Genomic DNA, 115,343 nt, shown 5'->3' with positions numbered 1-115,343 from the left:
TCGGTCTCGCGTCAGTTAAAGGATGAATATAAGGCGATTGCCAAGTTCCAACGCAAGCTTGTTACAGGATAACGAGGTTCAAGGGTTAACGGATGCCACAGAAGCTATGTGGCCAGATTTACACAGTTTCAATTTTTAACGGATATCAGAGCGCTTATTTCACGATTTGACGTATTTATTTAGTCATTTTCATGGCAATAAGCGCTACCAGAACCGTTACAATCCAAATGGGTTCTCATCTGTAGAAATAGCGCCTATGGCAACCACTAGAATAAAGGGGGGCCCACAGTCATACGTCACTGACTGCGGGCCCCCTTTTTATTGTGTGCAGATGCATCCGAGCTTGGAAATGTGTGGTACGATATCGATATAGAAATACGAGAGACATAAGAAATAATAGAGAAGAAGGAGCTTCGTTGTCTATGCTGTCTCGTTATACAATTTGCAACTCTGATGTTGATCGCTATATGCGGATGCTGCGTGCCAGTTTTCCGAATCAACACGGAGCGTGGGCGATGCTTATCGTTCCTTTCCTTATCGGTATGTTTGCAGCCAAGCCTAATTGGACGCATCTGTGGTTGGCACTAGCTTGGTTTGCTGCTTATTGTACATCCTTTGCGGTCTTGCAATGGGTAAAGACAGGCAAAGAGTGGGTGTATAAACAGCCGTGTCTCATATACGGACGTGCCTTTGTCCTATTTGCAGCTATCCTACTATTTTTACGTCCGGACGTATGGTGGATGGGAGCGGTTATGCTGCCGCTATTTCGCGTGAACATGTGGTACGCGAAGCGTAAGGAAGAGCGTCATCTCGGCAATGACATCATTGCGGTAGCCCAATTTTGCTGGATGCTTATTATTGCCTTTGAAGTGGGAGGTGGAACGGATTGGGGCTTGGCGTGGCGCGCCTTTGCGGTGTGCATGCTTTATTTTGTCGGAGCCGTTCTATACGTCAAGACGATGATTCGGGAAAAAGGCAGCCCCACCTATTACGCTGCTTCATTAAGCGTGCATTTGATCGCGGCTATCGCTGCTGGACTAATGATTTCACCTTGGGTAGCTGTACCTTACGGAGTGCTGTTTTTGCGTGCGGTATGGATGCCGAATATGAAAGTGACGGTTAGGCAAGTAGGCTTAGGCGAGATTGCCTTCGTGGTCGCGACGACGGGCGTGCTTATCGCTGCTTTGTAAGGAAGGGAGGGTAGACAGGAGTGTCGTCCGCTCTCCCGGTTACTCTTTCATCTGTATTTTGATATCCTTTCGTTGATAATCCCTCTCCTAATCTACAGCACGTCAACATCCATAATCGCGCTAAAAATAGCTCATCCACACAGCAAGTGACTCTCTTTGATTTGAACACGTAAATGATCGAAGTAAATGTTTGATGCCTTGTCATGAGGAAAGTACACAAACGGAGGTTGCATAAATAGTCTCTAAAGAGCGTTGTTCCTACTCTACTATAGAAACGGGCAGGTATAAGTTGAGCGTCCCAGATGCAAAGCGTATTGCGGCAGCGCTTATTTTTGACTGGCAACGTTTTTAGGGGGTGAGGCTATTGCTTGTGAGGAGGTGTAAATATGAAACGCAAGTTGTCCTTTTTGCTGTTGACTTTGGCGTTATCTTTTTCTGTGTTGAATCCGGTATCCGCATTTAGCGAAGTTATAACGGTGGATCAATCACCAGTTCGTGATGTAGATTCTAAGCCTGTTGTTCAACAGATTTCTGAGAGCGATGCTCGAGGTGAAATAGTTCCCTTAGGTCCTGGGACTGGAGGGACTGGGACTGGGAAGGAGCATTAAGTTCGAGCGTGGATAAGCATGTTGCACGTCGTCACCGTAGTTGTGCATACTATTTTTGATAAATTTGATATATGTTACACCTGTCGCTGCAAGGCGGACAAGTTGCCCCACAACTAAGATACGGCCCCAATAATGGCGGCCACACATATGCTTGATGTGTTTGTCAGACCCGAGAACGTAGGCTCTAGACGGCAACCGGTCATTAGATCGAATGCCGTCTAGGGTTTTTTTTGCATGTGGGTGCTTGATGGTGTAGGGATTAGACATAGTGTTCAAGCACTCGCACATAAAGTCGTATAACGAGTGATTCAGCTCATAGTGGTGAGAAGGGGGGACAAGATGCCTTATATTTTACGTTTTAATACAACTCTTCGGGGAGCGCTTACGTTTACGGGGAATACATTAGGCTTGTCAGGAACAGGTACGATAGGCGTAGCAGGCGATTTTACTACGATTAATGGCTTTACAACGATTAATACGAACTCGGTGTTTGGTACGTATCCGAATGGCACAACCGGCGATTACACGTTAAATAGCTCTAGTGCAATCCTACAACTTCCTTTAGGCAGCTCAGTTGTATATGCAGAGCTCATTTGGGCGGGACAGTTTGCTACCCCAACTATCGACTTGTCGGCACGCATAAACGATCCGGTGCAGTTTACAACTCCTTCAGGCATGACCGTCAGCGTACCGCCTGATCCGAATACTATTGTTGACTTTGACAGAACCATTTACGTTCGTTCGGCAAATGTAACAAGTTTAGTTGCGCATGACGGTGCAGGGACGTATACGTGCGGGTCTGTTGTCGGTACGATTGTTACGGGCAGTTCCACCAATCATGCGGGGTGGACGCTGCAAGTTGCTTATACGAATCCGGCGCTGCCGTTTCGCAATTTGACTTTGTTTGTCGGCTCGGAAATCGTTGCTTCAAACGTCATATCCATAGCCCCAATTACAGGGTTTGTGACCCCGCTTGTAGGCCCGATCACGGGGCGTCTGCTGGCGAGCGCACAGGAAGGGGATGCGGACTTAACAGGGGATCAGCTGCTATTCGGGCCTAACATGAATACCCTGTCTGTCGTTTCTGGACCGAACAATTTTCCGAACAACTTTTTTGCTTCACAAATTAATGGGGACAACGGACAGCTGAATACAACGGGTACATTCGGGGACCGGAATGCGGTAAATGGTGAGCCCGGCTTCAATACGTTTGCGTGCCGTCAAGGTTGGGACATTACGAACGTGGATGTTTCTAGTTTCCTCGTTAACAATCAGTCGGCTGCTATTATTCAGGCTACGTCACAAGGAGACATTTACGTTGTTAACGGGCTTGGTTTGCAAATTGATGCGATCGCGCCAACTTTAGCAGTGACGAAGTCAGGTGATCGACCGACCATCGCGGTCGGAGAGACGTTGACATTTAGCTTTGTTGTAACGAATACGGGAACGTTAACGGCAGAAAATATTATATTTCAAGATAATGCGAGTGAGCCACCACAAATTAATTTTGTGCCAGGCTCGGTCAGAATTAATGGGGTATCGAATCCAGCTTTGAATCCGCTGACAGGATTCAATCTAAGTAATCTCAGTCCAGGTGCAAGTGTGCAAGTATCGTATATGGTTGAAGCCTTGGCGCTGCCAAGTGGGGGCAGCTTTGTTGATAACGCGGTCGTTCGTTTTGAGGCAAGGCTACTGCCTGGGGAGCCGCTATTGCCGTTCTCCGTGCTATCTAACACGGTCACGACGCAAGTTGTTGAGGGTAACGTTACGATTCAAAAGTCGGCAGATCGAACAACGACGGTAATCGGTGACACGGTCACGTATACACTTCAGCTCACAAGTAGTGGAAATGCGACCGTGACAAATGTTTCGGTAACAGACAACATTCCAAATGGAACCGTCTTTGTAACGAACAGTGTGTTCGTAAACGGGGTGAATCGGCCGGGGGCTGACCCGGTCAGTGGCATTATTATTGGTACGCTACCGCCAGGCGGCACAGCTACGGTCACGTTTCAGGTTCGAGTCGCGTTTCTGCCAAGTCCGGAAGCGATTATAAATCGTGGATTTGTTCAATTTACGGTAGGTATGACGCCTAGGCAAAATAGTTCTAATGAAGTCGTTATTCCCATTTTGCAAACAGGTGTTGACCTTGTCAAAGAAGCAGATATGAGCTTTGCCTTCGTAGGTGAACCTATTAATTATACGATTCGGATTATTAATACGGGTACGGCAGATGCGGTTAACGTCATATTGACTGATCCGCTACCTGATGGCGCAACCTTTATTCCCAATAGTGTGACGTTGGACGGCGTACCACAGCCAGGTGCGAATCTGGCAAATGGCTTCAACGTCGGTACGGTTCCCGCAGGTGTGACACGTATTGTAACGTACACGTTGGAGGTTATGGGGATCCCGCCTTCGCAGGCGATTATGAATATGGCGCGGGCGCAGTTCCAATTTATTGTCGGCGGAGTTCCTGTTCCGGGGTCTGCCGAGTCTGACACGGTGAACGTGCCAGTTGGAACGAGTGGTATTCAGGTGACGAAGTCGACGGATTCGGTAGATGCCATTGTAGGTGAAACCATTACGTATACCGTCGTATATACGAATCAAGGCTCGATTCCAGTCGATCGAGTCGTATTGACAGACGCTCTGCCTGATGGCACGCGCCAGCTGCAAGATAGTGTGTTTATTAACGGTGTGCAGCAATTTGGGGCGGAAGTTCAAGCGGGTGTCTCGCTAGGCAGAATAGCTGCTGGACAGTCGGTCACCGTCGTATACTCCGTTGTGGTAGACGGTTTACCTGCTAGCGGAACGTTGACTAACGTCGCACAGACGACAGGGTTTTTACTCACGCCTGATGGCCGTGAAGTACCGACCAACAATGATTCCAATTTTGTGGTCATTCCTGTATTTATGCCGGGAATTGATGTTGCAAAGTCTGCGAATGTGACGGAAGCATTTGTAGGTGAAGAGGTTGTTTACACCGTAGTCGTGACGAATACAGGGAATACGATTATTGCGGATGCCGTATTGGCGGACGCCTTGCCAGCAGCGTCTCGATTTGTAGACGATAGTGTCGTTATTAACGGTGTGGGGCAGCCAGGTGAAAATCCGCAGGACGGTATTTTTCTGGGTTCGTTATCACCAGGACAGGTGATTACGATTATGTATACGGTGGAAGTTGATGCGCTGCCGACACCCGCTGAATTGTTTAACCGTGCGACGGCTAACTTTGATTTCCAATTGCCGTCTGGACGTATCGTACAAGGTTCGATGGATTCCAACGCGGTCGTCATACCTGTCTTTGCGATTGATTTGACGATTACGAAGTCGGGCACACCTGCGCTCGTAAATGTGGGAGATGTAATCACGTACACGCTTGTCATTAATAATGGGAGTCAGTTAACCGCGACGAACAGCGTGTTGATAGACGCATTACCAGCCGGGGCGGCGTTTGTGCCCAACAGTGTGACGATTAATGGCATACCGCAGCCTGGCGCCAATCCAGCCACAGGTATACCGTTAGCAACGATTGTACCGTTAGATTCGATTACGGTGACGTATCAGCTCACGGTCGTATCGGTTCCTAATCCAAAAGAAATTGTGAATCGGGCCCAAGCGACGTTTGATTTCGTGTCTCCTGGCGGCAATGTCGTTACCGATACGATTCATTCTAACGTCGTTATTATTCCGGTAAACAGCCCTATTGAATTCGACGTAACGGTCACAAAAAGTGCGGATCGCACGACAGCATTCGTAGGCGAAACACTGACATATACCGTTATTGTGGAAAATGCAAGTGTTAATACGCTTACTAGCACAGTTGTCGTTGATCCGCTTCCTGATGGATCGCGTCTTGTACCGGACAGTGTCACGGTTAATGGAACTTCCGTACCCGGGGCTGATCCGGTTGAGGGCGTAAGTATAGGAACGATTGTGTCTGGAACATCGGTCACTATTATGTATAAGGTACTGGTTGAAAGTACCCCGATACCGCCTGAATTGATGAATATGGCTACTGCCAATTACATTCGCGAAGGTGTCGGTCCGGAAACGACGAACTCCAATACGGTCGTCATTCCCGTAGTGAACACAGGTGTCATCCTTGTCAAATCTGCTGATGCCAGTTTAGCGTTCATCGGTGAAACGGTCACATACACCATTGTGGTGGACAATACGGCGAATGTACTCGCAACGGCGGTTGCCTTAGTTGATCCGCTTCCAGATAGCACAAGATTCGTTGCGAATAGTGTAACGGTGAACGGGAGCATTAGGCCGGGGATCCGGCCTGATACAGGCATTCCGCTTGGCAACTTAGCACCGACCCAATCCGTGACGATAACGTTCCAAGTAGAAGTTACCGCTTTGCCGGAGCCTCCTGAGCTGGTTAATATCGCAAATTTAATATTTACCTTTATTCCGCCATCAGGCGAGGTCGTACCAGATGTGCGCGTGGCATCGAACGTCGTTCGTATTCCGGTAATCGATTCAGGAATACGTGTCACCAAATCGGCAAATAAGCAGGATGTGCTTGTAGACGAAACGTTACAGTACACGGTCGTCGTAGCCAATAATGGCAGCAATACAGCAGCGAATACCGTATTGACGGACTCCATTCCGAACGGAACTCGCTTTGTAGCGGGGACAGTTGTAATAAATGGTATCGCTGCGCCAAATGCAGACCCCACTACAGGCATTTCGCTCGGTACGTTGGCTTCGGGGGCGTCCGTAACCGTAACGTACGTATTGGAAGTGACAGGGCTGCCGGATACGGATCAAATTGCGAACACGGCCACAGCAAGCTTCACGATTATTACACCAAGCGGCACGCAAATACCGAGTACGATCGACTCAAATACGATCATCACCCCAGTGGCTTCGAGTGGGATTACGATTCGGAAGCAGGCGAACGTGACTGAAGCGCAAGTGGGCAGCATCATTACGTATACGCTTAATGTAAGAAATTCAGGCAGCTTGACAGCCACAAATATAACGATACGTGATGCCTTAAATCCAGAAGAAGCGTTTGTTGCTGGATCGGTTACGGTGAATGGTGTGACGCAGCCGAACGTGAGTCCGTCAACAGGTATTTCACTAGGTTCGCTTTCTCCAGGCCAAGAGGCCACGATTACGTATCAGATACAAGTTGTATCATTGCCGTCACCGCCTGAACTTACGAATACGGCTGTATTATCAGCTCTCGTTACGACGCAGACTGGACGGGTAGCTAATATAGAAACCCCATCCAACACCGTCATCACGCCTGTTATTTCAGTACCAACGGCTAATATTGTCGTTCAAAAAAGCGCAAACACGCAAAGTGCAGCTTTGCAAGACGTGATTACGTACAGCATCGTAGTCACGAATCAAGGCAATGTAGAAACGATTAACACCGTCATCGTCGACCAACCACCGAGCGGTACAGAGTTTGTAGCGGGTAGTGTTACTGTGCAAGGTGGTTTGATTAGCGGTGCGTCCCCCCTAACGGGTATCCCGCTCGGGACGCTGCTGCCTAGCGCGAGTGTTACGGTGACGTTCCAAGTACGGGTTGTGCAGCAACCGGTAAGTTCCAGCTTTGTTAATCAGGCGCAAGTTCAATTCCAGTCTGTATCATTGACAGGTGAACTGATTACGCAGACCGTTGCGTCAAATGCGGTGACAGTTGCGTTCACAAGACGCAATGAGGCGATTTTATCCAAAATGGTCAATACAGGGCTCGTCCACACGGGCATGCTGGTGGGATACATCATTACGCTGCGAAATACCGGATCCACGACGATCGTGCAAGCAGTGCTCAATGATCGCTTACCGGCAGGGCTTCAATTTATTCCTGGCACATTGACGTTAAATGGTGTTGTCGTTCCGAATCAGTCGTTAACGAGCATTCCGCTGCCTCAAATTCCACCGGGAGGCGAGGCGCGTGTTGCGTATAAGGCGCGCATTAAGCAAGCGCGAGGTTCGGTCACGAACGTGGTAACAGCAGAGTTCGGTTTCCTCCAAGCCGATGGAACGGTGATTGCATCACGCTTGAGTGCCTCAGCTACCGTTAATATAGAGGAAATGGAGGAGTAGTATAAAGTATAAGGCGCGACCTTCCTTGCAAGGCCATTTGAAATCGAATATTCATAGCCTGCTCTAGAGTAATGATGGCCACAGTGTGCCTTGAGGAAGGTCGCTTTTTTGAAAAAGAATACATAGCTCACGTACGCCCTCTATATCAATGGCTAGGAGAGGCTGACTTTTACTGTACAAACAGGTACGTTATACTTAGAAGCATCATGTAGCAAAGGAAACGGATTTAGGAGGTTAGGTGATGAGTGAGTTTCTTCAGGACATCGATCTAAGCAAGCTGGACGAGCATGCCACGGAATTGGCACATGTGTTAGAGCAAAGCGCTGCCATCGTTTTTTTTGGCGGTGCAGGGACGTCAACAGAAAGCGGTATTCCCGACTTTCGTTCGGCGGGTGGGATATTAGAAGAGGGAGAGCAGTTTCCTCACCCCCCGGAAGTGATGCTGAGTAGTCATTTTTTTCAACAGGACCCAGAGTTGTTTTATCGCTTCTATCGTGCCAAAATGATATATCCCGATGCGGTCCCCAATGCGGCTCATCAAGTATTAGCACAATTAGAGCAGGATGGAAAATTACACGCCATCGTAACTCAAAATATTGACGGATTACATCAAGCGGCGGGCAGCCGAGAAGTGTGGGAGCTACACGGTTCGATTCACCGCAATGATTGTTTAGATTGCGGTACTCGTTATCCTTTAGCAGCGGTGCTCGATAGTGCTGCCAATGTGCCTCGCTGCACGGCATGCGGCGGCATGTTGAAGCCTGACGTCGTACTGTACGGCGAATCGCTCGACGACGCTGTTATTGCTAGCGCGGTGGAGCGAATTCGCTCCGCTGACTTGCTCATTGTAGGCGGCACTTCATTAATGGTGCAGCCAGCGGCCAGCTTTGTTCGTTTGGCAACGAAGGCAAAGCTCGTGTTGTTGAACCGCTCAGCAACGAGTGTGGATGCATATGCGGATGCGGTATATCGCGCACCGATGGGAGCGCTCTTGGAGCGCGCCTACGCTAAGTTGCACGGTTGATGGAAAGTTAGGAAGGTTAGGCCAGCGGTCGCTGAACCCTGTTAACAAGGTGAATGGAGCAAGCTTACACAGATTACACGACAACGTAGAGTTAGAGGGTGTCCAGTCACCCCATGCAGCAAGAGATGGAGGAAAATAAAATGCGGATGATAGGAATTGATTTAGGTACAACAAACCGTAAGGTCGGGCTATTTACCGAAACAGGAGAACTGATTGGGATGGCTTCCCGACCGACTTTAACGGTTGATACGGGTCTAGGCTTTGTTGTATACGATCCGGAAGAAATGTGGCAGGACGTTGCGCAAATGATTCAAGAAGTAACGGCGCAACATGGCAGCGACGATATTGCACATATCGGAATTACGAGCATGGCTGAGAGTGGCTTGCTTGTGAATCGACACACAGGTGCCGTGCAATCGCCGTTTCTGCCCTGGTTTGAAACGTGCTCATCACCGCAAGTGGAGCGAATTCGTCAGGCGGGTACACCTTTGGAGCTGTTTCAACGTACAGGTCTTCATTTGTCATTTAAACATGGTTTGCCGAAGCTGCTCTGGTTGCAGGACCGCGACCCGAACATGTTCGAAGACGCAGTATGGTTGTCTGTCTCCGGATACATTGCTTATCGCTTAAGTGGAGCGATGGCCTGTGACCCGACTTTGGCAACGCGTACTTTCGCTTATGATATCGCTAGTGAATCTTGGGATCGTCCATGGATCGAGCAGTTTGGCTTGAGCGTCGACATTTTCCCTGAAGTGCAACCGAGTGGCGCACCGCTTGGTACGGTGTTGCCAGCCATCGCGCAAGAGCTACGATTACCGGAAGAGGCTCAAGTCGCGATCGGTGGACATGACCATGTATGCGCAGCGTTAGCTGTCGGAGCTGTTGCACCAGGTGACGTGTACGTTTCCATGGGAACGGCTGAGACACTGGTCGGCACGATTACGAAGCGTCCGCTAGGTGAAGCCGAGTTTGCGACCGGATTATCGTATGGTATCCACGTCGTGCCTGGTTATAGCTTCTGGATGGGAGGCAATCCGTCCTCTGGCGGTTCAATCGAGTGGATTCGCCGCCAACTGGCTGATGACGCACTGTCGTATGAAGTGATCTGTGAGCTTATGAGCGATATTAATGACGGCCCAGGTGACGCGTTGTTCTTCCCGTATTTGTCGGGTAGCGGCGCACCGTATCCGAATTCGCGTACGCGTGCGGCATTTATTGGCTTATCGCAAGCGCATGGCAAGAAGGAGTTGCTGCAAGCTGTGCTGGAAGGTACAGCGTATCAGCTTGAAATGATCCGCCGCAGTGCAGAGCAGACGTCAGGCCATGCGATTCGTGCAATGTGGGCTGTAGGTGGAGGTACTCGTTTGACCGCTTGGCTGCAAACGAAAGCGGATGTATCCAACGCTACGCTTACGATACCGCCTGTAGAGGAAGCGACGATGCTTGGGGCTGCTTGCGCAGCAGCACTTGGCGCAGGATACTTTGCTAGCGCGGCCGAGGTGCGCGCTGCTATGCAAAGCCGCGGCGTTAAGACGATTGAGCCAGTGGCAGAGCGTCATGACGCGTATCGTCAAGTATTTGAACAAAAATACGAGCCGTTGGCCGAACAGCTGCGCCGTTTTAGTTAAGCGGGCATAACGTGCAGGCAGCAGAAGCTAGTATCTAGAAGCTAGTAACTAGTTTCTAGTAAATAGAAACTACAAGCTACAAGCTGGAAACTAGGCACTGCAAATCGGGTAATCGTTTCTAGTGCTAGCAACCACGAATTAGCAACAAGCAAGCATCTGCCTGATTTGCGCGAACGCACATTTACACGCATTTACATGTATTTACAAAAAGTATACCGCCTACGGCACGCGAAGCAAAGCTAGCGTGGCCTAGGGCGGTATTTTTGCTTATAACAGCAGGTGTAGTAGCCAATCATCAAGAATATGTAAGTAATGCTCATAATGGAGGAATAAATGATGGCGGTATTAGTGACAGGCGGGGCAGGCTATATCGGATCGCATACTGTAGCGGGCTTGCTCGAACGCGGTGAAGATGTAGTCATTGTTGACTCGTTAGAAACAGGACATGCTGGTGCAGTACGGGGAGGCACCTTTTATAAAGGGGATATTCGCGACCGTTCGTGGCTGGAAGGGGTGTTTCGTGAGCAGCGTATCGACACGGTCATCCACTTTGCAGCTTATTCGCTTGTTGGTGAAAGTATGGCGAATCCAGCGAAATATTATGACAACAATGTGCAAGGGACACTCGTTCTGCTTGAGACGATGCAGCGCAATGGCGTAAAGCGAATCGTATTTTCCTCGACAGCGGCCGTGTATGGTGAGCCAGAACGTACACCTATTCGCGAATCAGACCGATTAGATCCGACAAGTGTGTATGGGGAGACGAAGCTGACGATTGAACGGATGATGCGCTGGTTCCAGACTTCACATGGAATGGAGTACGTTTCGCTTCGTTATTTTAACGCTGCGGGTGCCCATGTAAGTGGACAGATTGGTGAAGATCATCGTCCAGAAACGCATCTGATTCCGATTGTGTTGCAGGCTGCGCTAGGCCAGCGCAGTGAGGTGGCGATTTTTGGCGACGACTACGCTACGCCAGATGGAACGTGTATCCGTGACTATATCCATGTCAGTGATTTGTGTAATGCGCATTTACTCGCGATTGATTACTTGCGGAACGGGGGCAGCAGCGACGTCTTTAATTTATGTAACGGGCAAGGATTCTCGGTCTTAGAAGTGATCCGGACCGTTGAACAAGTGACGGGAAGAGCGATTCCGACCGCTATTCACGAGCGGCGGGCGGGCGATCCGGCAGTGCTTATCGCTTCAGCGGACAAAGCGCGCGCCGTACTTGGCTGGGTACCACAGCATCGCTCGCTCGCTACTATTATCGCAAGTGCGTGGCAGTGGCATCAATCTCAGCCTCATGGATATGGATCGGAGTAAATTTTTCCATAATAAATAGGTCTTTATCATCTTTACACATAGCATAGGCACCCTCATAATAACGTTGAAGTATCAATTAGAAAGAGGAGTGAGGGGTCACATGCGTACGCGGAAATGGTTTGCGTTAGGAATAGCTGCTATCGTTATGATCGTCAGTGGTTGTCAAACGATTGGCACTGTCGATATGACGAAGGTAATCAAGCAGCAAATGAAAGTTCAGCCGCAGGAGCTAGCACAGTCGCTCTCATTTAAGATGAATCTTAGTGAGAAGCACAAGCCTGAAAATAAAGAAGCTGCAGAAGTCCTAAGATGGGTAAGCGACATCCAAGTGACGGCGGATACTAAGGCTATCGATATGTTCAACACCTCGGTAGTAGGAAAATGGAAAGCAGGCGGAGTTGAATTACCATTTAAGTACGCTGTACAAGATGGTGAGCAAGTGATTTGGGTTGAAGGTGCGAAGGTGCCGTTTGCCGTTGAAGCGGAGAAATTGACACGCGAACAATTGGAGATGGTACAAGAGCTCACAAGCAAATTTTACACACTCGCTGAAACAACGTCTGACTTTGTAGTTAAGCACGCTCCAATGCCGAAAGTTGCGACAGCGACTGCCGTTTCGGAGAAAGTGGCTGGCGAAACGATTTCACTGAACAAAGTACATATTGAGCTTGCTGGTGACGAGTTGATTGGCTGGACGAAAGGGTTGCTAACATCATTATTGAAAGATGATGAAGGACTCAAAGCCTGGCTCGTGGAAGTCGGAAAGATCGTAGCACCTACCATCAAATCCATTGAGGATTTTGCTGGAGAAGAGCTTAATGCATCTGATCCCGAATCAAAATGGTTGAAAGATGAACAACTATTCGCGGCCAAGGTTCATAAAGAGATTAAAGACAATCGTGATGAGTTTTTGAAGGAAATGGAAAAAGGCTTGGATGAAATGTTAAAAGATACGCCAGAGGCAAAAGCGATTTTCGGACCGAATACGAAACTGATTTTGGACTACTACGTGGATAGTCAGTTCAAGGTTCGTAAGATGGAGACGAAGCTGCATGTGCAATTGCCTATATCGGAAGAAATTCCGGTAGATTCGTTTACGATTCAACTTGCTCAAGAGTATAAGAACGTAACCGGTCCAGTTAACATAGACAAGATCGATACCAAGAATGCGATTCGCATTAGCCCGGGGGATACACCATCACCAGGTACGATTCTGCGCAACTTTGATTCGAAATCGGCTGTATACCATTTGCTTAATAAAATGGACATCACCTCTAAATCGGTCTGGCTCCCATTAGCTGCTGGACAGTATGATGAGTGGTTTGCTAACGAACCGGCGCCGTTTGTTGAAAAAGGTGTCTCCTATGTTCCACTCCGCAAGTTGAGCGAAGAGCTTGACGCTGACTTTAAGTGGAACGCCGCAAACAAGCAAGCTGTTCTTATTGATGATATTACGCAAACGCGGATTGAGCTAAAAGTAGGCAGCAAGCAAGCACAAGTAGGAACATTAACAAAAACGTTATCGAAAGCTCCTTTTGTAAAAGAAGGAACGCTATACGTGCCGTTGCGTGAAGTAGCCGAGCTGCTTGGCGCGAAAGCAAAAGTACAAGAAGGTTACGTTGTAATCGAACGTCCGTAATCGTTCATGGATACAAGATCGAAGTGTTGAGCACGCAAGGTGGTGTGCTTAACCTTCGGTCTATTTTTTTATGCCAAATGTGGAACACTGTGGAACGTGCATTCGCACATGGAGGTTAGCCGTCTCCTGAGGACGGACTTTTACATATGAAATGCATAGAAAGCAGGAAATTTCGTCCCGATGTAGTAACTTATGAGTAGGTGTAAATGCAGCCGAGTGACAGGCGTTGCTAACAGCTTGATTTTTTGACATAAAAAAGGAGCGTGCATGCAGTGGCAAAATCGTTAGGCTCAAGTACAAACATAATTATTCGGTTAGAAATCGATAAAAATCGGTGTAGCTTTGCTCAAGTAGCTGCCGCCATCGGCGAAAGCGGCGGCGATATTGTAGCTATCGACGTGATCCGCGGAACGGCGACAACGACGGTGCGTGATATTACTGTAAATGTATACGACGGTAGTGTGAGTGATCGAATTGTCCAACGATTGCGCTTACTGGATGGTGTAAGCGTTGTCAACGTTTCCGATCAAACCTTTCTTATGCACTTGGGTGGCAAAATCGAAATGCAACCTAAAGTACCTATCCGTAACCGTGATGACTTATCTCGTGTGTATACGCCGGGTGTGGCGCGTGTGTGCATGGCGATCCATGAAGACCCGAATCGGGCCTACACGTTGACGATTAAACGCGATACGGTCGCTGTCGTATCGGATGGGTCGGCGGTGTTAGGACTTGGCAATATCGGTCCTTTAGCGGCTATGCCAGTTATGGAAGGAAAAGCAATGCTGTTTAAGCAAATGGCGGGTGTAGATGCTTTTCCGATCTGCTTGGATACACAAGATACGGATGAGATTGTTCGCGCGATTCAATTGTTAGCTCCCACGTTTGGTGGCATCAATTTGGAAGATATTTCAGCGCCGCGTTGCTTTGAAATCGAGCGACGCCTCACGGAGTTGCTTGATATACCTGTATTTCATGATGATCAGCACGGAACAGCAGTCGTCATATTGGCAGGCTTGCTGAACGCATTGCGTATTGTGGGCAAACGATTGGAAGATTGCAAAATTGTACTTTGCGGTATCGGAGCGGCAGGAATTGCTTGTACTGAAATGCTGCTGTCTGCTGGTGCTACAAATGTTATCGGTGTTGATCGTCAGGGTGCGCTAGTACGTACAAATGCGTATGAAAATGAAGCTTGGAACAAGTATGCAAGCATGACGAACCCGAACTTAGAAGCGGGGACGCTGTCCGATGTTATTCGTGATGCAGACATCTTTATTGGCGTATCGGGTCCAGGTGTACTGAAGCGTGCTGATGTGCAGTTGATGGCTACTGATCCGATCGTATTTGCGATGGCAAATCCGACACCAGAAATAGATCCTGAAGAAATTGAGGACATTGCACGCATCATTGCAACGGGGCGTTCCGATTACCCGAACCAGATTAATAACGTGCTTTGTTTCCCTGGTCTGTTCCGTGGCGTGCTTGACTGCCGTGCATCGCGCGTGACAGAGCGCATGAAGTTGGCTGCTGCTAAAGCGATCTCGGAAGTTGTGCCGATGGATGAATTAAGCGAGATGTACATTATTCCGAGTGTATTTAATACGCAAGTGGTGCCAAAAGTTCGCGACGCGGTCGTGGACGCTGCGTATTTAGACGGGGTTGCACGCCGTCGTGATTATCGCGATAAATCGAAGGGATAGGGGCGGTGTATTTAGGCACCAATCTGATATCCTGCGTTTGTGGATAAAGTGTCGATCCCTTTTATGTATAGTGAGATAGAAAGAGTCGCCTTGGGCGGCTCTTTTTTTCGTGTTGATTTCATGTATGGGGGAATAAGAGGTGCGTTTTTGATCGATAAACCCATTATATAACATTTTTATAAATTGCTATTATTGACTGTATGGAATATTTAGGTACAATATATCACAACAATGCGTTACTGAGTTTATGCTTTTATGTAGTAAAACATTATAGCGACGGACAGATCAACTTGTTAGCTGGAACGACGATGCCATGTAAATTGACCATTATTCAGTGTACAAAGGGGAGCGAGCACAATGAACAGCAAGGTAAATGGTACGACCCGCTTTAACATGTTAGTGATGATGATGTCTTTGCTTCTTCTGTTTGCAACCGCTTGCGGAACAGGCGGAAATCAAGCAGGAGGCAATAGCCCAGGTAGTAACAGTGGGGAGAGTGATAAGGCAGGCAACGGTAGCGCTGGCGGGCAAGCTCAATCGAGCAAAGTTCATATCGGCATTGCGCAAATCGTCGAGCATCCTTCATTGGATGAAGCGCGCCTTGGATTTATTAAAGCGTTAAAGGATAGTGGATATACAGAAGGCGAGAACTTAGAAATCGATTATCAAAATGCGCAAAACGAGCAGGCGAATGCCGTCATGATCGCACAAAAGTTTGCAACAGATGACAAACAGCTCGTACTAGCGATCGGAACATCATTGGCACAAGCGGCGGCAAAAGAAATAAAGAGCGCGCCGGTCCTATTTACAGCGATAACGGACCCGCTAGGAGCAGGACTTGTGCAAAGCTTGGAGGCGCCTGGAGCTAATGTGACAGGAACATCTGATTTGCATCCCGAAGCAGTGTCAAAGCTAATGGAGTTTGTTGCGAAACATGTTAAAGATGTCAAGACGGTTGGCATTCTTGCCAATGAAGGGGAACAGAACACGGTAACGAATGTGAATCAGGCAGTAACCGCGTTGGAGAAGCTGGGCATCGAAGTGAAGAAGGTGCCTGTTACAAATACGTCTGAAGTGAAGCAAGCGGCGGAGTCGTTAGTGGGCAAGGTGCAGGCGATTTACGTGCCGTCCGACAATACGGTTGTGAGCGCCTTAAATACGGTTGTTGCTGTTGCCAACGATAACAAGATTCCACTATTTGTTGCTGAAATCGATTCGGTTAAAAAAGGTGGCATGGCCTCATTTGGGTTCAGTTACTTTGAACTAGGCTACAAAACAGGAAAGATGGCAGTCGACATTTTGAAAAATGGGAAAAAGCCAGCTGACATTCCCGTACAGTATGCCGATACGCTAGATTTAGGGTTGAACTTGAAAGCTGCAGCTGCGCAAGGATTTGTCGTGACGGATGAACTGAAAGCGCAGATTAAACCGGATCATTTGTTTGAATAAGGGATAGCTAGTGCACACATTTGAAAGGAGGGACTCACATGTCAGGCTTCGGACTAGCGATGCTCAAGTCAGTTGAGCTCGGCCTCATCTACGCCATTATGGCGCTCGGCGTTTACATTACGTTTCGAATATTGGATTTTCCGGATTTAACGGTTGACGGAAGCTTCACGACGGGAGCAGCAATTGCAGCCATTTGTATTACGTCTGATGTCCATCCTCTTATTGGTACAATCTTAGCCTTCGTAGGCGGAGCGATAGCGGGGGCAATTACCGGACTTATTCATACCAAGGGTAAAATAAACGCGCTGCTGTCAGGCATTTTAATGATGATTGCCTTGTACTCAATTAACTTGCGAATTATGGGCAGATCGAACATCGGCCTATCTTCCAATGAGCAAACGTTATTGACTCCGCTATCCGGTGGCTTTGGATTGCTCGGCGCCATGCTGCTCGGTGCGCTAGCAATCAAGCTAGCCTTAGATTGGTTTTTGCGCACCGAAATTGGCCTATCGCTGCGAGCTACGGGCAACAACCCGCGCATGATTCGTAGCTTCGGCGTCAACACCGATCATACGATTATTATCGGTGTCAGCTTGTCCAACGGTCTTGTCGCGTTGGCAGGAGCACTCGTCGCGCAATATCAAGGCTTTGCGGATATCGGGTCTGGCTTTGGGATGATCGTGGTTGGGCTCGCGTCAGTCATTATTGGCGAAGCCGTATTTGGTCACCGGACCATATTCCACGCCACACTGTCTGTACTGCTTGGCGCGGTGTTGTACCGCGTCATTATGGCGGTGGCGATTCAAATGGAGCTTAATTCGGTAGACTTCAAACTGTTGACCGCCGTTATCGTGATTATGGCGCTGATTATTCCTATGGCTAGGCGCTCGGCTAAGCAGCGCGCTATTAGTCGGCAGCGTGCGCAGGACTTGGCAGAGCAAGGAGGACGATAGACATGCTGCACATGGAGCGAGTAAGCAAATTTTTCAATCCGAATACGGTAGATGAAAAACTGGCTTTATCTCATATTGATTTACGGCTGTCTCCCGGTGACTTTGTGACGATAATCGGCAGTAATGGTGCAGGGAAGTCGACTTTAATGAATATGATTTCGGGCGTATTGTCACCGGATTTAGGTACCATTCTTATTGATGGTAAGCATGTAACGAACGTTGCTGAACATAAGCGAAGCCGCTATATTGGGCGCGTATTTCAAGACCCGATGGCAGGTACAGCACCGACGATGACCGTCGAAGAAAATGTAGCAATTGCCCATTCACGTGGTCAACGCAGAGGGCTTGGATTTGGAGTGAATCGAGCGCGCCGCGCATGGTATCGTGAGCAGCTCGCCACGCTAGGTCTAGGTCTAGAAGACAGATTATTCGCTAAAGTAGGGTTGCTATCAGGAGGGGAGCGGCAAGCACTAAGCTTGTTAATGGCTACTTTTACGAGCCCGAAGTTGTTGTTGCTAGATGAACATACAGCTGCACTCGATCCTGCTAGAGCAGAAGTGATTACTCGGTTAACAGAGCACATCGTAGCTTCAACGAAGCTCACAACCCTGATGGTTACACACAATATGGAGCAAGCGATCCGGCTTGGCAACAGACTCATTATGATGGATAAAGGGCGGATCGTACTTGATGTTCCGTCAGAAAAAAAGAAGTCGTTAACGGTTGAATCTTTGTTACATGAATTTGAAAAAGTGCGTGGCGTCAAGTTCGTGGATGACCGTGTTGTACTCGGAGGGTAACAGAGAATAATAAGAAGGCATAAGTAGAAACATGTAAGAGCAGGTAAGAACAAGTAAGAACGAGAAGAATCTTTTATTTTACTGAAAAATAATGTAAATATTACACAAAAAAATATGCGATTAAATAGGCCTATAGTAGGCTTATTTTACCTATGCGGCTAGTTTAAAGTGTGATACAATCCATTAGTGTATGGTCCTTCATATCTCGACATCTATGTATATGAACATACAAATATTGATATAAATAGGACGTAATATCTAGGGGGTACATTAATGGATTGGTATCGTCGCAGCTTAGTGCCAAAATTAATTACCGTGCTCGCCATTTTTATTATGGCTTTGAGCACATTTTTTATTACTCGGGAATACCAAAGTGAACGCAGCGCTTATATGTTCTTACTACAAGAGAAGCAGCACTTGCTTGCTAAAATGGAATTTAAAGATTTGCTTGGTGCCATGCGACAAGCGTCACAAATGTTGCTGAGCCATAAAGCGGATGAGCCTGTGAAGAATGATTTGCTGAATCTGTTGCGTTACCGCTTAAACGGAATAGCGCAGGATGACGTGCTAAACGCTTTTTTGCTTATTCCTGAAGCGAAGCCGACTGAAGGTAAGGAGCAGAAATTTCGGATATTAGCAGGCAATGATGCGTTTGAAAAGGAAGATAAAGCTTCGAATAAGTCGTTTCCACTCAATGAACAGTTATTACAAGCCTATCAAGTAGCATTGACTGATAAGGTTGGTATGACGGAAGAATTTGATGTGCATGATCCGGATATGACCCTTATTACAGGTATGGTACCGCTGCGTGACGAATTTGGAAATATGCTGGCATTGTTCGTTATCGATTATGATTACACCACTGTCAAAGCACAATTAATAGATTATTTGATCGATGCGATCGTGATTAGTCTTACATTAGGATTGATCGTCATCGTGGTAGTTGGATGGTACATTCATCGCAAGCTACGGGGACTCAATGTCATTCATAAACTAAGTGAACAAGCTGCGCAAGGTGACTTATCGATCACACTAAGTGTGAAAGGCAACGATGAAGTCGGTCGATTAGCAGCTGTCTTTAATCAGATGATTGAACGGTTAAGCGAGCTATTGCGTGAGGTTCAGCAAGCTTCTCGCAACGTAGCGACAGCATCCAACGAGTTGCAGCGTGGTGCGGAGGAGACGGCCTCGTCGGCACAGGAGGTAAGTGCGGCAATGTCTGAAGTTGCACACGGCGCAAGCGTGCAAATGCAAAGCACGGAAGAGACACAGCGTGCTATGCAGGAGATCGCTGTTGGTGTGCAGCAAATTGCGGCATCATCTGTTCAAGTATCCGATTGGATGAAGCAATCGTCCCGTCAAGCAGAAGATGGACGAGTTGTGGTTGTACATACGGTTGATCAAATGAAAGCGATCCGCGCTGCTTCAGATGATACGAATGAAGCATTGTCAGGTTTGTCTGAGGGCATGAAGCAAATTAGTGAGGCGGTTCATTTTATTCAAGGTGTTGTAAAGCAGACCGAATTGTTGTCGCTCAATGCATCTATCGAAGCAGCGCGTGCAGGAGAGCATGGTCGAGGATTCCAAGTTGTAGCTACAGAAGTAAGAAAGTTAGCTGAACACTCCAAGCTATCCCTTGTGAAAATTACGGACTTGATCGTTGGTGTTCAGGCACAGCGCTCGATTACAGAAGCGGCGGCACAACGCCAGCAAGAAGCTGTCTCGCGCGGTTTAAAAGCCGTTCAAGATGTAGATGGCGCGTTTTTAGTCATTGCTGATGCGTTGCAGCGAACAACGGAGCAGGTACATGAAAGCACAACGGTGTCGAAGGAAATCGCAGATGCTTGCGGTCAAGTTTCTTCATTGCTGGAGCAGCTAAGTGATATTTCTATGCGTTCAAATGAATATACGCTGCAAGTAGCCTCTACGACAGAGCAGCAGTCTGCGTTAACAGAGGAAATGGCTGCTTCTGCAGACAGTTTGCTCTCGCTTAGCAAAGATCTAGACAATCAGCTGTCCAAGTTTAAGTTGGAAAGTTAGTCCAAAGAGACATGGGATTTTAGCGAATAGGATAACGAAATATAAGTATGAAGTTTGTAAAGCAGCCTCCTTTGATGGGGCTGCTTTTTTAATGTGAATGACGCAGGCACAGCTGGAGAGAAATGACGACCGCGCATCATCATAAAATGTGTGCTGCGGGGCAGTCTAACGTTGGAGGTGAATTACCGATGCCATATAACAAGGCAGAACGCATTCATAACCAACAAAATCATGCCAGCATTAAAGAAGCGAGCACAACCTTAAAGCTAAGAAAAGCAGCACATCGAGCACCAAGCTTGAATCGAATCTCAAAATAAGTACATTCATAAGGAGGATACACGATATGGCGCACAAACAACAAGGTCACGCAAACCAAAATACGAGCACACGTACATCTGATGCCAACAAAGCAAAAGGAAAACGTAAATAATGGCTGAATAATTGGATTTGAACAGCGAATACGATTGTGCGAATGCGCATGAAGATTTGCCGAAGTTAAAGGATGAGTACCATTCGTTGAAGACGAAAGCGCTGGGCGGGCTATCGGATGAAATCGAACAAGAACTGCACAGAGTGGAAAATCAAATCCATTTTGTGAAAAATAAATGCTCGCTACGATAATGAGCTAATTCATCGCTGATAGGAAAAAGCGCCGCAACGATAATCGTTGCGGCGCTTCATGTTAAACGGATGGTTGGGCTACAGGGGGAGCTGATAGCGTTGTTACAGGCGAGGAAGGACTAGCATCCGATGGACTTGCATTTGAACCAACCGTCGGATTCGTCCCGTTCTTTCCATTTGTACCACCTTGCTGCAATTCAGACATCTTATAATAGCGGCCCTTCATCTCAATCAGTTCATCATGTGTGCCTTGCTCTACAATTTCACCGCGATGAAGGACGAGAATTAAATCGGCACTGCGAATCGTCGATAAACGGTGTGCGATCATAAAGGTGGTGCGTCCACGTTTAAGCACTTCAAGTGCTTCTTGAATAATCGCTTCTGTTTCCGTGTCAATGTTAGCTGTTGCTTCATCTAATATTAAGATAGCAGGCTCAAAAGCAAGTGCACGAGCAAACGAGATCAGCTGACGCTGCCCAGCAGACAATGTACTTCCTTTTTCGACAACAGGTTCATCAAAACCGTTAGGAAGTGACTTTAATACACGGTCAGCACCTACAGCCAGTAGCGCTGCTTCGACCTTTTCCCGGGAAATACTCTTGTCGTTCAAACTAACATTGGAAGCAATCGTTCCTGTAAATAAATAAGGATCTTGAAGCACGATACCCATATGTTGGCGCAACCATTGCTTCGGAATGCTCGTTATTGACTTGCCATCAATTCGAATTTCACCTTTTTGCGGATCATAGAAGCGGAACAACAAGTTCATAATGGAGCTTTTGCCCGAACCCGTATGACCAACAAGTGCTACGGTTTGACCTGGTTTTGCTTCAAACTTAATGTTTTTCAACACATAATCCTCTTTGTAAGCAAACGATACTTGATCAAACTCTACATGACCCTTGTAGCGCGGCATACTTCCATCTTTTACGCTTTCTCCTGGTTCATCCATCAGTTCGAATACACGACCCGCAGATACGAGCGACGAATCAAGGTTAGCCAGTTGGTTGACCATTCCTGTAACCGGGTGGAATAGTCGATTGATCAAATCGGAGAAAGCATATAGTACGCCAAGCGTAACTGCACTGTTGCCACTAAGACTAGCGCCAGCAAAGTGCCATAAGATGACAGCGATTGCGACGTTGCGAAGCACGTTAACCAAGTTGTGGGACGTAATCGCATTCAAGTTCAGCATTTTATTTTGATAGGTCAAATACTCGTTGTTCATATGTTCGAACTCATCCATCGTTTGCTGTTGACGTCGGAAAGAGCGGATGACAGGCATCCCTTGGATCGATTCGTTGATCATCCCGTTAATGTCACTTAAACGTGAGCGAATGACCGTGTTGTAGCGTGTCGCGAATTTACGGTAGAGCACGATCCATAACACGATCATCGGAATTAAAAAGGTACAAATAAGAGCCAATTGTACATCCAAAATGAAGAGTGCAATATAAATACCTGTAATATGAATAATGCCGCTCGCAAACTGGGTCAATACCGATGTAAACAGCTCTTTTACAGCCTCGGTATCGTTCGTAATACGGGAGACAACTTTACCTGCGGGTAAATTATCAAAGTATGGAATCGGCAAACGCTGTACGTGAGCGTACACGTCGCCACGCAGCTTCTGAATTACTTGGTTCGCAGCTTTTTGCAAGCCTAGTGTTTCACCAAAGCTTAAAATGACACTAAATAAGAGCAATAGTGCATAAACAGCGGTCCATTTCATAATGCCTTTAATTTCGGGCTGATAAAAGGCTAACGTATCGTCTAAGCTCATTTTAACAGCGGGTGCTGACCATGTTTTGGTGTCTTTTTGTATCGTTAATGTCCCGTTATTATATTGACGTTCACCTGATATAGGTACATCGCGGTCAACGAACACGAATGTTGTACCTATTTGTAGGACACGCACTTGCTTACCGCGTGCTTCACCTGCTGCGAAACGATCTTCGCGTTTAAAAGTGCGCCCGTCGTAAGATACGGATTCCTCCGTGTCAGATGAAGATGTCAGCTCATAATACGGTTTCTCAATGCCTAAAATGTGTTGGTCAATGATAGTCTTCGCGATAAAGGGACCGCAAAGTCCAACACCGACGGCAACGGTTAGCATGATCAAAGACAGTATAAACGTCTTTTTAAAATGTAATGCATATTTCCACAATCGCCTGCCGACGTTGCGCGGCTTGACGATCTGTTGTTCCTCAACCATGAGTTAAAGCTCCTTTCATTCCAGGGTAATCAGTCGTTCCGACGAAATTACAAGCTGGACTCCATTTGTTGACGCTCAAATTGTTCTTTGTACCATCCGCCATGAGCGACCAATTGTTCATGCGTACCTTGCTCCACAATGCGGCCATCATCCAGCACAATAATCCAATCTGCATGTTCAATCGCAGAGAGACGATGGGTCGTAATGAGTGTCGTCTTGCCTGAGCGTTGCTCACGAATGTTACGAATAATGTTTGCTTCGGTGCGCGCGTCTACAGCTGATAGCGCATCGTCTAACAATAATATTTCAGGGTTGGCGATAAATGCACGTGCGAGTGATACGCGCTGTTTCTGACCGCCAGAAAGGGCAACCCCTTTTTCTCCGACAAGTGTTTCTAGGCCTTGAGCCAATGTCGGCAAATCTTGAGTGAATGATGCTGTTTCAATCGCTTGCAGAACGGTCTCGGTATCAGCATCCGTGTTACCGTATAAAATATTTTGCTGCACTGTTTTAGAGAACAAAATTTGTTCCTGCGGTACGTAGCCGATCCAGCTATGAATTCGATCAAGCGGAAGGCGATCAACTGGAACCCCATTTATGCGGAACTGACCTTCACCTACTGGATATTCACGCAGGAGCTGCTTCATAAAGGTAGACTTCCCGCTGCCTGTGCGGCCAACGATACCGAGCGTCTGTCCTTTGCGCAGTGACAATGAGAACTGCTCCAAATTGTTCACTGTAGAGGAAGGATAGCGGAATAGGTAGTCCTTCCACACGAATGTTTCTGGAACGGTTACATCCGTTGTTCCTTGTTCATCCTGCACATCCGGCTTATAATGCAATACTTCATTAACGCGGTCGATAGATGCGTTACCGCGCTGCATGACGTTAATTAAATCGCCAATTGCGAACATCGGCCAAATCATCATACCTAGGTACATATTAAAAGCTAACAATTGTCCGAGTGTAAGCTCATTATGAATGATAAGATAAGCGCCATATACGATACCGATCATGTAGCTTAAACCAATAGAGAAGCTAATTGTAGGCTCAAACAGCGCGTCGATTTTGGCGACGGACATATTCTTTTTGTACACGTCATGTGTAGTGTCGCGGAACCGTTGCTCATCCTGTTTTTCTTGCACATAAGCGCGTAATACACGTACGCCACCGACCGATTCAAGCACTTGGTCATTCATTTTACCGAATGCATCTTGTGCAATCGTGTAACGCTCATGAATTTTTTTACCGAACACTTTCATCCCGATTGCAATAATAGGGAGTGGCAGAAGCGCCATCAACGTGAGCTTCCAGTGAATAAGAAAGATCATGGCAAAAAAGACGGTGAGTAAAAAGATGGTCGAGTCCGTAATAAGCAGCATGCCGTAGCCTGCTGTTTGAGACACGGATCGCAAATCGTTCGTTGCCCGTGCCATCAGGTCGCCAGTGCGATTTTTTTCGAAAAACGTTGGCGTCATTTTGAGCAAATGTCCCATCAACTTGGAACGCAACTTGCGTTCAACGAGAAAAGCACCGCCAAACAAGTTATACATCCAAACGTACGTAATCCCATAAATAAGCACCATTGAGAGTAAAATGTACACGATGTATCGAGTAAGTGATTCCCACGTAATCGTTCCATATACGATGTCATCAAGCGCTTGACCTAACAATCGAGGCGGAACAAGTTCGAGTACACCTACTCCGATGAGCATTGTTAATCCGATCAAATACCTCGTTTTGTGCTCTTTAAAAAACCAGCCGAGCTTGCCTATTACCGCAAACATAAAGTCTCACTTCCTTTTGTTCATTTCTTTATAAACAAAAAAGGCATATCGTCCGTGAACGATATACCTATTGCTTCAAGGATATATGCGTACGAGCGTAATGTCGCCCGTAGCTGCTTAGTGTTAGTCACTCGGTATGTACGCATTGATGCTCGATGTTAGTCGAGTAGTGTGCGTATGATACAGTGAATCAAGCTGGCATATGGATATGCCAATCTGATACTCGCCGCAGGGCTCCATAATTAAATTTAGTTATTGTCGTCTGACGTGCGTCGACGTTAATCAAATTAATCATAACTAACAACATGGTAGTCACCTGCCTTTCTGCGAAAGTAGCTAGATGAATGAACTGGTAATAAGTTCATTTACATCCGCTCGTTGATTCTAGCATCGTTTTTAAAGCGTTGTCAACCGCTAAATTGAAAAAAATGACTTTTGTGCGAATGCGGATAAAGTGAGATGCGAAGAAAATCAAAGAATACATTTGTGAGCGGCTTCATTTGGCAGTATGATAAAAGTATACGGATACTGCCCACGTAAGATGCTTCTATTAACATAACGCGCAATCAAATGTACTTAGATTCGGATCACGACTTTCCGATAAATAAAGATAAAATACCAGCAGCAATAAGCGGCCCCACAGGTACACCGCGAAACAACGCTACGCCGATAATGGTGCCGACGAGTAGTCCGGCTACTACCGTTGGCGAAGCATTCATTAAGCTTGCACCTCGACCGCCTAAATAGGCAACGAGTATGCCGACGGCTATGGCTAAGATTGATTTCCAGTGCAGAAATGATTTCAGCATCGTTTCGACAGACAATTTGCCGCTAGCAATCGGGGCCATCACGCCAATAGTGAGCACGATAATGCCGATCGTTAGGCCATATTTTTCAATCCACGGAAACAAGGTGTGCATATTCGTTACGCGTACCAATAAGAGCACGAGCATGGCAATCGTAACGGCGGAATTGCCGCTTAAGAGGCCAAGTCCAGCTAAGCCAAGCAGTAATAAGGATGAAGTATCTAGTTGTGTCATCTGATGAACTCCTTTCGTACGAGGACAAGGATACCATATTTCTACAATAAAAACATGTGAGCATGTGAGAGGAGCTGCACGTATGAACACGATTTTGCTAACAGGCTTCGACCCTTTCGGTCAGGAGACGATCAATCCTTCGTGGGAAGCAGTACGCCAGTTGGATGGCGAGCAGGTAGAGGATTACATCATTAGAGCGGTCCAACTTCCGACTTCGTTTCGCCGTTCAGCAGCAACGTTGCGGGCTGCGATGCAGCAGCATAAGCCCGATGCGGTCATCTGTGTGGGACAAGCGGGAGGCAGACCGGATATTACCCTTGAAAGAGTAGCTGTTAATGTAATAGATGCCCGTATTCCGGACAATGATAAGGAGCAGCCAATTGATGTACCCGTCGTCCCGAATGGACCAGCTGCTTACTGGACGACCTTACCGGTAAAAACGATACGCAGTGCCTTGCATGAACAAGGGATTCCTAGTTCGATTTCCTATACAGCAGGTACTTTTGTGTGTAACGCTATTTTTTACGAGCTGATGCATGAGACAGCCGCCTGGGATAGAAGCTGTGCAGCTGGGTTTGTACATATTCCATTTTTACCTGAACAAGCGGCTTCATACCCGAATTCGCCAAGCATGTCGCTATCAAGTGTCGTGACGGCGTTACGAACGCTTGTCAAACATGTACACGCTTTAGAGGATCATACACAAAGCGCAGGTACATTACACGGGGCTTAATGTAGCATAATACGCGAAGTACGGAACCTAATATAAGGAAGTAATTGGAGCGATTCATGCTTATTCAACAAGCAACCCATTGCATGGAGCGCAAAAGTGGTTATAATATATACTTTCATTAAGTAACGCAATACTAAGGTGAAAGGAGCAGCCGCATGAGTGGAACCGTTCCTAATATGAATCAAGAAGAACAATATTTGCAGCGTGTGCTACAAGTAATGGATCGTCAAATTCACGCTCTTGAGCAGACAGCGGCCGATCGTAACACGGAAATCGTGGAGATGAAGCGTCATTTTTGGGATGAAGTAACGGTCGACCAAGACGAATTGCTGGAGACGTATGTCAGTATCATGCAGCAAGCCAAAGATTTAGCCAACCACGAACGTGTGCAGGCGCATGCAGCAAAATGGGTGAAAAAGCTGCGCAAGCACATTCATGCCCCTTATTTCGGGCGGGTTGATTTTGTGGAGGATGGAGATACCGAGTTGCTGCCTGTGTACATCGGGCTGATGTCGGTATCAGATGATATCACAGGTGAACACATTGTGTACGACTGGCGTACACCGATTGCCAGTTTATTTTACGATTATGCACCAGGTCCGGTAAAGTATCGGACACCAGTTGAAACGATCTATGGCAACATGACGTTAAAGCGCCAGTATTTAATTCGCAGTAGCCGCTTAGAGTCGGTGTTTGATACGGGTATTCAAATCGGTGACGACATGCTGCAAGAGATGTTAAAGCGCAGCAGCGTCGATACGAAGATGAAAAGCATCGTTAGCACGATTCAACGTGAGCAAAATGCAATTATACGTGATGATGAGCATGATGTACTCATCGTACAAGGTGCTGCTGGCAGTGGTAAAACGTCGGCTGCTATGCAGCGAATTGCCTATTTGCTGTACAAATATAGAGACAGTATTCGTTCAGAACAGGTCGTATTGTTCTCGCCAAATGATCTATTCAACGATTATGTGTCTAACATATTACCAGAGCTAGGCGAGGCCAATATGACGCAAACAACGTACCAATCGTACGTTGAGCACCGTCTTGTATCTTCTCGGAACATAGAAGACGTATACGATCAAGCTGAGCGTCTTATGGATAAGCCGCAACGGGATACGCAGTCACTCGTTAAAGAAACGGAGCGTCAAGCTGCAAGTTGGAAGGCTTCAAATGACTATATGCGCGTGATGGATGCGTATATTGCTTCATTGAAGCAATCAGGTATGCGCTTTTTGTCATTTGGTACGCCTAAGCGAGTCATTATCGGGCCTGAGCGCTTGGCTGAACAATTTTACGGTTCGTTTGCGGACTGGTCGATGCCTGCACGGATGGACAAGTTGAAAGATTGGGTGCTTAACGAACTGAAAGACTGGGCGAAACGTGAAGAGAAGCGCGTGTATCGCAAGTTGCTTGCGCGACCGAACTATTTAGGTACAGAGGAAGAGCTACGGGCTATGAGTCGCAAGCAAGTGAAAAAGTGGCTGAAGTCGATGCGTGCTCAAGCTCGTGCTTTACGGTTCGTGGAGTGGGAAGAGATGTACGCGGATATGATGAGGCAACTGCCTCATTGGGCAGAACAGGCGGAGGAACGCACGTTGCTGCCTGAACAGTTAGAACAGGTTGGGCAAAGCACGTTGAAGCGACTGGAAGAAGGGACGATTCCGTTCGAAGACGCGTCACCTTTGCTGTATATGATTGAAAGCATTGAAGGCTTTGATGCATTTAATCATATTCGTCATGTTGTCATCGACGAAGCACAGGACTATTCCCAATTCCAATATGCGCTCATCGCACGCTTATTTCCGCGCAGTCGCTTCACGATTTTGGGTGACTGGAACCAAGCTATTTACGAAGCGAACCGCATTGGTACGATTGGTACGGTTGCGGATATGTTCGCTGATCGCAAAGTAGGTGTCATTCGCCTTACGAAGAGCTATCGCTCCACACAAAATATTATGGAGCTCGCTCAATCGGTATTGCCTGAAGGAGAAATGGCCGAGCCGTTTAACCGTAGCGGTGAGCAGCCGCAGCTAATCATAGTGAACGACATGGCTGAAAAAGTACAGCAAGCATCAGCAGTGCTTGGCCAAATCTCGAACGAGCATGTGGGATCGATAGCGATTATCGTGAAGGATGAAGCGACAGCGCAACATGTGCACACCGCTTTGCAACAGGAGCACCCGGATTTGCGGCGTGTGACGAAGCATACGAAGCAGTTCGTATCGGGTCAATGGATCGTACCTTCGTATTTAGCGAAGGGGCTAGAGTTTGACAGCGTAATCGTGTTTGATGCAGATGTAAGCACGTACGCACATGAAAGTGACCGTAAGTTGTTCTATACCGTGTGTACGCGTGCATTGCACCGATTAACATTCCTTGCAGAACGGCAAGTGACACCTTTTTTGCGGGACGCTTCATTACAACGAAATAGCTCATATGAAGCATAATAGTATAAAGTAAAAAAAGAAGCGCCTTGCAGCCAGAGCGGTATACATAACCGTTCATTGCGGGCGCTTTTTTTATATGTTTTGGGGGAGGAGGCCCACAAAAGGGCAAATGTTAGGTAACGACGTAGCAAATATGATCGTAGAGGACATGCAGCTTTTTGCCACCTGCTGACAGTTCAAGATGGTCGACAAAAACACCGCATAACGTGCCTTTAAGTTCACCGCATTTTGTAACAACTACGATTGGGCAGCCTTCGTGTTTGTACAGATGCTCAATGAGGCAAGGTCTAACGAATGTAACATTCGTAGTTGGAATTGGCGGTCTAGGTGGTTTTGGATAATGGATGATGGGTTGAATAATAGGTTGCACGATTGGCTTAGTATGGTGGCAAGGTGATGGGCCTGGTGTTGGATACCCTACATTAGCACCACCTACATTGGTTGGATATGCTACATTGGCACCGCCTACATTAGCTGGGTAAGCTGTGTTGGATCCACCTACGTTACCCACGTTATAACCAGAGAAATTGTTGCGCGTATAATTTGTCATGTAGTTTTATCGCTCCTTTTCCCGAAATTGGGGAGTTGACATGATAGCATATGTCCCGATTCGTTTTTGTGATTGGATATTCGCCCATTTTAATCCTAAAAAATGCAAGTGAACATCACAAGTAAATGAAAAAGACGAAAAGAAAGCGCCAACGCATACTGCCCGATTGGGGCGCGTTGACGCTATTTGCTGCTAGACATTAGATGTGTAGCAAGGTTAGCACAGCGAGAAAGTGTACGACAGAGCCGGCTAACACGAATAAATGCCACACCATATGGTGGAAAGGGAAGCCTCGCCATACATAAAATATAGTGCCAACCGTGTACAGCACGCCACCTGTTATAAGCAGATTCAAACCCATAGGTGTAAGAGAGGCGGCTAATGGTTGCCACACCAGCACGATAATCCACCCCATCCCAATATAAAGGAGGGTGGAAATGTACATGAAGCGTTTTGTGAAGAACGCTTTGAATACGACACCGCCGATTGCCATCGTCCAGACAAAAGCGAATATGGACCAGCCAAGCACATCGGGTAAGGCGATAAGGACGAATGGCGTATATGTACCTGCGATGAATAAATAAATCGAAGCGTGGTCAAACGTTTCGAACAGATCTTTTATTTTCCCATCAGGAAAGCTATGCACTAATGTTGAGGATGTATACAACACCAACATGGATATTCCGTATATGATAAAGCTAACAATGTGAATCGTTTCACCGAACATAGCAGCATAAATAATAAGTATAGTAAGTGCAGCAATGCTTAATAGTGCGCCTATGCCATGCGTAATCGCGTTGGCAATTTCCTCGCCACGAGAGTAAGTATGCGTATTCGCCATAATAACCTTCCTTTCCGGCCTTTCCGTTCCTCTCCTTATATTGTATCGAACTCTAACTTGGCCTGCAAATCGTAGCGTGAGCATTGACATCATTACAGATAGATGCTAACTTATCAGCACGATGCCCTATTTCCAAAAGTCATGCTTGTTCATTAAGAATAAGGAGTTGAAATGGATGTTTATTAATCGGCTCGAAAGCGATGTAATCGAACAATTGCCTGTCCCGAATGACGGCAATCGCTATGTATGTTTGACGTTAGACGACGGACCAGACCCCACTTACACACCACTAGTGCTCGACTTACTTGCTAAACATAACGCAAAGGCAACTTTTTTCATGATCGGAAAAGAGCTCGAAAAACATGGGGATACCGCAAGGCGAGTAAGGGACGAGGGGCATGAGCTGGCCAATCATACGTATACACACCCTTCAATTCCGACAATAACGTCGCTCGAAGTCAGAGCGGAGGTGATCCGCACAGCAGCGTTGTTGGAAGCGATTACAGGAAAAGTGGACAACTTGTTTCGCCCACCATACGGAGAATATAACGATCAAAATCTACGCGTACTGCATGATATGGGGTACCGTGTCGTCATGTGGTCGGAAAAGTTGGAAATGAGAGATTGGGAAAGTCCTGGTGTTGATGTATTAGTAGAGATAGCTTTAAAAGAGGCTTTTAATGGCGGCATTATGCTATTCCATGATGGAGGTGGTAATCATCGTATGCAGACAGTAGAAGCGTTGCGGATTATCGTCCCCCGGTTAACGGAGCAGGGATATCGTTTTGTAACGGTCAGTCATTTGCTGGAATTGTGCAAGCCTAATGAGAAAAAGTAGTTTACTTCCAAACGTACGTTCTTTAATATAAATACTATGCGCATAAAAAAACAGCGCCATCATCTATACCTATTTTCCGGCATAGTGTTCGGCGCTGTTCAGCCTTCTTGTTGGCTACAATTTGCGTGCGGGGCTTGCGTGTCCACGCGTTTCGATTTATTTCGGGGTTAAGCTTACCTGCACGTTCGGCTTTGAGCCGGTCTCTTTTAAGTTTGCTTCGTTTACTCATTTCATCGTCCTCCTAGTGTGCATTTGAAAGTGCATATGTATAGCTTAATGCGGGAGAGCCAAATTTTCAACACCCCACCAACGATTGGTGATGATCAATTGCGACAACTTGGTTTGAAAAAGGGGGATATCCATGATCGTTCGAGAGAGAGAACACGATTTTGTCATGATTGAGCAGCATGAACATGGGAAGCTGTCAGGTGTAATGGCTACACATTTTAAACGGGAATTGCTTGTCGGAACAGATCGGTTTGATGAATTGGTGTATGCCGTTAACGAGCATGATTGCAGTTGGATGGGGTTAGATAATATTCCAATATGGAACGAATGCAGCCAGGTGCCATTCTCATTTATGGATTATCCGTTACCGTTGAAAGTAGCCTTTTATCGCTTAGGAGTAGATGAAGTTGAGCAAAAGAGTATATACGCTGCTTTATTGAACAGCTTACATTTTTCCTCCTTTTTTCATGTGGAGAAACTTCCGGCTGTGCAACAATTTATGGCCCATGAACGCGAACGTCAGCAGCGCATTCGTCAATTGCTGCCTGACATGAAAGAGGAAGTTATACATAATCATTTAAATCTGTTGCAATTTTGTGATGATCTGTCTTTATATGTATGTCTTAATGAGCCAGGCGTTCGTAAAGAGGACGAATTTGTATGGTATCAAGATGGAATTGAAAATTCCATTCCGTTTCATCACGATCGTAAATCGATGATTGTCGCAGAATGGGTGGATGAGCACAATATTAAGCTGAGTTCATTTCCGTTTACGTCTTCCTTTACGACATCGATACCGTTTAAAGTCGTGTCGAAAGTACGTGCTGGGGCAATCGGTATTCATAAGGCGTATCAGGAGCAGCCAATGCAACATTTAAACGTTTCATTTCGTCCAGAACACGATCATCCAGAGCCTTTGTAAAGGCTGTTAACTAGAGGGGGAATGAAATGCAAGACCATATAAAAAAGCTAACCAAACGAGCAGCTGTAACGATTATGGATCGGCAGCTCTTAAACGGTCATGGCAGCTGCGTGTTATGGTTTACCGGCTTGTCTGGAGCGGGAAAATCGACCATTGCGGCCCAGTTGGAGTTGCATTTGCTAAATCGTAAAGTGAAATGCTACGTGTTGGATGGAGAAATGTTGCAGGAGGGCTTGAACCAAGACCTTGGTTATACGGCTGCGGATCGCTCCGAAAACATTCGTCGTATCGGCGAAGTAGCAAAGCTGTTTGTTGACGCGGGCTTTATTGTAGTGGTGGCGACCGTATCACCGAATAAAGTGAACCGAGAGATGGCTCGGTCCATCTTTGGCAGTAAACAATACCATGAAGTGTTTGTGGATTGCCCGCTTGAAGTATGCGAGCAGCGTGATCCGAAAGGATTTTACTGGCGCTCGAAGCTAGGTTTAATGGGTTCGACGATTTATGAACGGCCCGAACAGCCGGAGCTTACTTTGCACACTAATGAGCAAACTGTCAATGAATCGGTGGCGCAACTCATTCAATATATGGAACAGCATGAGCTTATATAGATGACATACATAAAATCTCTTAATGGAGTGGTTGATTGGCCCACGGTGGCCGTCGCTCTGTTAAGGGGTTTTTTAGTTTGCCTTTTAGTCGGAATGTGTGCGCAAAGGATAAAACGAGATGTTTAGGGGCATATTTTACCAATGGTTAGTGAGTAAAATAAAGGGGTGAATACGATGCCCTTACTGAGGCGCAAATGCGGTGCCTTGTACTATCGTGTGCAAGGAGAAGGTGTACCGATCCTATTTATTCATCCGCCGCTACTTACGTCCGATAATTTCAACTATCAGGCTGAGCAGTTGTCTAGGCAGTATAAAATTGTGACGTTCGATATTCGCGGACATGGCTATAGCGATGCTTCGAATGAAGCGGTTACGTATCCGCTGATCGTGCAAGATATGGTACAGTTGATGGACAGTTTAGGCATCCAAAAGGCTTATGTGTGCGGCTATTCCACAGGTGGAGGTGTCGCACTTGAAGCGCTGCTCTCCTACCCTGAGCGATTTAGCGGGGCAGTCGTCATTAGTGGGATGTCAGAAGCGAGCGATTGGCGGCTGCGCAGCCGGATTTCACTTGCCGTTGCGCTTACGGCGATGAAAGCCAAGCAGTTGCTATCACTTGCTATTGTGTGGGGCAATGCGAACAATCGTGCGATGTTTGATACACTGCTACGTACAGCCCGACAAGGCTGCGTGGACAATTGGCAGCAGTATTATCGTTCGAGTCTGTTGTACGATAGTACTGCTAGGTTAAGTGCGATTACGGCACCTGTGCTTATGATTTATGGCGAACGGGACAAGCGATTTTTCCGATATGCGGATAAATTAAAGTCCGTGTTACCGCAAAGTGAGTTGGTCTGGATCGCGGGAGCGAAGCATCAAATTCCGACCAAGCATGCTCACACTATGAATATGTTGATTGAACGTTGGATTCAACATATGGAGCCGGCCCATAGAACGCGTCTATAAAAGGTATAGCTGCTGGTAAGCGATGCACACAAGCGCAAGCAAAAGCACAGGCAGAAGCAGAAGCACGAGCATGAGCAGCACATAGTACCGCGCTCATGCTCGTTTGCATTATTTTACACCTTCCTATTCTACGAATACATTTCATAGTAACACTACTTACGAATCTACCTCTGTCTATTCTATTAACCTCTACTCTATCTGGGCAGTTCTCGTATTTGATCACAAATGATATGCACGGTTAACCGTGCAAGATGTTGAATCTTCTCAAAGCATACGTTGATCGATATGCTTAAAACAGGTGAGAGGTTGTGAGTGATATCATGTTTCCGTCTTGGTTTGAAAGCGTATTTATGCTCAACCATGTTGCAGACAACGTCGGACACCAGAGGAGTAAATCAGCATGCTGTTAATGCGTTCCAGAACTTTATTAAAAAAGCTGATACGCACACAAGTGTCTTACCTTATTAAAGATTTGGCTAAAGATTTTAATGTGAGTGAACGGACGATAAAAAATGATTTAAAGTTAATGCGCGCATGGCTTGCAGGCAGAGGCACGTGTATTGAGTCTCATCCCAAGCGGGGCGTCTGGATTACGTGCAGCGAAGAGGCGCAGCTAATATTGCTGCAAGCGATCGATCAGGATGAGCAAAGTGCGGTTATGACGCCGCAAGAACGAATTAATTTTATTATTATTGGGCTGATTGCTGCCGATACGTTTAGGACGATCGGCTCGATTGAGCGCAAATACGGCGTGAGCCGCAATACGGTGCTATCGGATTTAGCACAAGCAGAATCGTTATTAACCGCTTATAGTCTGAAGCTTGAGCGAGGCTCTCAAGGTCTTTGCATCGAAGGGACAGAAATGGATAAGCGTATGATGTTGGAGAGCCGCATTATTGAGCTGTTAGACGGTAGTGATATGCTGCGCATCATTTTAGGTGTCGTCAAGCAGGAGCGGCCGAAGCTATTAAGTCGCGTGCTTGATCAGTTACTCGGTTCGTTTAATCATTTAGACGGTATTTTTGTCGCTACTGCCCGCATTATTAAGGAACTCCAACGCAAGACAGATGCACTGCTGTCAGACAACCAAATCATCGGGGTATTTATCCGTATTTGTATTGTGATTCAGCGTCAGCATGGTCATCAGCGTGCGTATAGTCAAATTGAGCTGCCGAACGATAGCTCGGCTCCAGCGGGGGAAATGGGAGTCGTGTACGAGACGGTGCAGGACGCACTCGTCGCTTTGGGCGCTAACCATGGCGGGGGTGTTGCGTTACCACCATACGATATCTGGTTTGTATCGTTGCAGGCGACGGACAGTGTCGCGCTGCGTCCCGGCGATGCTGCCTTAAAAAAGGCTGTCAGCATTCCCGACTCTTACATAGTAACAGGCGAGCTAATCCGCAGCGTTAGCGAACGTCTTGGCATTCGGGTAGTGGATGACCCGAAGCTGTTCAGTAACTTGTTTAATCACTTATCAAGCAAGTTGACCAAATATCAATGCGGTGTCGTGGAGCCCAACCTGCTACTGCAAGAAATTGTGAGCGCATACAGGCATATGTTCACCACTGTGAAAATGTGCTGCACCGATGTACTCGGCAAGTACAACGTTCGTTTAAGCGATGCGGACATTGCTTTTATTGCCCTTCATTTTCAGACCGCGTATGAATGTCAGCGGGAAATGAAGCAGGTTCCCGCCCTCGTCGTGTGCGGAACCGGACGGGGAACGTCAGAATATTTAAAAACGGTTCTCTCCCATCATGTGAAGCGGTTGTTTATTGTGACGTGCTGCTCCGTGTTGGAATGGAGTAAGGTGTTGCCGACAGTTGATGCTGACATCATTATTAGTATTTTCCCGTTAGAGTCTAATGGAGACCCGATTCCTCCGGTTGTGACGGTTAATCCGATTCCGAGCGAACAGGACTTTCAAGCGATTATGGAAGCGGTGCAACAGGTGGAGGAGCGCAAGTTTGGCCATTCGTTTCAACAGCAGGCCATTTCGTTGCCGCCAAATGCGATGATTTCTAATTCTACGGCCAGCTTGGATGGTTACGGGCATCACGTCGGTTGGATGATGCAGTCGGTTATCGTCCGTGGCTATGAGCTCAATCAAAAAATTAACACCCGTCTTGGTGCACAGCTAAGTCAAGAAAGGGCGCAAGGATTAGCCCTTCATATCATGTTATTTATGTCGCGAGTTGCGCTGCGCTCACAATTTGACCGAAGTGAACGCCACACGTCTGTTGATCCAAGGTCAACATCAATTCGCGGCGAATTGGAGCACATTTTTCAAGAGGAAGAATTAACAGTGACCGAAGGGGAAATGCAAGCGATGTTACATTACTTCGTCTAAGCTGGCATCGTTAAGATGACGAATTGATGGGGGTAAGATAAGTCTTGTTGAAAGCGATTGCAAAAAGGAGGGGGGCGTTCGCATGCAAACCAATTTATACAGCATCAATGAAGTCATGGCAGGGCTAGGCGAGCATTTGGCTGTGGAACCAGCTGAAGCGGCTGAAGTAAGTACGTTAATGGCACACTTGCAGCCGTTGGCAGAGCAGACGCAGCTCCATATTCCACAGGATCGAGCGGTTATGATTGCGGCGCATTTGGTAGCGTTTGTTAGAAGAGTGGCGCGTAATGAATGGCTCCCGACGCTGGATGAAGGGATGTTGGAAGCGATCGATGTACAATGTGTGCAGTTGAGTCGAGAGCTGCTTGAGCAGTATCCGCGTATGGGCGCAAGGCTGCTGGATGATGCGGAAATCTTTTTTTTGGCCGTACATTTTGAGGCGATTATGCAGTTGAATGCTTAACGATAACATACTAAACGCTCAGATCTAAACGATTACATCTAAACCATTACATATAAAGAGGAGCGATCGTCATGGAAAATGAAAACAAAGTGAAAGTGGTCATCGGGGACCGTCTAGGTAAAGGGCAGAACGTGGCAAAAGGTGTAGAGGCAGCAGGGGGGATCGCAATCGTCATTCCAGGGCCAGGCGCAGATATGCGGCTTGGTGATGTGATGAATAAAGAAAATGCTGACTTTGGCATTTCGTTCTGCGGTAGCGGCGGTGCGGGTGCATTGCAAGCAGCGAACAAATACAAATGGCCAGTCGAGTTTGGCTTGCGTTCGATTGATTCGGGCATTACGGCGATTCGCGCAGGTAAAAAGGTAGTGGGCTTCGGATTTATGGATGTAGAAGAGCTGGGCCGTCGTTTGACGGAAGAATATATCAAATTGAATCGGGGGTAAGCCATGTATCGGGAAAAAGAACTCACGTTGGCTTTGACGGGCAAAGGGGATACGAAACTGAAAGCGTTTCAAAGTATTTTTTCGCAAGTGAAAACAACGGTAGCTAAACAAAATCCCGATGTGCTGCTACGCATTGAGCCGATGGATGTAGAAGTGGTGTCGGCAAAGGCGTTGTCGTACACGGAGCGCTTCTTAGGGTTCTTGTTTCCCCGCCGTCGTACGATTTATGAGCTGAGTGTGAAAGTTAAGGTGCAGCTACGGTATGTGAGCTTGTCCGACATCGAATTTGAAGCGCAAGAGGAGTCGTTGACTAAGGTGCAGCGCGTATTGCGAATGCGATAATAGACCTGTAGTAGACCGAAGTATGCGGATAGGCTGTACTTGAGAGTTTGAGAGCTTTCTTCGCTTGATAGGCTTATTAACGAAGGGGTGAAACGCAATATGACGTTCATTATTTTATTTAAATCCCTTATTATCGGCGCATTGGCTGGATTCGGCATCGGTGCTGGAGCCGCTCGCATGTTCCATGCCCCGAACGTGCAAGGCATGGGTGCATTTCGTACATTTGGCGAATTAAATGCATGTGAAGGAGATGCGGTCGCTCATTTTTCGTTCGGCTTAGGCTTCTTATTTAATGCTTGGGCTTCGGTTGTTGGTGCCGGAGCGTTAACACAAGATGTGGAGCATCGCATCATTCCGAATTGGGCAGCGGCAGTGTTGCTAGTCAAAAACCGCTCTGTAGAAGACACACTCCACAATCCTAAAAAAATGGCATTTGCCGGTGCCATTGTAGGGGCGGCGGTTGTCGGTTTGCTCAACTCGACGGCGGCATCTGTGCCTGAATCGCTGCAAGCGGTCGCTACTCAAGTGCTCGTCCCAGCGGCTAACTGGCTTATTAATCCGATTATGCCGATTGTGTTCTGGATGGCAGCCATGGATGCTGGACAGCGCACAGGCGTGTGGGCAACCGTCCTCGGTGGCCTGTCACACCTTGTAATGGGCAATGCTGTGCCAGGTATCGTCCTCGGTATTTTGATCGGAAAAGGAGTAGACGACGGCGGCTGGACGCGAATTACAAAATCGCTCGTCGGCGCAGTTGTCCTGTTGTTCTTGCTGAGTGGCTTCTTCCGTGGTTTCGATGTGAAGCTATTGCACAGTTTTTATGTGGAAATTCCGCACTGGCTCATCGATTTACATGCCTTTTTCGGTTCGGAGGTGAAGTGAGATGCAGGATAACGTGATGGAATTGAAAAAAAATTTTTGGTTCGCTGAGTGGTCATTTGTGTTGTTCGTAGCACTGACCTCTGCTGGCATATTTGCCGGTACACATATGTACTATGTGTATCAAGTAGGGGCATTTAACGATATTGCCGTTGTGGCCATGTTGAAATCAGGTATGGATGGCGGCGCATATGGTGCGGCAGCGGCGTTCGGTGCCAGCTTCTTATTTGCACGTATATTGGAGGGGCCATTGGTCGGTATTTTGGACATTGGTGGAGCTTTACAAACGGGACTCGGTATCGGGGTGCCCGCGATGTTGCTGGCAGCCGGCATTACGCTACCGATGGAGAACTTTGTCGTCGCCCTTATGACAGGGACTGCGCTTGGTGCGGCTGTGGGCGGTATCATTATCGGTATTCGTAAGTTTACGATTAATGCAGCGAATTCGACGTTCGGTGCGGACGTCATGATGGGAGCGGGCAACGCGGCAGGGCGCTACCTTGGCCCACTCATTATGATTTCGGCTGCGACGGCTTCGATTCCGGCAGGAATTGGCGCGACGATTGGAGCGGCGCTCTTCTATGCATATAAGAAACCGATTGCCGGTGGAGCGATTTTAGGAGCGATGTTGGCCGGTTATTTCTTCCCGATTACAGGATGATGGTCACGAGTGGTACATAAGTGAGCAAAGCATAGAAATGTTCAAAAAGCAGTCCGGCAGCTTGAATGAGGTCAGTGCTACATGTACTGACGTCAGTGAGCTACCGGACTGCTTTATATGATTTGCAGAGATATAGAACTAAACTTTGAATAAGGCTCGTTATTTCGCTTTGACTTTAATGAAAGAAACGTCGTCGTATTTAGCCGATTCGTCGGCTAACAATCGCAGTTGTTTGCCTTTTAAATAGTGATCAAAGAAATCGAGCGCATAGTCTTGAATGACTTGATGCGTCTGCTGCACATGCTTCACGTCATGAGCATCGGGATGATCAAAACTACCATGCCAGCTGAACTGTGGTGCAGCTAGTGGAATATCGCTAAAGCTCATATGCGATGATTGCTCAAGCAGAAGGGAGTGATGCTTACTGTCGATTACTCGTTCGGAGCGAATGAGTATCGCCTCCGCAAAATGTTCTGCTTCAGCGTGTGGAATCCCCATTTGCTCCATCTGACTAATCCATTTCGGCAAGTTATCCCGCAACACGTCTTTCGTATACATATACAAGAAAGGCTGTTCAATGCCGGCATCTGGAATCGGATGGCCAAAGAAGCCACCGTCCATATTAAGTCCCGCTTTCAAACGAGTATCTTGCAGCAATGCCTGAGCGGCAGTCGCGCCTCCGAAAGAGTGACCGAGTATACCGATTCGATTCATATCCATACGTTCGAACACCGGGTTCGCTGAACAGCCAGATAACTGCTCGATTTGATCCAAGATGAATTGGACGTCCTTAACCCACACTTCGACGTTTAATTGATCCATGTACGGAATGTTCGTTAATTCAGGTTTCACCATGCGAGCAACCCTGCCATGAGGGAATAAGGTGAACGCCGCACTGTAAGTGTGATTAATGCTTACGACGATGTACCCTTCACTTGCGAGCTGCTCAGTCAAAAACGTATACGAATTCATCGTTGCCCCAAAGCCGTGTGAGAATATAAGGACAGGATACTGTTGTCCCTCCGTCGCGATCGGGGCTCCTGGGATAGAGTTGGTCTGAACTTCAGCCAGTTTGGTTAATATAGCTGCTGGCAAGCCGATATAGTCTGCATACGATTCCGCGAACAGTTCAGGATGGTCGGAATAGACTTGCCGTTCAAGAGAAACGTTATCGTGTGTAGGGTACCACACTTGCACCATGAGTTCCCGATTATCAGCGGAGTCTTCTGAAAAAGTGTCCGCACGCAAAGTATCGATCCAATAGTACGTTTCGGTTCCTACCTGATACGCACCAGTCGGCTCTTTGAGCGTAATATCCGGCAGCTCGCTTGGCGCAGGAGGTTCCGCGTCCAGCGTGCGAAATGAATACTCCTTAGGCGGTTCCACCCCTAGCAGATGTTTGACGAAATAATCCCATTTGCGGCGCACAAAATATGGACTTGATGTAATATTGTGGCCCACATTGGGCAAAATCAACAGATCGAAATCTTTGTTCGCTTTAATGAGCGCATCCGCGAGCCTTAACGTATGCGCGGCGTATACGTTGTTGTCAATATCCCCGTGCGCAAGCAGCAGCTTGCCTTTCAAGCTGGCAGCTAAGCGAGTGTTATCTTGATCCGCATAACGATCAGGGTATTGAGGGTCAACCATGCCTTGGAAGTGTTCGCCCCAAATCCATGTATACATTAACTGTTCATGATTTCCTGCTCCTGATACTGCTACTTTGTATATGTCAGGATATTTTAAAATTGCTCGCGCAGCAGCGTAGCCGCCTCCAGAGTATCCCCATATGCCTACTCGTTCGGTATCTATGTAAGGGAACTGTTGCGCTAACTGCTTGACAGCATGAGCATGATCGATTAGACCTGCCGCGCCTCCTAAATTGCCAGCACTATAATCATGGAACGCTCGTGAGCGGAATGGCGTTCCTCTACCATCCATAATAATCGTGACAAAGCCTAATTGAGCAAAGGCTTGCAGTCCTCCAATACGTGCATCCCCCATAATAAAAGATTTAGGGGTTACGGCTATTTGTGGGCCGCCATAGCAACAGTCGATAAGCGGATATTTTCGTGCTGGATCAAACTCAGCAGGACGCACAATAATTCCGTACAAATCGGTTTCACCATCGTGAGCTTTGACCGTAAATCGTTCGGGGAGCTGATATCCTAGCTCCATTAGTGGCAAAATATCCGCCTGTTCTAATTCGCGGACAACGCTTCCATCTGCCTCGCATAGTACGCTAATGGGCGGCAAGTCAACACGAGAATACGTATCCACAAAATATTTCAAGTCAGGTGCAAACACAATTGTATGATTGGCATCTTCTGGTGTAAGCAGGGACAAATCGGTACCATCCAAACGTACTCGATATACATGTTGAAAATAAGGATCGCGTTTGAGCTCACGCCCACTAGCTGTGAAATAGACCCAACCGCTGTCCTCGTCGACAGCTACTAAGCGACGTACATTCCATTTGCCAGCAGTCAAAGATCGTATAATTTGGCCTGTATTTGCATGGATGACATAGAGATGAGCCCAGCCATCACGTTCCGAATGGCAAATAAAAGTGTTGTCTTGCAGCAGACGGAAATTGAGTGGTAATAGCTCGGAAGATGGTTGAGAGATATTTAGATTGCCATAAGGATATAGATGGAAGAACAAAAACGTATCACTTTGTTCCTCTATCACAGGATGTGTGGCTCCTGTATTGGAGTCTACTAGTATAAGTCGTGCTGACTTATGATCACGTGAAATATGAATATAGTAAGCTTGCGTGCTATCTGCCGACCACCCTGCTAGTGGCAGATCAGGACTGCATATGGTCCTTCCTTGAGCTGGGATAGGATCTGTCTGAATTTTAACCGTATCTTGGGATTGTATGTGACAAATAAATAACTCTTCAAGCGGAATATGTGTATCTCCTGGCATCGCATACCGTGCGGAATGTAGCACGGGACGAACTTCCTGTTTGTTAAAAGGGACGGATTGAACAAGATGTGTTTCTCGAACAGCTCGCTGATCAAGTCGTACGGTGAGCAATTTGGTTGAATCAGGTGACCAAATGACGTTCGGCGGTGAGGAACTTTTGTGTGATTCGTTCGTGATCGTTTTCATTGGATCTGTCTCGCCCGCATAATCATAATGCTGTTCACCGTTGAATGTGAGCTGTCTAATTTCTCCTGTTAACAGGTGGCGAACAAATAAATTGAACTGTTCCGTAAAAGCGGCCCACTGACCATCTGGAGATAACAGCTCGTTGCGAGCTGGACGTGGGACGGAGTCCATGCGGATACATATATAGTTGAGCAAACTACATTCCCAGCGTACTTGGTCAGCATCAAATTGAATACTTTGGTCTTCATCGTGAATAGTTAAATACGTTATGGGCAAATGATTTGCGTCGATTGGTTTGTTCAGAACGGTACTTAAAGCTGATGCTAAACGTTGATGATCAAAAGCAGGCTTAACCGTGTTAAGAGAGGGATTGACGACGACAAACTCGGAGCCTTTTCCCGTGCCAAGTCGAAAATCGCGTTTATACCAAAATTGATTGCTTTGTCCAATCCAGTTCGGAATAACACGGCTGTTCTCAACGTAATCCGTCCATGTGGAGAAAAACATTTTTTCGGCTCGTGCGTAATGCTCACCTGTTAATTCGTTGGCCATCTGTATGATCACTCCTTAATTGGGTTTCAATATAAGATAAACACATCATAAGTATGTAATATGAACGGAGTATGAACCTGTGGTACATGGTTAGGTGTCATACAAGCACAAAAGTAGGCAGTAATATCGTAATAAGGATGTATGCCACAATGGTTAATGTCAGCATAAGTAGCTTCCAGCCTGACACGGTATGGATACGTCTATGGCTACGCGGATTGTAATGCCGTTTAACGGAAATGCCGATCACGAGCAGCGGAGCTGCATAAGTGGGCAGCATTTCCCAGCGGATGCCTTCGATTACCATTTGCAGTGCAGTTAATAGAAGGGCAATGCTGACAGATCCTTTTATAAATGGACGATTGCTTGTTCCTCCGATGACGACTAAGGCGACCAGTAGTATGTTGTACACAGCAAGCACCGTTTCTAAATTTCGCATGTATATGGCCCCCATAAACCAAGTCTCGTGCCAAGTATACACATGAAAAATGAACGCATGATGAACGCATGGATTGGAAAATAACACAAGTTTGAGTTACAATATTTTCTATATCATAGGAGGGATGCTGCACGTGGACATTCGAGAGATTCCGTTCAATATGAACTTTGAATTTGACCATCAATTAAGAGAGTTGCCTGTCGATTTGGATGCTATGAAACGAGGGATTGCCTTTCTTAAACTACAATTCGAGCTTGTCGCAGATGGGAAAACGGCCGGGTTGATCGGTGTCTATTCCCGCATCGTACGAGATTTAGAGGATGCTGAGTATTATTTGCGCATGGCGGTGCAGTTTCATGAGCAGGCAGGCAACGATTCTGGAATCGTAGCGAATCAGATTAGACTGGCCAATGCTCTACACTGGGCCGATCAATTCGATGAGGCGGATCAATTACTCTTACAAACGTTGGACAAAGTACAGCAAGAGGAGTCTTTACAGGGCTATGAGGATTTTGTGTGTCAGCATTTAGGGAAAAGTAAGTTCGATCAACGTAAATATAGCGAAGCTTTAACGTGGTTCGAACAGGCGTTAGCCATTCGTCGGCAAAAAGGAAACGATGAACTGATACAATCTTCCGAAAATAGCATTCGGGTGACACGTTTGAAATATATTACAGAATGAGGGCGATGTGAGCCAATTGCCAAACGGTAATCTGACATTGAAGATGGAAGCGGTCGTTGCGCAGCAATATAACATTGTAACAGGTGATTTACAATTGCTAGGCGGATATTATAAGCAAGTTTACGAGACTTCAGATGCTTGCTTTGTTGTGAAAGGGTATAACGAAGAACGCGACAATCGGCAGCAAGTCGAGTCTGAAATGGACTGGGTCGCTTATTTACACGACCATGATTGTTGTGTGGCATCGCCCCTCCGTTCTGCTTCAGGGCAATGGACGGCTTCGCTGGATGCGGAAACATTTATTACGGTCAGTACGAAATGGAACGGAACAGCAATTGACTCAACGGAACAAGCGATTTGGAACGACCAGCTGTTTAAAAAATGGGGCAAAACGATGGGGAGCTTGCATCGGTTAGCTGGAAGTTATCAGGCGAAACAACCAGCTTCAATCCGGGATTGGAGCGAGGAGCCTGTCATTGGATTGGCAGGGAGCAACGATCATGGATCTAATAAAGTAGCTGGAAAATGGGCAGAAGCGGTAGCCGAATTGCAAGCATGGCCAAAGGATCGCTCCCAGTTTGGACTCATTCATCACGATATGCATCATGGAAATATACTAGTGGACGGAGAGCAGCTTGCGGTACTTGATTTTGGTGATTTGATTTATCATTGGTTTGCATATGATGTAGCAATTGCGGTGCACGCTGCCGCGGTTACGGTAGATGCATCACCATTTGGAGCTAGAACGCAATTTGCACGCCGCTTTTTGGGCGCTTTTTTGGAAGGATACGAGCAGGAGCATCCATTTTCGGCTGAGCAAAGGGCGCAGCTTCCTTTTTTGCTATGGTATCGCCAGCTTTATTCTTATATGTATCATACGACACATCGCTCGATGGACGGCTGGAGTGAGCAAGAACGTCACCTTTTACATGTCATGAAAGAGCGGATTGAACAGGGTGTAAGAGCGGTGGAATTGTAATCTTCGTTGACAATCAGTAGACATATGATAAAATTACATAAATTCATATCGAAATTATCGGATTTATAATAAAATATCCGACTAGCAAGCTACAGGTCTCCCTGCACGGTGCGTATACAACCATCGCTCATGTGAGGCCTTTTATACAACATCAGAGGGGGATGGGTATGTCAAGATTGTTGGAGCATGGAATTGATTCGTCTGAATGGGAAGCGATAAAAGCACAAGTTATTGCATGGAGAAGGTATTTGCATCAGCATCCAGAGCTGAGCTTTCACGAGGTGGAGACGGCGCAATTCGTTGAAGATACGTTGCGGACATTTGGTAATCTTGACGTATATCGTCCTACCGCAACGAGTGTCGTTGCACGGCTAGTTGGGCCATTTCCCGGAAAAGTGCTGGCCATGCGTGCCGATATGGATGCACTGCCGATTCAGGAGGAAAATGAGTTTGAATTTACGTCTACACGGCCTGGTGTGATGCATGCTTGCGGTCATGACGGCCATACGGCTGTACTGCTGGGCGTTGCCCAGATCTTGTCGAAGTGGCAGCATCGTCTGCATGGCGAAGTGCGCTTTTTGTTCCAGCATGCGGAGGAGCTTGCACCTGGCGGAGCGCAAGAAATGGTGGATGCCGGTGTTATGGACGGTGTGGACTGGGTCGTTGGTGCGCACTTGGCAGCATTGATGGAAACAGGCAAGATCGGCATCGTATACGGAGCGATGCAAGCTTCACCAGACGGATTTAACATCACGGTGAAAGGCAAGGGCGGGCACGCTGCGGCGCCACATCAAACGATAGATCCGATTGCGATCGGGGCGCAAATCGTTACGAATTTGCAGCATATTGTGTCCCGCAGTACGGATCCGCTCGATCGGATCGTTGTGTCCGTCACGCAGTTTCATGCGGGTACGACGCACAATGTGATTCCAAGTACCGCGGAGCTTACGGGAACGGTGCGCACGTTTAATCCGGAGCTGCGCCAAGCGATGCCGGAGAAATTCCATCGGTTGCTGCGCGGCATAACGGAGGCGCATGGAGCGGAATACGAACTACGCTACTCCTTCGGATATCGACCTGTCATTAACAATGATGAGACGACGAAAATCGTTGAAGATGCAGCTATCGAGCTGTTCGGCAGCGAACAGGTCATTCGCCATAATCCGTCGATGGGTGCGGAGGATTTCTCGGCATTTTTGGAGCGTGCACCGGGAACGTTCTTTAATATCGGCGCAGGGAACAAAGAGCAGGGCATTATTTACCCGCATCATCATCCACGATTTACGATTGACGAGGATTCACTAGGCAATGGTGTGAGGCTGTTTATTCATATAGCGGATAAGTTTCTCCGCTGGTCGTAATGGAGGCTGCGAATGACAAATGAGGAGCAAGTCGAACTTGAAGGGGACCGTTTTCCAGGACGCACGTACGCTGAAGTGGTGCTGGCTCCAGCATACGTACAGGCGCAAGCAGAGCTGCTAGAGCCCATGATGGCAATCAATCGGGCGCAGCTTGTGATGCTGCACGAGCAGCGGCTTATTACGGAAGCTGACGCTCGTTGTATCGCGCGTGGGTTGATGTTGCTTGATACGCAAAGCTTGCGCAAGGAGCCTTATACGGGACAGTTTGAGGATTTGTTCTTTCATGTTGAGCATGCGTTGTCTGAGTTCGTAGGGGACGCTGCGTACCATTTACATATTGGACGCAGCCGCAACGATATGGGCATTGCGATGTACCGGATGGTGCTGCGGGAAAAGGTGACTTCGACGCTGCGCGCGGCACTGTTCGTACAGCGTCGGCTTATTGATTTTGCCAAGCAGCACACGGACACGATCATGCTGGGGTATACACATACCCAGCAAGCTCAGCCTACGACGATGGCGCATTATGTGGCAGCGGTTATCGACTCGCTGGAGCGCGATATCGTGCGGCTGCGTGCAGCGTTTGCGAATTGTAATCGCAGCAGCATGGGCGCTGCGGCCTTGACGACTTCCGGCTTTGCGCTCAACCGAGAGCGCATGGCCGAGCTGCTTGGCTTTGATGGCATCATCGAGAATGCGTATGATGCCGTCAGCGGAGCAGATTATGTCGGCGAGGTGGCGACTGCTGTCCAGTTGGCTGCGCTGAATTTGGGCAGATTCGTGCAGGAGCTGCTGCTCTGGTGCACGCAGGAGTTCGCGGCCATTCGCGTCGCGGACCCTTATGTCCAAGTGAGCTCGATTATGCCGCAGAAGCGTAATCCGGTATCGATTGAGCATATGCGATCCTTGTTGTCGCGCTGCGCAGGCAACGCGCAAACGGTGCTGACGATGCTGCACAATACCCCGTTTGGCGACATCGTGGATACCGAAGATGATATGCAACCCTATGCATGGAAATGTTTAAGCACGTTGGAGCAGGTGTATCGGTTGCTCGGTTGGGTTGTGTCTTCGCTTACCGTGAACCGTGAGAAATTGCTTGCAAGAGCGGAGAGTAGCTTTGCAACTGTTACGGAGCTTGCAGATACGATTGTGCGCAAGGAGGGGCTGTCTTTCCGCACGGCGCATACGATTGTTAGCCGTGTTGTGCAGCAGGCCGCACGTAGTGACGGGCATGCGCCACAGGGTGCGAATAGCGGCGAGCATGTCGACGGACAAGTGCAGCATATTACGATTCGCTTGCTCAACGAAGCGGCGCAAGATCTGATTGGCCGCCCGCTGGCGCTAAGCGAGGCTGAGGTAATCGAAGCGTTGCAGCCCGCGCGTTTTATTGCCGTGCGCGCGCTGATTGGTGGGCCGAACAAGGATGAAATGACGCGCGCGCTGGCAGAGCAGACAACACGGCTCGCTAATTCGGAACGATGGCTTAATGAAACACAGAACCAATTCGTTCAAGCTCTGGAAGCCGGGCGACAGCTTGTTGGAAAATGGGCGGAATAATTGCACGTTGTTGTTACTCCATAGCGAGAGTAAGAATAGAGTAGAAGCATACCTATTAGGGGGCACAGCTAGAACTTACGTGCGCAAGTTGATGCCCATCTTTTTCAAAAAAAGGGATTTACAGCAGTGTTGCTACGATGCTATAATGCCTCTAATCATTAAAATCGACTAAAAACATCGGAATAATTGTTGAAACCATTTTCGACATGCAGCTAGAGATGCGGACCTTCTTCCCCTAAAGAATAACCCGCATCTCTTTTTTTATTCAGACAGCAGGAGGGGAGTGCGAAATGTTTTCAACGGATTTTCAGGTGTTTGATATTCATGCCCATTTGCCGTATAAACAGCTTTTTTTGATGAGACATGAAACGATTACACAAGCCAATGCGGAACGCGCCGAACGAATGCGGCTGACGTGGAATTTTCCGCATCAGGAGGTTGATGAAGAAGCGACGAAGCGCCCTATAATTGAGCGGTGGGCGGACGAGTTGGAGCGCCATGGCATCGGAGGGTTGAACTTTTTAACGGCATATGGAAATGATGATTTGGCTCAACAAATAAGCAAATATCCGTCCAAGTTTACGGGCTTTGCTCATCATGATATCGAACAGCCTGACGCCGCGGTAGAGCTGCAAAGGGCGATAGATGTCCTCGGGTTAAAAGGGTATAAGCTGTTCGGCCCGCTTATACAGCGGCCGCTGCATGACCCATCTTTGAAAGCGGTGTGGCGTGTGTTGGCGGAGCGCCGTCTGCCTGTCTTGATCCATTTTGGCTTATTAGGCCACACAGGTGGCATTGTGCAACATTTGAACATAAACCCGTTGTCTATTTTTAATGTGGCACGTGAATACCCCGAAATTCCCATCATCATTCCGCATTTTGGTGCAGGCTACTTTCAAGAGCTACTGCATTTATGCTGGAGCTGCCCCAACATTTATATTGACACTTCTGGCTCCAATCAATGGATGCGCTGGACACCTTACGAGCTTACGTTAGAAATGCTATTTCGCAAAAGCGCCGAACTAATCGGCCCAGAGCGCATTTTGTTTGGTACGGATTCAAGTGGTTTTCCACGCGGTTTTGTGCATCGTTATTTGCAAGAGCAAGTGCGTGTATGTCGGGAACTGCGGTTTAGCGAGCATCAAATTGAACTCATTTTCGGAAATAATGCGCGTAGATTGCTTGGGTTGAATGGACAGCTGATTGGACAGGAGAAGTAGATTTTTGAGGTGAAAAAGGGGGGCTTAGCAATGAAAAAAATATTGTGCAAAACGGAGGATGTGCCTACAAAGTTCGTGAAATTTGTCTGGGTTGCATGGTTGTCCGTGCTTCTCATCGTACTTACCGTACTCGGCGGATGCTCAGGTAGCGGAACGGGAGGCGGAGTAGGAGTAGGCGGTTCAAAGGGTGCCGGAGACGCTGGAGGTTTGGCAGCGAACGGCAAACCGAAAGTAACGATCGACTATTGGCAGTATCAGTTTCCGGCTAAGGTCGAGCTGATGAACAAGCTGATTGCGCAGTTTCAAGCGCGACATCCGCATATAACAGTGAAGCAAACGAATTTTCCGTACGATCAATTTAACGAAAAGGTTGCTGCACTTATTCCTGCTGGCAAAGGCCCCGATATGATCAATTTGTATTACGGCTGGCTGCCTAAATATGTGGCTTCAGGCTATTTACAGCCGCTTCCAGCACAGTCTTTTTCGGTAGAGCAGGTGGAAAAAGAGTTCTTTCCGTTCGTATCTTCAGCGAAGCTGAACGGGAACTATTATGCGCTTCCTACGGCTGTGCGCACATTGGCGTTATTTTATAACACGGATCTGTTTAAGCAAGCGAAGCTTGATCCGAAGCAGCCGCCAGCGACTTGGGCTGAACTGGTCGATACCGCTAAAAAATTGACCGTTAAGGATACCAATGGTCAATTCGTCATTGAAGGCTTTGCGTGGCAGCCTAATGCGCAGCTGCATCATTGGTATCGCGATGCGCTCGTGCATCAGGCAGGCGGGCAAGATATTAGCGATGATAGACGGCGTGTGTTGTGGGGAGAAACGGAAGCGGGATTGGAAGCTTTTAAATATTTGCTAGATTTCGCAATCGTACACAAAGTCGGTATCAACAATTTTTATACGGATGATATTACCGCATTTAAGACTGGACACGCGGCGATGAATATCGGCGGATCGTTCCATTTGGCGGCTTTGCGTAAAGACGCGCCGAACTTGAAGTTTGCGATTGCTCCCGTGCCTGCTTATAAGGAGAAAGCGACGCAGGCTTCTTTTTGGGCGAACGCGATTACGAAAAATGCGCAAGGGGCTGAGTTGGAGGCCGCGGCGCTGTTTTTGGAATTTTTGACGAGCAAGGACGTACAGGAGCAGTGGGTGGAAAAAGTCGGGGAGTTACCGGCTAAGAAGGATGTTGCCTTGCAGCAAAAATATGTACAGGATGAAATACTTGGCCCGTTTATTCAGCAGCTTTCTTATGCGAATGCCCACTTTTTTGTAGATGAAAAATTGGAGCGAGACTATTTTATTGAAGCGGTTGATCTCGTGCTGTTAAAGGGTGTTCCCTATGAGGAAGCGTTCAAGCAGTTAGTGGAGAAGACGCAAAAATTGTACGACGATTATTGGGCGAAGCAGGATAAGAAGAAATAGTGTGCGAGCGAAAGTTTCCCGCCTCTTGATAGTAGGAGGAAAGGATGGAACGAGATGAATCCATGGTTTAGCGTGAAAAAGCAAAAATACGTGTTTATTTACAGCTGTTTGCTCATCCCGCTATTGTTTTTTGCAGCGATTCGGCTGTTGCCGATGTTATATTCCTTTTATGTGGGCTTCCATGAGTGGGATTTGTTATCGTCAGAGCAGACACTGGTCGGAATGGACAATTATACTGCGTTGTTCAAGGATGATGTGTTTGTACAATCGCTAAGCAATACAGCGGTATATGTGTTGGTCGGCGTACCTGGGCAAATGGCGCTTGGGCTGACTATAGCGCTGCTGCTACATCGAATTATTCGTTGGCGGACTTTGTTCCGCACGATCTATTTTATCCCGTTTGTAACGAGCGTCGTCGCGGTCAGTTGGGTGTTTCGCTGGATGCTGATGCCGAATGGCATCGTTAACCATATGCTCATCAGCATCGGTGTAGATCCGCAGCTGCTCCTCGGTTCACCGACGCAGGCGATTTATCTCGTCATCGCGGCTATGATTTGGCAGGGCATCGGGTTTCAGATGCTCATTTTTTTAACCGGATTGCAGCAGATTCCGCGGATGTATGTCGATGCTGCGTCCATAGACGGCGCGAATGCATGGCAGCGGTTTGTCCATATTTCACTGCCGTTATTACGGCCGGTGCTCGTATTTTCGGTCATTATTGGCAGCATCGACTATTTGCAGTCGTTCACACAAGTCATGAATATGACGACGGGCGGGCCACTCAATTCAACGATCTCGGTCGTGCTGTACATTTACGAGCTTGCTTTCAAACAGTTTAATTTGGGGCTGGCGTCAGCAGCAACGGTCATTTTATTCGGTTTTATTTTGCTGCTGTCATTGCTACAACTGAAACTCTTAAATCGCAAAATGGACTACTAAAGCGGAGGGGGCACTTTGCGATGGTAAAATACGCTGCGCGTGGTGATCGTTCGATAGTTGAAGAGACGCGTCCAGTTGCGGTAATTGGCTCACGGATACTGACGTGGCTGAACTATGTGATGTTAACAGGCGGCGCAGTGGTCATGTTGTTTCCTTTTGTGTGGATGATCGCGACTTCTCTTAAGTATACAGAGGATACGTTTACGTTACAGCTGATTCCGAGCCGCGTTACATGGCAGCACTATGTGGATTTATTCGGCAGTACCGCATTTGGCAATTGGGCGCTAAACAGCTTTATTGTGGCGGCAATTACAACGGTGAGTGTGAGCTTTTTTGGAACGTTGGTCGGTTATATTTTGGCAAAATTTACGTTTGCGGGTAAGGCCTTTATTTTTACTGTCATCTTAAGCACATTAATGATTCCGACGGAAATGCTTATTATCCCGTGGTACTTCATGTCTGCACAGCTTGGTTGGGTAGATTCGTACTGGGGAGTCTTATTTCCAGGCGTCATTTCGGCATTTGGCATTTTTATGATGAAACAATTTATGGATTCGGTTCCACAAGATTTATTGGATGCGGCACGGATAGATGGGATGGGGGAATGGGGTATTTTTCAACGTGTGGTGCTGCCATTAGTACGGCCCGCGATTGCTACGTTGTGCATTTTAACGTTTCTCGGTAACTGGAACAGTTTTATTTGGCCGCTCATCATTATTCAGTCCCCCGAATTGCTGACGATTCCGGTAGGGCTTGCTTTTTTATCAAGTGAGCTAAAAGATAGTAGCAGTTGGGTGTTGATTATGACGGGTGCTGCTGTGTCGGTGCTGCCGTTAATTGCGGTGTTTCTCGTGTTCCAAAAGCAAATTGTGCGTGGCATTGCGATGACGGGGATGAAGTGAGACAGTCACCCTTAAACCTTCATCGTAGCATTGATTCTTATGGCACCCGCCGCTAACGAGCCTCACAGAGCTTATTTCGCCCATATTCATCGATGTTGATTTCTAACGGTTATCAGAAAGCTTATTTGACATATTGGATGCAATTTCAGCTAATTTCATTAGAATAAGCGCTACCTGAACCGTTACAGTTTAAAATTGCGTCTATCTCTAGGAATAACGACGATTGTGACCGTTAGAGGTAAAAGATAAGCGATAAGGTGCACTCCATAGCCAAAGTACGATTGCCATGCATCGGTGTCAGGTGCGCTCCACTCTACAAAACCATTGATCTCTCTTGGATACTCCTTTTGTTTGCTTCGGGCATATAGCGTTACTATTAGCTTCTATGATTTACATACAAGGTCGGATGACATACATAAATGCTGGCACGATTTCGACGCGCAGCATGAGAAAACAGTGTACGTTCTGCGCCATTGAATACTAGATTGAGGGAGTGGTAAAGTCCATAAAAAAATCTAGGGCCATGTATGTTGTAACAGAGAGAAATACTCCTTAAATCAATACTTCCGTACAGGCACAAATAGGCCGATGCCCACATACAATGTATCACAGTGCGCAGCAAGGACGTCGTGATACATCAGGAGGTGGCATGGCATGACCGGATTGTTCGCGGCGATTGCCTTGTTCATCAAGCAATTGTCGCTCCTAGTGTCTTATGTGAAGAACAACGCTTTTCCACAACCATTGGCCGAAGAAGATGAAATGAAACATCTGCTTCTTATGGCGGAGGGCAATGACCAGTCGCGCAATACGCTCATCGAACATAATCTCCGACTGGTGGCACACATCGTTAAGAAGTTTGACAACACCGGAGAAGGTCTGGAAGACCTCATCTCCATCGGCACGATCGGCTTAATTAAAGCGATCGAGAGCTTTCAGCCGAACAAAGGCACGAAGCTTGCCACTTTTGCTGCTCGTTGTATTGAGAATGAAATTTTGATGCATCTCCGATCATTGAAGAAGACGCGCAAAGATGTATCGCTTCATGACCCAATCGGGACGGACAAAGAAGGGAATGAAATTACGTTAATTGATATTCTTGGGACCGAAGGCGATGAAGTCGTTGATAAGGTGCAGCTCAAAATTGAAAAGAGTAAAATTTATCGCAACTTAGATATATTGGACGAACGCGAGCAGGAGGTCATTCGCGGACGTTTTGGATTGGACGGAAGCGGGGAGGAGCGAACACAGCGCGAAATCGCGCGTGAACTCGGCATTTCCCGCAGCTATGTCTCTCGGATAGAGAAGCGAGCCTTAATGAAGCTGTATCACGAATTTTACAAAAATAAAGGACATATTTAAACGTCAATTATGCGAAATTGCATGTTGCAATTGACGCTAGAGCCGGTGGGGATCATTTTGATCTCTCACCGGCTTGTCCTTTGTTCAGATAGAAAAATGTGACATATCCTTTCACCAGAAACGGTTCTCATAATTCCGACAATATCAACAGATACTGTTAACGAATGAGTCCAGCCAATCGCTATGGCTGAGGAGGTGTGCACATGGCGTCATCCGCCAAATCTAACTCAAAATCTAAAAATAAATCGAATACAAAGCAGTCGAAGCAAAAATTACAATCCCAAGCGCAATCCCAAGCGCAGTCGCAATCTGGAACGAAGTCTGGTTCACAATCGCAATCCGGACAACAACCGCAGACGCCGTCATGGCAGACCGGTAAGCTGACGATGTCCGAGCAAGAATACAAACAGTTGGCACAAAAGAAAGAGCCTCCGCGTTCTGTATTCACGAACTGTTGGCGAGCTTTTCTTGTTGGGGGCACCATTTGTTTGATCGGACAAGGCATCCAACAACTGTTTATCACCTACTTCAAAATGAATAAAGAACAAGCTGGAAACCCGACCGTGGTCGTCCTCGTTTTGTTGTCCGTTATTTTGACCTCTTGTGGGGTGTACGACAAAATCGCACAATGGGCAGGAGCAGGTTCGGCTGTCCCTGTAACGGGTTTTGCTAACTCGATGTGTTCGGCGGCTTTAGAGCATCGCAGCGAAGGATTAGTACTCGGTGTAGGGGGCAATATGTTCAAGATGGCGGGTTCGGTCATCGTATTCGGAACGGTGGCAGCGTTTGTTGTCGCGATCGTCTATTTAATTTTTGGCATACCGATTAAGCATTAACGCAGCATGAAAGAAGCATGAAGTAAGCATGAACGAATTATGAACGATGACATTTAGGCCTATCGCATCTTCATGACAGCGCAGCATTTGCGCGACAAGCGACAACATAGGTAGGAGGCGCATTCATGCATGTAGGGAAGCAGACTTGGCGGTTCTCGAATAAGCCTGTCATTATTAGCACAGCGACTGTCGTTGGTCCCGATGAAGGCCAAGGGCCGCTGGCAGATGATTTTGATTTCGTGCACGATGACTTGGATATGCAGGAAAAAAGCTGGGAAAAAGCCGAACGCAAACTGCTGGAGCAGGCGACACAGCTCGCAGTGGTGAACGGCAACATTACGCAAGATGATCTCGACTATTTTGTCGGTGGCGACTTAATGAACCAAATCATTAGCAACTCCTTTGCAGCGCGTGCGCTCGGCGTGCCGTACATCGGTGTATTCGGGGCGTGCTCCACATCGATGCAGTCGCTCGCCATCGCCTCGTTGCTCGTAGATTCCGGTAACGCCAAACATGTAATGGCTGGGACGTGCAGCCATAACTGTACGGCGGAGAAGCAGTTTCGCTATCCGACCGAGTATGGATCCCAGAAGCCCCCAACGGCACAATTTACCGTTACAGGTGCTGGCGCGGCTATCGTGGCGAAGAATGGCCAAGGTCCGCGTGTAATTGCCGCAACGATCGGCAAAATCGTCGATCTGGGCATCAAAGACCCGTTTAATATGGGGGCAGCGATGGCTCCGGCGGCGGTTGATACGATCGTCACGCATTTGGCTGACCTCAATCGCAAGCCAGAAGATTACGATTTAATCGTCACTGGCGACTTAGCCAGCGTAGGATTCGGTATTGCCAACGACTTGTTTAAAAAAGCCGGCGTGCCGATGGACAAAGCGAATTATAACGATTGTGGGCTCATGATTTTTGATCTCGTTAAACAAGCTGTTCAGGCTGGTGGAAGTGGGTGCGGATGCTCCGCAGTCGTCACGTACGGGCATATTTTGAAAAAGATGAAAAAAGGTGAGCTGAAACGCGTACTTATCGCGGCAACAGGTGCTTTATTGTCCCCGCTTTCCTTTCAGCAGGGAGAAACGATTCCGTGTATTGCACATGCCGTCACGCTTGAAATGGAGGGGTAACCGATGATTTTTTTCTGGGCATTTGTTATTGGCGGTCTAATCTGCGTTATCGGTCAACTCATGTTTGACGTTGCGAAGCTGACACCTGCGCATACGATGACGATTCTCGTGGTGGCTGGTGCGATCATTGATGGTTTAGGATGGTACGAGCCGCTCATCAACTTTGCTGGCGCTGGTGCTACCGTGCCGATTACGAGTTTCGGCAACTCGCTCGTGCACGGCGCGATTAAAGATTTGCAGTCTGACGGCTGGATTGGTGCCGTAACTGGTATTTTTAAGACGACGAGCGCAGGTATTTCTGCGGCGATCGTATTTTCCTTTTTGGCGGCGCTGTTTATTAGACCGAAAGGGTAATGACGATCTCGTTGCTCGCTGTGGTTGTACAAGTAGATCACGCTCAAGGTGTCCAGCTATTACCGAGACTTCAACAAAGAATTCGACCAAGACTTCGACCAAGACTTCGACCAAGACTTCATCCAAGCCACGCGGAGGGAGTCTTGGTTTTTTACTTTTAATGTAAAATGAATCACGCGTGTACCTCCTACCTGTAATGGTGTAAAATGAGAAAATGTAAGCGCATATTTTGCCACTCATTTTGCACATCTATGTCCTAGGAGGTCGTTGAAATGCCATCCACATCTTCTGAATTACTTGGAGTCATGAAGCAAATGAAATCGGCCTTGGATCAATGCATCCTCGGAAAAACGAAAGAAATTGACCTGCTGCTTACTGCATTGCTGGCAGGGGGTCACGTCCTCATCGAAGATGTGCCTGGAACAGGCAAGACTCAACTCGTAAAATCACTCGCCCGCACAATGAACGGACTTTTTCGCAGAGTCCAATGCAACCCAGATATTTTGCCCACAGATATTACAGGCATGTTTGTGTTTCATCCCAAAGAACAGCAGTTTGTGTATCGATCTGGGCCGGTAATGACCAACATCCTACTCGTTGACGAAATTAATCGGGCCACGACGAAGACGCAATCCGCACTATTGGAAGCCATGGAAGAACATCATATAACCGTTGACGGAGAGACGTTCGATCTCCCGTCCCCATTTGTTCTGTTCGCAACCCAAAATCCGATCGAATTCGAGGGCACCTTTCCTCTCCCAGAAGCACAACTTGACCGCTTCATGCTCAAAATACATCTAGGATACCCCGACGAGCAATTAGAGCGTTTGATGCTAGCACGCCATGTCGAAGGCCAGCCTTCTGACCGCGTGCAGGCTGTTGCCAATATTACAACGATTAAGGACATGCAGGCGGAAGTGAAAGCTGTCCATATGGACGAAGCGATCGGCGGCTATATCGTTGACATCGTGCGTGCAACCCGCACGCATCCGCACGTTATCCTTGGCGCAAGCCCACGCGCATCTGTTGCGCTTATGCAGGCTGCAAAGGCCCGTGCTTGGCTGCAAGGACGAAACTATGTAACACCGGATGATGTGAAGGAGTTGGCTCCTTATGTGCTCGCGCACAGGCTGGCGTTAGCGATGGAAATGAAGATGGAGGGTGTATCGGCGACACAAGTTGTCATGCAATCCATTGAACGCGTGAAAGTGCCTGTACGCTTGGGGGTATAGCATGAAAGGGTTCGATTTGTTATGTCGCACACCCCAATTGTCTTCGCAAAAGAAGCTTATTATAGCGTTGGTCATTTATGTAGGTTGTCTGTTTTACTTTTTGTTTCAAGGTGGAAAAACTTCAGTTATGCTGCTCGCGATGTCCTCTTTATTAGGCATTTATTGGCTTGCAGTCTATTATGGTGGGATTCGTCGTGTACAAGGAAATCGAATAATAGGTGGACGCGCAAAAGGTCGGATACTTGCGCAGTCAAGTCTTGCAGTCGACGTTCGATTGCACGTTCCAGGCTGGCTGCCACTGCCTTATTTGATCGTACGTGATGAGCTGCGGCGATTCGATAAAATAGTGCACCAGCAGCATAGTGTAGTTGTGCTAGATGAAACACGGATAGCGAAAATGCAATACGTGCTGCCCCCATTGCAACGAGGCTACTACGAATTCGGAACGACTACATGCACGTCACGCGATTTGTTCGGACTGTTTGAGGCGCAGGGTAAGTGTGCACTGGGTCAACCCTTTTATGTGCAGCCCGTGACCGTCCCGATCCGATCATGGAATGTGACTAATAGCGGTCATGGTGGTAGTCGCATCAACCGAATCCATTATCGAAATGCAAGCGAATCTACGCAAATAAGTGGGACACGTGCATACATTCCCGGTGACCGCCTATCACGCATTCATTGGAATGCTACGGCAAAGACTGGCGAGCTAAAGTCAAAGCAATTTGAACAAGAGGCGTCCACACCGATCATGATCGTGCTAGACCGCACGGCAACGGCTTATCGCAGCGAAGAGGCATTTGAGCTAGCTGTGTCCGCTGTAGCGTCGATTGTCCAATTTGCAGTGCGGTTGAATCGGCCCGTAAGCATCATAGCTAGTGGGCAAGAGCTTACAGTTTGGGATAACGTTTCTATCCGTACAGAGTCTACTGCGTATAAACATTGGTTTGCGTCCGTACAGTCTGATCCGGTCACGTATAGCGGGGCGGTGGCTAATGAGCCCTTATGGCTCAATCAACTCTATCACATCATCGAACGGCAGCAAGGTACGGTCGTAGCGTGGATAAGCGGCAGCACTTCCTATACGAATACACACGCTTTGCAGAAACTGGCACGTTATAGCTGCGTCGGTAGCTATATTCATATTGACGGTGACCACGGTGTTCACAGTGAGCATTCCGCCGCATTTCAAGCAGAAATAATGAAATATCGTTATGGCTACATTCCGCTCAAGGAGCTTCGCCACTTGCCTTTATTGCTCGGGGGTGGGCGAAGATGAGTAGCAAGCTGCGCCTATTATTCCACACGAATTGGGATTTGCGAATCATTTGGACATGCCTGTATGTGATGCTTTGGCAATGGATCACGTTGTTCGAACCTTACTGGTACGAAGAAACGATCCAGATGTCGCGCTCCGTGCTAGGCGCGTTGTGGTGCGGTTCCATGTTGTTCCCTGTCCCGTCTCAGCTGCTTGGAAGAGTAGTGGTTGGCGTACCTTTAATGGGGTGGCTAACGTATGTAGAGCTAAAAGCATATGAGTTATGGCCTATGTTCTTCTATACCTCTAGTTGGCAATCCGCTTTTATTTCTAAAATAACGGCCTATCATCCTTACGTCTGGTTCTTGCTTGGGCTTTGGTTGTGCTGTGAAGTGTTGTTTTTGCTCATACAGGGGAGCGGGCGTCTCGTTGCCTTTTTATTGCTCCAAATTACAGTGTTCGGCATCTTGGACTCTTTTACGAATGTTATGTTGTGGGAGCAAGTGGCATGGTTAGTCGGTACGACGCTTATTGCCTTGATTGCGGTACACGTACGGACAATGACACAGCAGTTTCCGCACGTGAGGAGCCGCTCCGTTCGTTATCCGCTCCAAATGGGACTTAGCGCGCTGTTCCTTATTTCTCTCATTATATCGTTAGGGATAAGCGTTCCGACTTTCAAGCCGATTTTGACTGATCCATATACAGCTTGGACTGAAAAGGCCGAACAAACGACACAAACTGAATCGAACATGGATGGTTCAAATCCGAGCGAGATGGAAGGAGACGAGGGGTTAGTTATTCCTTCCTTATCAGGATACGGTGAGAACGATGGACAGCTTGGCGGCGCTTTTCAGTTGGATTATACACCAATAATGACCGTTTCAAGCGATGCACGTGGGTACTGGCGAGGTGAAACGAAAGACGTCTATACAGGCCTCGGTTGGATTGATGGAGGAGCGGGAAGTAACAATCTTTTTCAAAAGGGTCAAGTTCTTGATCATTTGCATGGCCCTTCTTCACAAGTGCCAACGAAAGTAATTAAACAAACGTTTCAAATGGAGAAAGCTCCATCTCATAACATATTGTTCGGGATGTCAGCGATCCAGTCTGTTCACGAAATTAAAGGGGTACCGACGAATAAATGGCTGTGGAACGAGCGGGACGGCGAAATGAGCCTGATGGCTTCCGAAATACCGTTGTATCCAGAGAGCTACACCCTTTTTTCTCAAGTGCCAATAGCAACAGAAGAGGAACTGAGAGAGGCCTCCAAACATAACCAAGCTGAAGCGCTGCAAGCTGACAAGGGCTTGTATGTGCAGTTACCTCCTGAACTACCTAAGCGGGTTTCGGAATTGGCTCATGAATTGACCGCTGGTGAAACCAACGATTATGATCGAGCCAAAAAAATTGAAACGTATTTGCGCACGCATTTTCAGTATACGACTACTCCGACCAACAATCTTGCGACAAGTCGCGATTTCGTAGATAGCTTTTTGTTCGATAGTAAAGAAGGCTATTGTGACTATTTTTCGACGTCAATGGCTGTTATGCTCCGCTCTATAGGTGTTCCTACTCGCTGGGTAAAAGGCTATGCCCCAGGTACAAGAGATGGAATATTGGAGCGAATGACAGGTTCGCAAGATGAGCATGCGGGTGGTACTTTTCGTGTAACTAATGCAGATGCGCATTCATGGGTAGAGGTGTATCTTGGTGATTATGGCTGGGTCGCGTTTGAGCCAACACCTGGATTTACGATGACTGCGCTACAACAGCAGGAGGAAGAAAAGAAGCAACCGCTGCATACACCTGAGGAAGACAAGCCTAAGCAGGACAGCGATCAAGAGTTGAACAAGCCAGAGCAAGAAACAAGTCTTCCTACTTGGATAAAGCGTGTTGCTCAAGTTATTGTTCTGATTGTGGTTACAGCTTGTATGGGCATGCTGCTATGGCGGTGGAGTTCTATCGGTTTTTCCATTCGTGGGGTACGATTGCTTCGGCGGAACTTGTCTGTACGTGAGCGAATCGTGCTGGAAACGGAGTTGTGGCTAAGTTATTGCCGCATGCGTGGGTTGAAGAAGGAACCCTATGAGACGGTTCGAGAAGCTGCACACCGCTGGAGCGAGAATATCCTATTAAGGAAATCGACTGCTGAGATTATTGTACGGTTATTTGAAGAGGCAAAGTATGGTACAGCCGAGTTGTCTGATAGCGATCTTGTACAGCTAAAAATGGCAATTAAGCAGTTCAAACGTACATGCTAACACGTAAAATTTGCAGAAAAAGGTACATTTTCATGCCGTTCCGCTCAGGAACGGCTTTTTTTTGCACGAAAAACAAAGAATATGGTATAGTTTTTCGTATGAAAATGAGGTGACCACTTTGTTTGAAGGGCTTATACCCCGTTTGCGGGTACGCACGGTTTATGATATAGACCTTCAGCTGCTGAAGGAACAAGGATACAAAGGTATCATTACCGATTTGGATAATACGCTAGTCGGCGCTAAAGATCCGCTGGCAACACCGCAGCTGTCGGCATGGTTGGAAGAAGTGAAGCGGCAAGGGTTTGACGTTATTATTGTGTCCAATAACAATTTCACCCGTGTGTCGCGTTTTGCGACTCCGCTTAATATTCAATTCGTACACGCAGCGCGGAAGCCATCCCAACGAGCCTTTCATCAAGCTGTAAAGCTTATGGGGCTCCCATCGAAGCAAGTAGTCGTCGTCGGAGATCAGATGCTCACGGATGTTCTCGGCGGCAATCGCATGGACATGTACACGATACTCGTTCAACCGATCGCTATACGAGATGAAGGTTGGATGACAAAAGTGAATCGACGAATTGAACGTATTGTCACATCACGTTTACGCAAAAAGGGTTTGTGGCATGAGGAGGAACAACATTGAATCAGAACGAATCGGCATTGAAATGCAGCGGCTGTGGAGTGAAATTACAGACCGAAGCTATTGAGCTGCCAGGCTATGTGCCGCAAAAAGCGCTGGAACGGACGCCAGTTATTTGTCAGCGCTGTTTCCGTATTAAAAATTACAACGAAGCGATGTCTGTCGCTTTCGATCAAGATGACTTCTTGCGCATGCTTGGACGAATCGGCCAAGAGGATGCGCTCGTTATTCATATCGTCGATCTGTTTGATTTCGACGGTAGTATTATTTCTAGCTTGCAGCGTTTTGTCGGTACGAACCCCGTGCTGCTCGTCGTAAATAAGATCGACTTGCTGCCAAAAGCGACGAACTGGAATCGCCTCAAGAACTGGGTGCAGCGCCAAGCGAAGGAGCACGGTATTCGCATTGTCGATGTCGCGCTCGTTAGTGCGAAGCGCAACCTTGGCTTTGAACGTTTGCTTGAAGACGTAGGCGAATGGCGCCAAGGGCGTGACGTGTATGTCGTTGGAGCGACGAATGTCGGTAAATCGACGTTAATTAACCGCCTTATTCGCGATTACAGCGACATGGAGCGGGAGTTGACGACTTCCCGTTACCCAGGTACGACGCTGGACATCGTTAATATCCCGCTTGATGACGGCAAACATATTATCGATACGCCAGGAATCGTATATTCGAGCCGCCTTACAGAGCTAGTCGCACGTGAAGATTTAGGTTCTTTACTGCCGGATAAGCCGTTGAAACCATTCGTGTATCAACTGAATGAAGGGCAAACGCTATTCTTTGGCGCGATGGCACGCTTTGACTTTGTAGAGGGTGAGCGTCAATCGTTCACATGCTACGTCTCTAGCGGTCTGCCGATTCATCGCACGAAGCTAGAACGTGCAAATGAGCTGTATGCGGAACATCGTGGCGAGATGCTAGCTCCTCCGACGCGTGAGCGTCTGGAAGATCTGCCTCCGTTGTCGCGACACCAGTTCCGTATCGGACGTGGCGGCGATACGGACGTGTTCATCTCCGGCTTAGGCTGGATTAAATGCAACGGCTTAAATGGAGCCTTGATCGACGTTTATGTACCAAAAGGCGTTAAAGTATTGACGCGCCGCTCATTGATTTAACATTGCGCTAAGGGAGGGTCATGACTATGGCTGGCTCTAACGAACATGGAAATGAACAGGAACATTCAGGCTCCATCAACAGTGCGACAGCACTGTATGCGGTCATAGGTGACCCGATTGGCCAATCGAAGTCGCCGCTTATGCACAATGCAGCGCTGCGTCATCTCGGGATGAACGGGGTATATGCTGCATTTCACGTGCTCCCTGCGCGATTGGAACAAGCGATAGATGGGATGCGGGCGTTAGGCATCCAAGGGATGAATGTGACGATTCCACATAAAGAAGCCGTCATGTCCTACTTGGATGAGTTGGATGAGAGTGCGCGCATTATTGGCGCGGTCAACACGATCGTGAATCGGGACGGAAAGCTAATTGGCTATAACACAGATGGCTTAGGGTATGTGCGTGCTTTGAAGGAAGAAGTTATGCCGAACTTGGCACAGGCACGCATCTTGATTATCGGGGCTGGCGGAGCGGCGCGTGGGATTGCCTATGCGTTGCTGCGTGAAGGCTGCACGCGGTTGTACATTGCCAACCGAACGATAGAGCGGGCTAACATGCTAGTCGACGACTTGGCAGGTCTTGCAGGCGTGCCTAGCGTTCCGAGCTTTTCGGGTGCATCGCCCTTGCCACCTACATCAGCCTCTGTGGGAACACCCGTGTATGTTGATGCAATTGCACTTCACGATCAGCCTGCTATCGATCCAGAGCAGATCGACCTAGTCATCCAGACGACTTCGGTCGGAATGCACCCGAACGTGGACGATTTGCCTTTTACAGCAAGCTGGCTTAGGCCCCATATGATCGTAAGTGATATTATATACAATCCGTTAGAAACAGCTATCCTGCGCGAAGCTAGGCGTATTGGCTGTCGCACGCATAGCGGACTAGGCATGTTCATTCATCAAGGTGCGATTGCACTGGAAATGTGGACGAATCGCAAAGCACCGATTCAGGTGATGCGGGATACGGTATTACAAACATTACAATGATACAAACATTAACATGAGTCTACAAATAGGTGCGTCATCACTGACGTAACCTATCGTATATAGACGGACAGGAAGGTTTTACTATGTTAACAGGAAAACAAAAGCGCCATTTGCGCTCGCTTGCGCACCACCTTCAACCTATTTTTCAAATCGGCAAGGGCGGTCTAAACGATCAGCTGGTTCGACATATTGAAGAGGCGATCGAAACGCGCGAGCTTATGAAAATCTCGATTTTGAACAACAACACAGATGACCGTCACGAGATGGCAACTGAACTAGCGAACCGTGCTGATGCGGAGCTTGTACAAGTGATCGGAAAGACAATCGTCTTGTACAAAGAGTCGCGCGAGCATAAAGAAATTATTTTGCCAAAAGCGAAAGCGTAAGTCAGGAGGCATTGCGAATGCGCCAAATCGGTATCATGGGCGGGACATTCGATCCGATTCATATCGGACATCTTTTTGCAGCCGAATGTGCGCGAGAAGATGCGTCGCTGGATGAAGTATGGTTTATGCCTACACGTGTGCCGCCGCATAAGCCGAAGCAGCCGACGGCTTCTCCGGAGCAACGTTTGGAAATGGTAAAGCTGGCTGTACATGCCAACCCCCATTTTCATGCAAGCGACTGGGAACTGGTTCGATCAGGTAAATCATACACGTATGATACGGTGACCGAATTACAGACTGCCTATCCAGATGTACAATTTTCGTGGATTATCGGTGGCGACATGGTCGCTTACTTGCCCAAATGGCATCGGATAGATGAGCTTATGCAGCGTATTCGCTTTGTCGGCCTACACCGGCCAGGAACAGAATGGGACACGTCAACATGGCCGATAACGTGGCAAGAGCGCCTAACGATAGCGCGAATGCCGCAAATGGACATTTCTTCAACGGCGATTCGTGAACGGCTAGCGAATGATCAATCCATTCGTTATATCGTTCCTGATACGGTCGTACAATATATGGCAAGGTGGGGATTGTATGAAGCTAAATCGCGAACAATTGATTGAATCGGTCAAGGCGCAAATGCCAGCTAAGCGATGGACCCATACAGAAGGCGTTATGATTACAGCCGTTCAGCTTGCTGAACGTTTCGGAGCTGACCCTGCCAAGGCAGAACTAGCTGCTATTTTGCATGATGTAGCTAAATATTGGCCGATTGAAAAAATGGAACGGATCATGCGTGAACACAGCGTCGCTCTTGAGCTGCTGGATCACGATAAGCCGCTCTGGCACGCACCTGTTGGTGCCTATGTGGCGGAGACCGAGTATGAGGTTACAGATGAGGAAGTGCTGGATGCGATTCGCTACCACACTTCTGGACGTGAAGAGATGACGCTTCTGGATAAGATCGTCTGCCTTGCTGATTATATCGAACCGGGACGTGATTTTCCGGGCGTCGAGCATATCCGCGAACGAGCGGAGCACGATTTAGATGCAGCGCTGATGGCGGGCTTTGATTCGACCATTACGTTCTTAATTTTGCAGCAGAAATCAATTTATCCTCTTACTGTAATGGCGCGGAACAGCTTAGTGAAGCAAAAGTAAAAGATTTCGATCAAGTTCGATCAAGATAATGAACATAAAAATCATATAGTGGAACATTTTTGGGAGGTTTATTAATGGCGTTGAACTCAAAACAACTCATGGAATTGGCCGTTGATGCGGTAGAAGATAAAAAGGCAATGGACGTAGTCGTGCTCGATTTGCAAGGTATTTCACTAATCGCGGATTACTTTGTTATTTGTCACGGTAATTCAGACACGCAAGTCCAAGCGATTTCAACTGAAATTCGCAAGCGTGCTCACGAAGCAGGTATGTCTGTTCGCGGAACAGAAGGCTTTAATTCTGCACGTTGGGTACTGAATGACTTGGGAGATGTCATTGTTCACGTATTCCACCGCGATGAGCGTGAATATTATAACCTTGAAAAACTTTGGTCGGATGCGAAAGTTGTTGAATTGGCATGACGTTTGCTGCAGGAAAAGTACAACAATTAATAATCGATCGTGAAAAATCACCTTACGGTTATTTTTTGACGGATGGGGAGCAGGATGTACTGCTTCACTACACAGAAGTTACGGGTGAGGTAGAGCCGGGCGACAAGGTCGACGTATTTTTGTTCTTCGATACCGAAGACCGTCTCGCCGCTACGATGAAGCGTCCGCTATTGACGCTAGGAGAAGTGGCCCTGCTGAAAATTGCTGACTTCCACCCCCGCTTCGGTTACTTTCTCGAAATGGGCATCGGTCGTCAACTGCTGCTGCCGATTAGTGAATTGCCCGAGCTGAAAGATCTTCATCCTAAAGTCGGCGAGAGTGTCTATGTGAAAATGGCGCTCGACAAAGTCGGTCGTCTTGTTGCCAAGATTGCCGGCGAGCTTGATATGGATCAGCTTGTGTTTCATGCGCCTTATGCTTGGCGCAATACGTGGCATGAAGCGACGGTATATCGCGCACTCCGAATGGGTACGTTCTTTATCGTGGACGGAGGCCCGCTCGGCTTCGGTGCGATTGGCTTCCTGCACGAATCGTTGCGCCCGCGTCCGCTTCGTGTTGGAGAGCGTGTGCGTGTACGTATCTCGCACGTCCGTGAAGACGGCCGTGTAAACGTCACGTTGGCGGAACAAAAAGAAGTCGGCATGGACAAAGATGCGGATCGTCTGTTCCGCGCACTTAAGGAGCGCCCGAATGGGGCGATGCCTTATTCGGATGAGAGTCCTGCTGACGTCGTGAAGCAGCGCTTTGAGATGAGCAAGTCTGCCTTTAAGCGTTCGCTTGGCCGTTTACTAAAAGCGGGAGTCATCGTGCAAAAGGGCAGCTGGACGGAGCTTACTCCTGCCGGAGCTGCCATGGATTCAGAGCAGTTGGCTGATGTGCTGAAAATCATGCAATCAGAGCCGCGCAAGCCGAAAGAATTGGGTGCAGATGGTGCAGGTGGTACACAGCCATCTGGTGCGGGGAATGCAAGAAATGCCGGGGATGTTGCTAGCAGTTCGAATGTTGCGCACGAAACGAACCGGAATACGCAACGTGATGACCTAACAGCAAGAAAGCCTAATCCGTCATCTTCGCCACGGCCTTCTCGCCCTTCTCGCCCTTCGTTTAAGTAATTACGGACGGTATGACAGGCAAAGTGGATAGACAGGGAGAGTGCAGAGCATGATGGAATCATACGGTCGCTTTGCGACAGTATACGACCGTCTAATGGCAGACATGCCTTATGAGCAGTGGGTATCTTTCGCGACAGAGGCTTGGCACCGTTACGGTAGCGGCAAGCCAACGACCGTCGTTGATCTCGGCTGTGGCACGGGTAATGTAACACTGCCGCTTGCGGCAAGTGGCTATCAGCTGACAGGCATCGATCTATCAGAAACGATGCTTGCTATTGCACGCGACAAATATGATTCGGCAGCCCCAAGCAGAGGTACGGTGCAATGGGTATGCCAAGATATGCGCGAGTGGGCTGTGCCAGAGCCAGTCGATGCAGTCGTGTCCTTTTGTGATTGCCTGAACTATGTGACGGAACCGGACGATGTGAAAAAAGTGTTTCAAGCGACGTACAATCAATTGCGTGCAGGAGGAACATTCGTCTTTGACGTCCATCATGTGCGGCAATTTGAGCAGTATGCGGAGACGCAGCCATTTGCTTATGATGAGGGTGACGTTTCTTATATTTGGTTTTGCGACTATGATGAGGAGCTAAGCCAAATTCAACATGAGCTGACGTTGTTCGTCCAAGATGAGGCCAGCGGTATGTACGAGCGTATTGACGAAAGTCATACCCAGCGTGCTTATGACCTTGAATGGCTGCGCACTAGCTTGGCAGAAGCAGGGTTTACGGAAGTGAACGTGTTTGCCGACTTTAAGTGGGCAAGCCCTGATGAACAATCACATCGATTGTTCATCGTTGCGGTGAAGGCTTAGCGCTGCACGCTTAATCTTGTGTACAGCCCAGGTGACTAGTGTCGTATTGGCGCGGTTACGCATATTGACAATGGTTACGTAATTTCATATGATATAACTACTTTAATTTGCAAAGACCGTGAAGAGGAGCAGTAGCTTTCCTGAATTTAACCAGAGAGCCGACGGGTGGTGCGAGTCGGTAAGGGATGGAAGTGAACTCGCCTTGGAGTTGCGCGATGGATGCGTGATCGTTCTAGCTTGAACGATGGCGTTTACATGGTGACGTATGACCCGCGTTAAGGGTGTCGAGTGAACAGAGGTAAAGCATACCGCTGTTAACTAGGGTGGTACCACGGGAAACGATGCCTCTCGTCCCTAGCCTATGCGCTAGCGATGAGGGGCTTTTTTATGCATTAGTAGGTATATACCTGACAAGTTATGCTTTTTTTAGGCTAATAATCTTACTACATGATTACGCGCAAATTTAGGAGGCCCGTCTATGAGTCAAGAAATGAAGCAGACGCACGGTTATCAACCGCAAACAATTGAACCAAAATGGCAGCAGTATTGGGATGGAAATAAGACCTTCGCTACAACGGAAGAAGACAAGCCGAAGTTCTACGCGCTCGATATGTTCCCATATCCATCAGGGTCTGGATTGCACGTTGGTCACCCAGAGGGATATACAGCAACGGATATCGTATCACGTTACAAACGTATGCGTGGTTACAATGTTCTCCATCCGATGGGCTGGGATGCATTTGGTCTTCCAGCAGAGCAGCACGCATTAGATACAGGTGAACATCCACGTGATATTACGGTAAAGAACATTAACAACTTCCGCCGTCAAATTAAATCACTCGGTTTCTCTTATGATTGGGATCGCGAGCTTAGCACGACTGATCCTGAATATTACAAGTGGACGCAATGGATATTTGTCCAACTGTACAAGCGCGGTCTTGCTTACGTGTCAGAGGCACCAGTGAACTGGTGTCCGGCACTTGGTACTGTACTTGCGAACGAAGAAGTAATCGATGGTAAATCGGAACGTGGCGGTCATCCTGTCATTCGTAAGCCGATGCGCCAATGGATGTTGAAAATTACAGCTTACGCGGACCGCTTAATCGAAGATCTCGATGAGTTGGACTGGCCTGAAAGTCTTAAAGATATGCAGCGCAACTGGATTGGTAAGTCGAAAGGCGCTGAAGTACGCTTCGCCATTGATGGACATAGCGAAGAACTCGTTGTCTTTACAACACGTCCAGATACGTTGTTCGGTTCAACGTATTGCGTTATTGCGCCTGAGCACGATTTAGTGGCACGCATTGCAACATCTGAGCAAAAAGCAGCTATCGAAGCTTACCAGGAGCAAGCATCCCGCAAGAGTGATCTTGAGCGCACGGATTTGGCAAAAGACAAATCAGGCGTATTTACGGGTGCATACGCGATTAACCCAGCAAACGGAGCTAAGTTGCCGATCTGGATCGCGGACTATGTGTTGGCAGGCTACGGAACAGGCGCTATCATGGCGGTTCCAGGTCACGATGAGCGTGACTGGGAGTTTGCGAAGCAGTTCGACTTGCCTATTGTGGAAGTCGTTCAAGGTGGCGATGTAACGAAGGAAGCTTATGCAGGTGACGGAGAGCATGTAAATTCGGAGTTCCTGAACGGCATGACGAACGAAGCGGCTATGGCTAAAATGATCGAGTGGCTTGAAGCAGAAGGCAAAGGTCAAGGCAAAATTACGTACCGTTTGCGTGACTGGTTGTTCAGCCGTCAACGCTATTGGGGCGAGCCGATTCCGATCATCCATCTGGAAGATGGCACGATGAAGACAGTGCCAGAGTCCGAATTACCGCTCGTATTGCCTGATATCGACGCGATTCGTCCTTCTGGAACGGGAGAATCTCCACTTGCAAACGTGACGGATTGGATTAATGTCATCGATCCTGAAACGGGTATGAAAGCACGTCGTGAAACGAACACGATGCCGCAATGGGCTGGAAGCTGCTGGTACTATTTGCGTTATATCGATCCGAAAAATAACGACGAAATTTGCTCGAAGGAATTACAGCAAAAATGGCTTCCGGTTGACTTGTACATCGGCGGCGTTGAGCACGCGGTATTGCATTTGTTGTATGCACGCTTCTGGCACAAAGTGCTGTACGACTTGGGTGTTGTCGCAACGAAAGAGCCGTTCCAAAAGCTCATTAACCAAGGTATGATTCTCGGCACAAACGGCGAGAAAATGTCTAAATCCCGCGGTAACGTCATCAATCCGGACATTATCGTAAACGAGTACGGTGCAGATACGTTGCGCATGTACGAAATGTTTATGGGGCCGCTTGAGGCGACTAAGCCTTGGAATACGAATGGCGTCGAGGGCATGTATCGTTTCCTAAGCCGCATTTGGCGTCTGTTCGTGTCCGATAACGGTCAATTAAATGAGAAAATTTCCGATGCGCCAGCAGACGACGCATTTGTGCGTACATGGCACAAAACGGTTAAGAAAGTAACAGATGATTTTGAAGGGCTGCGCTTTAATACAGCAATCAGCCAACTTATGATCTTCATCAACGATGCGTATAAAGTAGACGTGCTGCCACGCAAAGCGATGGAAAGCTTTGTTCAATTGTTGTCCCCGCTTGCTCCGCATATTGCGGAAGAGCTGTGGACGCGTCTCGGCCATACAGGATCGATTACGTATGTAGCATGGCCAACATACGACGAGGCGTTGACGATTGATGCTGAAGTCGAAGTTGCTGTACAAGTGAACGGTAAACTTGCCGGTCGTATCAAGCTGGCTGTTGATGCGGACGAAGCAGCAATGCAAGAAAAAGCGATGTCCCTGCCGAACGTTCAAACTGCTATCGCAGGTAAGACCGTTCGCAAAGTCATCGCGGTCAAAGGCCGCCTCGTCAATATTGTAGTCGGCTAATAAGAAGTGTTCCATTATTCATCGTTAAATTGAGCGTGGACTTTTTGTAAGTCCTCCTCATATTTCGCATGAGTGACCTGGATGAGCTGGTGAAATACACCTGCTAGCTCTCTGTCCAGCAAGCGAAGCGCCTCGGCGGTTATGCCGCCGGGGACCGCTACGCGCTGCTGCAATTGCTCAAGCGTCAAACCTCCTTCGGTTAACAGCTTGCCTGTTCCTAACACCATTTCACACGCGAGCCGCGCGGCCTCTTTTTCATCAATACCAGTCTCACTAACTGCTGCTTGAACCCATTTTTGTAAAAAAAACGCTACAAATGCCGGACCACAGCTTGATAAATCAGACGATATACGTGTAAATTGCTCGGATACTTGTTGAGGGCTACTGATGGACATCATCAATTGTTCTAGTAGCAATCTATCCTCTGTTTTAATTTTTTTGCCGTACATACATAGGGATGCACCGCTCCAAACATAGTTCGTGATGCTCGGAATAATTTTGGCAACCTTACAGTTTAAGCGACTTTCCAAATGTTTAATGAGCACAGGGCTTGTAATCGAAACAACAATTAGATCCGGATGAACAACGGTTTTTATTTCATCAATCACGTGTTTGAATTCTAATGGCTTTACGCAAAGAAACACAATCTGGCTATGTTGTGCGGTTTCTGCATTGCTGCGCGAGACGATAAGGCCAGGATGAATGGCTGCGAGTTGCTCCACCTTATCGCTTGTGCGGTTGCTGGCAATGATTTGCCTTGGTTCTAATGCTCCTGATCGAATAAGCGCTTCGATGAGCGTTGAACCCATGCTACCCGTACCTATAAACCCGACTTTCACGAGCTGTTCCTCCTTGTTAGTGAGCCGTTTCCAATCTTTCATGCCGCGTGGCAAACAGGCACGAACTCTTATTCTTCAAAGCTTATGCTTGAATGGTTGACCAATATGCGGTTTGGTTGATTTCACACATGAACAATTACACAAAGGATGTACTCAAATGAAGGAGTTGATCAATTTGCGGAGGGGTGTAGGGCATGTTTCCCGCAGAGTATGGCAGCTTTGTATGACTTTGGCTATATTCGCTATGTTGTTATTTTTATGGTTATGGTTAGGCCCACAAATGCAGCAAGCCGAAGGAGATTGGCTCTTGTTGAACGAGGAGGTGGAGCAGCTTCTGTTGGAGGATGAGCAGCAGGGGAGTAAAGAGAAGCAGCAGTTGGACAAACAGAAAAATGGACAAAAATCAGCGACGGAAAAAGGTGCTCTTGAGCAGCCTTCAGTGATCGCGGGTGAGCAACAGCCGAAGGTGGCTCAAGAGAAAGAGGAGACTGCACAAATCCCATTAACAGATGGAGCACAGGCAGGAGGTTTACAGGCATCGGGTGCAAAGACGTCGGGTGTACAGACATCAGATGTACAGATTGAGAAAAATGGCAAGCTGCCTGTGGCCGAAGCTAGTGATCAAAATGACCGCCGAATTAATATTAATGAAGCGGATGAACAGCAATTGACGACACTGCCAGGCATAGGCCCGAGCAAAGCGAAGGCGATTATCGCTTACCGTGATAAACACGGATCTTTTCAATCGGTTGACGAATTGGACAAGGTGAAAGGGATCGGGTCTAAAATGTTGGCCAAGCTGCGTGAACATGCGACAGCGAGTTGTATTGCATGCAAGCGTTAAGGCGAATACAATGAACGTATAGATATTGACCACACTATTTTAGGCAGGGGAATGTGAGAGCCATGACATCGACAGCGACAGTGACGACAGCAACATCGCGTAAAGATTGGGACACCTATTTCATGGACATCGCTTATATGGTTTCCACACGGTCACGCTGCTCCAGACGGCATGTAGGCGCCGTGCTTGTACAAGGCAAAAAGCTGCTTGGCACCGCATATAACGGTGCGCCGATGGGTGTATCTGATTGCAGCGAGGCAGGCTGCATGATTGCGGAACAATACGAGCTCGTTATCGTTAACGGAGTGGAGCAAATGGTCAAGAAGCAGCGCTGCATTCGAACGATTCATGCCGAGCAGAATTTGCTGCTATTCACGGATCGGATCGACCGTGAGGGAGCGTCGGTGTATGTCACCGATCAGCCTTGCTGGACGTGTGCTAATATGTTGGCCAATAGCGGTGTCGTTGAAATTGTGTTTCACCGTCCTTATTTGAAAGATACCGATAAGGTTACCGCGATGATGGGGCAAAAAGGTGTCATTTTTCGCCAGTTAGAACATTATCAACCGCCACGTGAAACAGAAATTTGTGATTTGAATGCATAAGCGCAGATTATGGACGCTGCGAGTAACCAATGAGGAAGAACCTCTGTAGGCGCAAGCCGCGTGAACATCGGATAGAAGCTACGCTTCTAAGGTGTTCGCGCTCGATAATGCGCAGCAGAGGTTTTTTTATTTTTGTACATAAGATTGGAGGTACGTGTATGATGCAGCGACGGCCACTCGTTATGGTGGCATGCTGTTGGGTGATTGGAATTCATTTAGGAGCCTCATTATCATCGTTTGCGGCACTTGTAGCGTCATTTGCACTTGCTGCTCTGTTGCCAATATGCGTGCTGATGAGTTGGTGTAATGCTAAGCGAGCTTTGCTTTATGGTGCTGCTTTGTTGCTAGCTGCTGGATCATTTGTCGTGTACGATCGCATGAATACGAGTATATGGGCCATGACGACGGAAGAAATAGATCGGTCATATAACGGGATTTGGAGCGGCACGATTATTTCTCCTGTTGAAAGAGATGGTGATCGTGTTCAGTTTCGGTTGCGCGTCGGTGCGTGGAAGTTGCTAGATGAGGGTAATAGTAAAAAGAAGCAGCGCAATATAAAGGGTGGAGAAGACGGAGTAGTTGAACACATCGCAGAAATCGAAAATAGTGATGAAATTGAAAATAGCGAAGAAACGGTGCTTGTGAACGTGCGTTTGAGTAAACAAGCGGAACTTTCAACGGCTGGTCAATGGCGACGAGGCAACAAAGTGAGCATTGCAGGTCAGTTAGAGCGTCCACAGCCAGCTTGGAATTTCGGTGCTTTTGACTATCGGAACTATTTGCGGACGCAGCATATATTTTGGATCCTCAAAGTAAAAGGGGCGTCCAGCGTCCAAGTGCTTGATGCGCAAGGAGGCTCGTACGTTCAGCTTACGTTAGCTCAAATGGATACATTTCGCGCATATTTGTCAGGTACATTGGCGCGTTTGTTTGCTGAGCCACATAGTGGGTATTTGCAAGGGCTTATTTTAGGCTTGCAAAATGACCTGGACCCAGAGACGTATCGCCATTTTTCACAGCTTGGTCTGACACATGTACTGGCGATTTCAGGTATGCATGTCGCTGTATTTGTAGGCACCTTACTCGTTATTTTCCGTCTGTTCCGCCTATCTCGCGAGACGTCTCTGATCATCATTATGTGGCTCATTCCACTGTATGTGCTGCTTACAGGTGCAGCAGCGTCTATTGTGCGGGCAGGCATCATGTCGGTTGTTGCTCTGTATGGATTACGACGCGGTTGGCTGCGTGATGGCTTACATCTGTTGGCTGGAGCTTTACTCGTGATGCTGTGGTGGGAGCCGTACTATGCAATGGATGTAGGGTTTCAGCTTTCTTTTGCTGTTACAGCTGGGCTCATTCTCGGTGTCCCACGGATGCAGCGCTTGCTACCGCATAATTGGCCACTCTGGCTCACTTCTTCGGTGTCTGTTACTGTAGTCGCGCAAGTAGTTTCACTACCACTCACGGTGTTTTATTTTCACCAAGTCTCACAACTTTCTGTGCTCGCTAATTTTGTGTTAGTCCCGTTTATTAGCTTGGTCGTGCTTCCATTGGGCACGATTGCGCTGATGATTGGCTTGGTTTACGAGCCAGTTGCTAAGCCGTTCGTATGGATTGTGCAATGGATGAACGATGTGACGTTCGCTACTGTACAGAAGCTTGCCCATATAGAAGGTGCGACTGTTATATGGCCGCAAACATCTGCTGCTTGGATTGCCGGTTACTTTGGCACGGTTGCCTTGCTGACTCATTTCCTCTTACAATGGCGCGAGCGTACTCAGTTAGCACGCTTACCTACTGATCGTGATGAAACGCAGCCATTGCCGGATTTTGAACAGTTGAACTTTGTCCCTAGACGTGGAACTGTAATGGCTGTTTGTGGTTCCGTTCTGTTGCTGTTGGGGGTGCTATGGTGGGGATATCGTGGTCAAACAGCAGCATACGGGAGCGTAAGTGTATTGGACGTAGGGCAGGGCGACAGTATTCTCGTACGTACAGCAGCCGGTCGGCATCTCCTTATTGATGGCGGAGGTACGGTATCTTTTCGAAAGCCAGGTGAACAATGGCGCGAACGGAAAGATCCGTTCGAAATCGGGCGAAAGCAGCTTGTCCCGTTACTTAAGCAGCGTGGGGTTCGGGAGTTGGATGCCGTTATTTTGACGCATGGTGATGCTGACCATGCTGGCGGTTTACGTGCTGTGATGCAGTCGCTGCCCACGCGCAAGTTCATCATGAATGGGACATGGAAATCTTCACCGCTCATGAATGAATTGTATGAGATTGCAATAAACCGTGACATTCCTATCGTCAAATGGCAGGCGGGGGACATGTGGGCTATCGACGACACGGCCCACATCGAGGTGTTGTACCCTGCAATTAGCATCAATGCGGGGCAAACGGGTACACCAAGAACGAGCGAATCGTCGCCGTCGAGCGAGCACAGCCCGGTTATCGTACCCGTTGCTGAGCAAAATGAAGCGTCACTCGTGCTGCGTCTGACATTGTCCGAAGCAAAGTTCAACAACGAAGCGTCGTTCCTATTAACGGGAGATATTGGCGCGAGTGGTGAACGCGACATCGTGCAAGAACAGCAGCAACTTGGTCGATCCGAACAACGTCGACAGATCGACGTGCTGAAAGTAGCACACCATGGCAGCCGCACGTCTACCACGGCAGAGTGGCTTGAATATTGGTCGCCGCGATTCGGCGTCATATCAGCCGGACGTCAAAACATCTACGGCCACCCTCATCCACTCGTGATGTCTGCGCTGCGTAATCATCAGGTGTCTGTGTTGCGTACCGATCGGTATGGCGAAGTTGAATTTCGCTTAACCTCACGCGGATTAGAAGTAAGAACGAGGCGCGGAAGTGATGTGAAACAATAAGGATTTGATTTCGCAGCAACTCAGCTGGTATTCTTGCATATAAAAGATAGAGCACGCTTTTGACGTGCTCTTTTTGGCAGGTGTTCCGATTTGGTAAGATAAAGAGTTAAAATTTGAAATGAATACGAATGGCAAGTCTGGTATGCTTAAAAAGGTTTTTATTCCGTGTTACCCTAATTTTATAACATTATTTACATAAATAATTGAAAAATGAACAAATTGGAACATACTTAGCTGCAACCATTTGCGTACTCGGTACGTCAATGGTTATGCAAGAGGGGAGGATCATAGTGGCAGAGGCAGAACTAATTCGGGCTGCTCAATCCGGCGATCGCGACGCTTTAATTACTCTTTTGCGGGATATTGAACAACATGTGTATCGTACCGCATATTATTTGTTAAATAATGAGCAGGATGCACTGGACGCGTCTCAAGAAGCTTTAATCCGGATTTATACGAAAATTCAGTCATATGAAGAAAAAGCGCAGTTTAAGACATGGGTTCAGCGAATCGTGACGAACATTTGTATTGATAAATTTCGTCGCAATCGTCCTGTCGTCTCGATTGAAGAACACAATCTAGATTTTTTTGGTGATCAAAACGTAGAGAGAGAAGTTATGTCCGCATATGCGGCTCAAGATATTCGGAACGCCATCGACCGCCTACCTGAACATCATAGAGCCGTTGTTGTTTTACGGTATTTGCAGGACTTTTCGTATAATGAAATTGCAGAGAGCTTGAATTTACCCTTGAACACGGTGAAGTCTTACTTATTCCGCGCGCGACAACAGCTTCAGACAACGCTACAAGATTATGAGAAAGGTGGTGTGCGAGGATGAACTGTTCAGAGGTGGTGGAAATGATGCAGCGCCATTTAGACAACGATTTGGATGGAACGGAGACGGACCTTCTGACAGAACATACACAACATTGCCCCGCCTGTGCTGAAATATACGAGCGTCTAGCGCGCTTAAGCAGTGAGTTGGAACAGCTACCTAAAGTAACGCCGCGCTTCAGTATTGTCGATTCCATTTTACCTGCCCTTGATCGGTTGGATATGGAAGGGCAAAGCTCGGCTACGGCACCTGCTGTTTTGCAACATTCATTGATTCATTCAGAAACAGAAAAGGTTAGTCATATAGATTCGTCAGTTGCAAGTAAGCAGACTGATTCAAGTCGTGACCAACAACCGGGACAGCCTCTTCCGATTCAACGTAAACGTTGGACGGATCGCTTCAAATGGCGAACAGTAGGTGCTGTAACGGCTGCGGGCGTTATGTTCGGTTTATTTATTGTTTCATACAAGCCGCAAGTGCATGAAAGTGCAGATTTTAATGAATTAAAGGATCGGGCGATACAGCAGCATAATGAATTGCCCGCAACGAAACAGGTGGAGCAGCAGCCTATTCACAACCCACATGGGCAACAAAATCATGGTAAACCTGAGGCTGTACCTAAAGCGGGTGACCAACCTGTTGAAGAAGAAACGGCCCAAGACACGGGAGCTGTTGATTCGGGTAAACCAAATCCGAAACAACCTAAGAACGATGAGCCTGTATATCGGCAACCATCTAGCCAGGTTGAAGCTGACCGGAAACGAAATGATGGTACTACAGGGCATACAGGGCAGCAGAGCGGACATCAAGAGCGTACAGTGAAAGTGAAGAAGACAGAAGACAAGGGTAGTATTCCTTATGTTAGCAAAATACATCCAGAGACGACAACGAATCCATCCAAGAATGATAAATCGGTTGTAACGCCGCCAGCTGTAAAAAAGGGGCAAGAACCGGATAAAGACGGAACTGGACGAAATGATGCCTCTGCTACGGTTCAGCCGCACAAACCTTCCATCATTCCTGATAAGGATGTGGGTGTTCAAGAAAGCACGGATGAGGCCGCCATTGTTCCAGAAACCGCAAAGATAAGTACTTTTGATACGAAATCCGTGCAAACGACTTCCGCGGATGGGAAATGGCTAGTACGGTACGATCAAGGTAAGCTTATTTTATTCGCTATTAAGGATGAGCAGCAGACAGAAGTTCAATCCATCTCATTTTCATATGAGCCTGTAGATTGGACTTGGTCAGCGGACAATGCACAGCTAACGATCACCACATCGAACGACGCTGCCAAAGCGCAAGTGTTCCGTGTGAGCGAGCAAGGCATTGCTATTGTCGAGGAAAAAGTTGAAAAAGTTCAAGAACAAGAAGCTGGTGTGGAGCAAGAACAGAACGATAAATAAAGTATGAGCAGCGACATAAAGACGAAGCTTTCCGCGCCATAAAATGGAGTGTTATCGATGCACACTTTGCGTGATGATTGCGTATATTGTTGTTAAGCTTACGAAAGCAATGACGTTCCCGTACGTCGTGTAACCGTGTTGCTAGGAGGAACCTAGGCCTCCGTTGCAGACGTTTATCATAGATGATATGGGACAAAGGGATTGCGCGACTACGGTTGCGCAGTCCCTTTGTTTTTGCTGCAAAGTTTGCTATGATGGTGGTCGAAGGTTTAGGGGAGGAATAGCAGTGGATTTAAAGACTTGCGTCAAAGAAATTCAACGCGGAAATCCGCGCTCGATATACGTACTATACGGCACGGAAAAATACAGACTGCAAGAATTTGTGCAGTTCATCATTCAGCATACGGTATCCGAAGAGCATCGCGATCTCGCGCTATCGAAATACGATACCGCTGAGACGCCAATCGAAACGGTTATCGAAGAAGCGGAGACGCCACCTTTTTTAGTGGAGCGCAAATGTATTATCGTCAAAGATCAGACGATATTTGCCTCTGGACGGGAAGGGAAAATAGAGCACCAGACGAATCGTTTGCTCACGTATATGGAGCAGCCGCTGGAGACGAGTATCATCATATTTGTTATCCAAGCGGACAAGCTTGATGAGCGTAAGAAGACGGTTAAGCTAGCGAAATCGGTAGGGGCTGTCCTGTCGTTTTTACCACTTAGTGCAGAAGAATTGGTCGAGTGGGTCGTGAAGCAAGTAGAGAAGCAAGGATGCTCGATTACACAAGCTGGAGTAGAGGCGCTGCTCAATAGTGCGGGCACTCATTTGCAGTCGTTATCGGCTGAAATTAATAAGCTATGCCTGTTCACAGGCGCGGGTGGAACGATTGAAATCGAGACGATCGAACGGCTTATTGCCAAGACGACTGAGCAAAATGTGTTTCAACTGGTCGAGGACATTGTGCGTCGACGTGCAGACCGTGCGCTTGCTGTGCTGCATGAGTTGCTGAAGCAAAAAGAGGAGCCCATTAAGATTATGGCGCTTATCGTACGTCAGCTGCGCATTATGCTGCAAGTGAAGGAGTTGACGGGACAGAGCTTTACCCAGCAGCAGGCAGCCTCACAGCTTGGTCTGCATCCGTATGCGGTTAAGGTTGCGGCTGAGCAGGCACGTCAATACGAGCCTCAAGTGCTTGCGCGTTGGCTGGCAACAGCAGCCGAGCTTGATTATGAGATGAAGTCAGGGCGTGTGGACAAGACGCTAGGCTTGGAGTTGTTCATTATGCGAATTGCTGCTGGCATTATGAAAGAAGCCCGAAGATAGACACGCTAGCGTGTTATCTTCGGGCTTCACTTCTTCGCTTTAAGCTACTAGCTAAGTATGAAAGGCTCTAGCTTACGCTTGCGCGGAAAGAGCGTTCAATTTTGTTGCTAAGCGGGACTTTTTGCGGGCAGCCGCATTCTTGTGGATCAAGCCCTTAGTCACAGCTTTGTCAAGCTTCTTAGAAGCCAAAGCAACAGCTGCTTTAGCTGTTTCAACTTCGTTGTTCGTCAAAGCGACGTCAGCTGATTTAACAGCTGTGCGAAGTGCGGATTTTTGGGAAGCGTTCAACATGCGACGTTTTTCGCCTGTTTTCACGCGTTTTACAGCGGATTTAATGTTTGGCATTGATTTTCACCTCCGTTGCATCGTAGTGCGACAACAGAATCAATTTCTTCACAGATTTCTAGAATGAAATAGATTCACAACTTAAAGTATTTTATCATGGTGTCAACTAAAAAGCAATACATTTACCCCTATAACAACTGCTTACTTTCCGCTTGTATCCCGTATAAGATTGGTGAACTTGTACACAATATGGGCGTATGAGCACGTGCTAGACAGGAGGTAGCAGAATGACTGTAGATTTACGTGCCTTTTCGGTGCGAACAGATCTGGCGTTAGAAGCAAGAGAAATCGCGCAGCCGGACCTAAATGTAGCTATTCCCGGTGTCGTAGAAGAGATAGAGGATCGGCAAGGAATTAAAGTCACGCGTATTCATGTGCAGACGGAGGAAGGGTCAAGAGCGCTCGGACGCTTGCAAGGACGATATGTGACGTTAGAGGTGCCTGGGTTGCGGCGTAAAGATTCAACGCTTCAGGATCGAGTGGCGACCAAGTTTGCGCAGGAGTTTGCGACATTCTTGACGGAAATAGGTGTGACGAAGGAGCATAAGGTGCTTATCGTCGGCTTGGGCAACTGGAAAGTGACCCCCGATGCACTTGGGCCAACAGTCGTGGAAAATGTACTGGTCACACGACACTATTTTGAGTTGTCACCGGAGCAAGTGAGCCCAGGTTATCGTCAGGTGAGTGCGGTGGCCCCAGGTGTACTTGGGATAACGGGTATTGAATCCAGTGAAATTGTACAAGGGATCGTCGACCGAACGAAGCCTGATCTCATTATCGCCATTGATTCTTTAGCTTCTAAAGCGCTCGAACGGGTGAATACAACAATTCAAATTGCAGATATTGGCATTCACCCCGGTTCAGGGATCGGTAACAAACGGCGTGGCCTAACGAAAGACATTCTCGGTATTCCGTGTATTGCGATTGGTGTGCCGACGGTGTGTTACGCTTCGACGATCGTGAATAACGCAATTGAGATGATGAAGGAACATTTTAGTACGCAAACGAACAACACGCGCGATATTTTAGGCATGCTAGACGATATTCACGAGCAGGAACGGCTCATGCTCGTAAAGGAAGTGTTGGAGCCGCTCGGGCACGATTTGATTGTAACGCCGAAGGAAGTTGATGAATTCATGGAGGACATGGGCAACATTATTGCCAGTGGTTTGAACGCAGCGCTGCATGAGGCCGTGGATAATAGCAACGTGGCAGCGTATACGCACTGATGGAAGTGTGTGCACGGTAGGCTGCACTAGTTTGCATACAATGAACATGAAAAAGAAGCTCCTTGAACTGAACGCTCATGAATGGCTGAGCGAGCAGATGAGGAGCTTCTTTGTTTGATGATGCAATTTGATAAGTAGTCTCACAGCTTAAGTAGCTTAATGAACTAATTCCATCACTACGCCTACAACTGGCCCATCATCGTCAATGGCTCCTGTTAATCGGAAACCAAAGGACTCATATAGCTGTTGAGCGAGCTTGTTATCTGGGTGAAGACTCAAAAATGTTTTGCGAGTACCGTACTGTTCTTGCATATGATCAAGGAGTAATCGAATAAACCGCTTCGCATATCCCTTTCCTTGGTATGTCTGATCTATCATAAATCGATCCAGCCATATACTACTTTCAGCTTCGGAATACCAGCCGTACATGGCATAGCCTACTAGCAGTTCTCCATCATATAGTGCTACTGAAAATCCATTTTCTTCGAATAGTGACTCCGCCATCGAAAATGCATTGCTTTCAATGAAGGAACTCTGCTCCTCTGCCACCTGTAAGGCCGCGACTGCGCGCCAATTGGCTGCTGTTACTTCACATAGATGAAGACTCATCATTCCATCCCGCTTTCATTGCGATTAAACGCCAAGCGTCATTCTTTCATTATAGAATATCTCTTAACATTTTAAAAATGTTAATCGTTGTCCTTACCTTCTAGCGTTTGTCCTTTGGTCGGATCAAGGTTGTTCTCCCATTGTGGACGAATGGAGTAGCTATAAAGAAAATTAGGCTCGTTTGCTAAATGCATATGGATATGGGCCTCGCTAGAGTTACCAGAATTGCCGCACAACCCGAGCAATTGCCCCGCTTTCACACGCTCGCCTTTTTTGACTTTAATTGAGTCTTTTTTAAAATGAGCCATCAGCGTATATTCGCCATTTTCATGGTCAATCCATACGTAGTTGCCAGCAAGATTAGATGGGTCATTCGGTAGTTCCCCAGGTTTGTTGTCAGCTACATTGTTCACGACCTCGACAATGACGCCGTCAGCAGGTGCAAGTACCTCTTTTCCGAAAGCATAGTAGCTTTCATTGCGGGTTGGGTCGCCCTTGTAGGAGGCGCCGTCTTTTGTCATGATGATATCGTATGCGTAGCGTTGATTTTGATGCTCATAGTGGTAGCTGAGATTGACATTTCTCCCGCCCCAAAGGACGTACCATTTATCTTCAAAGGGCAGCTGATAAGTCGTTTTACCGAATTGCTCGTCGGATGCGTATTGCTCAACCGTAACTCGCTTCAGTCCTGTAATTTGGTTGTTGACGACATACATTTGAATAGCGCTACGACCATGCTTATCTTCCCAGCTGTACATGGACTTCTTGTTTAATGTCGTTGCGCTAAGCAGGCTAGGTTTTTCGCCTTTTTTCCATAAATAGGGCATGCTTTGTTGGAGTTCGGCTTCAGATAGTTGTTTTTTAAAATCAGGTGATAAAGAAGTGTACAATTGTTTCACTTGATGTTCGGCGATCCAGCGCCCGAGTAACTCATGTGTTAGAGTTACTTGTTTCTGCTTGCTTAACTGCTTATTTTGCGGTTTATGAGTAGGATTGTTAGGTTCTTTGTTTACTAGTTTGACAGCTATGTTATCATTTGCTCCATTGGGAGCATGTGCTTGCACTTTCTTGCCACCATTTTCTCCCAATCCGCCCAGTATCCCTCCTACTGCAATCACAGTAAGTAAGGTTAGCTTTCCCCAACGAGATGAGTTTATCGTTTTTTGTTGTACGCTCATGTATCATCACTGCCTCTCTGTTAGATGTAAAATAGGAAACCAAAATATGGTCTCTCTAAAGCTAGTATACAAGATGATGTTGAACGTAAACACTACGAATGAGGATGAAACGGTCAGAATATTAAGGTTTCGTGAAGATACGCTCTAATCTTTTTTCCTCGTTGGATGAAAAAATACTAGCTCGATATAGTGTTTCGATGAAAATTATGGTAAATAATAATTGGATAACAAGATTAAAATCAACTAAGTTATAAATTATTTAATTCCTATTAGATTTATTTTTATTAAACATTGGTTAATTAAATGAGTAGGAGTAAGATGTGTGAAAGGAAAGAGGATGTTTCGTGTGAAATTGCGTGTGAGCTAAAGTGGAAGCAGTGAATTTAACCCTTCAAACAATAAAATCGTCGAAACCACTATAACGAACTGTAACCCGTAGGATAGACATTTTTTAAAAAGGTGCCTGTGTCCGGGGGCCTTTTGTAATGTCCATATAATGGGTTACAGTTCATTGTAGGGTGCGAAGTGATGGAAGTCCAACTATGAATAAGTGCTGCTTGTTTAAAATATCTCGCCTTTAAAAAGATACCCTAAAATAAGGCCAGTAACCCAGAACAACAGTAACTTATTATTTTTCTCAGTTTTTTCGCTCACTACTACACCAATGAAGTAAACTAGAAGGAGCATAGCAATACGCAAAATCACATGAACAAATGGAAAAGCAATTCCACATAACAAAGCTAGAATATGAATAAGCCAAACTAGCTGTTTATTCATAAATACACCTCAGGTTTTAGTTGTACGTTACATTATCGCTTTTCCCATATCACGTTCATATTTCCTAATTTATCATGTATGGACTGTTTTTGTGGATCAATCGCGACTAGTAAAAAACCAGAAAACGCCAAAGCGATAGATATAAACTTCCCGATCACTTCTCTCAATAAAACCTCCTCCCAAGCTATTTTTTCATTTTGTTTCGATACTACCTTTATACCTACAACCATTTTGCCAAGTGTTTGTCCGAAAAAGTAGGTGAATATAAAGAAATAAAAACAAAATAAACATAATTTACTTATTGTTATGTAAAATTCATGATTTGAATCTCCAAGCAAAAAGTCAAAGAGGAGGTAAAAAACCGACATTATGAACGTCAAATCTAAAATAAAGGCGATCGTTCTAACCCAAAAACCGGCATAAGTTACATGTTGGACAGTCATTGCTTGTACCCTCCTGCGAGTTTTCGTGTATATTTCTACTTAAGCATATATAAAATTTGGGGTGTTGAATCCTCGAATTCTGCTTTTATTCCCTTAACTTGCTGTTCAAGCGTTGGCGTATGTACAGCTTTCGAAACTAACCCTTGAAAAAAAGAGGACTCACTGCTGTAATGAACAATTTTGGGATCGATTATCCCCAACTCATTCTTTACATACAGCGTTGCATCTTCTAAATTGCCCAGTTCGTCCACCAGTCCGAAGGATTTGGCTTGTACGCCAGAATATACACGACCGTCAGCCAGTTTAATCACGGTGCTGCGATCTAGGTTTCTACCTTTGACAACAATGTTTACAAACTGTTCATAGCTTTCATTTACAATATTTTGATAAATGCGTTTGGAATCCTCCGTGAACTCAGTCAATGGATTACCCATACTTTTTTGTGCACCAGAAGTAATGTGGATTTTATGATAACCGAGTTTATCGGCCAAATTTTTGTAGTTGGGAAAACTCATAACAACCCCAATGCTCCCTGTTACCGTAAGCGGATTGGCAAATATTTTATGCGCGGGAGCTGAAATATAGTAACCACCAGACGCGGCTATTGATCCCATGCTAGCTACAACTATTTTTCCGGATTTTTTGGCCTGAAGTACTTTCCTGTAAATATGATCAGATGTTACCACATCACCACCAGGCGTATTTATAGCCAGTATAATCCCTTTAACTTGTGGATCTTTTATTGCCGTGTCAAGCTGAGATACGACACTTTGTCGTTTTCCATCAGACTCGGGCGAAATCACACCCTCGACGAAGATTTGGGCAATCTTTGTACTATTGGCTCCTTCGATGACTTGCTCTGTCCACCCTTGATTTGTTTTCGCACCGCTATGAGTCGAAACATATACAAATAACGAACTGAAGGACATAATGACTATGGCTAAAGCTGCAATAACTAGTTTGTTGTTCATAATTCGCCCCTTTTCCTACCTAAACAGAATCCGCTGATTGTAGATAATATCGTTTCTCTTCAAAAAAACTCCATTAAACTTAATAGGTACTGAAGCTCCATTTAAATAATTCGAAAGAGGCTCTCTTTGGATAGCATGAATATGCAAATGTGGTTCCGTGCTGTAGCCAGAATTTCCGACTTGGGCTAGTGGCTGTCCGATTGTTACGATGTCGCCTTCCTTTACTTGGAGACTGCCTTTTTTTAAATGCAACAGTAAAATGTAAACATGTTCGTATTCAATAACAATCATGTTGCTCTTACCTGTAGTTGATCGTATTCTAATCTCATCGTTTATACCATCAACGGTTGCAACGATTTTTCCTTCAACAGGGCTGTAGATCGTTTCCCCATACACCGCATAATTGTCTAATTTCATTTTGTCCCCGAATGGTTTATTACGAAGTCCAAATGGATTGAGCTTTACAATATCCACAGCATACTTTTGCGTCGGATATTTAAAATGATAGTTCATAGATTCATTTGACCCACCCTGACCAACAAAGTAAAGGCCATGCTTGAATGGAAATGAAATAGATATCGCCTTCCTGTGTGTATCTGACGATACAAGCAGGGAAGGGATGAAAAATATAAAAATTAACAATTGTGATATGCCAATCAAGGCATACAAACGATAAAACCATCTCGTTCTTGTTCGATTAATTGAAAATGGAATGCCTTTCATTCTAAATATGGATTTGATTAGACTACAGAACAATATAATGATAATGATTGGTCTGAATAAGTAGCTAATTGTCGTCCAATCTACCAGAAGCAGCATCATTGCGGTCCAGCCCACTGTGAAAAAAATGTGTACCAGCCATAACTTGCGGTCTGCAAATCGATAGCTGACCAGCAAGGCACATGAAAGTAATGGAATGAAGACAGCTATTATAAAATTAAACAAGAGTGCCATAGACTCCTCCGCAATTGTGACAATGTTGTTTTTAAGAGGTTAAAGTGTCCAATACCTTTTGTCGGAAAGTAAGATCCACTAAAAATTTATGCAGAAAGAGGTCTATTTTATGTCTCAACCACATGTTATCAAGACCGGAAGGGTCATCAATAAACAGTGCCATATCCAATGTGTTTCCTTCTAAATCCTTGCTATATAAAGCTTCATTTAGTATGGAAATCGTCGATCCACCTTTACTACCCAAATAAGCAAACTTAGAATGTGGAGCTAATGGACGGTCCATTATAGATCTAATCGTGTCACGAATTGGGGCAGTAAACAGCTCATCATCTTGGTGAATTCTTTTTAGTAAAGTTGCATAGTCTTTTGCAGTAGAAGAAGGTAATTTACTAGATTTTATTTGTTGTAATTTTCTATCAAAAGAACTGGAGCGAGTGAAGTTCGTAACCAACTCTTTAGATAAATCATTTTTAAGTAGGTTATGGATGTCACAAGCATGTAACGAATACTCTTTGCTGGACATTTGTTGAATATATTGATGAAGTTGTTTTCTAGATCGTTTTTGTTTATCGTTCAGATACGACGAAATTAGCATGGCCGAAGATATTGGAAATAACGGATCATGAAAATTCAAATGAAGCTCCTGAATGGTCTTGTTAATTCGTTCAAGACCCAAATAGTCAATCAGATATTCTGTATTTGCATTAGAGCTATATGCAATCATTCCTCGAACTATCTCTTGCAAGGGTATGAAACTATCGGGCGTTACTTGTTCAATATGAAGCGATTTTAACCAATTAGGATGAGCGCCGCCATCCCTATTAGGAATATAGTATCTGTCAATTTCATGTAATGAAACCATAGTGTGGGGCTCGACCTTCTTGGATGCTACCTGCTTTGCATATTCAATCGCGATCATGATTTTTACCGTACTAGCTAAAGGCATTTTACGTTCGGCTCCATAATCAACGATTGTCTTTCCGTTGACATAGACGTACATCGAAGCTTTGTCAGGATTATTTTTTATAAAGGCTAAAACATGTTTTTCTGTCTTTTTTTCATCATACATTTTTGCAATCTTCGCTAGAGCAAAAAATAAGAATATAAGTACGGCGATTATAATTACCACGCTATAAAGATATACCATCGTTCACTCACCTTCATTTTAATGGAATATGTGGTTATGGTAACCTGCATACATTGTCGTCGCAATGTGCAACAGGCACGAGTTTTCTTTTTGAAGCAACATAATCGTAAATAATACCCCCAATGCCTAGCTTGCTTGATACGAAAAAGATAGGGACAAAGATCCATAAAGGAAGCAATCTCTTCGAAATTTGAGTGACAGAATCAATACCTTTGAGCTTTACGCTATCATTAATAGCTAGTGCGCTGTGCATTCTTTTCTCCACCTCGGCGGGATCAAGGTCGTAGCGCTGAACCACGTTTGGATCTCGAAAGCTAAGACAGTCCAGCAAACGGAAATAATCCATCCGTTTAAATCGAGACATAATGCCTTGGCATACCGGACACCAGCCGTCGTAAAACACAATGACCCGCTGTGACTTAAACAGCCTGTATCCAACGGCTCTGGTACGACGTAAAAAGCGAAGCTGTGTCTTCCGCATCAGTCTTATGGTGGAATAGTACATTTTCTTATATTCGTTGTCGGTAAAGACGAGAAGCTCCATTACGATCATAATGAGAGAAAATGTTAATAATCCCATTCCGATACCAATGCCTAGATGAAATATGATCATTCCAGCAACCATGAAGGGCTTAACCCTTTTATTCATGATCGTAAACGGAAAAGCAAGCTTCATAACGATACTCGCGTAGGAGAACAGTATGACGGCCCATAAATAATTGTCGACAATATATCGCAGTGAAGGTCTACTGAATTCTTCGACCTGTGCAATATAGTAGATAGCGGTACCATTTTGCCAAAGCTCACCCATAACTTGATAAAAGGCTGAGACAAAATAAACAATGCATAGCTGTATGATGCAAAAAATGACCGCGAAGTTGTGCAAAATAGAAGAAAGTTGGAATGTGAATGAGTCACTTCTGTTCTCTCTAGACACTTGATACTTTTGTGCATCCATAGAGAAATAGGCTGTACAGTTCGCAAAAAGTAGGAAGAATAAGCTAACAGCAAGCAGGTTATCGCCACCATCACTAATATGAAACATTAGATTGTATATAGAATAGAAAAAAATAAAGTTTAATATATTGAATAGCCTACCTTTATATCCTATTAAATAGATTATAGTTACGATGATTCCAAGATGAAAAATAATGTCAAAATACAGTGTTGAATCACTAAAGTTATAAAGGGAATACGTATATTTTTTGAACTCGTCTGTGTAGGAATTTACACCTGAAGCTGTCCAAAGGAAATGCCTTTGATTGTAGTGAATCAAATAGTTATATAGAATGAGTACCCCTATGGCAATACGAAGTAAACTGGCGCCTATTAAAAAGCGTTCTTTCGTTACGCACTCACGGAAACGCGATAACATCTTCGTCCACCTTCTTCCATTCATAAACTTTTAGGCTCTTTTCTGGCTTGTGCTTTTTGTCATTTCGTTTGGAATAGGGTACGGTATCGGTTACAGAAATCATAAATTGTACCTTTATCAGTTGCTGATTACCCAGTGCTTTTTTTGCATATGATGATGCATATCGATACAAAGCTTCTCTGGAATCATCTTTTTGAGTTTCATCTTCTTTTTTCAAGAGCGTCGTATCGCCTTTGGTTTCCATCTTTTTTTGCAGCAACTTGATGGATAAATCGTCTTTTCCGCCCCCTTGTAATCTATGTACATAACCGGTTCCAATACGAGTGATCCGATTGTAGGGAGAAAATACCGTCTCCTGATTTTTAGCAGTAATACTCGAGGAAACATCAAACCATTGAGATTGTTTCACTTGTTGGTCAGATGTGTCTTTATACTCTGCTCTTACATAAATTTTAAAATTCACTGTCATCGGGGTGGGAGCGAATAAATGCCAGTTTTGCTGAAAGAAAGTGTTAACATAGGGCAAAATATAAGGCTGGGCCTTTACTGAGATTGGATTCACGGGACCAGCATGCAATAAAATAACAAAATAATGTATCGGTAAATATAAAGCTAATAAAATAACTATTGCATTTAATGTCCATTTTTGGAGCTTAGTTAGTTTCAAGGTATCACTCCATTTGTTCAATATTAGGAGAAAACAGGAAACTAAGCTGTAAAGCAACTTGGTTTCCTGTTTACATGGAAAGCTATTTATCGAAAATTTGCTCTGTTGCTGGATCTTGGCTTGTAAAAGCCGTTGTACCTGCATACATAGATGCATTTCTCATTACATCGTCCAATGCATTAGCAGCAGCCTTGGCAGCGTTTGTGCCGTAAACCCAAGCTACTCTAGCAGCTGCAGCTAAGACTGCTTCAGGAGTTGCTTCAGTGGCGTTAGCTTGCAAACTAGCTTTTACTACTGAGTCGCTAGCTGTTACAGGTGAAACGCTAGTACCTGAAGTTGCGGAACTGTGAATAGTCACCGCACCAAATGCAACAATACCTAAAGACAAACATAAAATCATCCATTTCTTTTTCACTACAATTCCTCCTCATATTTCTAAAATTAATAGTTTAATCTTTAATATTCAAAAAATGAGTGAAAAATCCCGAGTTAGTAATCTTTTGATAGTCACTTTCTAAATATAAGATTAGGAAGATAGTACGTTACATTTTTTTACTTGTCAAACTTTTCTTAAAAATAACTAAGAATTAAAATTAAGTGTTTCCTATGTAAATTAATAGAATATATTGTATATGAGAAACATTCTCATAAAAAATGTATAAGTTATTAAATTAAAAAGTCCTCGTTCTATTACATAGATTGTTCTCATAGATTCTACTATTAGCATGATTCTATCGATTCCACATGAAAGATTTGCACAGACGTGCCGGAATCAAAGTCGTGCAGCAGCGGGAGAAGGAGGACTTCACTTATGTTTAAAATTTTTAATGTAGGAAAAATGAAGCGGCGATGGATACAGGCTTTAGTGATGGGACGCACATTCGTGCTGCTTGCTATCGGGTCTGCCGTATTCTTTGTCATTATAGGGTTAGGCAATATGATGGAGCAGCGACTGCATTCCTCTCCGATCTCGTCGATGAAAGGATTTGCGGCGAGTTTATCTTCACGCCTGTTCGTAGATATGATGGCGATGGAGCTTCCGCACTTGCCGGAGGGTGAAGGGGAAGCGACGATTTCCAGCAAGCAGGTCGCTCAATTTATGTTTCGGATGATCACGAATGTGAATCTGCTCGATCCGAAGAGCTTATTAGCGAGTGAGCTGCCTGGTTTAAATCACGATGCAGCTGTGCCGCTTCGCCTTGGCGTCGGCAATCTTACAGCTAAAGGGCCTGAAGACTACGTACCGCTGCCTGATCAGGCTAACGGGAACAGCTCTAGCGGAGCTAACACAGATGCGAGCCATGGTAGTCAAAGCGATACGGGGAGCGAAGAAGGGGAACAACGAGCGGGTGAAGGAGACACGAAGAATTCGGATGAACAGCTAGACGGTCAAGATGGGCTGCGGGCAGACCATGAGGTTAAACCTTTGCCAGATCAACGTTCTGGAGATAGAAATGGGGGTGCCATTTCGGGCTCAGCACACCGCAAATCGGTATTCATCTACCACTCGCATAATCGGGAATCATGGAATCCCGTGTTACAACAGCAGAGCAATAATCCGAGTGACAGTAAAAAGAACATTACTATAGTAGGGAAGCGGCTTCAGGAACAGCTGGAAAAACGGGGTGTAGGGGCTGTGCATTCCGATAAAGATTATTTTTCAACAGTAAAAGGATATAACTGGAACTATTCCTATCGCTATTCGAAGCGAACAGTGAAGCAAGCTATGTCCGAACACGATAACTTACAGTTCTTTTTCGATATTCATCGCGATGCTGCCCGTCGTTCGAACTCGACCGTTGAAATTAACGGCAAATCGTATGCGCAAGTCTATTTCGTCATCGGTCATCGCAACCCGAAGTGGCGGGAGAACGAGAAGTTTGCCAGCGACATTCATGAAAAATTAGAAAAGCGATATCCCGGCATATCCCGCGGAATTTGGGGGAAATCAGCTGCCCAAGGCAACGGTGAATACAATCAATCCTTGTCCCCGCATAGTGTGGTTGTCGAAATTGGCGGCATAGATAATACGCTTGAAGAGAGCTACCGGACCGTTGACGTGATGGCCGATCTTATTGCTGAGGTGGTGCACAGCAAGTCGAATGCGAACCCCGTTAATAAGCCGATTCAGACGCTGTAACGGACAATCACTATTTTGGAAGGGCGGAGGAGCTGGGATGTCGCGCTATATGAAGCAGATGATCGGGATTATGATTCTTGTCGTGTTGGGCATTTTTATTGGGATGGAAATGGCTAATACGGGAATTGAGCGGGTGTATGGACCTCTTCCAGAGGAATGGAAACAGGGAGAGAGTCGTGAACGCCAAGAAGTTCACAAGCAGCAGGAGCGGGCAAACGAGCGTATGAGCGTGCCGGAGCGTGGTTTTGCGAATGGACGGTACGATGGCGAATATGAAACGGGTCGGACTCGTAGCGGTGAGAACGAAGCGAATGGTGAGCGTGGTGAGCGCGGAAATAGTGGGAACAGCGAAACCAATGGAAACGGCTTATGGCTACCGCCCGCAGAGCAAGCTCCTGTTGATAAGCTGGCAGACCAAACGGCTGGTTTGCTGCAATCGATTTCGCAGGCGGGCATGCAGGCGATTGTTGGACTGTTCGGATCCATATTTTAACATGTGAATGTAAGGTTTTAGACGATAGTTATGCCTACCATTGCTGGGAATCCATCCTTTCGGTATAATATATAAATTGAAACTTGGCTCATTGTGATGAGCTCAGTAGTGGGGGTATAGAATTCGAATGACGGAAATGCTGTCGCGACAGAAGAAAATACGTAATTTTTGTATTATTGCGCATATTGACCACGGTAAATCAACACTTGCCGATCGGATTTTGGAATATACGGGTGCACTTACATCTCGTGAGATGCAAGCTCAAGTGCTTGACCAAATGGACTTGGAGCGCGAGCGCGGAATTACGATTAAATTGCAAGCGGTTCGCTTGAACTATACAGCGGACGACGGAGAAGAATATATTCTTAACTTGATCGATACACCGGGGCACGTCGACTTTACGTACGAAGTTTCCCGAAGCCTAGCTGCTTGTGAAGGTGCATTGCTCGTCGTAGACGCGGCACAAGGCATCGAAGCGCAAACGTTGGCGAACGTATACTTGGCGTTGGACAATAACCTTGAAATTATTCCGGTTATTAACAAGATTGACTTACCTAGTGCGGAGCCAGAGCGCGTAAAAGGTGAAGTTGAAGAAGTTATCGGTCTGGACTGTTCGGATGCGGTGTTGGCGTCTGCGAAAGCGGGCATCGGCATTAAAGAAATTATCGAGCAAGTCGTACAAAAAGTGCCGGCACCGACGGGTAATCCGGATGAGCCGCTTAAAGCGCTTATTTTCGATTCGCACTTCGATCCGTACAAAGGCGTTATCGTATACGTGCGTGTTGTTGACGGTTCGATTCGTGCAGGCAGCAAAATTAAGATGATGGCTACAGACAAAGTATTCGAAGTTATCGAAGTTGGCGCATTCAAACCGCGGATGACGATTATCGATGAGTTGAATGTAGGCGATGTAGGTTTTGTTGTAGCGGGTATTAAAAATGTAGGTGATACACGTGTCGGTGATACGATTACAGATGCGAAGCAGCCTGCTGTTGAAGCGTTGCCAGGTTACCGCAAAATTAACCCGATGGTATTTTGCGGCTTGTATCCGATCGAAACGTCTGACTACAACGACCTACGCGAAGCGTTGGAAAAGTTGCAGTTGAACGACGCTTCGTTAACATTTGAGCCGGAAACGTCTTCAGCGTTGGGCTTCGGTTTCCGTTGCGGCTTCCTCGGATTGCTGCACATGGAAATTATTCAAGAGCGTATCGAGCGTGAATTCAACATTCCGTTGATTACGACGGCTCCGAGCGTTATTTACCGCGTCACGTTGACGAGTGGCGAAGTATTGACGATCGACAACCCGTCTAACTATCCGGATCAAATGCGTATCGACTTCGTTGAGGAGCCGTTCGTTAAGGCATCCGTTATCGTGCCAAACGAGTTTGTCGGCGCTATTATGGAATTGTGCCAAGGCAAACGTGGCGAATTCGTCGATATGCAATACTTGGATACGACACGTGTTACGATTACGTACCAAATTCCGTTGTCTGAAGTCGTTTACGATTTCTTTGACCAACTGAAATCAAGTACGAAGGGCTACGCTTCCTTCGACTACGAGTTGTCCGGCTACCGCCGTTCCAGCTTGGTTAAAATGGATATCTTGCTTAACAACGAACAAGTGGATGCCTTGTCCGTTATCGTGCATAAAGACCGTGCGTACCATCGCGGTAAAATTGTGTGCGAGAAGCTGCGTGGGCTTATTCCTCGTCAAATGTTCGAGGTTCCGATTCAAGCTGCAATCGGCACGAAGGTCGTTGCGCGTGAGACGGTTAAAGCGATGCGTAAAAACGTATTGGCAAAATGCTACGGCGGCGATATTTCCCGTAAACGGAAATTGCTTGAGAAGCAAAAAGAAGGTAAGAAGCGCATGAAGCAAGTCGGTAGCGTCGAGGTACCGCAAGAAGCGTTTATGGCTGTCTTGAAAATTGACGACAACTAAGACCACACTTTAAGTGTGATGTCTATCGTTTCTATAAATCGTGAAGAGCCGTGGATTCTCTACCCATTGAGGGAGGGGATTCCACGGCTCTCTTTTTGTATGTGAATTTGAATGTGCATTTGTATGTGAATTTGAATGTGCATTTGTATGTGAATTTGAATGTGCATTTGTATGTGAATTTGAATGTGCATTTGTATGTGAATTTGAATGTGCACATATGTAATGAAACGCTACATCTTGCAAGGGGTTATCCCAGTCCGCCTCGTTGCCTATGTTTGATCGACTCATTCAGGCTAGTGCTCGTTTTTTCTTAGTAGAGGAGTGAGGGCTGCTATTTTAGTTGAATAGAGGGTTTGCTTAGTATAAACATGTTCATACAATAAACCGTTGGGGATTGCCAGAAGTATCACGATATGAAGATAAGTATAAGAAAAAGGAAAAGCAAAAAGAAAAGGGAATGGATTACATTTATCGTGTTTTAGGTGCTTAGCTAATAACGACGTAAGATCGTGTAGCATGAAATTAGCTGAAGATATCGATCACTCATGTTCTAACAGCCTTGCAGAGAACTTGTCGATTGTCGCCTGTCGATTCATGAATTTCAAACTATTTTGTTAGAGGAGTGTAACCATGAAAAGTAAAGTGTTTAAAATGGTACTTACGGTCCTGCTATTAACGGGAAGTGTTTTAATCCCTCTCTCGGGTGCATCTTCCATTCAGCGAGGGCCGGCGCATTGTCCGCAGCAGCCAAATTTACCTCACGGGTCTGAGCAATCTCCGATTCATTTAACGGGTAAAGTTAAGCCAGTTCTCAATTCGATTCAATTTAAGTACAACACGGTGAACGCGGACATCGTAAATGATGGGCACACGATCCAAGTGAACGTTCCGCAAGGAAACTCGGTTACGATCAATGGTGTGCAATACAAGCTGGCGCAGTTCCACTTCCATACACCAAGTGAGCACAAGCTACAAAATCGCTTGTATGACATGGAAGTTCATTTTGTGCATCAAGATAGCACAGGAAAATTGGCAGTGGTTGGTGCCTTTATACAAGCAGGAAGCAGTAGCGGAGCGTATGGGCCTATCTTTGACCAGCTGCCACAGCAAGTGAATCAGCCCGTTCCACTTGATAACCCATTGCCATTATCGTCATTATTGCCGAAGAGCAGCGGATATTACTCGTATTGTGGCTCTTTAACGACGGGTACGTATGCAGAAGGTGTTAGATGGTTGGTGCTTAAAAAGCCAATCACGTTAACAGCAGAGGACATTGAGAAGTTTAGAGCTCTTCATCATGATAATAATCGTGCAGTACAGCCTCTCAATCACCGGACTTTATTCCAAGGACACTTCTAGTATAAGCTTGGTTCTCAGCAGGCTATACATTGTGAACTTGTTGCGGATGTGATACGCTTTACGTGCTATGCTTAAATGCCTAGCTGTGAAAAGTGTTAGTCGAAGCAAGGAGGACATGATGACGGCTTCAGCAGAGTCTCAATACCAACAGCAGTCTCAGGCACCACAAGCGCCGCGAGCTGTTTATATTCATATTCCATTTTGTACGAACAAGTGCCATTATTGTGACTTCAACTCTTATGTATTGAAGGAACAGCCAGTGATGGAACACTTGCGCGCGATGGAGCAAGAAATGGCGCGCACGGTGGAGCAATGTCCACCTTCGGTGATCGATACCATTTTTGTCGGCGGGGGAACCCCGACCGTATTGAAGCCTGATGAAATGGCTTATTTTTTAGAATCCGTTCGGCGACATTTTCCGAACTGGAGCAACAATATTGAGTTTAGTATGGAAGCGAACCCGGGAACGACCGATGTAGATAAGCTCCGGGTCATGTATGAGGGTGGCGTCAATCGCCTTAGCTTTGGCGTTCAATCATTCAATAACGATTTATTGCATGGCATCGGCCGTATTCATAGCGTTGATGACGTATATCGCAGCATTGACAACGCACGTAAGGTTGGTTTTGACAATATGTCGATCGATCTTATGTTCGGCTTGCCGAACCAGACTGTTGAAGTACTTGAGCATAGTGTGGAGCGAGCGTTGGAGCTTGATCTGCCCCATTTGTCGATATACAGCTTAAAGGTAGAAGAGAATACGCTGTTCCACACGCTATACAAGCGTAGTCAGTTGCCGCTTCCGAATGAGGAAGATGAGCTTGCCATGTATATGCTTATTATGGAGCGGATGAAAGCGGCAGGGTTTGAGCAATACGAAATAAGCAACTTTGCTAAGCCAGGCTTTGCTAGCCGCCATAATACGACGTATTGGCGTAACGAAGATTACTACGGCATCGGTGCCGGTGCGCATGGCTACGTGAATCGTCAGCGTCATATTAACATTAAAGGCGTTAACCCATACAACGCAGCTTGTCAGACGGGTCTGCCTCGTCTAGACTCGTTTACAGTTGATATAGGGGATGCGATGGAAGACTTTATGATGGTTGGGCTACGTGTCATGGAAGGTATCGACAAAGCTCGCTTCCGTGCACAGTTTCCAGGATATGAGCTTGATCAAGTGTTTCAAGTTCAGCTTACGAAGTTACTGCAAGCTAATTTACTAGAGCAGACTGAAGTAGGCTATAGGCTTAGCGAGCAGGGGCTATTATTCGGCAACGATGTATTTGGAACGTTTATCGGAGCAGTTAGCGACGCGCAGCGAGCATAAAGGAATAGGTTTACGCAGATTAAGCGGTCAATGTCTGGTTGGGAGTACCACGGACATTGACCGCTCTTTATGATTCGCCTCCATTAGCGCTTCATGACCATCCTGATTAACAAGGAAAGGGCAAGCGCCATAAAGAAGGAGGCTGACAAACAAGCCGCAAATGTTACGGCATACATGCTAAAGGATGGTGCGTGCAACTGCATCGCTACCAATATAAAGCTAATGACTGTAAAAAAAGTCGTAATGAGCAGAACCCTTCTTTTCAACATTACTCCTCCATTTTCCATGATAGGTATTAATCTTCAACGGTTTTGTATAGTATGCCCCGTTTACTTGTACTCATCAAATATGTTTGAAGCGTGACACTTTCAAAAATATTTTTAAAAATGACTGGGAAAATATATATTTTCCATGGGTTTTCTATTAAAATATTGAATAGAAAATAATTCCTATGAGGTGTCCAAGTATGAATAAGAACAATTGGGTTCGGCTCATGCTGGCTGTACTTTTCGTATGGGTATCCATTCCGCTTGGAATTGGCCATGCCGAACTAACTAAAGCAGCTGAACAACCGCCAAATGTGCAAACACGGATTGTGATCAAATTTAAAGATGACGTCAACATTCCATATGTGGATGGCGCTGAACAACACGTCGCGAAGTTGCCGGAAACAACCGCGAATTTTATGACAGGCACTCTGCAACAGCTTCAATTAAAAAGATTATTTACCGCGCTTGAGCCGGAAGCGATTCAGCAATTGCAGCAAAGCGCAGAGCAGAATATTGTTAAGAGCACTGCTGGCACTGCAACTAGCACAATACCTACCCAACCTAATCTACTCAAATATTTTGTGCTCGAAGTGCCGCAAGCAGCAGATACGAAGTCGCTTATTAGCCAAATTTCGAGTTCTCCAGTTGTCGAGACGGCTTATATTGAAGGAAAGCCTGTCCAACCTCCAAGTACAGTCGATTATGTCAATGACCCGCATTCTACAGCCCAAACGTATTTGCATACAGCGCCTTACGGAATTAACGCGCATTATGCTTGGAAGTATCAAGGCGGGGACGGTACAGGCATTACAATTGTAGATTTGGAGCAAGGTTGGAATGTACAGCATGAAGATTTAGTAAGCCAAAATATTGAACTTATTTCAGGCGTAAACCAAGCTTATCATGATCACGGTACGGCTGTATTAGGGGAGATGGTGTCTACTGACAATTCCATTGGAACGGTGGGTATCGTACCTAAAGCAACAGCAAAAGTGGTATCCCAGTACCGCACGGCTAACATTTATAGTACGGCTGATGCGATTTTAAGCGCTACAAGTGTGCTGAAGGCGGGCGATATACTGCTACTTGAGGCACAGACCAATCATCCGAGCACTGGGGAAGGGCTGTATCCAGTTGAGGTGGAGTCAGCTGTGTTTGCAGCGATTCGAACAGCGTCCAATAAAGGTGTTGTCGTCGTGGAAGCAGCTGGGAATGGATCAAATGATCTGGATAACTATAAAAATGAACAAGGTAAACATGTGCTGAACCGCACTAGCCCTGATTTTAAAGATTCCGGCGCAATCATAGTAGGAGCAGCAACATCAGATCCACCTCATAAAAGACTTGGCTTTTCTAATTATGGAAGCAGAGTTGACACTTATGGGTTTGGAGAGAATGTGACGACTACTTCAGGTTCGTTAGGTCAGAACAACAAATATACACACAAGTTTAGTGGTACTTCCAGTGCTTCGCCAATCGTGGCTGGCGCACTTGCTTCATTTCAAGGGATTTCCAAAGCAAGGTTTAACAACGTATTATCACCGCAGCAACTTCGAAATGTCGTGACGAACTCGCAATTTTCTACCCCATCAGCTGACGAAAACGATAAAATCGGTCGCATGCCTAACTTAAAAGCATTAATTGACTGGCTATTACCTCAAGAGAAAAAAGATCGATAATTCCAATTCCTGCTTGTATGTTATCCACAGCTTAAATCACGGAATGTCCCATTCAATGGGGCATTCTTCTTTCTCATTTTTAATATCAATTGAAAGTTAATTCATTATCATGTATATTTACTCATATATTATGGTGAACGGTCGGAGGGAAGGACAATGACAGCCGCTACAGTCCTATGCAGAAAAGCAACGCTTGATGATGTTGAAGCATTGTATAACTTAATTTATGAATATGCAGAACAGGGCATTATGCTGCCCCGATCTCGTGAGGCATTGGCTCGATTAGTTGTTCATTTTGTTGTAGCAGAAGTGAATGGTGATCTTGTGGGGTGCGGCTCGTTGTGCCAGCTAGGAAATGAGCTCGTCGAAATCCGATCCCTTGGCATTTTGCCAGGATATAAAGGGTTAGGAATTGGCTCGAAGCTGGTGGAATTGCTGCTAGAGGAGGCAAGAAATCGTTCGCTGCCTAAGGTGATGGCGCTAACATTAGAAGCTGCTTTTTTTCTAAAAAACGGCTTTCATATTGTCGATAAAGAAATATTTCCAGAAAAAGTATGGACGGATTGTGTGAATTGCCCTAAACGGGAACGTTGTGATGAAATCGCGGTTTTGAAAGTGTTGTATTAATACATACGAGAAGAAATGTAACTTACGAGCGAAGCTACGACGGTGCCAAATGGCTCCACAGGTTTCGCTTTTTTGTTTGTTTCGCAATCAGTCCTCTAGGGAGTAGGGGAGAGAAGGTTTGCGAATATGTTAAGATTATGACAAAATATAAGCTTACAAGCTGCTTTGCATATTTTAAGTTTATAATTACATTTATATATTAGAATTAACTAACGAATGGAGAAATTGAACCTCATGTCTAATTTGCCAAATTGCCCAAAATGTAATTCGGAGTACACGTACGAGGATGGAAATTTGTTGATTTGCCCTGAGTGTGCACACGAGTGGTCTCTAGAAGCTGAAGCTGAAAACAATGATGACAACAAAATCATTAAGGATGCCAATGGTAATGTTTTGGCCGATGGCGATTCTGTCAGCGTCATTAAAGACCTTAAAGTGAAAGGAAGTTCATTGGTCGTAAAAATAGGTACAAAAGTTAAAAATATTCGTTTGGTTGATGGCGATCACGATATTGATTGTAAAATTGATGGTTTCGGTGCGATGAAATTAAAATCGGAGTTTGTTAAAAAAATATAGGCAAGGATGTAGTCCTCTGATACGGAGGGCTTTTTCATATCTTGCTGTGGTATGGTTTCGGTATGGCTTAGGCTTTGATGCATATCAAGCTTAGCTCGGCACTCCCAGCTAAAGAACGGACTTGCGACCGTTTTTAAATTGTAGAAAAAGGGAAGTTTCCAGAAAAAGTTGTTCTTGGCTGCTTGTACGGCCAAAACACAAATTCGATGATGAAATCACCGTACTGAAAGTACCGAACTGACTTGACAATGGTCTCGTCCGTTTGGTATTTTTGTAGTAACGGTTAGCACTCGACTCTGATGAGTGCTAACGACATGGCGAAGACGACTTTTTTAAGGAGGGATACGCATGCTGACAGACCGCCAACGCATGATTTTGACAGCTATTGTAGATGATTATATTCGTTCGGCAGAGCCAGTCGGTTCTCGCAGTATTTCGAAGCGTAGCGATGTAGGATTTAGTCCGGCAACGATTCGCAACGAAATGTCGGATTTGGAAGAGCTAGGATTTCTTGAACAGCCGCATACGTCAGCAGGTCGCATTCCTTCAAATAAAGGTTACCGTTATTACGTTGACCATCTTGTTCGTTCAGATGAACTTCCGCATGAAGAGATTGAACGATTAAAGACGATGTTCGCGGAAAAAATAACGGCAATGGAAGAAGTCGTTCAGCATACGGCATCGATTTTATCTCAAATGACGAATTACACGTCGATTGCGCTTGGACCGGAAATGTTTAACGCCTCGCTTCGACATTTTCAGTTGCTGCCATTAAATGAAGAGACGGCTGTAGCGATTATTGTGACTAACACAGGTCACGTCGAGAACAAGACGATCCCGATTCCTGCGGGGATCTCTTCAGCCGAGTTAGAGCGGGTCGTTAATTTGCTCAACACGAAGCTGGTAGGCGTGCCGTTATATAAGCTGCGCTCCAAGTTGTATAGTGCAATCGGGCAAGAAATGAACGACTACGTGTCACATGTCGAAGAGCTGATGAACATTGTAGAGAAGGCGCTAGTCGGCGACGATGTGCAGCGGGAAGTTTATTTAAGTGGTGCGACGAACATGTTGTCGCAGCCAGAATTTCAAGACGTCGATAAGATTAAGACGATTTGGCAGTTGCTTGAAGAAACGCCAACACTCATTAAAGTAGTCGGCTCCGCACCAACAGGTATTCAAGTCCGAATCGGGCAAGAAAATTCCCATGAAGCGATTTCGAATTGCAGCTTAATTACGGCAACGTATACGATTGACGGGCAGACACTGGGTACGATCGGAGTGCTTGGGCCGACTCGGATGGAATACGCGAAAGTGATTAATACGATGAACTTATTGTCGGGACAGTTGGCGCTGCATTTACCGCGCTGGTATAAATAAATCCTCTTAACGTGTAGAGGAATGAATCCTAAATAGCGAATTGAAATAAATGAAGTGTAATAATGAACAGCGAGGAGTGTCGAGATGACTCAAAGCAATGGACCATTACAAGAAGCCGACGAGCGTTATGCGACGCTCCTAAACAATGCAAACGCGGTACGCGCGCTCTGTTCTTCTGTCGAAGGGACGCTTGGCCCGAAAGGCTTAGACGTTATGCTTGTCGGACAAAACGGCGACGTCATTATTACGAATGATGGCGTTACGATCCTAGACAAGATGGACGTTTCCCATCCGGCTGCCAAACTGCTCATTCAAGTCGCACGTGCACAGCAAAATGAAGTGGGTGATGGCACGACGACGGCTACGGTGCTTGCAGGCGCGCTTGTCCAGGAAGGCGTTGCCCAAGTCACCCGCGGTGTTCCGGCAGCTAAAGTGGTATCTGGACTGCTGCAAGGCATTGCCTTTGCATCGGAACAACTGCAAGCACGTTCGATCAGTTTGAATGGTTGGGAAGATGAGCGCTTGCTTCGTGCCGTTCATATTGCTGGGCGTGAACAAGCTGATATTGTACGTCTTGTTATGGAAGCGGGGCGGGCAGTTGGTTGGGAACGGCTGCAAGACGATCGTTTTCGTTTGGCGGAGGCAGTTGTGGCCCATGAAAAGGCGGACAACGAATGCTTTGCAGGGGTTCTGCTCAAGCAGAAGCCGTTGCAGCGTGAATGGCTGCCAGAGCGCCGTGACTGTCGAGTATTAGTATTGCAGGACAGCTTGGAACCGGAAGCGCTGGATGAACAGTTACTCACCACAGAGGCGGGTTTTCAGCAGTATATGGCTCACCGCTCGTTATTTATTGAACGGCTGGAGCGCTTGCGTGAGCTTGGTGTAGGCTTCATTGTATTGGAGCGTAGTATTCATCCAGAAGCGGAGCAATTTTGCCTCGACCACGATATGATGGTTGTCCAGCGTGTCAGCCGTGAGGACGTGCTGCACGTATGTCGCTTGACAGGGGCGAAGCCACTCAAACGAGCGGCATTGGCCAAAGAGCCGTCTGCATTAAGCTCGTTGCTCGGTTATGCAGGCTGCGTCCGCTATGATGAGCGCTTGGAGCGCGTACGAATATACGGGCGAGAAGCGGGGGCATCTACGACACATGGTCGTGAGTTCTTGGATGAAGGTGAGCGGCAGCAACATGCATCACATGCTCATGCACCATCTCCTGTGCAGGTGACACTTATTGTGGGTGCCAGCACACGCGAAGTCGTCGGTGAGCGCGCTCGAATTGCGCAAGATGCAGCATCTGCACTGCAAGCTGCTGTACGCAGTGGCGTGTTGCCAGGTGGGGGGACAGCCGAACTGGCTGTGTCCTATGCGCTGGAGCGCTTCCGCGAGACCGTGCGCGGCATGGAGGCATTCGGCATCGCAGCCGTTGCTCAGGCGCTGCGCAAGCCGATGGCGCAAATCGTGCTCAATGCGGGCTTCAATCCGCTGGAGAAGCTAGAAGAAGCGCGCGCGGTGCAAACCGCCACTGGCTCGGATGCCGTCGGTATCGACTGTGATACAGGGGCGGCGATGGATTACTTGGCCGCTGGCATCGTTGATCCTGCGGCCGTGAAGTTGCACGCGCTCAAAGCAGCCGGTGAAGTGGCGGCAGCGGTGCTGCGTATTCATACGATCATTAAGATGAGATCAGATGCTTAGGTTAGCCGTAGTTGTAGGCGATATTGACGAATACTACTACTGAAGATATGAGAAGGCGTGCGGTGATTATGCACGTCCAAGCCTACACGGTTTTACTTTTTACAGTCATTATTACAATGGAATCAAAGCAATAACTAGCAAACAAGAGAAGTTGATTACTCAAGGGAGGTGAAGGGGTTGAACCAAGAACAAGCTGAAAAAAAGGTTGCAGGTGAAGATGTGAATGTCGACGCAAACCTTGAGCAGCAAGAAGGAAACGTAGAAGGTAACGAAGATAGCCAATCAGCCCAGCATGAAGCTAACAGCGAAGGAAACAGTGAGTTAGAGCGCGTAAAAGCGGAGTCTGACGAACACTATCAGCGTTATTTGCGTGCGCAAGCGGATTTTGATAATTTCCGCCGTCGTACAGTGAAAGAGAAGGAAGAATTGGCGAAATACGCTTCACTTAAACTCGTCACGGAATTAGTGCCTGTACTCGATAACTTCGAGCGCGCATTGGCTACGAATCCGGCTAACGAGGAGTCCGATTCATTTGTAAAAGGCGTGAATATGATCTTCCGTCAAATTTCACAGGTGCTGGAGCAAGAGGGTGTACAGCCGATGAACTCGGTTGGCCAACCATTTAATCCAGAATATCACCAAGCCATTATGCAAGTCGAATCCGACGAGTATGAAGAAGGTATCGTTGTCGAGGAAGTGCAAAGAGGCTACATGCTCAAAGACCGTGTACTTCGTCCAGCAATGGTAAAAGTGAGCGGTTAGTCGCGAGCAGCAGCTAACTCGAACGCATATATTCATCCGATAGCGGAACATCATTTATGGCCCGCTAGAGGATTGCTTTATATATGATTAGTTAATTAATTAAGAACTTTGAGCAAACATAGTGAGCGAGACTCACAAGTTTGGATATCGTTGAGGGAGGGTATTTTAAAATGAGTAAAGTAATTGGTATTGACTTAGGTACAACAAACTCTTGCGTAGCAGTAATGGAGGGTGGCGAAGCTGTCGTCATCCCTAACCCAGAAGGCGCACGTACAACACCATCGGTTCTTGGTTTCAAAAAAGACGGTGAGCGCATCGTTGGTGAAACAGCGAAGCGTCAAGCGATCACAAACCCTGATCGTACGATCAGCTCGATTAAGCGTCACATGGGTACAAACCACAAGACGACAATCGATGGCAAAGACTACACAGCACAAGAAATTTCCGCAATGATCTTGCAAAAGTTGAAAGCTGATGCGGAAGCTTACTTGGGTCAAACCGTAACACAAGCGGTTATTACGGTTCCAGCTTACTTTAACGATTCCCAACGTCAAGCAACAAAGGACGCTGGTAAAATCGCAGGTCTAGAAGTATTGCGTATCGTCAACGAGCCTACAGCGGCAGCATTGGCATACGGTGCAGATAAAGAAGAAGAGCAAACGATTCTCGTTTATGACTTGGGTGGCGGTACGTTTGACGTATCCATCTTGGAATTGGGCGACGGTTTCTTCGAAGTTAAAGCAACTAGCGGTGACAACAGCCTCGGTGGCGATGATTTCGACCAAGTTATCATTGAATATCTTGCAGCTGAGTTCAAAAAAGAACACGGCATCGATTTGACAAAAGACAAAGCAGCTGTTCAACGTTTGAAAGACGCTGCTGAAAAAGCGAAAAAAGAATTGTCTGGTGTAATGACTTCGACAATCAGCTTGCCGTTCATCACTGTTGTTGACGGCGTGCCACAGCACTTGGAAGTAAACTTGACTCGTGCGAAGTTCGAAGAGCTTTCCGCTAACTTGGTTGAGCGTACATTGGCTCCAACTCGTCAAGCTATGCAAGATGCAGGCATGACACCAGCAGACATCGACAAAGTTGTACTTGTTGGTGGATCGACACGTATTCCTGCTGTACAAGACGCAATCAAGAAGCTTACAGGTAAAGATCCGCATAAAGGCGTTAACCCAGATGAAGTGGTTGCCCTTGGTGCAGCTGTTCAAGCAGGTGTCTTGACTGGTGACGTGAAAGACGTTGTCTTGCTCGACGTAACACCGTTGTCCCTCGGTATCGAAACAGCTGGTGGCGTATTTACAAAAATGATCGAGCGTAACACAACGATTCCGACAAGCAAATCGCAAGTGTTCTCGACGTATGCAGATAGCCAAACAAGCGTAGAAATTCACGTCTTGCAAGGTGAGCGTTCCATGGCAGCGGACAACAAGTCGCTTGGACGTTTCGTATTGTCCGACATTCCGCCAGCACCACGTGGCGTTCCGCAAATCGAAGTTTCCTTCGACCTTGACGCGAACGGTATCGTAAAAGTGTCTGCACTAGACAAAGGTACAGGCAAGAGCCAAAACATTACGATTACTTCTTCCAGCGGTTTGTCTGACGCTGAAATCGACCGCATGATGAAAGAAGCGGAATTGCACGCTGAAGAAGATAACCAACGCAAAGAAATGGTTGAAGTGAAGAACAACGCTGACCAATTGGTATATACGACAGAAAAAACGTTGAAAGACTTGGGCGACAAAGTCGAGCAAGCTGAAATCGACAAAGCGAACGAAGCGAAGGATAAAGTAAAAGCTGCGCTTGAAAGCAACAATGTCGAGGAAATTAAAGCAGCTACAGAAGCGTTGTCCGAAATCGTACAACAGCTTTCCGTGAAGTTGTATGAGCAAGCAGCTCAAGCACAGCAAGCAGCTGAAGGCCAAGGCGGACAAGAAGCTCCTAAGAAAGACAACGTCGTAGACGCAGACTATGAAGTTGTAGACGAAGACAAGAAATAAGCGTCCGAATAACAGGTCAAAGCCGGGGCAACACTCGGCTTTGACTTTCCTTTTGATGAAGTGAAACGTGGTGGGGGTGGAACAGTGGCGAATAAACGAGATTTTTATGAAGTGCTTGGTCTGGACAAAGGGGCAAACGAGGACGAAATTAAAAAGGCGTACCGTAAGCTCGCACGCCAGTATCACCCGGACGTCAACAAAGCGGCGGACGCGGAAGATAAGTTCAAAGAGGTTAAGGAAGCTTATGACGTATTGAGCGACGGCCAGAAAAAGGCGACATACGATCAGTACGGTCATGTTGATCCGAATCAAGGCGGCTTCGGTGGCGGTGATTTTGGCGGAGGCGGCTTTGGCGATATTTTCGATATGTTCTTCGGTGGAGGCGGCGGTCGTCGTGATCCGAACGCTCCGCAGCGCGGCAACGATTTGCAGTACACGATGACGATCGAATTTAAGGAAGCGGTGTTCGGCAAAGAAACCGACATTACGATTCCGCGCACAGAACAATGTGATACTTGCTACGGTTCAGGTGCAAAGCCTGGTACGAAGCCAGATGCATGTAAGACGTGTCATGGCACAGGGCAGCAAGAAGTGGTACAAAATACGCCGTTCGGGCGTATGGTGAACCGACGTGCGTGTGGAACTTGCCAAGGTAAAGGCAAGATCATTCGTGAAAAATGTGGTACATGCCACGGTCAAGGAAACGTTAAAAAGCAACGTAAACTCAATGTTCGCATTCCAGGCGGGGTTGACGACGGTGCTCAGCTGCGCATGAGCGGTGAAGGTGAAAGCGGGCTGCGCGGCGGGCCGAGCGGAGACTTGTACATTGTGATTCGCGTGAAGCGCCACGAATTTTTCGAGCGCGACGGGGATGACATTTATTGCGAGGTGCCGCTCACGTTTGCACAAGCGGCGCTCGGCGATGAGATCGAAATTCCGACGCTAACGGAAAAAGTGAAGCTCAAAATTCCTGCTGGCACGCAGACGGGAACGTTGTTCCGCTTGCGCGGCAAAGGTGTTCCACGCTTGCGTGGCAACGGCCAAGGCGACCAGCATGTAAAAGTTATTATCGTTACGCCAACTAAAATGTCCGATGAGCAGAAAGAATTACTGCGTCAATTCGGTCAGCTTGGTGGCGAGCATTCTAACGGTGGGCACGAGGAATCGTTCTTCGAACGTATGAAGCGTGCTTTTCGCGGAGAATAATGCTGTAATTTAGGTATATCATAGAGAACCACCGTTGCCGCAATCGATTTGCGGATAACGGTGGTTTTTTGTCTGGGACATTATTTGAACATGTTGTATTTTTGCATGGAACGTCGGGATAATAAGTTAGGGCGTTGAGTTGGTAGGAATCAACATTACACCTGAGTAGCCTTTTCTTCATGACTATGAAATATGTTATAATATAGCTTATATTGTCGAGGCTGAAGCAGCAGGAGGGAACGTTGTGAAGGTTCAAATGAGAAGTGGGAACATGTCATGGTTCGCGCTAGTTCTTATGCTCGGTGGAGCGCTCTTTTTCCTCTCAAGCTCTCCGGTGCAAGCAGGCTTTTGGAGTAATTTGTGGGGAATTACCGAAATACCGGATGATGTGAATCAGTTGAAAAAAAGTTATGAAGATACACGTAAAGCGTTAGAAGAAACGCAGCGTCAATCTGAAGAAGTACAGAAACGATTAGCGTCCGAAAATGAAAAGCTGCGTGAGCAGAATGAGCAGCTTATGCAGCGCTTATCCTTAATTGAGCAGCAGAACGAACAGAAACATACATTTACGCGCCGCGTCGCTATTACGGTAATGGTAGCGATAGGGTTAGGCCTATTATACTTTGCGTTGACTCGACTATTCCGTGTGTTAGTGTGGCGCCGAAATGCGGACTAGTGTCTGTCTCGGTGTCGGTCACTAGCCATCACACATCGAGATAAGGAGATTGCAGATTGCATGGAAGTTATTAATGAAACAGAAACGCTGCATTCCCAAACGACAACCATTCAGTTAGAGCGGAATGACGTTGTTTATGTGCTGCATCCGCGGCAAATCATTTCATTTCAAGGCCCATCGGCAGCTAGAGAAGATATGCTTATGGATATTGCGGGCATTTATCGTAAGCGCAAGCTTATTCAATCGCGCATTACGGGTCCGGCTAAATTTATGCTAGGTCTCCCCGTTGGCTACCATTTGCAAACATTGCCGATCGTAGAAGATTCAGATTTGTTGTTTGAATGGAAGCATGTGCTGTTTTATACGGAAGGGATGCACATTGAGCGTCGTGTGCAAACGTTTAAAAATGCAGTCATTACAAAAGAAATTGTAAAGATGAAGTTTACGGCAAAGGATGGATTGCTGGGCATTATTTCGAGTGGCCCGATTTATCGCATGGAATTGCACCCAGAGGTACCAACTTATGTAGACGTTAATTGCTTGGTAGCGTATCCGGAAAATGCACGACTGAAGCCATGTGTGTATGGCAACTCGCTTGCTAGTCAGCAAATGAACTACCAATGGGAAATGACAGGACGAGGCTACATATTACTGCAAACGGGCAAGGTCGATGCCCAATTAGAAAGGGAGATGGAAGGCGGAGGACTTATTCGCCGTCTGCTACGTGAAGTCATCCCTTTTGGTGGGGTGTTCATTCGTTAGCTGGGTTATTTTGTATTCGCCCTGTTGTCCACCTGCCTATTGAAAATAGGTACACAATCCTTTATGCTAGACCTATAAGTTCATAAACTCGGTCGGAGATAAGAGTGGGACCACAACTACGCATTGACTACATCAATGCGCGTGTTGTGGTCCCTTTTTATGTTCCGGAAAGGACCTTAGCGATGACATATACACGTACAACGACAGCATCAACAGCTACAGTAACGACATTTTCCAGCCTAAATAGACACGATTATAAGGAGCGCCTTCGCTCCGAAAAATATGATTTACTCGTAATCGGGGGTGGCATTACAGGTGCAGGTATTGCGCTGGATGCAGCTGAACGCGGCTTAAAAACGGCACTTATTGAGATGCAAGACTTTGCTGCCGGAACGAGCAGTCGTTCAACCAAGCTCGTGCATGGCGGTCTGCGTTACTTAAAGCAGTTCGAGGTAAAGCTTGTGCAGGAAGTGGGGCGTGAGCGGGCAATTGTGTATGAGAACGCACCGCACGTTGTGGTGCCGGAATGGATGCTTATGCCTATTGTTGAAGGCGGCACATTCGGCAAATGGGCGACTTCTGTCGGCTTGTACGTGTATGACATGCTGGCAGGTGTTAAGCGGGAAGAGCGTCGCACGATGCTGAATAAGCAGCAAACGCTTGCTAAAGAGCCGTTACTGCGCAGCGATAAGCTAAAGGCAGGCGGCTACTATGTGGAGTACCGCACGGATGATGCCCGCTTGACGCTCGAAATTATGAAGAGCGCAGCCCAGCGTGGGGTGACCGCACTTAACTATGTAAAGGCCGCATCGTTCATCTATGAGAACGGTAAAGTTGTTGGCGTTAACGCGGTTGATTTGAACGGCGGGGAAGCGCTTGAAATCCGTGCCGATAAAGTGGTCAACGCGGCAGGGCCGTGGGTGGACACGTTGCGCGAGCTAGACGGTTCGAAGCAAGGCAAGCGGCTACATTTGACGAAGGGGGTTCATATTGTGGTCGACCAGTCGCGGTTTCCGCTACGGCAGACGGTTTATTTTGATACGCCGGACGGTCGAATGGTGTTTGCGATACCGCGAGATGGGAAAGCTTACGTGGGCACGACAGATACGAATTACAACGGGGATATCGAGCATCCGCGTATGACGCGTGAAGATTTGACGTATTTGCTGCAAGCGGCTAACTATATGTTTCCGACGATTCAGCTAACGGAGACGGATGTAGAATCGTCTTGGGCAGGCTTGCGGCCGCTTATTCATGAAGACGGCAAATCGCCATCTGAGCTGTCGCGTAAGGATGAAATTTTTATATCGCCAAGTGGCTTAATTACGATAGCGGGGGGCAAGCTGACAGGCTACCGCAAAATGGCCGAGCGTGTCGTTGATTTAGTAGCGAAGCAGCTGCAAACAGACAAAGGTGCGGCATATCCGAGCTGCTCGACAGACCGTATCACCTTGTCTGGCGGCGATGTACAAGGCACATTTGCTGATTTCTGCCGTGTGTGGACGCTGGAAGGAGTTAAGCTGGGCCTCAGTGAGGCGCGCGCTTTGGAGCTTACACGTTTATACGGTACGAACGTGAAGCACGTCTATCAATTGATGGAGCGACTTGGCGAGCAGGCGCACCGTTACGGTCTTGCAGCAGATGTATTGGCTGCGCTGGTGTACGGTGTCGAGCAGGAGATGGTGGCTCGCCCAGTCGATTTTATTACACGCCGCACAGCAGCGGTTAACTTTAATATTCAAGCGGCTAAGTTGTGGCTTGAGCCTGTGACGACGTATATGGCAGAGGTGTTCGCGTGGGATGAAGCGCAGACCGCACTTTATTTGCAGGATGCGAAGCGGGAGATCGAGTATGCTGTAAACGCGCAATAATTTGTATATAAACTTGTACGCCGTTTAAATACGACAAAGGGTCTCTGCTGTTCGGAAGAGACCCTTGCCATCGTTGGAGCAGTATCTATTTGTCATGGCATGAAATGAAATGATGCATGAACACTGCTCCTTATTTAGCGTGTTGAACTTATTTTGTGTGCTGCACTTGATCGGGCACATTGGAAAAAATGCCGTCAATACCTCTTGCCTCTAGCTCGGCAGCCCATTCAGGGCGGTCGACCGTGTAAGCATATACTTTACAACCGAGCTTATGGAACTCGGAAATAAATGTTTCATCGGCAAACGAAAAATGCGGATGTACACTATATGCTTTAAAAGGCAGTGACTGCACATAGCGCCAAGGCTCAAGCAGGCGATCGCCAAAGAGGACGCCTAGCTTGATACTAGGCTCCAACCGGGCCATTTTTGCTAAGGCAACATGGTCAAAGGAGGACACAATAATGCGCTCCATCATCCCGCGCGCTTTTACAGCAGCAATCAATTTCTCTTCAATTCCTTGATAGAAAAAGGGTACATTCTTAATCTCGATATTAATGATCATATTTGTCGGCTCTACCAAATCCAAAAATTCATCCAGCGTAGGCAGCCTCTCGGCTGCAAAGTCCGGATGAAACCAGCTTCCGGCATCTAGGCGGCGAATATCTTCAAGCAGATGATCAATGACAAAGCCTTTTCCATTAGTCGTACGCTGCACATCTTCGTCATGAATAATGATGATTTGCCCGTCCTTAGTCTGTTGAATGTCGAGCTCAATCCCTGCACAGTCCATTTGTATCGCTTTTCGAAACGCAGCCATCGTGTTTTCTGGGGCGTAGCCAGAGACACCGCGGTGTGACCAAATTAACATCCATTTCACCTCGTCTTATCATATAACAAGTATAGGGCCTTCATCTTGCACTTGAAAGTTTAATTATAACAATAAAGCCTGAGTATAGAATTATACATATTTAGAAAATTATTTATTGAAAATGAATACAGAAAAACAATTATGGAATTAAATGTTTAGATATCTAAATAAAATTATGTTAGATTAATCTAACATTAGAATAATAAATCATATTTGGCAATGAGAAATAAAATAACAATACATTGCTAATATTTATAATGTTTGGTTTGATGTTGAACTAAATATTACTGGTGATTTAATTTTTCCAGGGGGGGAATAAAATTGAAAAAGTTTAGTTATTCATTATTAATGCTAGCCTTGATTATGAGCGTAATAAGCATCACTCCTGCTCATGCTGCACCAAGCCAATACACGGGAGGCTTGCTAGACGGAGTTAAATTGCAAATAAGCAATAAGTTGGGCCAAGCTTCAGGGGCAGGATTTTCGGAAATGACGGATAACAATCCGAATTCTATGAAAGCTCCAGGCGCAGGAAATCTTGTTTGGCACACATTTGCAACGCCAGTTGAAATTACATCGTTCATTGCAAAAGTGGATTCAGCTGTAACGGTTGAGTTGTATGATGCAGCGAACAATCTTTTACATGCACAACCGGCATTGAGAGTGGAAGGAGTTCAATCTCTCCCAACACCAGTGAAAAATGTTACAACAGTTGTCTTGAAGTCAAGTGCAAATGTGTACGTTTATGAGTGGAACGTATTCACAACACCATCTACGCCACCATTGCCAACAACGATCGGTTGGTCTCAAACTAGAGATACAAATGTTTATTTTGAATGGGCGAATACAGGTGCTAAATCATATAATGTTAAGCGTTCTACCTCTTCAGGTGGTCCATATGTTGCAGTAGCTCAAAGTGTGTATGGACAAGCATACACGGATACAGCAGTAAGCAACGGTACTACTTACTATTATGTAGTAAGTGCTGTAAATGAGGCAGGAGAAAGTGCGGACTCCCCGCAAAAAGGACTGAAACCAGCCGCTACCAAGTATACTGGAGGTCTGTTGGACGGTTTGCAATTAAATGTAGGCGGAACGCTGGCGACATCAACGAAAAAGGTTCGGGAAGTTACAGACAATAATGCGGGTACGCTTGCCGCTCCGGGCGCAGGAAACCTTATTTGGCACACGTTCACTACGCCAGTTGAGATCTCTTCCTTTATTGCTCATACCGATTCAGCTGTAACGGTTGAGTTTTATGATGCAGCGAACAATCTTTTACATGCACAACCAGCATTGAGGTTGGACGGAGTTCAATCTCTTTCAGAATCAGTTAAAAATGTAACCACAGTTATTTTGAAGTCAAGTGCAAATGTGTATGTTTTTGAATGGAATGTATTTGGTACGCCATCAACGCCACCGTTGCCAACAACGATCGGTTGGTCTCAAGCTGGAGATAAAACAGTTTATTTTGAGTGGGCAAATACAGGTGCTAAATCATATAACGTTAAGCGCTCTACATCACCAGGTGGTCCATTCGCAGTTATAGCTCGCAACCTAAATGGAACTTCATATACCGATAAAGCAGTAAGCAACGGTACGACCTATTATTATGTAGTAAGTGCTGTAAATGAGGCAGGAGAAAGTGTAGATTCGCCTCAAAAAGGATTGACACCAAACGCTACTAAGTATACTGGTGGTTTGTTGGATGGTTTGCAGTTAAATGTAGGCGGAACGCTGGCGACATCGACGAAAAAGGTTCGGGAAGTTACGGACAACAATACTGGTACACTTACCGCTCCGGGAGCGGGAGGTCTAATTTGGTACACATTTGGATCACCAGTAGAAATCACATCGTTTATTGCAAAGATCGATTCGGAGTCAATTGTTGAATTGTATGATGCAGACAACAATCTGTTGCATTCACAAAAGGCATTGAAGCTGGATACCGTTCAAGCTCTACCAGCACCAGTGAAAAATGTAAAAACAGTGGTATTGAAGTCGAATGCAAATGTGTACGTTTTTGAATGGAACGTATTTGGAAAAGGTGGAGAACCGACTCAAGTACCTCTTAATTTGACTGCCACAGCAGGCAATAAGCAGGTTGTGTTGAACTGGGATGCTGTTGCTAATGCAACAAGCTACAATGTAAAACGCAGCACGAAGTCAGGTGGTCCGTATACAACGATTGGTAGCGTAGCGGGCAACACAAACAGCTATACAGATGTGAATGTAACAAACGGTACAACTTACTACTATGTAGTAACAGCTGTTGGTACTGCAGGAGAAAGTACAGATTCTAATCAAGCTTTTGCTACACCGAAAGATAATGGTCCAGGACCTAATCCAAAGCCAGATCCGAACCCAAATCCAGGTGATGATGGTCAGTCTGGTGATCGTGCCTTGCTTAACATTACACTGAATAACGGTATCGAAAAAGAGTTCGACTTGTCGATGGGCGAAGTAAATGCCTTCATTACGTGGTATGAGAATCGCGCAGCGGGAACAGGCTCAGTGATGTTCGCGTTCGACAAGCATAACAATAACAAAGGTCCATTTAAGAAGCGCAAAGACTACGTCTTCTTTGATAAGATTATTACATTTGAAGTAAATGGTTATGATTCTGGAGCGAAGCCGACAACGCCGCCTGTTACACCACCGGTAACACCGCCAGTTGTTGTCAATCCAGATCCGACTCCATCATTGGAGCTTTAATATTTCGCAAGCAGATTAAGGAACAAGTATTAACACTTTAATTGTGTGGTATTAGAGTAATAACTGATGTCCTTGGGATTGCCGTTAGGCAGTTCCAAGGGCTTTTTATGTTGAGACAAAGCTCCTCAAATTTGACGAAGTGATGTTCCAACGATACGATTAGCGTGATCGTCTTATGGACGATGAACTCCTGCACATACAAGGTTGCTTTTTATTTTAGATGAGATTCATGCTAATCAACTATTTTAAATTCAAGGAGACCATTATGTATTTTTCCAATCAACCTATACTACCTGCGGTTCGGCAGATGAAAGATTTTGAGAAGCTGCTAACCAGTCCATACGAATACCTAGTCGTACTAGACGTACATATGTCCCAATTAAAAGCGATGTTTCAAATGGCGCAAGCTCATTCCAAAAAATTAATGCTACACGTGGATCTCATTCAAGGGCTGCAAAGCGACAGCTATGCGGTTGAATATTTATGTCAAGAATTTCGCCCTTACGGATTGCTGTCTACAAAAGCGAGTGTGATTACGAAAGCTAAGCAGAAGGGCGTAGTCGCGATTCAGCGTATTTTTTTAATCGATAATAGTTCGTTTGAAAAAAGCTGCGCCTTACTCGAAAAGACGATACCTGATTTTGTCGAGGTGCTCCCGAGTCCGATGGTTAATTATATGAAGCAGGAAATTAGTATTCCGCTATTGGCAGGTGGGTTTATTCGAACGACAGATGATGTGGAACGTTCATTGCGAGATGGAGCTGTAGCTGTAACGACATCCAGTAAAGAGTTGTGGAAGCATTACGCGAATTACAATATGTAAAGTGTAGTCTAGCGTCTGGCTATTATCATTTTTACCGTCCATGTAAACGACAGAAGTTGTACATAATGTTCTTCTTTTTGGATCATGTTATGGAGGAAGAGAGAATTTGACCTGCATAGTTGCATGATCGAAAATGGAGGGTTAAGATGACGAACCATGAATCGAACAAAGAGCTGCGTGCTAACGGGTTAGCGCAGCAAGCTGATTTGGCGGCTGGAAAGACGGATTTAGTAGCTGGCAAAGCCGAAGATGTAGAGTTTGCACAGGAATTAGCGGATGCGGCTGATCTTGAAGCGCAAGAACGAGCCCGTCAAGCAGATGAAAGGGCACAAGGACGATGACACAGATCGAGGCGAGTTTTACTCGTGTCGAAGATGTGAATGCTTGTGCGCGTAAGTTAGTCAGTCTGCGGGCACATCCTGTAAGCGTCACTCATCACGAGTATTCGAGTAGTGAGAGTGAAATTAGCGAGGTCGTTTCTAAGCTCTTCGCCGCCAAAGATGCGACCGAGACAGCTGACATTGAAGCTGGCGATCTGGATGGAGGCATAGCTAAGTCAGCTGGTGCTAGTGATACTCACGGCTTTACACAGAAGCATGACGGGCATTATGTACTACAGGCGAGTCTTCCCAGCGAATTGCTTGCACAAGCGAGTTCCATTGTAAAAGATCACTACGGTATGATGTAAAGTGGCGTTATTACGTGTACTGTTGCTCCCAAACTTCTTGCAACCAGATAGTCTCGTTGACTATCGTTGTAAGGAGTTTTGTTTTTGTGTACAATAATAAGGATGTGGGTTGCTTCCTATTTGTTATAGGGGCGGTACACGATCCGTTGTAACACTAACCACTAAATATTGAACTTTAAACATGTAAACATCAACCATGCAACATCAAACATTGAACGTAACACCGAGGAGGAGCACTATTTTGTATTGGCATGAATTAACGATACATACCACAGAACAAGCTATCGAAATGGTTTCGAACTTTTTGCATGAAGCGGGCGCAGGCGGCGTTGCGATCGAAGAATCAGGTACGCTCAACAAAGAGCGCGATACGACGTACGGCAAACTTTACGATCTGCCCCTGAACGATATTCCTGAAGGGCAAGCGGTCATCCAAGGCTAT

General features: G+C 46.6%; 102 protein-coding genes and 1 other annotated feature (2 of these 103 running past the window's edge). Of the genes, 80 read left to right on the top strand and 22 right to left on the bottom strand.

The annotated features are described in order from the left end of the window. The 15 genes from gntK to KIK04_RS03750 form a co-directional block, all read left to right on the top strand. Nucleotides 1–72: the end of a gluconokinase gene (gene gntK, locus KIK04_RS03815; protein ID WP_232277006.1), read on the top strand. 1,476 nt of this gene lie to the left of the window's left edge; 72 of the gene's 1,548 nt are visible here — the last part of the coding sequence; its start codon lies off the left edge, out of view; it ends in the stop codon at nt 70–72. 350 nt (nt 73–422) lie between these two features. After that, nucleotides 423–1,190, top strand: coding sequence for a YwiC-like family protein (locus KIK04_RS03810; RefSeq protein WP_232277005.1), 768 nt, complete (start codon nt 423–425; stop codon nt 1,188–1,190). A 386-nt stretch (nt 1,191–1,576) separates the two neighbouring features. Continuing rightward, entirely contained in the window at nt 1,577–1,798 is a 222-nt protein-coding gene (locus tag KIK04_RS03805; RefSeq protein WP_232277004.1) for a hypothetical protein, read from the top strand. A gap of 339 nt (nt 1,799–2,137) precedes the next feature. Continuing rightward, the gene (locus KIK04_RS03800) at nt 2,138–7,873 is read left to right on the top strand and encodes a DUF7507 domain-containing protein (protein ID WP_232277003.1); all 5,736 of its coding nucleotides are present in this window, start codon (nt 2,138–2,140) and stop codon (nt 7,871–7,873) included. A 241-nt stretch (nt 7,874–8,114) separates the two neighbouring features. Next, a complete protein-coding gene (locus tag KIK04_RS03795; protein ID WP_232277002.1) occupies nt 8,115–8,897 on the top strand; it encodes an NAD-dependent protein deacylase in 783 nt (260 codons plus the stop codon). 113 nt (nt 8,898–9,010) lie between these two features. Then, complete coding sequence (locus KIK04_RS03790; RefSeq protein ID WP_232277001.1) at nt 9,011–10,525, top strand: FGGY-family carbohydrate kinase; 1,515 nt, start codon at nt 9,011–9,013, stop codon at nt 10,523–10,525. Between the two features lie 336 nt (nt 10,526–10,861). After that, nucleotides 10,862–11,851, top strand: a complete 990-nt coding sequence (gene galE / locus KIK04_RS03785) for a UDP-glucose 4-epimerase GalE (protein ID WP_232278584.1) — start codon at nt 10,862–10,864, stop codon at nt 11,849–11,851. 100 nt (nt 11,852–11,951) lie between these two features. Then, the gene (locus KIK04_RS03780; RefSeq protein WP_232277000.1) at nt 11,952–13,490 is read left to right on the top strand and encodes a copper amine oxidase N-terminal domain-containing protein; all 1,539 of its coding nucleotides are present in this window, start codon (nt 11,952–11,954) and stop codon (nt 13,488–13,490) included. 272 nt (nt 13,491–13,762) lie between these two features. Then, the gene (locus KIK04_RS03775) at nt 13,763–15,193 is read left to right on the top strand and encodes an NAD-dependent malic enzyme (RefSeq protein WP_232276999.1); all 1,431 of its coding nucleotides are present in this window, start codon (nt 13,763–13,765) and stop codon (nt 15,191–15,193) included. Between the two features lie 357 nt (nt 15,194–15,550). Then, nucleotides 15,551–16,642, top strand: coding sequence for an ABC transporter substrate-binding protein (locus tag KIK04_RS03770; RefSeq protein WP_232276998.1), 1,092 nt, complete (start codon nt 15,551–15,553; stop codon nt 16,640–16,642). 38 nt (nt 16,643–16,680) lie between these two features. Next, nucleotides 16,681–17,595, top strand: a complete 915-nt coding sequence (locus tag KIK04_RS03765; protein ID WP_232276997.1) for an ABC transporter permease — start codon at nt 16,681–16,683, stop codon at nt 17,593–17,595. A gap of 2 nt (nt 17,596–17,597) precedes the next feature. After that, a complete protein-coding gene (locus tag KIK04_RS03760) occupies nt 17,598–18,395 on the top strand; it encodes an ABC transporter ATP-binding protein (protein ID WP_232276996.1) in 798 nt (265 codons plus the stop codon). Between the two features lie 273 nt (nt 18,396–18,668). After that, entirely contained in the window at nt 18,669–20,435 is a 1,767-nt protein-coding gene (locus tag KIK04_RS03755; protein ID WP_232276995.1) for a methyl-accepting chemotaxis protein, read from the top strand. Between the two features lie 188 nt (nt 20,436–20,623). Further along, nucleotides 20,624–20,752, top strand: coding sequence for a hypothetical protein (locus KIK04_RS24155; RefSeq protein WP_269670991.1), 129 nt, complete (start codon nt 20,624–20,626; stop codon nt 20,750–20,752). 130 nt (nt 20,753–20,882) lie between these two features. After that, complete coding sequence (locus tag KIK04_RS03750) at nt 20,883–21,056, top strand: DUF2524 domain-containing protein (RefSeq protein WP_232276994.1); 174 nt, start codon at nt 20,883–20,885, stop codon at nt 21,054–21,056. Nucleotides 21,057–21,117: 61 nt separating this feature from the next. Here KIK04_RS03750 and KIK04_RS03745 read toward each other — a convergent pair whose 3' ends face one another. The 3 genes from KIK04_RS03745 to KIK04_RS03735 form a co-directional block, all read right to left on the bottom strand. Beyond that, a complete protein-coding gene (locus KIK04_RS03745; RefSeq protein ID WP_232276993.1) occupies nt 21,118–23,271 on the bottom strand; it encodes an ABC transporter ATP-binding protein in 2,154 nt (717 codons plus the stop codon). A gap of 47 nt (nt 23,272–23,318) precedes the next feature. Continuing rightward, complete coding sequence (locus KIK04_RS03740; RefSeq protein ID WP_232276992.1) at nt 23,319–25,058, bottom strand: ABC transporter ATP-binding protein; 1,740 nt, start codon at nt 25,056–25,058, stop codon at nt 23,319–23,321. Between the two features lie 587 nt (nt 25,059–25,645). Beyond that, a complete protein-coding gene (locus KIK04_RS03735; protein WP_232276991.1) occupies nt 25,646–26,098 on the bottom strand; it encodes a DUF441 domain-containing protein in 453 nt (150 codons plus the stop codon). Between the two features lie 82 nt (nt 26,099–26,180). On the opposite strand from KIK04_RS03735, the gene pcp reads away from it, so the two are divergent. Together pcp and helD are read left to right on the top strand one after the other, a co-directional pair. Beyond that, the gene (pcp, locus tag KIK04_RS03730; protein WP_232276990.1) at nt 26,181–26,831 is read left to right on the top strand and encodes a pyroglutamyl-peptidase I; all 651 of its coding nucleotides are present in this window, start codon (nt 26,181–26,183) and stop codon (nt 26,829–26,831) included. 155 nt (nt 26,832–26,986) lie between these two features. Then, nucleotides 26,987–29,284 carry an RNA polymerase recycling motor HelD gene (gene helD / locus KIK04_RS03725; protein ID WP_232276989.1) on the top strand — a complete coding sequence of 766 codons (2,298 nt, stop codon included), beginning with the start codon at nt 26,987–26,989 and terminating at the stop codon, nt 29,282–29,284. 112 nt (nt 29,285–29,396) lie between these two features. On the opposite strand, the gene KIK04_RS03720 is transcribed toward helD, so the two are convergent. Then, nucleotides 29,397–29,834: a DUF2642 domain-containing protein gene (locus KIK04_RS03720; protein ID WP_232276988.1), complete on the bottom strand. Its 438-nt coding sequence runs from the start codon at nt 29,832–29,834 to the stop codon at nt 29,397–29,399. Between the two features lie 199 nt (nt 29,835–30,033). Beyond that, entirely contained in the window at nt 30,034–30,675 is a 642-nt protein-coding gene (gene trhA, locus KIK04_RS03715) for a PAQR family membrane homeostasis protein TrhA (RefSeq protein ID WP_232276987.1), read from the bottom strand. A gap of 175 nt (nt 30,676–30,850) precedes the next feature. Between trhA and KIK04_RS03710 the strand changes: the two genes are divergently transcribed. Continuing rightward, nucleotides 30,851–31,513 (top strand): polysaccharide deacetylase family protein, encoded by a 663-nt coding sequence (locus KIK04_RS03710; protein WP_232276986.1) that lies wholly within the window; start codon nt 30,851–30,853, stop codon nt 31,511–31,513. Nucleotides 31,514–31,547: 34 nt separating this feature from the next. On the opposite strand, the gene KIK04_RS03705 is transcribed toward KIK04_RS03710, so the two are convergent. Beyond that, on the bottom strand, nt 31,548–31,742 hold the full coding sequence (locus KIK04_RS03705) for a hypothetical protein (RefSeq protein ID WP_232276985.1): 195 nt from the start codon (nt 31,740–31,742) through the stop codon (nt 31,548–31,550). A 132-nt stretch (nt 31,743–31,874) separates the two neighbouring features. Between KIK04_RS03705 and KIK04_RS03700 the strand changes: the two genes are divergently transcribed. From KIK04_RS03700 to KIK04_RS03660, 9 genes are all read left to right on the top strand, one after another. Continuing rightward, complete coding sequence (locus KIK04_RS03700; RefSeq protein WP_232276984.1) at nt 31,875–32,663, top strand: DUF3891 family protein; 789 nt, start codon at nt 31,875–31,877, stop codon at nt 32,661–32,663. A 26-nt stretch (nt 32,664–32,689) separates the two neighbouring features. Beyond that, nucleotides 32,690–33,274 carry an adenylyl-sulfate kinase gene (gene cysC, locus KIK04_RS03695; RefSeq protein ID WP_232276983.1) on the top strand — a complete coding sequence of 195 codons (585 nt, stop codon included), beginning with the start codon at nt 32,690–32,692 and terminating at the stop codon, nt 33,272–33,274. 174 nt (nt 33,275–33,448) lie between these two features. Then, nucleotides 33,449–34,240 (top strand): alpha/beta fold hydrolase, encoded by a 792-nt coding sequence (locus tag KIK04_RS03690; RefSeq protein WP_232276982.1) that lies wholly within the window; start codon nt 33,449–33,451, stop codon nt 34,238–34,240. A gap of 400 nt (nt 34,241–34,640) precedes the next feature. Then, nucleotides 34,641–36,593 (top strand): BglG family transcription antiterminator, encoded by a 1,953-nt coding sequence (locus tag KIK04_RS03685; RefSeq protein WP_232276981.1) that lies wholly within the window; start codon nt 34,641–34,643, stop codon nt 36,591–36,593. An 82-nt stretch (nt 36,594–36,675) separates the two neighbouring features. After that, complete coding sequence (locus KIK04_RS03680; RefSeq protein ID WP_232276980.1) at nt 36,676–37,056, top strand: hypothetical protein; 381 nt, start codon at nt 36,676–36,678, stop codon at nt 37,054–37,056. 71 nt (nt 37,057–37,127) lie between these two features. Then, nucleotides 37,128–37,499, top strand: coding sequence for an SFCGS family glycine-rich protein (locus KIK04_RS03675; RefSeq protein WP_232276979.1), 372 nt, complete (start codon nt 37,128–37,130; stop codon nt 37,497–37,499). A 3-nt stretch (nt 37,500–37,502) separates the two neighbouring features. After that, a complete protein-coding gene (locus KIK04_RS03670; protein ID WP_232276978.1) occupies nt 37,503–37,841 on the top strand; it encodes a DUF4312 family protein in 339 nt (112 codons plus the stop codon). A gap of 99 nt (nt 37,842–37,940) precedes the next feature. Beyond that, on the top strand, nt 37,941–38,723 hold the full coding sequence (locus tag KIK04_RS03665; protein ID WP_232276977.1) for a DUF4311 domain-containing protein: 783 nt from the start codon (nt 37,941–37,943) through the stop codon (nt 38,721–38,723). 1 nt (nt 38,724) lies between these two features. Beyond that, complete coding sequence (locus KIK04_RS03660) at nt 38,725–39,381, top strand: DUF4310 family protein (RefSeq protein ID WP_232276976.1); 657 nt, start codon at nt 38,725–38,727, stop codon at nt 39,379–39,381. A gap of 159 nt (nt 39,382–39,540) precedes the next feature. Here KIK04_RS03660 and KIK04_RS03655 read toward each other — a convergent pair whose 3' ends face one another. Then, the gene (locus KIK04_RS03655) at nt 39,541–43,050 is read right to left on the bottom strand and encodes a DPP IV N-terminal domain-containing protein (RefSeq protein ID WP_232276975.1); all 3,510 of its coding nucleotides are present in this window, start codon (nt 43,048–43,050) and stop codon (nt 39,541–39,543) included. 97 nt (nt 43,051–43,147) lie between these two features. Next, a complete protein-coding gene (locus tag KIK04_RS03650; protein ID WP_232276974.1) occupies nt 43,148–43,486 on the bottom strand; it encodes a hypothetical protein in 339 nt (112 codons plus the stop codon). A gap of 133 nt (nt 43,487–43,619) precedes the next feature. On the opposite strand from KIK04_RS03650, the gene KIK04_RS03645 reads away from it, so the two are divergent. From KIK04_RS03645 to leuS, 25 genes are all read left to right on the top strand, one after another. Beyond that, nucleotides 43,620–44,168 carry a tetratricopeptide repeat protein gene (locus KIK04_RS03645; RefSeq protein WP_232276973.1) on the top strand — a complete coding sequence of 183 codons (549 nt, stop codon included), beginning with the start codon at nt 43,620–43,622 and terminating at the stop codon, nt 44,166–44,168. 7 nt (nt 44,169–44,175) lie between these two features. Continuing rightward, the gene (locus tag KIK04_RS03640; protein WP_232276972.1) at nt 44,176–45,147 is read left to right on the top strand and encodes a phosphotransferase enzyme family protein; all 972 of its coding nucleotides are present in this window, start codon (nt 44,176–44,178) and stop codon (nt 45,145–45,147) included. Nucleotides 45,148–45,314: 167 nt separating this feature from the next. Continuing rightward, a complete protein-coding gene (locus KIK04_RS03635) occupies nt 45,315–46,508 on the top strand; it encodes an amidohydrolase (protein ID WP_232276971.1) in 1,194 nt (397 codons plus the stop codon). 12 nt (nt 46,509–46,520) lie between these two features. Continuing rightward, the gene (gene argH / locus KIK04_RS03630; RefSeq protein ID WP_232276970.1) at nt 46,521–48,065 is read left to right on the top strand and encodes an argininosuccinate lyase; all 1,545 of its coding nucleotides are present in this window, start codon (nt 46,521–46,523) and stop codon (nt 48,063–48,065) included. Nucleotides 48,066–48,355: 290 nt separating this feature from the next. Further along, entirely contained in the window at nt 48,356–49,285 is a 930-nt protein-coding gene (locus KIK04_RS03625) for an amidohydrolase family protein (protein ID WP_232276969.1), read from the top strand. 30 nt (nt 49,286–49,315) lie between these two features. Further along, nucleotides 49,316–50,716 (top strand): sugar ABC transporter substrate-binding protein, encoded by a 1,401-nt coding sequence (locus KIK04_RS03620; protein ID WP_232276968.1) that lies wholly within the window; start codon nt 49,316–49,318, stop codon nt 50,714–50,716. A gap of 54 nt (nt 50,717–50,770) precedes the next feature. Beyond that, on the top strand, nt 50,771–51,655 hold the full coding sequence (locus tag KIK04_RS03615; protein ID WP_232276967.1) for a carbohydrate ABC transporter permease: 885 nt from the start codon (nt 50,771–50,773) through the stop codon (nt 51,653–51,655). Nucleotides 51,656–51,675: 20 nt separating this feature from the next. Continuing rightward, nucleotides 51,676–52,557 carry a carbohydrate ABC transporter permease gene (locus tag KIK04_RS03610; protein WP_232276966.1) on the top strand — a complete coding sequence of 294 codons (882 nt, stop codon included), beginning with the start codon at nt 51,676–51,678 and terminating at the stop codon, nt 52,555–52,557. Between the two features lie 654 nt (nt 52,558–53,211). Further along, the gene (sigK, locus tag KIK04_RS03605; RefSeq protein ID WP_232276965.1) at nt 53,212–53,919 is read left to right on the top strand and encodes an RNA polymerase sporulation sigma factor SigK; all 708 of its coding nucleotides are present in this window, start codon (nt 53,212–53,214) and stop codon (nt 53,917–53,919) included. A 386-nt stretch (nt 53,920–54,305) separates the two neighbouring features. Next, nucleotides 54,306–54,755, top strand: coding sequence for a stage V sporulation protein AC (gene spoVAC / locus KIK04_RS03600; RefSeq protein ID WP_232278583.1), 450 nt, complete (start codon nt 54,306–54,308; stop codon nt 54,753–54,755). A 125-nt stretch (nt 54,756–54,880) separates the two neighbouring features. Further along, nucleotides 54,881–55,891 (top strand): stage V sporulation protein AD, encoded by a 1,011-nt coding sequence (gene spoVAD, locus KIK04_RS03595; protein ID WP_232276964.1) that lies wholly within the window; start codon nt 54,881–54,883, stop codon nt 55,889–55,891. Between the two features lie 3 nt (nt 55,892–55,894). Then, entirely contained in the window at nt 55,895–56,245 is a 351-nt protein-coding gene (gene spoVAE, locus KIK04_RS03590) for a stage V sporulation protein AE (protein WP_232276963.1), read from the top strand. Nucleotides 56,246–56,517: 272 nt separating this feature from the next. After that, nucleotides 56,518–57,477 (top strand): AAA family ATPase, encoded by a 960-nt coding sequence (locus KIK04_RS03585; protein WP_232276962.1) that lies wholly within the window; start codon nt 56,518–56,520, stop codon nt 57,475–57,477. A 1-nt stretch (nt 57,478) separates the two neighbouring features. Beyond that, entirely contained in the window at nt 57,479–58,756 is a 1,278-nt protein-coding gene (locus tag KIK04_RS03580; protein ID WP_232276961.1) for a DUF58 domain-containing protein, read from the top strand. Beyond that, entirely contained in the window at nt 58,753–60,999 is a 2,247-nt protein-coding gene (locus KIK04_RS03575; RefSeq protein ID WP_232276960.1) for a DUF4129 domain-containing transglutaminase family protein, read from the top strand. Before KIK04_RS03580 ends, KIK04_RS03575 begins: the two co-directional genes overlap by 4 nt. 118 nt (nt 61,000–61,117) lie before the next feature. After that, nucleotides 61,118–61,642, top strand: a complete 525-nt coding sequence (locus KIK04_RS03570) for a YqeG family HAD IIIA-type phosphatase (protein ID WP_232278582.1) — start codon at nt 61,118–61,120, stop codon at nt 61,640–61,642. Continuing rightward, entirely contained in the window at nt 61,639–62,757 is a 1,119-nt protein-coding gene (yqeH, locus tag KIK04_RS03565) for a ribosome biogenesis GTPase YqeH (RefSeq protein WP_232276959.1), read from the top strand. The genes KIK04_RS03570 and yqeH overlap by 4 nt, the downstream gene beginning before the upstream one ends. Before the next feature lie 26 nt (nt 62,758–62,783). Further along, a complete protein-coding gene (gene aroE / locus KIK04_RS03560; RefSeq protein ID WP_232276958.1) occupies nt 62,784–63,749 on the top strand; it encodes a shikimate dehydrogenase in 966 nt (321 codons plus the stop codon). An 83-nt stretch (nt 63,750–63,832) separates the two neighbouring features. Further along, nucleotides 63,833–64,135 (top strand): ribosome assembly RNA-binding protein YhbY, encoded by a 303-nt coding sequence (gene yhbY, locus KIK04_RS03555; protein ID WP_232276957.1) that lies wholly within the window; start codon nt 63,833–63,835, stop codon nt 64,133–64,135. A 17-nt stretch (nt 64,136–64,152) separates the two neighbouring features. Beyond that, on the top strand, nt 64,153–64,761 hold the full coding sequence (locus KIK04_RS03550) for a nicotinate-nucleotide adenylyltransferase (RefSeq protein ID WP_232276956.1): 609 nt from the start codon (nt 64,153–64,155) through the stop codon (nt 64,759–64,761). After that, a complete protein-coding gene (yqeK, locus tag KIK04_RS03545) occupies nt 64,733–65,299 on the top strand; it encodes a bis(5'-nucleosyl)-tetraphosphatase (symmetrical) YqeK (RefSeq protein ID WP_232276955.1) in 567 nt (188 codons plus the stop codon). The genes KIK04_RS03550 and yqeK overlap by 29 nt, the downstream gene beginning before the upstream one ends. A 74-nt stretch (nt 65,300–65,373) precedes the next feature. Beyond that, a complete protein-coding gene (rsfS, locus tag KIK04_RS03540) occupies nt 65,374–65,721 on the top strand; it encodes a ribosome silencing factor (protein WP_232276954.1) in 348 nt (115 codons plus the stop codon). Then, nucleotides 65,718–66,863, top strand: coding sequence for a CvfB family protein (locus tag KIK04_RS03535; RefSeq protein ID WP_332329994.1), 1,146 nt, complete (start codon nt 65,718–65,720; stop codon nt 66,861–66,863). The genes rsfS and KIK04_RS03535 overlap by 4 nt, the downstream gene beginning before the upstream one ends. 52 nt (nt 66,864–66,915) lie before the next feature. Then, a complete protein-coding gene (locus KIK04_RS03530) occupies nt 66,916–67,677 on the top strand; it encodes a class I SAM-dependent DNA methyltransferase (RefSeq protein ID WP_232278581.1) in 762 nt (253 codons plus the stop codon). Between the two features lie 109 nt (nt 67,678–67,786). After that, nucleotides 67,787–68,036: a binding site (T-box leader), on the top strand. Between the two features lie 119 nt (nt 68,037–68,155). Further along, nucleotides 68,156–70,594 carry a leucine--tRNA ligase gene (gene leuS / locus KIK04_RS03525; protein WP_232276953.1) on the top strand — a complete coding sequence of 813 codons (2,439 nt, stop codon included), beginning with the start codon at nt 68,156–68,158 and terminating at the stop codon, nt 70,592–70,594. A gap of 14 nt (nt 70,595–70,608) precedes the next feature. Here leuS and comER read toward each other — a convergent pair whose 3' ends face one another. Beyond that, complete coding sequence (comER, locus tag KIK04_RS03520) at nt 70,609–71,433, bottom strand: late competence protein ComER (protein WP_232276952.1); 825 nt, start codon at nt 71,431–71,433, stop codon at nt 70,609–70,611. Nucleotides 71,434–71,677: 244 nt separating this feature from the next. On the opposite strand from comER, the gene KIK04_RS03515 reads away from it, so the two are divergent. From KIK04_RS03515 to holA, 6 genes are all read left to right on the top strand, one after another. Continuing rightward, entirely contained in the window at nt 71,678–72,277 is a 600-nt protein-coding gene (locus KIK04_RS03515; protein WP_232276951.1) for a ComEA family DNA-binding protein, read from the top strand. A gap of 62 nt (nt 72,278–72,339) precedes the next feature. After that, a complete protein-coding gene (locus KIK04_RS03510) occupies nt 72,340–72,882 on the top strand; it encodes a deoxycytidylate deaminase (RefSeq protein ID WP_232276950.1) in 543 nt (180 codons plus the stop codon). A 158-nt stretch (nt 72,883–73,040) separates the two neighbouring features. After that, entirely contained in the window at nt 73,041–75,767 is a 2,727-nt protein-coding gene (locus KIK04_RS03505; protein WP_232276949.1) for a ComEC/Rec2 family competence protein, read from the top strand. A 290-nt stretch (nt 75,768–76,057) separates the two neighbouring features. Then, complete coding sequence (locus tag KIK04_RS03500) at nt 76,058–76,606, top strand: RNA polymerase sigma factor (protein WP_232278580.1); 549 nt, start codon at nt 76,058–76,060, stop codon at nt 76,604–76,606. After that, nucleotides 76,603–78,009 carry an anti-sigma factor family protein gene (locus KIK04_RS03495; RefSeq protein ID WP_232276948.1) on the top strand — a complete coding sequence of 469 codons (1,407 nt, stop codon included), beginning with the start codon at nt 76,603–76,605 and terminating at the stop codon, nt 78,007–78,009. Before KIK04_RS03500 ends, KIK04_RS03495 begins: the two co-directional genes overlap by 4 nt. A gap of 286 nt (nt 78,010–78,295) precedes the next feature. Continuing rightward, nucleotides 78,296–79,336 (top strand): DNA polymerase III subunit delta, encoded by a 1,041-nt coding sequence (gene holA, locus KIK04_RS03490; protein ID WP_232276947.1) that lies wholly within the window; start codon nt 78,296–78,298, stop codon nt 79,334–79,336. A 72-nt stretch (nt 79,337–79,408) separates the two neighbouring features. On the opposite strand, the gene rpsT is transcribed toward holA, so the two are convergent. Next, complete coding sequence (gene rpsT / locus KIK04_RS03485) at nt 79,409–79,681, bottom strand: 30S ribosomal protein S20 (RefSeq protein WP_232276946.1); 273 nt, start codon at nt 79,679–79,681, stop codon at nt 79,409–79,411. A 227-nt stretch (nt 79,682–79,908) separates the two neighbouring features. On the opposite strand from rpsT, the gene gpr reads away from it, so the two are divergent. Next, nucleotides 79,909–80,910, top strand: a complete 1,002-nt coding sequence (gpr, locus tag KIK04_RS03480) for a GPR endopeptidase (RefSeq protein ID WP_232276945.1) — start codon at nt 79,909–79,911, stop codon at nt 80,908–80,910. 156 nt (nt 80,911–81,066) lie between these two features. On the opposite strand, the gene KIK04_RS03475 is transcribed toward gpr, so the two are convergent. The 10 genes from KIK04_RS03475 to KIK04_RS03430 form a co-directional block, all read right to left on the bottom strand. After that, nucleotides 81,067–81,519, bottom strand: a complete 453-nt coding sequence (locus KIK04_RS03475) for a GNAT family N-acetyltransferase (RefSeq protein WP_232278579.1) — start codon at nt 81,517–81,519, stop codon at nt 81,067–81,069. A gap of 80 nt (nt 81,520–81,599) precedes the next feature. After that, nucleotides 81,600–82,697: a M23 family metallopeptidase gene (locus tag KIK04_RS03470; protein ID WP_232276944.1), complete on the bottom strand. Its 1,098-nt coding sequence runs from the start codon at nt 82,695–82,697 to the stop codon at nt 81,600–81,602. Between the two features lie 561 nt (nt 82,698–83,258). Then, nucleotides 83,259–83,474: a hypothetical protein gene (locus KIK04_RS03465; protein ID WP_232276943.1), complete on the bottom strand. Its 216-nt coding sequence runs from the start codon at nt 83,472–83,474 to the stop codon at nt 83,259–83,261. Between the two features lie 32 nt (nt 83,475–83,506). Beyond that, nucleotides 83,507–83,917: an RDD family protein gene (locus tag KIK04_RS03460; RefSeq protein WP_232276942.1), complete on the bottom strand. Its 411-nt coding sequence runs from the start codon at nt 83,915–83,917 to the stop codon at nt 83,507–83,509. Between the two features lie 35 nt (nt 83,918–83,952). Further along, entirely contained in the window at nt 83,953–84,888 is a 936-nt protein-coding gene (gene sppA / locus KIK04_RS03455; protein WP_232276941.1) for a signal peptide peptidase SppA, read from the bottom strand. Nucleotides 84,889–84,903: 15 nt separating this feature from the next. After that, nucleotides 84,904–85,611: a M23 family metallopeptidase gene (locus tag KIK04_RS03450; RefSeq protein WP_232276940.1), complete on the bottom strand. Its 708-nt coding sequence runs from the start codon at nt 85,609–85,611 to the stop codon at nt 84,904–84,906. Nucleotides 85,612–85,873: 262 nt separating this feature from the next. Next, entirely contained in the window at nt 85,874–86,989 is a 1,116-nt protein-coding gene (locus KIK04_RS03445) for a serine hydrolase (RefSeq protein WP_232276939.1), read from the bottom strand. A gap of 34 nt (nt 86,990–87,023) precedes the next feature. Beyond that, entirely contained in the window at nt 87,024–88,034 is a 1,011-nt protein-coding gene (locus KIK04_RS03440; RefSeq protein ID WP_442951132.1) for a DCC1-like thiol-disulfide oxidoreductase family protein, read from the bottom strand. A gap of 310 nt (nt 88,035–88,344) precedes the next feature. Beyond that, nucleotides 88,345–89,052 (bottom strand): DUF5819 family protein, encoded by a 708-nt coding sequence (locus KIK04_RS03435; RefSeq protein ID WP_232276937.1) that lies wholly within the window; start codon nt 89,050–89,052, stop codon nt 88,345–88,347. Between the two features lie 61 nt (nt 89,053–89,113). Continuing rightward, complete coding sequence (locus KIK04_RS03430) at nt 89,114–89,446, bottom strand: hypothetical protein (protein ID WP_232276936.1); 333 nt, start codon at nt 89,444–89,446, stop codon at nt 89,114–89,116. Between the two features lie 396 nt (nt 89,447–89,842). Between KIK04_RS03430 and KIK04_RS03425 the strand changes: the two genes are divergently transcribed. The 5 genes from KIK04_RS03425 (at nt 89,843) to hemW (ending at nt 96,298) form a co-directional block, all read left to right on the top strand. Beyond that, nucleotides 89,843–91,171 (top strand): stage II sporulation protein P, encoded by a 1,329-nt coding sequence (locus tag KIK04_RS03425; protein ID WP_232276935.1) that lies wholly within the window; start codon nt 89,843–89,845, stop codon nt 91,169–91,171. Nucleotides 91,172–91,208: 37 nt separating this feature from the next. Beyond that, nucleotides 91,209–91,664, top strand: coding sequence for a DUF3679 domain-containing protein (locus KIK04_RS03420; RefSeq protein ID WP_232276934.1), 456 nt, complete (start codon nt 91,209–91,211; stop codon nt 91,662–91,664). 127 nt (nt 91,665–91,791) lie between these two features. After that, the gene (lepA, locus tag KIK04_RS03415; RefSeq protein ID WP_232276933.1) at nt 91,792–93,609 is read left to right on the top strand and encodes a translation elongation factor 4; all 1,818 of its coding nucleotides are present in this window, start codon (nt 91,792–91,794) and stop codon (nt 93,607–93,609) included. A 630-nt stretch (nt 93,610–94,239) separates the two neighbouring features. Continuing rightward, on the top strand, nt 94,240–94,968 hold the full coding sequence (locus tag KIK04_RS03410) for a carbonic anhydrase (RefSeq protein WP_232276932.1): 729 nt from the start codon (nt 94,240–94,242) through the stop codon (nt 94,966–94,968). Between the two features lie 118 nt (nt 94,969–95,086). Beyond that, nucleotides 95,087–96,298 (top strand): radical SAM family heme chaperone HemW, encoded by a 1,212-nt coding sequence (hemW, locus tag KIK04_RS03405; RefSeq protein WP_232278578.1) that lies wholly within the window; start codon nt 95,087–95,089, stop codon nt 96,296–96,298. A gap of 83 nt (nt 96,299–96,381) precedes the next feature. Here the strand turns inward: hemW and KIK04_RS03400 are convergent, their stop codons facing one another. After that, complete coding sequence (locus KIK04_RS03400) at nt 96,382–96,567, bottom strand: hypothetical protein (RefSeq protein ID WP_232276931.1); 186 nt, start codon at nt 96,565–96,567, stop codon at nt 96,382–96,384. A gap of 197 nt (nt 96,568–96,764) precedes the next feature. On the opposite strand from KIK04_RS03400, the gene KIK04_RS03395 reads away from it, so the two are divergent. The 11 genes from KIK04_RS03395 to KIK04_RS03345 all read left to right on the top strand — a co-directional run bounded on the left by KIK04_RS03395 (nt 96,765) and on the right by KIK04_RS03345 (nt 109,807). Continuing rightward, the gene (locus KIK04_RS03395; RefSeq protein ID WP_232276930.1) at nt 96,765–98,246 is read left to right on the top strand and encodes a S8 family peptidase; all 1,482 of its coding nucleotides are present in this window, start codon (nt 96,765–96,767) and stop codon (nt 98,244–98,246) included. Nucleotides 98,247–98,402: 156 nt separating this feature from the next. Continuing rightward, entirely contained in the window at nt 98,403–98,873 is a 471-nt protein-coding gene (locus KIK04_RS03390; RefSeq protein ID WP_232276929.1) for an N-acetyltransferase, read from the top strand. Between the two features lie 234 nt (nt 98,874–99,107). Beyond that, a complete protein-coding gene (locus tag KIK04_RS03385; RefSeq protein ID WP_232276928.1) occupies nt 99,108–99,449 on the top strand; it encodes a zinc ribbon domain-containing protein YjdM in 342 nt (113 codons plus the stop codon). 348 nt (nt 99,450–99,797) lie between these two features. After that, nucleotides 99,798–100,826: a heat-inducible transcriptional repressor HrcA gene (hrcA, locus tag KIK04_RS03380; protein WP_232276927.1), complete on the top strand. Its 1,029-nt coding sequence runs from the start codon at nt 99,798–99,800 to the stop codon at nt 100,824–100,826. An 84-nt stretch (nt 100,827–100,910) separates the two neighbouring features. Beyond that, a complete protein-coding gene (locus KIK04_RS03375; RefSeq protein WP_232276926.1) occupies nt 100,911–102,524 on the top strand; it encodes a TCP-1/cpn60 chaperonin family protein in 1,614 nt (537 codons plus the stop codon). 177 nt (nt 102,525–102,701) lie between these two features. Further along, a complete protein-coding gene (gene grpE / locus KIK04_RS03370) occupies nt 102,702–103,286 on the top strand; it encodes a nucleotide exchange factor GrpE (protein WP_232276925.1) in 585 nt (194 codons plus the stop codon). Nucleotides 103,287–103,456: 170 nt separating this feature from the next. Then, nucleotides 103,457–105,292: a molecular chaperone DnaK gene (gene dnaK / locus KIK04_RS03365; RefSeq protein ID WP_232276924.1), complete on the top strand. Its 1,836-nt coding sequence runs from the start codon at nt 103,457–103,459 to the stop codon at nt 105,290–105,292. A gap of 84 nt (nt 105,293–105,376) precedes the next feature. Next, nucleotides 105,377–106,498, top strand: coding sequence for a molecular chaperone DnaJ (gene dnaJ, locus KIK04_RS03360; protein WP_232276923.1), 1,122 nt, complete (start codon nt 105,377–105,379; stop codon nt 106,496–106,498). Nucleotides 106,499–106,742: 244 nt separating this feature from the next. Continuing rightward, nucleotides 106,743–107,174: a hypothetical protein gene (locus KIK04_RS03355; RefSeq protein WP_232276922.1), complete on the top strand. Its 432-nt coding sequence runs from the start codon at nt 106,743–106,745 to the stop codon at nt 107,172–107,174. 60 nt (nt 107,175–107,234) lie between these two features. Beyond that, nucleotides 107,235–107,936 carry an AIM24 family protein gene (locus KIK04_RS03350; protein WP_232276921.1) on the top strand — a complete coding sequence of 234 codons (702 nt, stop codon included), beginning with the start codon at nt 107,235–107,237 and terminating at the stop codon, nt 107,934–107,936. A 182-nt stretch (nt 107,937–108,118) separates the two neighbouring features. After that, nucleotides 108,119–109,807 carry a glycerol-3-phosphate dehydrogenase/oxidase gene (locus KIK04_RS03345; protein WP_232276920.1) on the top strand — a complete coding sequence of 563 codons (1,689 nt, stop codon included), beginning with the start codon at nt 108,119–108,121 and terminating at the stop codon, nt 109,805–109,807. Between the two features lie 148 nt (nt 109,808–109,955). Here the strand turns inward: KIK04_RS03345 and KIK04_RS03340 are convergent, their stop codons facing one another. Continuing rightward, nucleotides 109,956–110,675, bottom strand: a complete 720-nt coding sequence (locus tag KIK04_RS03340; RefSeq protein WP_232276919.1) for a glycerophosphodiester phosphodiesterase — start codon at nt 110,673–110,675, stop codon at nt 109,956–109,958. A gap of 321 nt (nt 110,676–110,996) precedes the next feature. On the opposite strand from KIK04_RS03340, the gene KIK04_RS03335 reads away from it, so the two are divergent. The 5 genes from KIK04_RS03335 to prmA all read left to right on the top strand — a co-directional run. Continuing rightward, nucleotides 110,997–113,390, top strand: a complete 2,394-nt coding sequence (locus KIK04_RS03335) for a hypothetical protein (protein WP_332329993.1) — start codon at nt 110,997–110,999, stop codon at nt 113,388–113,390. 265 nt (nt 113,391–113,655) lie between these two features. Next, a complete protein-coding gene (locus KIK04_RS03330; RefSeq protein WP_232276918.1) occupies nt 113,656–114,213 on the top strand; it encodes a glycerol-3-phosphate responsive antiterminator in 558 nt (185 codons plus the stop codon). A 146-nt stretch (nt 114,214–114,359) separates the two neighbouring features. Further along, a complete protein-coding gene (locus KIK04_RS03325) occupies nt 114,360–114,554 on the top strand; it encodes a YfhD family protein (RefSeq protein WP_232276917.1) in 195 nt (64 codons plus the stop codon). Then, complete coding sequence (locus KIK04_RS03320) at nt 114,551–114,901, top strand: hypothetical protein (RefSeq protein ID WP_232276916.1); 351 nt, start codon at nt 114,551–114,553, stop codon at nt 114,899–114,901. Before KIK04_RS03325 ends, KIK04_RS03320 begins: the two co-directional genes overlap by 4 nt. Nucleotides 114,902–115,142: 241 nt before the next feature. Further along, nucleotides 115,143–115,343: the 5' portion of a 50S ribosomal protein L11 methyltransferase gene (prmA, locus tag KIK04_RS03315; RefSeq protein ID WP_232276915.1), read on the top strand. Its footprint extends 780 nt past the window's final position; the window shows 201 of its 981 coding nt (coding positions 1–201); the start codon lies at nt 115,143–115,145; its stop codon lies off the right edge, out of view.

Source organism: Paenibacillus sp. 481, assembly GCF_021223605.1.
GTDB lineage: Bacteria > Bacillota > Bacilli > Paenibacillales > Paenibacillaceae > Paenibacillus_B.
The sequence above is the reverse complement of the archived record's forward strand: the minus strand, read 5'-3'. Positions and strand labels throughout refer to the sequence as shown.

Coding starts and splice junctions, on each gene's coding strand:
- KIK04_RS03810 (WP_232277005.1), top strand. CDS start 423: ATGCTGTCTCGTTATACAATTTGCAACTCTGATGTTGATCGCTATATG.
- KIK04_RS03805 (WP_232277004.1), top strand. CDS start 1,577: ATGAAACGCAAGTTGTCCTTTTTGCTGTTGACTTTGGCGTTATCTTTT.
- KIK04_RS03800 (WP_232277003.1), top strand. CDS start 2,138: ATGCCTTATATTTTACGTTTTAATACAACTCTTCGGGGAGCGCTTACG.
- KIK04_RS03795 (WP_232277002.1), top strand. CDS start 8,115: ATGAGTGAGTTTCTTCAGGACATCGATCTAAGCAAGCTGGACGAGCAT.
- KIK04_RS03790 (WP_232277001.1), top strand. CDS start 9,011: ATGCAGCAAGAGATGGAGGAAAATAAAATGCGGATGATAGGAATTGAT.
- galE (WP_232278584.1), top strand. CDS start 10,862: ATGGCGGTATTAGTGACAGGCGGGGCAGGCTATATCGGATCGCATACT.
- KIK04_RS03780 (WP_232277000.1), top strand. CDS start 11,952: ATGCGTACGCGGAAATGGTTTGCGTTAGGAATAGCTGCTATCGTTATG.
- KIK04_RS03770 (WP_232276998.1), top strand. CDS start 15,551: ATGAACAGCAAGGTAAATGGTACGACCCGCTTTAACATGTTAGTGATG.
- KIK04_RS03765 (WP_232276997.1), top strand. CDS start 16,681: ATGTCAGGCTTCGGACTAGCGATGCTCAAGTCAGTTGAGCTCGGCCTC.
- KIK04_RS03760 (WP_232276996.1), top strand. CDS start 17,598: ATGCTGCACATGGAGCGAGTAAGCAAATTTTTCAATCCGAATACGGTA.
- KIK04_RS03755 (WP_232276995.1), top strand. CDS start 18,669: ATGGATTGGTATCGTCGCAGCTTAGTGCCAAAATTAATTACCGTGCTC.
- KIK04_RS24155 (WP_269670991.1), top strand. CDS start 20,624: ATGCCATATAACAAGGCAGAACGCATTCATAACCAACAAAATCATGCC.
- KIK04_RS03745 (WP_232276993.1), bottom strand. CDS start 23,271: ATGGTTGAGGAACAACAGATCGTCAAGCCGCGCAACGTCGGCAGGCGA.
- KIK04_RS03740 (WP_232276992.1), bottom strand. CDS start 25,058: ATGTTTGCGGTAATAGGCAAGCTCGGCTGGTTTTTTAAAGAGCACAAA.
- KIK04_RS03735 (WP_232276991.1), bottom strand. CDS start 26,098: ATGACACAACTAGATACTTCATCCTTATTACTGCTTGGCTTAGCTGGA.
- pcp (WP_232276990.1), top strand. CDS start 26,181: ATGAACACGATTTTGCTAACAGGCTTCGACCCTTTCGGTCAGGAGACG.
- helD (WP_232276989.1), top strand. CDS start 26,987: ATGAGTGGAACCGTTCCTAATATGAATCAAGAAGAACAATATTTGCAG.
- KIK04_RS03720 (WP_232276988.1), bottom strand. CDS start 29,834: ATGACAAATTATACGCGCAACAATTTCTCTGGTTATAACGTGGGTAAC.
- trhA (WP_232276987.1), bottom strand. CDS start 30,675: ATGGCGAATACGCATACTTACTCTCGTGGCGAGGAAATTGCCAACGCG.
- KIK04_RS03710 (WP_232276986.1), top strand. CDS start 30,851: ATGTTTATTAATCGGCTCGAAAGCGATGTAATCGAACAATTGCCTGTC.
- KIK04_RS03705 (WP_232276985.1), bottom strand. CDS start 31,742: ATGAGTAAACGAAGCAAACTTAAAAGAGACCGGCTCAAAGCCGAACGT.
- KIK04_RS03700 (WP_232276984.1), top strand. CDS start 31,875: ATGATCGTTCGAGAGAGAGAACACGATTTTGTCATGATTGAGCAGCAT.
- cysC (WP_232276983.1), top strand. CDS start 32,690: ATGCAAGACCATATAAAAAAGCTAACCAAACGAGCAGCTGTAACGATT.
- KIK04_RS03690 (WP_232276982.1), top strand. CDS start 33,449: ATGCCCTTACTGAGGCGCAAATGCGGTGCCTTGTACTATCGTGTGCAA.
- KIK04_RS03685 (WP_232276981.1), top strand. CDS start 34,641: ATGCTGTTAATGCGTTCCAGAACTTTATTAAAAAAGCTGATACGCACA.
- KIK04_RS03680 (WP_232276980.1), top strand. CDS start 36,676: ATGCAAACCAATTTATACAGCATCAATGAAGTCATGGCAGGGCTAGGC.
- KIK04_RS03675 (WP_232276979.1), top strand. CDS start 37,128: ATGGAAAATGAAAACAAAGTGAAAGTGGTCATCGGGGACCGTCTAGGT.
- KIK04_RS03670 (WP_232276978.1), top strand. CDS start 37,503: ATGTATCGGGAAAAAGAACTCACGTTGGCTTTGACGGGCAAAGGGGAT.
- KIK04_RS03665 (WP_232276977.1), top strand. CDS start 37,941: ATGACGTTCATTATTTTATTTAAATCCCTTATTATCGGCGCATTGGCT.
- KIK04_RS03660 (WP_232276976.1), top strand. CDS start 38,725: ATGCAGGATAACGTGATGGAATTGAAAAAAAATTTTTGGTTCGCTGAG.
- KIK04_RS03655 (WP_232276975.1), bottom strand. CDS start 43,050: ATGGCCAACGAATTAACAGGTGAGCATTACGCACGAGCCGAAAAAATG.
- KIK04_RS03650 (WP_232276974.1), bottom strand. CDS start 43,486: ATGCGAAATTTAGAAACGGTGCTTGCTGTGTACAACATACTACTGGTC.
- KIK04_RS03635 (WP_232276971.1), top strand. CDS start 45,315: ATGTCAAGATTGTTGGAGCATGGAATTGATTCGTCTGAATGGGAAGCG.
- argH (WP_232276970.1), top strand. CDS start 46,521: ATGACAAATGAGGAGCAAGTCGAACTTGAAGGGGACCGTTTTCCAGGA.
- KIK04_RS03625 (WP_232276969.1), top strand. CDS start 48,356: ATGTTTTCAACGGATTTTCAGGTGTTTGATATTCATGCCCATTTGCCG.
- KIK04_RS03620 (WP_232276968.1), top strand. CDS start 49,316: ATGAAAAAAATATTGTGCAAAACGGAGGATGTGCCTACAAAGTTCGTG.
- KIK04_RS03615 (WP_232276967.1), top strand. CDS start 50,771: ATGAATCCATGGTTTAGCGTGAAAAAGCAAAAATACGTGTTTATTTAC.
- KIK04_RS03610 (WP_232276966.1), top strand. CDS start 51,676: ATGGTAAAATACGCTGCGCGTGGTGATCGTTCGATAGTTGAAGAGACG.
- sigK (WP_232276965.1), top strand. CDS start 53,212: ATGACCGGATTGTTCGCGGCGATTGCCTTGTTCATCAAGCAATTGTCG.
- spoVAC (WP_232278583.1), top strand. CDS start 54,306: ATGTCCGAGCAAGAATACAAACAGTTGGCACAAAAGAAAGAGCCTCCG.
- spoVAD (WP_232276964.1), top strand. CDS start 54,881: ATGCATGTAGGGAAGCAGACTTGGCGGTTCTCGAATAAGCCTGTCATT.
- spoVAE (WP_232276963.1), top strand. CDS start 55,895: ATGATTTTTTTCTGGGCATTTGTTATTGGCGGTCTAATCTGCGTTATC.
- KIK04_RS03585 (WP_232276962.1), top strand. CDS start 56,518: ATGCCATCCACATCTTCTGAATTACTTGGAGTCATGAAGCAAATGAAA.
- KIK04_RS03580 (WP_232276961.1), top strand. CDS start 57,479: ATGAAAGGGTTCGATTTGTTATGTCGCACACCCCAATTGTCTTCGCAA.
- KIK04_RS03575 (WP_232276960.1), top strand. CDS start 58,753: ATGAGTAGCAAGCTGCGCCTATTATTCCACACGAATTGGGATTTGCGA.
- aroE (WP_232276958.1), top strand. CDS start 62,784: ATGGCTGGCTCTAACGAACATGGAAATGAACAGGAACATTCAGGCTCC.
- yhbY (WP_232276957.1), top strand. CDS start 63,833: ATGTTAACAGGAAAACAAAAGCGCCATTTGCGCTCGCTTGCGCACCAC.
- KIK04_RS03550 (WP_232276956.1), top strand. CDS start 64,153: ATGCGCCAAATCGGTATCATGGGCGGGACATTCGATCCGATTCATATC.
- yqeK (WP_232276955.1), top strand. CDS start 64,733: ATGAAGCTAAATCGCGAACAATTGATTGAATCGGTCAAGGCGCAAATG.
- rsfS (WP_232276954.1), top strand. CDS start 65,374: ATGGCGTTGAACTCAAAACAACTCATGGAATTGGCCGTTGATGCGGTA.
- KIK04_RS03535 (WP_332329994.1), top strand. CDS start 65,718: ATGACGTTTGCTGCAGGAAAAGTACAACAATTAATAATCGATCGTGAA.
- KIK04_RS03530 (WP_232278581.1), top strand. CDS start 66,916: ATGGAATCATACGGTCGCTTTGCGACAGTATACGACCGTCTAATGGCA.
- leuS (WP_232276953.1), top strand. CDS start 68,156: ATGAGTCAAGAAATGAAGCAGACGCACGGTTATCAACCGCAAACAATT.
- KIK04_RS03515 (WP_232276951.1), top strand. CDS start 71,678: ATGTTGTTATTTTTATGGTTATGGTTAGGCCCACAAATGCAGCAAGCC.
- KIK04_RS03510 (WP_232276950.1), top strand. CDS start 72,340: ATGACATCGACAGCGACAGTGACGACAGCAACATCGCGTAAAGATTGG.
- KIK04_RS03505 (WP_232276949.1), top strand. CDS start 73,041: ATGATGCAGCGACGGCCACTCGTTATGGTGGCATGCTGTTGGGTGATT.
- KIK04_RS03495 (WP_232276948.1), top strand. CDS start 76,603: ATGAACTGTTCAGAGGTGGTGGAAATGATGCAGCGCCATTTAGACAAC.
- rpsT (WP_232276946.1), bottom strand. CDS start 79,681: ATGCCAAACATTAAATCCGCTGTAAAACGCGTGAAAACAGGCGAAAAA.
- gpr (WP_232276945.1), top strand. CDS start 79,909: ATGACTGTAGATTTACGTGCCTTTTCGGTGCGAACAGATCTGGCGTTA.
- KIK04_RS03475 (WP_232278579.1), bottom strand. CDS start 81,519: ATGAGTCTTCATCTATGTGAAGTAACAGCAGCCAATTGGCGCGCAGTC.
- KIK04_RS03470 (WP_232276944.1), bottom strand. CDS start 82,697: ATGAGCGTACAACAAAAAACGATAAACTCATCTCGTTGGGGAAAGCTA.
- KIK04_RS03465 (WP_232276943.1), bottom strand. CDS start 83,474: ATGAATAAACAGCTAGTTTGGCTTATTCATATTCTAGCTTTGTTATGT.
- KIK04_RS03460 (WP_232276942.1), bottom strand. CDS start 83,917: ATGACTGTCCAACATGTAACTTATGCCGGTTTTTGGGTTAGAACGATC.
- sppA (WP_232276941.1), bottom strand. CDS start 84,888: ATGAACAACAAACTAGTTATTGCAGCTTTAGCCATAGTCATTATGTCC.
- KIK04_RS03450 (WP_232276940.1), bottom strand. CDS start 85,611: ATGAAAGGCATTCCATTTTCAATTAATCGAACAAGAACGAGATGGTTT.
- KIK04_RS03445 (WP_232276939.1), bottom strand. CDS start 86,989: ATGGTATATCTTTATAGCGTGGTAATTATAATCGCCGTACTTATATTC.
- KIK04_RS03440 (WP_442951132.1), bottom strand. CDS start 88,034: ATGTTTCATATTAGTGATGGTGGCGATAACCTGCTTGCTGTTAGCTTA.
- KIK04_RS03425 (WP_232276935.1), top strand. CDS start 89,843: ATGTTTAAAATTTTTAATGTAGGAAAAATGAAGCGGCGATGGATACAG.
- KIK04_RS03420 (WP_232276934.1), top strand. CDS start 91,209: ATGTCGCGCTATATGAAGCAGATGATCGGGATTATGATTCTTGTCGTG.
- lepA (WP_232276933.1), top strand. CDS start 91,792: ATGACGGAAATGCTGTCGCGACAGAAGAAAATACGTAATTTTTGTATT.
- KIK04_RS03410 (WP_232276932.1), top strand. CDS start 94,240: ATGAAAAGTAAAGTGTTTAAAATGGTACTTACGGTCCTGCTATTAACG.
- hemW (WP_232278578.1), top strand. CDS start 95,087: ATGACGGCTTCAGCAGAGTCTCAATACCAACAGCAGTCTCAGGCACCA.
- KIK04_RS03400 (WP_232276931.1), bottom strand. CDS start 96,567: ATGTTGAAAAGAAGGGTTCTGCTCATTACGACTTTTTTTACAGTCATT.
- KIK04_RS03395 (WP_232276930.1), top strand. CDS start 96,765: ATGAATAAGAACAATTGGGTTCGGCTCATGCTGGCTGTACTTTTCGTA.
- KIK04_RS03390 (WP_232276929.1), top strand. CDS start 98,403: ATGACAGCCGCTACAGTCCTATGCAGAAAAGCAACGCTTGATGATGTT.
- KIK04_RS03385 (WP_232276928.1), top strand. CDS start 99,108: ATGTCTAATTTGCCAAATTGCCCAAAATGTAATTCGGAGTACACGTAC.
- hrcA (WP_232276927.1), top strand. CDS start 99,798: ATGCTGACAGACCGCCAACGCATGATTTTGACAGCTATTGTAGATGAT.
- KIK04_RS03375 (WP_232276926.1), top strand. CDS start 100,911: ATGACTCAAAGCAATGGACCATTACAAGAAGCCGACGAGCGTTATGCG.
- dnaK (WP_232276924.1), top strand. CDS start 103,457: ATGAGTAAAGTAATTGGTATTGACTTAGGTACAACAAACTCTTGCGTA.
- KIK04_RS03350 (WP_232276921.1), top strand. CDS start 107,235: ATGGAAGTTATTAATGAAACAGAAACGCTGCATTCCCAAACGACAACC.
- KIK04_RS03345 (WP_232276920.1), top strand. CDS start 108,119: ATGACATATACACGTACAACGACAGCATCAACAGCTACAGTAACGACA.
- KIK04_RS03340 (WP_232276919.1), bottom strand. CDS start 110,675: ATGTTAATTTGGTCACACCGCGGTGTCTCTGGCTACGCCCCAGAAAAC.
- KIK04_RS03330 (WP_232276918.1), top strand. CDS start 113,656: ATGTATTTTTCCAATCAACCTATACTACCTGCGGTTCGGCAGATGAAA.
- KIK04_RS03325 (WP_232276917.1), top strand. CDS start 114,360: ATGACGAACCATGAATCGAACAAAGAGCTGCGTGCTAACGGGTTAGCG.
- KIK04_RS03320 (WP_232276916.1), top strand. CDS start 114,551: ATGACACAGATCGAGGCGAGTTTTACTCGTGTCGAAGATGTGAATGCT.